Source organism: Spirosoma endbachense (assembly GCF_010233585.1).
Taxonomy (GTDB): domain Bacteria; phylum Bacteroidota; class Bacteroidia; order Cytophagales; family Spirosomataceae; genus Spirosoma; species Spirosoma endbachense.
Genome location: NZ_CP045997.1, coordinates 5615736 through 5731078, shown reverse-complemented (window position 1 = coordinate 5731078; position 115343 = coordinate 5615736). Strand labels below are relative to the sequence as shown.

At 47.9% G+C, this 115343-nt stretch carries 85 protein-coding genes; 60 read left to right on the top strand and 25 right to left on the bottom strand.

The window, feature by feature from the left end:
• Positions 1-88 precede the first annotated feature (88 nt).
• Both pepT and GJR95_RS23085 read right to left on the bottom strand, forming a co-directional pair.
• Positions 89-1351: a peptidase T gene (gene pepT, locus GJR95_RS23090; protein ID WP_162388107.1), complete on the bottom strand. Its 1263-nt coding sequence runs from the start codon at positions 1349-1351 to the stop codon at positions 89-91.
• A 122-nt stretch (positions 1352-1473) separates the two neighbouring features.
• Entirely contained in the window at positions 1474-2136 is a 663-nt protein-coding gene (locus tag GJR95_RS23085) for an SGNH/GDSL hydrolase family protein (RefSeq protein ID WP_162388106.1), read from the bottom strand.
• A 429-nt stretch (positions 2137-2565) separates the two neighbouring features.
• Between GJR95_RS23085 and GJR95_RS23080 the strand changes: the two genes are divergently transcribed.
• The 4 genes from GJR95_RS23080 to GJR95_RS23065 all read left to right on the top strand — a co-directional run bounded on the left by GJR95_RS23080 (position 2566) and on the right by GJR95_RS23065 (position 4626).
• A complete protein-coding gene (locus GJR95_RS23080) occupies positions 2566-3276 on the top strand; it encodes a helix-turn-helix transcriptional regulator (RefSeq protein ID WP_162388105.1) in 711 nt (236 codons plus the stop codon).
• Between the two features lie 54 nt (positions 3277-3330).
• Complete coding sequence (locus tag GJR95_RS23075) at positions 3331-3768, top strand: VOC family protein (RefSeq protein ID WP_232540833.1); 438 nt, start codon at positions 3331-3333, stop codon at positions 3766-3768.
• Positions 3769-3782: 14 nt separating this feature from the next.
• Complete coding sequence (locus GJR95_RS23070) at positions 3783-4163, top strand: YdeI/OmpD-associated family protein (RefSeq protein WP_162388104.1); 381 nt, start codon at positions 3783-3785, stop codon at positions 4161-4163.
• A gap of 100 nt (positions 4164-4263) precedes the next feature.
• Positions 4264-4626: a DUF4180 domain-containing protein gene (locus tag GJR95_RS23065; protein WP_162388103.1), complete on the top strand. Its 363-nt coding sequence runs from the start codon at positions 4264-4266 to the stop codon at positions 4624-4626.
• Between the two features lie 416 nt (positions 4627-5042).
• Here the strand turns inward: GJR95_RS23065 and GJR95_RS42565 are convergent, their stop codons facing one another.
• Positions 5043-5171: a hypothetical protein gene (locus GJR95_RS42565; RefSeq protein WP_262889727.1), complete on the bottom strand. Its 129-nt coding sequence runs from the start codon at positions 5169-5171 to the stop codon at positions 5043-5045.
• 254 nt (positions 5172-5425) lie between these two features.
• On the opposite strand from GJR95_RS42565, the gene GJR95_RS23060 reads away from it, so the two are divergent.
• From GJR95_RS23060 to GJR95_RS23050, 3 genes are all read left to right on the top strand, one after another.
• The gene (locus GJR95_RS23060) at positions 5426-8161 is read left to right on the top strand and encodes an ATP-binding protein (RefSeq protein WP_162388102.1); all 2736 of its coding nucleotides are present in this window, start codon (positions 5426-5428) and stop codon (positions 8159-8161) included.
• 15 nt (positions 8162-8176) lie between these two features.
• Positions 8177-8545: a helix-turn-helix transcriptional regulator gene (locus GJR95_RS23055; RefSeq protein WP_162388101.1), complete on the top strand. Its 369-nt coding sequence runs from the start codon at positions 8177-8179 to the stop codon at positions 8543-8545.
• Positions 8546-8940: 395 nt separating this feature from the next.
• Positions 8941-9528 (top strand): RNA polymerase sigma factor, encoded by a 588-nt coding sequence (locus tag GJR95_RS23050; RefSeq protein ID WP_162388100.1) that lies wholly within the window; start codon positions 8941-8943, stop codon positions 9526-9528.
• A 237-nt stretch (positions 9529-9765) separates the two neighbouring features.
• Here the strand turns inward: GJR95_RS23050 and GJR95_RS23045 are convergent, their stop codons facing one another.
• Together GJR95_RS23045 and fumC are read right to left on the bottom strand one after the other, a co-directional pair.
• The gene (locus tag GJR95_RS23045; protein WP_162388099.1) at positions 9766-10425 is read right to left on the bottom strand and encodes a methyltransferase domain-containing protein; all 660 of its coding nucleotides are present in this window, start codon (positions 10423-10425) and stop codon (positions 9766-9768) included.
• 76 nt (positions 10426-10501) lie between these two features.
• Positions 10502-11902 carry a class II fumarate hydratase gene (gene fumC, locus GJR95_RS23040; protein ID WP_162388098.1) on the bottom strand — a complete coding sequence of 467 codons (1401 nt, stop codon included), beginning with the start codon at positions 11900-11902 and terminating at the stop codon, positions 10502-10504.
• A gap of 205 nt (positions 11903-12107) precedes the next feature.
• Between fumC and GJR95_RS23035 the strand changes: the two genes are divergently transcribed.
• From GJR95_RS23035 to GJR95_RS23015, 5 genes are all read left to right on the top strand, one after another.
• Positions 12108-12524 carry a helix-turn-helix domain-containing protein gene (locus GJR95_RS23035; RefSeq protein WP_162388097.1) on the top strand — a complete coding sequence of 139 codons (417 nt, stop codon included), beginning with the start codon at positions 12108-12110 and terminating at the stop codon, positions 12522-12524.
• A 70-nt stretch (positions 12525-12594) separates the two neighbouring features.
• A complete protein-coding gene (locus tag GJR95_RS23030) occupies positions 12595-13359 on the top strand; it encodes an SDR family NAD(P)-dependent oxidoreductase (protein ID WP_162388096.1) in 765 nt (254 codons plus the stop codon).
• Positions 13360-13687: 328 nt separating this feature from the next.
• Entirely contained in the window at positions 13688-13882 is a 195-nt protein-coding gene (locus GJR95_RS23025; RefSeq protein ID WP_162388095.1) for a hypothetical protein, read from the top strand.
• A gap of 225 nt (positions 13883-14107) precedes the next feature.
• Complete coding sequence (locus tag GJR95_RS23020; RefSeq protein WP_162388094.1) at positions 14108-15448, top strand: histidine kinase; 1341 nt, start codon at positions 14108-14110, stop codon at positions 15446-15448.
• A 234-nt stretch (positions 15449-15682) separates the two neighbouring features.
• Positions 15683-15925: a response regulator transcription factor gene (locus GJR95_RS23015; RefSeq protein ID WP_162388093.1), complete on the top strand. Its 243-nt coding sequence runs from the start codon at positions 15683-15685 to the stop codon at positions 15923-15925.
• Positions 15926-15942: 17 nt separating this feature from the next.
• Here the strand turns inward: GJR95_RS23015 and GJR95_RS23010 are convergent, their stop codons facing one another.
• Positions 15943-16851, bottom strand: coding sequence for a peptidoglycan-binding domain-containing protein (locus tag GJR95_RS23010; protein WP_162388092.1), 909 nt, complete (start codon positions 16849-16851; stop codon positions 15943-15945).
• Between the two features lie 430 nt (positions 16852-17281).
• Between GJR95_RS23010 and deoC the strand changes: the two genes are divergently transcribed.
• The 4 genes from deoC (at position 17282) to GJR95_RS22990 (ending at position 20925) form a co-directional block, all read left to right on the top strand.
• Positions 17282-18049 carry a deoxyribose-phosphate aldolase gene (deoC, locus tag GJR95_RS23005; protein WP_162388091.1) on the top strand — a complete coding sequence of 256 codons (768 nt, stop codon included), beginning with the start codon at positions 17282-17284 and terminating at the stop codon, positions 18047-18049.
• Between the two features lie 40 nt (positions 18050-18089).
• Positions 18090-19004 (top strand): sugar phosphate isomerase/epimerase family protein, encoded by a 915-nt coding sequence (locus GJR95_RS23000; RefSeq protein WP_162388090.1) that lies wholly within the window; start codon positions 18090-18092, stop codon positions 19002-19004.
• 62 nt (positions 19005-19066) lie between these two features.
• On the top strand, positions 19067-19642 hold the full coding sequence (locus GJR95_RS22995) for a phosphatase PAP2 family protein (RefSeq protein ID WP_162388089.1): 576 nt from the start codon (positions 19067-19069) through the stop codon (positions 19640-19642).
• A gap of 128 nt (positions 19643-19770) precedes the next feature.
• The gene (locus tag GJR95_RS22990; protein WP_162388088.1) at positions 19771-20925 is read left to right on the top strand and encodes a glycosyltransferase; all 1155 of its coding nucleotides are present in this window, start codon (positions 19771-19773) and stop codon (positions 20923-20925) included.
• On the opposite strand, the gene GJR95_RS22985 is transcribed toward GJR95_RS22990, so the two are convergent.
• The 3 genes from GJR95_RS22985 to GJR95_RS22975 are packed head-to-tail and all read right to left on the bottom strand — an operon-like array spanning position 20922 to position 23393.
• Positions 20922-21503 carry a class I SAM-dependent DNA methyltransferase gene (locus GJR95_RS22985; RefSeq protein WP_162388087.1) on the bottom strand — a complete coding sequence of 194 codons (582 nt, stop codon included), beginning with the start codon at positions 21501-21503 and terminating at the stop codon, positions 20922-20924. The two genes, GJR95_RS22990 and GJR95_RS22985, sit on opposite strands and share 4 nt — an antisense overlap.
• Positions 21504-21517: 14 nt before the next feature.
• Positions 21518-22267: a PIG-L deacetylase family protein gene (locus GJR95_RS22980; protein WP_232540832.1), complete on the bottom strand. Its 750-nt coding sequence runs from the start codon at positions 22265-22267 to the stop codon at positions 21518-21520.
• Positions 22245-23393, bottom strand: coding sequence for an acyl-CoA dehydrogenase family protein (locus tag GJR95_RS22975; protein ID WP_162388086.1), 1149 nt, complete (start codon positions 23391-23393; stop codon positions 22245-22247). The genes GJR95_RS22980 and GJR95_RS22975 overlap by 23 nt, the downstream gene beginning before the upstream one ends.
• Positions 23394-23577: 184 nt before the next feature.
• Here GJR95_RS22975 and GJR95_RS22970 point away from each other — a divergent pair, with 184 nt between their 5' ends.
• The 7 genes from GJR95_RS22970 to GJR95_RS22940 all read left to right on the top strand — a co-directional run bounded on the left by GJR95_RS22970 (position 23578) and on the right by GJR95_RS22940 (position 28520).
• Positions 23578-24519, top strand: a complete 942-nt coding sequence (locus tag GJR95_RS22970; protein ID WP_162388085.1) for a ribose-phosphate pyrophosphokinase — start codon at positions 23578-23580, stop codon at positions 24517-24519.
• A gap of 91 nt (positions 24520-24610) precedes the next feature.
• Positions 24611-25180, top strand: a complete 570-nt coding sequence (locus GJR95_RS22965; RefSeq protein ID WP_162388084.1) for a 50S ribosomal protein L25/general stress protein Ctc — start codon at positions 24611-24613, stop codon at positions 25178-25180.
• Positions 25181-25642: 462 nt separating this feature from the next.
• Complete coding sequence (locus tag GJR95_RS22960; protein ID WP_232540831.1) at positions 25643-25999, top strand: DoxX family protein; 357 nt, start codon at positions 25643-25645, stop codon at positions 25997-25999.
• Positions 25992-26318, top strand: a complete 327-nt coding sequence (locus tag GJR95_RS22955; RefSeq protein WP_162388083.1) for a nuclear transport factor 2-like protein — start codon at positions 25992-25994, stop codon at positions 26316-26318. Before GJR95_RS22960 ends, GJR95_RS22955 begins: the two co-directional genes overlap by 8 nt.
• Before the next feature lie 5 nt (positions 26319-26323).
• Complete coding sequence (locus GJR95_RS22950; RefSeq protein WP_162388082.1) at positions 26324-26848, top strand: class I SAM-dependent methyltransferase; 525 nt, start codon at positions 26324-26326, stop codon at positions 26846-26848.
• Between the two features lie 24 nt (positions 26849-26872).
• Positions 26873-27508 (top strand): TMEM175 family protein, encoded by a 636-nt coding sequence (locus tag GJR95_RS22945; protein ID WP_162388081.1) that lies wholly within the window; start codon positions 26873-26875, stop codon positions 27506-27508.
• Position 27509: 1 nt separating this feature from the next.
• Positions 27510-28520, top strand: coding sequence for a bestrophin family protein (locus GJR95_RS22940; RefSeq protein WP_162388080.1), 1011 nt, complete (start codon positions 27510-27512; stop codon positions 28518-28520).
• Positions 28521-28714: 194 nt separating this feature from the next.
• On the opposite strand, the gene GJR95_RS22935 is transcribed toward GJR95_RS22940, so the two are convergent.
• The gene (locus GJR95_RS22935; protein WP_162388079.1) at positions 28715-31393 is read right to left on the bottom strand and encodes a sodium-translocating pyrophosphatase; all 2679 of its coding nucleotides are present in this window, start codon (positions 31391-31393) and stop codon (positions 28715-28717) included.
• Positions 31394-31662: 269 nt separating this feature from the next.
• Here GJR95_RS22935 and GJR95_RS22930 point away from each other — a divergent pair, with 269 nt between their 5' ends.
• Positions 31663-34704, top strand: coding sequence for an amidohydrolase family protein (locus GJR95_RS22930; RefSeq protein WP_162388078.1), 3042 nt, complete (start codon positions 31663-31665; stop codon positions 34702-34704).
• 71 nt (positions 34705-34775) lie between these two features.
• On the opposite strand, the gene ggt is transcribed toward GJR95_RS22930, so the two are convergent.
• Positions 34776-36479 carry a gamma-glutamyltransferase gene (gene ggt, locus GJR95_RS22925; RefSeq protein WP_174260219.1) on the bottom strand — a complete coding sequence of 568 codons (1704 nt, stop codon included), beginning with the start codon at positions 36477-36479 and terminating at the stop codon, positions 34776-34778.
• Positions 36480-36923: 444 nt separating this feature from the next.
• Between ggt and GJR95_RS22920 the strand changes: the two genes are divergently transcribed.
• The 5 genes from GJR95_RS22920 to GJR95_RS22900 all read left to right on the top strand — a co-directional run bounded on the left by GJR95_RS22920 (position 36924) and on the right by GJR95_RS22900 (position 45132).
• Positions 36924-37526: a peptidylprolyl isomerase gene (locus tag GJR95_RS22920; protein WP_162388077.1), complete on the top strand. Its 603-nt coding sequence runs from the start codon at positions 36924-36926 to the stop codon at positions 37524-37526.
• A 55-nt stretch (positions 37527-37581) separates the two neighbouring features.
• Positions 37582-40749: a SusC/RagA family TonB-linked outer membrane protein gene (locus GJR95_RS22915; RefSeq protein WP_162388076.1), complete on the top strand. Its 3168-nt coding sequence runs from the start codon at positions 37582-37584 to the stop codon at positions 40747-40749.
• A 41-nt stretch (positions 40750-40790) separates the two neighbouring features.
• Positions 40791-42206 (top strand): SusD/RagB family nutrient-binding outer membrane lipoprotein, encoded by a 1416-nt coding sequence (locus GJR95_RS22910; protein ID WP_162388075.1) that lies wholly within the window; start codon positions 40791-40793, stop codon positions 42204-42206.
• A gap of 197 nt (positions 42207-42403) precedes the next feature.
• Entirely contained in the window at positions 42404-44071 is a 1668-nt protein-coding gene (locus GJR95_RS22905) for an FAD-dependent oxidoreductase (protein WP_162388074.1), read from the top strand.
• Between the two features lie 386 nt (positions 44072-44457).
• Entirely contained in the window at positions 44458-45132 is a 675-nt protein-coding gene (locus tag GJR95_RS22900; RefSeq protein ID WP_162388073.1) for a hypothetical protein, read from the top strand.
• Between the two features lie 293 nt (positions 45133-45425).
• Here GJR95_RS22900 and GJR95_RS22895 read toward each other — a convergent pair whose 3' ends face one another.
• Positions 45426-47471, bottom strand: coding sequence for a M13 family metallopeptidase (locus GJR95_RS22895; protein WP_162388072.1), 2046 nt, complete (start codon positions 47469-47471; stop codon positions 45426-45428).
• 174 nt (positions 47472-47645) lie between these two features.
• On the opposite strand from GJR95_RS22895, the gene GJR95_RS22890 reads away from it, so the two are divergent.
• The 3 genes from GJR95_RS22890 (at position 47646) to GJR95_RS22880 (ending at position 49950) form a co-directional block, all read left to right on the top strand.
• Positions 47646-48101 carry a DUF4920 domain-containing protein gene (locus GJR95_RS22890; RefSeq protein ID WP_162388071.1) on the top strand — a complete coding sequence of 152 codons (456 nt, stop codon included), beginning with the start codon at positions 47646-47648 and terminating at the stop codon, positions 48099-48101.
• Positions 48102-48159: 58 nt separating this feature from the next.
• The gene (locus GJR95_RS22885) at positions 48160-48591 is read left to right on the top strand and encodes a hypothetical protein (protein WP_162388070.1); all 432 of its coding nucleotides are present in this window, start codon (positions 48160-48162) and stop codon (positions 48589-48591) included.
• Between the two features lie 81 nt (positions 48592-48672).
• On the top strand, positions 48673-49950 hold the full coding sequence (locus tag GJR95_RS22880; RefSeq protein ID WP_162388069.1) for an amidohydrolase family protein: 1278 nt from the start codon (positions 48673-48675) through the stop codon (positions 49948-49950).
• Positions 49951-50008: 58 nt separating this feature from the next.
• Here GJR95_RS22880 and GJR95_RS22875 read toward each other — a convergent pair whose 3' ends face one another.
• From GJR95_RS22875 to uxuA, 4 genes are all read right to left on the bottom strand, one after another.
• On the bottom strand, positions 50009-50851 hold the full coding sequence (locus GJR95_RS22875; RefSeq protein ID WP_162388068.1) for an alpha/beta fold hydrolase: 843 nt from the start codon (positions 50849-50851) through the stop codon (positions 50009-50011).
• A 96-nt stretch (positions 50852-50947) separates the two neighbouring features.
• On the bottom strand, positions 50948-52360 hold the full coding sequence (gene uxaC / locus GJR95_RS22870) for a glucuronate isomerase (RefSeq protein WP_162388067.1): 1413 nt from the start codon (positions 52358-52360) through the stop codon (positions 50948-50950).
• A gap of 43 nt (positions 52361-52403) precedes the next feature.
• A complete protein-coding gene (locus GJR95_RS22865; protein WP_162388066.1) occupies positions 52404-53039 on the bottom strand; it encodes a hypothetical protein in 636 nt (211 codons plus the stop codon).
• 69 nt (positions 53040-53108) lie between these two features.
• The gene (gene uxuA, locus GJR95_RS22860) at positions 53109-54290 is read right to left on the bottom strand and encodes a mannonate dehydratase (protein WP_162388065.1); all 1182 of its coding nucleotides are present in this window, start codon (positions 54288-54290) and stop codon (positions 53109-53111) included.
• Between the two features lie 125 nt (positions 54291-54415).
• Between uxuA and GJR95_RS22855 the strand changes: the two genes are divergently transcribed.
• From GJR95_RS22855 to GJR95_RS22840, 4 genes are all read left to right on the top strand, one after another.
• Positions 54416-55777: an MFS transporter gene (locus GJR95_RS22855; protein WP_162388064.1), complete on the top strand. Its 1362-nt coding sequence runs from the start codon at positions 54416-54418 to the stop codon at positions 55775-55777.
• 65 nt (positions 55778-55842) lie between these two features.
• Positions 55843-56835, top strand: coding sequence for a sugar kinase (locus GJR95_RS22850; protein WP_162388063.1), 993 nt, complete (start codon positions 55843-55845; stop codon positions 56833-56835).
• A gap of 51 nt (positions 56836-56886) precedes the next feature.
• On the top strand, positions 56887-57549 hold the full coding sequence (locus GJR95_RS22845; protein WP_167215195.1) for a bifunctional 4-hydroxy-2-oxoglutarate aldolase/2-dehydro-3-deoxy-phosphogluconate aldolase: 663 nt from the start codon (positions 56887-56889) through the stop codon (positions 57547-57549).
• A gap of 83 nt (positions 57550-57632) precedes the next feature.
• Positions 57633-59138 carry a tagaturonate reductase gene (locus tag GJR95_RS22840; protein ID WP_162388062.1) on the top strand — a complete coding sequence of 502 codons (1506 nt, stop codon included), beginning with the start codon at positions 57633-57635 and terminating at the stop codon, positions 59136-59138.
• Positions 59139-59216: 78 nt separating this feature from the next.
• On the opposite strand, the gene GJR95_RS22835 is transcribed toward GJR95_RS22840, so the two are convergent.
• Both GJR95_RS22835 and GJR95_RS22830 read right to left on the bottom strand, forming a co-directional pair.
• A complete protein-coding gene (locus GJR95_RS22835; RefSeq protein ID WP_162388061.1) occupies positions 59217-60254 on the bottom strand; it encodes a glycerophosphodiester phosphodiesterase in 1038 nt (345 codons plus the stop codon).
• A 251-nt stretch (positions 60255-60505) separates the two neighbouring features.
• Positions 60506-62017: a hypothetical protein gene (locus tag GJR95_RS22830; RefSeq protein WP_162388060.1), complete on the bottom strand. Its 1512-nt coding sequence runs from the start codon at positions 62015-62017 to the stop codon at positions 60506-60508.
• 196 nt (positions 62018-62213) lie between these two features.
• Between GJR95_RS22830 and rbsK the strand changes: the two genes are divergently transcribed.
• From rbsK to GJR95_RS22790, 8 genes are all read left to right on the top strand, one after another.
• A complete protein-coding gene (rbsK, locus tag GJR95_RS22825; RefSeq protein ID WP_162388059.1) occupies positions 62214-63155 on the top strand; it encodes a ribokinase in 942 nt (313 codons plus the stop codon).
• Positions 63156-63226: 71 nt separating this feature from the next.
• Entirely contained in the window at positions 63227-64783 is a 1557-nt protein-coding gene (locus GJR95_RS22820; protein ID WP_162388058.1) for an ADP-ribosylglycohydrolase family protein, read from the top strand.
• Between the two features lie 169 nt (positions 64784-64952).
• Positions 64953-66191, top strand: a complete 1239-nt coding sequence (locus GJR95_RS22815; RefSeq protein ID WP_162388057.1) for a hypothetical protein — start codon at positions 64953-64955, stop codon at positions 66189-66191.
• 597 nt (positions 66192-66788) lie between these two features.
• Positions 66789-80282, top strand: coding sequence for a DUF6443 domain-containing protein (locus GJR95_RS22810; protein WP_162388056.1), 13494 nt, complete (start codon positions 66789-66791; stop codon positions 80280-80282).
• 2 nt (positions 80283-80284) lie between these two features.
• Positions 80285-80803, top strand: coding sequence for a hypothetical protein (locus GJR95_RS22805; protein WP_162388055.1), 519 nt, complete (start codon positions 80285-80287; stop codon positions 80801-80803).
• Positions 80804-81372: 569 nt separating this feature from the next.
• Positions 81373-81861 carry a hypothetical protein gene (locus GJR95_RS22800; protein ID WP_162388054.1) on the top strand — a complete coding sequence of 163 codons (489 nt, stop codon included), beginning with the start codon at positions 81373-81375 and terminating at the stop codon, positions 81859-81861.
• Positions 81862-81982: 121 nt separating this feature from the next.
• A complete protein-coding gene (locus tag GJR95_RS22795; RefSeq protein WP_162388053.1) occupies positions 81983-85828 on the top strand; it encodes a putative Ig domain-containing protein in 3846 nt (1281 codons plus the stop codon).
• 31 nt (positions 85829-85859) lie between these two features.
• Positions 85860-87221, top strand: a complete 1362-nt coding sequence (locus tag GJR95_RS22790) for a hypothetical protein (RefSeq protein ID WP_162388052.1) — start codon at positions 85860-85862, stop codon at positions 87219-87221.
• 77 nt (positions 87222-87298) lie between these two features.
• Here GJR95_RS22790 and GJR95_RS22785 read toward each other — a convergent pair whose 3' ends face one another.
• Positions 87299-88756 carry a sulfatase family protein gene (locus GJR95_RS22785; protein ID WP_162388051.1) on the bottom strand — a complete coding sequence of 486 codons (1458 nt, stop codon included), beginning with the start codon at positions 88754-88756 and terminating at the stop codon, positions 87299-87301.
• 368 nt (positions 88757-89124) lie between these two features.
• On the opposite strand from GJR95_RS22785, the gene GJR95_RS22780 reads away from it, so the two are divergent.
• The 9 genes from GJR95_RS22780 to GJR95_RS22740 all read left to right on the top strand — a co-directional run bounded on the left by GJR95_RS22780 (position 89125) and on the right by GJR95_RS22740 (position 97086).
• Complete coding sequence (locus GJR95_RS22780; protein WP_162388050.1) at positions 89125-90369, top strand: cation:proton antiporter; 1245 nt, start codon at positions 89125-89127, stop codon at positions 90367-90369.
• Positions 90370-90626: 257 nt separating this feature from the next.
• Positions 90627-91646, top strand: a complete 1020-nt coding sequence (locus GJR95_RS22775; protein ID WP_162388049.1) for an LLM class flavin-dependent oxidoreductase — start codon at positions 90627-90629, stop codon at positions 91644-91646.
• A gap of 395 nt (positions 91647-92041) precedes the next feature.
• The gene (locus GJR95_RS22770) at positions 92042-92620 is read left to right on the top strand and encodes a Crp/Fnr family transcriptional regulator (protein ID WP_162388048.1); all 579 of its coding nucleotides are present in this window, start codon (positions 92042-92044) and stop codon (positions 92618-92620) included.
• 88 nt (positions 92621-92708) lie between these two features.
• Positions 92709-93263: a YceI family protein gene (locus tag GJR95_RS22765; RefSeq protein WP_162388047.1), complete on the top strand. Its 555-nt coding sequence runs from the start codon at positions 92709-92711 to the stop codon at positions 93261-93263.
• 10 nt (positions 93264-93273) lie between these two features.
• Positions 93274-93492: a tautomerase family protein gene (locus GJR95_RS22760; protein ID WP_162388046.1), complete on the top strand. Its 219-nt coding sequence runs from the start codon at positions 93274-93276 to the stop codon at positions 93490-93492.
• A gap of 114 nt (positions 93493-93606) precedes the next feature.
• The gene (locus GJR95_RS22755) at positions 93607-93984 is read left to right on the top strand and encodes a nuclear transport factor 2 family protein (RefSeq protein ID WP_162388045.1); all 378 of its coding nucleotides are present in this window, start codon (positions 93607-93609) and stop codon (positions 93982-93984) included.
• An 11-nt stretch (positions 93985-93995) separates the two neighbouring features.
• Positions 93996-95081: an NAD(P)H-dependent flavin oxidoreductase gene (locus GJR95_RS22750; RefSeq protein ID WP_162388044.1), complete on the top strand. Its 1086-nt coding sequence runs from the start codon at positions 93996-93998 to the stop codon at positions 95079-95081.
• 93 nt (positions 95082-95174) lie between these two features.
• Positions 95175-95951 (top strand): MBL fold metallo-hydrolase, encoded by a 777-nt coding sequence (locus GJR95_RS22745; RefSeq protein ID WP_162388043.1) that lies wholly within the window; start codon positions 95175-95177, stop codon positions 95949-95951.
• Between the two features lie 256 nt (positions 95952-96207).
• Positions 96208-97086, top strand: a complete 879-nt coding sequence (locus GJR95_RS22740) for an MBL fold metallo-hydrolase (protein WP_162388042.1) — start codon at positions 96208-96210, stop codon at positions 97084-97086.
• Positions 97087-97237: 151 nt separating this feature from the next.
• Here the strand turns inward: GJR95_RS22740 and GJR95_RS22735 are convergent, their stop codons facing one another.
• The 3 genes from GJR95_RS22735 to GJR95_RS22725 all read right to left on the bottom strand — a co-directional run bounded on the left by GJR95_RS22735 (position 97238) and on the right by GJR95_RS22725 (position 99786).
• Positions 97238-98209, bottom strand: a complete 972-nt coding sequence (locus tag GJR95_RS22735; RefSeq protein ID WP_162388041.1) for a quinone oxidoreductase family protein — start codon at positions 98207-98209, stop codon at positions 97238-97240.
• Between the two features lie 95 nt (positions 98210-98304).
• Positions 98305-98550 (bottom strand): cyclic nucleotide-binding domain-containing protein, encoded by a 246-nt coding sequence (locus tag GJR95_RS42200; protein ID WP_232540830.1) that lies wholly within the window; start codon positions 98548-98550, stop codon positions 98305-98307.
• 426 nt (positions 98551-98976) lie between these two features.
• Positions 98977-99786: an ion transporter gene (locus GJR95_RS22725; RefSeq protein WP_162388040.1), complete on the bottom strand. Its 810-nt coding sequence runs from the start codon at positions 99784-99786 to the stop codon at positions 98977-98979.
• A gap of 457 nt (positions 99787-100243) precedes the next feature.
• On the opposite strand from GJR95_RS22725, the gene GJR95_RS22720 reads away from it, so the two are divergent.
• The 4 genes from GJR95_RS22720 (at position 100244) to GJR95_RS22705 (ending at position 104482) form a co-directional block, all read left to right on the top strand.
• A complete protein-coding gene (locus tag GJR95_RS22720) occupies positions 100244-101767 on the top strand; it encodes a hypothetical protein (protein WP_162388039.1) in 1524 nt (507 codons plus the stop codon).
• A 583-nt stretch (positions 101768-102350) separates the two neighbouring features.
• Complete coding sequence (locus tag GJR95_RS22715; RefSeq protein ID WP_162388038.1) at positions 102351-102839, top strand: RNA polymerase sigma factor; 489 nt, start codon at positions 102351-102353, stop codon at positions 102837-102839.
• Between the two features lie 17 nt (positions 102840-102856).
• On the top strand, positions 102857-103477 hold the full coding sequence (locus GJR95_RS22710; protein ID WP_162388037.1) for a hypothetical protein: 621 nt from the start codon (positions 102857-102859) through the stop codon (positions 103475-103477).
• 21 nt (positions 103478-103498) lie between these two features.
• On the top strand, positions 103499-104482 hold the full coding sequence (locus tag GJR95_RS22705) for an alpha/beta fold hydrolase (RefSeq protein WP_162388036.1): 984 nt from the start codon (positions 103499-103501) through the stop codon (positions 104480-104482).
• A gap of 118 nt (positions 104483-104600) precedes the next feature.
• On the opposite strand, the gene GJR95_RS22700 is transcribed toward GJR95_RS22705, so the two are convergent.
• Complete coding sequence (locus GJR95_RS22700) at positions 104601-105953, bottom strand: hypothetical protein (protein ID WP_162388035.1); 1353 nt, start codon at positions 105951-105953, stop codon at positions 104601-104603.
• 173 nt (positions 105954-106126) lie between these two features.
• On the opposite strand from GJR95_RS22700, the gene GJR95_RS22695 reads away from it, so the two are divergent.
• The 3 genes from GJR95_RS22695 to GJR95_RS22685 all read left to right on the top strand — a co-directional run bounded on the left by GJR95_RS22695 (position 106127) and on the right by GJR95_RS22685 (position 113403).
• On the top strand, positions 106127-109291 hold the full coding sequence (locus GJR95_RS22695) for a SusC/RagA family TonB-linked outer membrane protein (protein WP_232540829.1): 3165 nt from the start codon (positions 106127-106129) through the stop codon (positions 109289-109291).
• A gap of 102 nt (positions 109292-109393) precedes the next feature.
• Positions 109394-110878, top strand: a complete 1485-nt coding sequence (locus GJR95_RS22690; RefSeq protein ID WP_162388034.1) for a RagB/SusD family nutrient uptake outer membrane protein — start codon at positions 109394-109396, stop codon at positions 110876-110878.
• A 44-nt stretch (positions 110879-110922) separates the two neighbouring features.
• Positions 110923-113403, top strand: coding sequence for a hypothetical protein (locus GJR95_RS22685; RefSeq protein ID WP_162388033.1), 2481 nt, complete (start codon positions 110923-110925; stop codon positions 113401-113403).
• 243 nt (positions 113404-113646) lie between these two features.
• On the opposite strand, the gene GJR95_RS22680 is transcribed toward GJR95_RS22685, so the two are convergent.
• Positions 113647-114843 carry an alpha/beta fold hydrolase gene (locus tag GJR95_RS22680; protein WP_162388032.1) on the bottom strand — a complete coding sequence of 399 codons (1197 nt, stop codon included), beginning with the start codon at positions 114841-114843 and terminating at the stop codon, positions 113647-113649.
• A gap of 226 nt (positions 114844-115069) precedes the next feature.
• Entirely contained in the window at positions 115070-115258 is a 189-nt protein-coding gene (locus GJR95_RS22675; protein ID WP_162388031.1) for a hypothetical protein, read from the bottom strand.
• Positions 115259-115343: the final 85 nt, after the last annotated feature.

Below are 115343 nucleotides of genomic sequence, written 5' to 3'. Positions count from 1 at the left end.
CTGATTTATTGCCGGAACGGGCTTTTTCTCGCCGATCTAAAGCAGTTATAGGCATAAAATTCACTCAGACTGGTCTGCAACGGGTCCGCTAACTTCGCTCCTCCCACACCTGAGCCAGATTGACGATGACCTCAACGGCTTTGTGCATATCCTGAACCGATACCCACTCCAGACGCGAATGAAAGGCGTGTTCGCCAGCGAATATATTGGGACAGGGCAAGCCCATGAACGACAAACGTGATCCATCGGTCCCCCCACGAATACTACGCCGTTCGGCCGATAGTCCTGCCCGTCGGATAGCCTCCAGTGCATTGTCGACCACGGCGGCATGCTGATCCAGCACTTCTTTCATGTTGCGATATTGCTCCTTCACGACCAGTTTTGCCGATGAGCCAGGATAATTCGCCAAAACATCATTGAGTTTGTTTTGCAGATAGGTTTCTTTCTCCTGCAAACCAACTTCCGTGAAATCCCGGATAATAAATTCCAGCACCGCCTGATCCTGATTTCCTTCAAAACGGGTTGGGTGAACAAAACCCTCTTTCCCCTCGGTCGTTTCGGGAGAAAGTGCATTTTTAGGGAGCGTAGCCAGCAGATCAGCAGCTATTTTTAGCGCATTTTCAAGCTTCCCTTTGGCAAAACCGGGGTGCGTGCTGACACCCTGAATGGTTATCCTGACGGCATCAGCCGAGAAGGTTTCGTCTTCAAGTGTTCCGAGTGCTTCGCCATCAATGGTATACCCAAAATCGGCACCCAGCTTCTGAATATCCACTTTCTCCGTACCGCGGCCTACTTCTTCATCGGGCGTAAAGAGGAGTCGGATACGACCATGTTTCACTTCTGGGTGGGTCAGTAGATACTGAGCAGCATCCATAATTTCGGCAACTCCGGCTTTGTTGTCAGCACCCAGTAAGGTTGTACCACTTGCCGTAATGATATCATTGCCTAGCTGGTGCCTGAGGTCGGGATGATCCGCTACCCGAATTACCTGTGTGGCATCGTCCGGTAGTATGATATCGGCACCATTCCAGTTGTAATGAATGATTGGTTTTACACCAGCGCCTGTTACGTCAGGCGACGTATCTACATGCGAGCAAAAGCAAATCGTTGGGACATTGGTCTTTTCAGTAGTTGCCGGTATGGTAGCGTAAACATAGCCCCACTCGTCGAGTTCGACGTCAGTCAGACCCATCTCGGTCAACTCCTGTATGAGTATTCGGCTGAGATCTTTTTGTTTTTCGGTACTCGGATTGGTTGCTGATTGAGGGTCTGACTGTGTATCAATTTGAACGTACCGCAAAAAGCGGTCAACAGCACTGTGCCGATAACCGGCGAGGGGAATAGTATGCATATAGTGGTCGTGGACAGAATGTTATTCGAACAACGAATCAACTAAATGCCCTTAAGATTGTTATCCAAATTTTCTGGCACTCCCGCCTGAATTCGTGGTAAAGTACGAATTCAGGCGGGTAGTTATTTTACGGTAGCCAGCACTTTCTGCATCTGTTCAGCGACAAACTGGTTACCTGCATCGTTCAGGTGAACGCGATCAGTCGTCAAAATTCCTTTCTCTTTATTTTCGGGATTGTTCTTCAGGTTATAGTCCAGAAAGGCTTTCCGTAAATCAACGAGTGGCAGGTTATGCCGTTTAGCCATATCACGAATAAACTGACTATACTGGTTCAGATCGCCATCTTGCTGGTTTGTCATATCCGTTTTTTCGCCGATAGCAGCCGGTGTACACAAGACGACACGCGCGTTGGCAGCCTGTAGCTTTTTCACAACGGCTTCGTAGAACTTCACAAATTTGTCGGGGTCAGTTCCTGTTCCGGAGGATGCTTTATGCCAAACGTCATTTACACCTACCCAAACGACAACGACATCGGGCTTCTGGGCAAGCACATCGTCGTCCATCCGAAGGAATAGATCGTAGATTTTATTCCCTCCAATACCAGCGCCAATCAGTTCAAACTGATCGGTCGGTAGAAGCGTCTTCAGACGGTCAATGTAACCACCGGTTTTGATACCCGCCTGGGTGATGGAATCCCCAAAAAAAACGACACGGGTTGGTTTGGCTGCAGTCATAGCCATCAAGCCAACGAACAGCAGGAACGAAAGTCGAAATAAAGTTTTCATAATCTGCAAAGAAACACGATTCCAAAACATACCCAACTGAATTGTTAATGTTTAGGAAAAACTGTCCGGTCAATCGAACGTTATACCCCGCAAATCTGAATACATTCATTTCTACAACCACCAACAAGTAATCACAACTCCGATTACTATTTATTAATTAACAATCAGGCACTTGAACATTAGTACACTATTCGCCAAAAATATAATACAAACAAAAATTGAAAGCTATGGTGCATAAATCTGAATTTTCAATTACCAAACCACGGTCACGATAAAATATAAAGTTAGCATTAGGAGGGCTGTATACGCATTAAAATAAGTCAATTTTGGTATAAAGCCAGTGTTACCTATGTTTGCTAAAGCAGGTGTAAGGATTATTTATACCAGAAGCAAAAGACTCATCGAATAATCGCGGCTATCCTAAATTTAATGAACGACAACGATACAAAACGGCTTTCGCGACTGACGGCAATTCTTACACAATTGCAAACTAAACGACTTATTACTGCAACAGCACTGGCGAGCAAATTTAATGTTAGCATTCGCACAATTTACCGTGATATCAGGGCCTTAGAACAATCGGGTATTCCTATCTTAACTGAAGAAGGAAAAGGTTATTACTTAATGGAAGGTTACCGGCTTCCACCAGTAAGTTTTACTGAAAGTGAAGCAAATGCGTTAATTACAGCGGAAAAATTCGTCTCAAAAAACAAAGACGCGTCGTTCGTAAATGAATATACAGCAGCGATCGAAAAAATAAAATCTGTATTACGTTACAAGACAAAGGAAAATACTGAATTGCTTTCCAGTCGAATTATTGTAAGCCAGAACAATACAAATGACAAAACAAGTAATTATTTGGCAAGTTTGCAGTTAGCTTTAACGAATTTCAACTTAACAACAATCGATTATCAAAAGCTAGATACAAATGAAACTAGTTCAAGAATTATTGAGCCTTTTGCCTTATTGAGTACACAAGAAAATTGGCTGCTGGTTGCCTGGTGCCGTTTACGAAATAATTTCAGGATTTTCAGACTTGACCGTATCCAACGGCTAGATGTTCAGCATGAGAAATTTGAACCTCACAAAATAACGTTACAGGAATATTTCGAACTGTCAAAAAATCAAAATAACCCCTGACATAGGGCTGTCACACCGCCGATTTAACTTTGTTGAAACAAAATGCTTAAAAAGATGGAAACGGAACCAAAAGCAATGTTTCGCGGAATGGCCAACGTCAGTTACTGGGTAGATGACATGAAAGAAGCCCGTAAGTGGTATACTGAACTTTTTGGCATTGACCCCTATTTCCAGCGTCCCGACGAGGAAAATCCAGCTTATGTCGAGTTCCGCGTTGGCGACTACCAGCATGAGGTGGGCATTATCGATAAAAAATACATGCCTAAACCGTCCGGGGATGGCCCCGGCGGTGCCATCTTGTACTGGCATGTCGATGATATTCAAAAAGCACTGGATCGGCTTTTAGCCTTGGGAACTACAGCGCATGAGCCAATCACGGAGCGCGGTATAGGCTTTATTACGGCGTCAGTCGTTGACCCGTTTGGCAATATTTTAGGCATAATGTACAATCGCCATTACCTTGATATTTTATCTTCCACCAACAAAAAGTAAACAATCGGTTTATAATGGAAACGAATAAAGGTATTGAAACGGTCTACGTAGAAACAAGAGAACAATGGCGACAGTGGCTGGAAAAGAATGGCCAATCGAAAACCGAAATTTGTTTAATTCTGTATAATAAGGACAGTAAAACAAAAAGCGTTAACTACAGCGAAGCTGTGGAGGAAGCCTTATGTTTTGGCTGGATCGATTCATTGACGAATAAACGGGATACAGAAAGTCGATATCAACGCTTTTCACCCCGTAAACCTAGAAGTAACTGGAGTAAATCGAACAGAGAACGAGTAGACAGAATGATACAGGAAGGATTAATGACAGAATCCGGACAAAAGATGATCGATATTGCCAAGAATAATGGACGGTGGGAGCCAATTCTCGCAGACTAAAAATTTATCTGTCTATCCTGGGCTTTGCTGAATAGGCAAAGCCCTTAATCATTGTGTTCCATACGAAGCAAACTAACAACCAATTGAAGTAATTAACGGCATGCAAATTGAAACACATACAATAAATGACATAAAAATTGCTGAAGTAGTTTCAGATGTTATTGTGATTAAAACTACTGAAGATGGCTTAGACTTATTAGGCAATTTATATTACCAGGATTTTGACAGAATAATCATTCATGAGAAAAATATTACCCCAGATTTTTTTGATTTAAAATCAGGAATAGCCGGCGAAATACTTCAAAAGTTTTCGACTTATCGGGTCCGATTGGCTATAGTTGGTGATTTCGCTAAATATCCGGGTAAAAGTATCAAAGACTTTATTATTGAAAGTAATAGAGCCCGGCAAATTAACTTTGTAAATTCAACAGCAGAAGCGTTAAACAGACTTTCGGCGAACTAATCCAATATTGAAGCCAGGCTGGTGTTATTGTACCATTTGTATCGATCAAAACGATATTGATTTCGTCTAAAAACATACGTATATTTACGAGTTGCGATGCCATTGGGAGGGGAATGCAGTCGGCCAGTTTTTGGCTAACTTCGCCAGCAACAGAGCTTGTTCTGAGGAGTCGACGGAGTTAGCCATAATGAAAAAAGACTTCGTAAATCGGCCATTTACAAAATCTTTTTCATTATGGCTTCATGACTAAATAGGCGTTCATGTTAAACCCTCCCAACTGCGTACCACTCCGGCTTTGTGAAATGCAAAAAACCTTACAGTCATGGTGTACAATATTTTAAACGGCGACTCACTTGCTTATACAGGGCTTTCTTATAAAACTGGCTGGGAGCCAGTAGTCTTACCTTTGTGGTTAACTAGACGACAAATTCATGACCCCTGTTCCCAGCACGGCTAAAACTACGGCTTTCTTTCAACTTCTCAACCGCTTCCAGAGCCACTTTGGCTTTAAAGGCAGGCGAGTGCTGCTTGCGTTTTGCTTTCATTTTGAACCACTATTTACAGCTTGTTTTTCAACTTAGCTAGTGGTCCTAATTTGGGGGAGTACTATATAGGTATATTTCTACGCGCTACTAATGACTTGTTCGTATTGTCAAGCCGCTCGGTGATGATAGTCAATCCTCAAACGAGCCAGGTTAGGTCGATTGCGTTACCTGCTCACACTAATGTTTCTTCAGTTTGGCACCATACTCGCATTGTTTCTGATAGTCAGGGCAATGAATACTTTAATATTTATCATTTGCTCTATCGTTTCAACGACAAAAAGGGAATTGATTTAATTACGAGGTTAGACAATCAGAATGCTTTCCGAGGGTTGCTAATCGATCGCTCTGATGTGCTATGGGGTGGAACAAATAAAGAAGGTGTCCTTAAATACAACCTTAAAACCAACCTGTTCAGGGCAATGCCCTATCAAAATGGCTTTTATCAGGATCTTTTGGTTCAGAATTTGGAGTTGCCAGCTGATCAATTACCGCCCTTACCTAAAGATGTGGTCCCCTATAAGTTTCGGTACACATTCGATAAGACAGGAAAAATGTGGTTCAACATAGATAATAGCCAGTTTTATCAGATTGATTTCCAGACGAAGAAGCTCACAACCGTTCCGTTTCCGTTTCCAGTTCCACCGGCCTTGCGGCATGACTGGACTGTCCCGGTCACGTCTATAGCCACTGACCCTACAGGACGCATATGGATACTGACTGATTCGTTAGCACTATGGTATGAAGGAGGCCAATGGCACCCATTTCGACACCCGATTCGATCTGGAAGTACGCGTATCAATCAACCCAAATCCAGCACGCTAACAAATGGCATTGAAGGAGAGATGCTGCAAATTGTGGTTGATGAAAAGGCAATTTGGGTAGCAACCAATACGCATGGACTTTACAGCATCGATCGCACAAGCGGGCAAATCAAACAATATAAACACCTGCCAACCGATCTGAGATCAATAAGTAGTAACCAACTCTTTTGTTTGTTTGCCGATCCATTCGACAAGGCAATTTTATGGATCGGAACTTTTGGCAATGGCCTATGTCGGTTTGATAAACGAACGGGTACCTGCCGCCGATTTACTACACAGGACGGTTTGCCCAACAATGTAATTTATACCGCTATTACTGATCAACGGGGCTTTCTCTGGATTGCAACCAATCAGGGCTTATGCCGAATGGATCGACGTACGTTCAAGACACGCACTTATACACACGAAGATGGCATTCTGGAAGATGAATTTAATCGGTTTCATTACCTACACCTCCCCGACGATCGAATTATTCTGGGCGGTATAGGTGGGCTTACGTCTTTTTATCCAAACAAATTACGCGATGATGACTATCAGCCACCCATACAACTCACGGATATTCAAGTTAACAATCAGCCACTTACTCCCGAGCAACTACCCGATTCATTACCCGTACAGGCGATCGATCACCTGGATCTACCCTATAATCAGAACTTCTTAGCGGTTCATTTTGCTGCCTTACAATATAATAATCAGCCCAAAATTCGCTACCGCTATCAGCTAATTGGACTGAATGAGAAATGGATTGAAACCAGTCGTCCTGTAGCGGAGTATACTGATTTACGATGGGGAAATTATGTACTCAGGCTTAATGCATCCAATACGTCGGGCATATGGAGTAAACACATTCGTGAATTGACCCTAGTTATTCGCCCGCCCTGGTGGGCAACCTGGTGGGCCATTCTGCTTTATATTGGTGCTCTGGCAGGCGTGATTTATGGGCTGGTTCGTTCTTATATTACTCGGCAGGAGGCTATTCAGTTCAAGGCAATCGACGCCATAAAAGCCCGTTTCTTTACCAATATCACCCATGAGTTCCGAACACCATTAACCTTAATTCTGGCACCAGCTGAAAAATTAAAACAGCGGCTGCGCCATATTGACGATCGGCATCAGCTTGATTTAATTTATCAAAATGCAACTCAGCTATTAGGCCTGATTAACCAGTTAATGGAACTTTCTAAAGCAGAAGCTCATGCATTGCAGGTAAACGAAAGTCAGGGTGATCTGGTAGCTTTTATAACTCAATTAATACAAACGTTTGAATACCAATCCAATACAAAGGACATTCAGCTAGATTTACAGGCTCAAAATTTACATCCGGCCTATTGGTTTGACTCCGACAAACTGGAACGCATTGTATCTAATCTGGTGGCAAATGCGTTAAAATTCACACCAGTAGGCGGTAAGGTAACCGTCGATTTAATGCCTGTTCAGCACCTGGATTCAACTGAAAAGAGAAATCCTAAAACTACCCATAACTCATGGGTTCAAATAACCGTATCTGATACTGGTGTTGGCATTCCAGCAGACCAGCTTCCACGAATCTTCGACCGATTCTATCAGGTTGACAATTCCAGCACTCGCCAACAGGAAGGTACTGGTATTGGGCTGGCACTTGTTAAAGAGTTAGTTGAAGTACAATCAGGAACCATTCAGGTTTTCAGTAAAGTAAATAGTGGCACGACCTTTAGGGTCGATTTGCCTTATCGTCCTACAACTACTTCTGAGATAGCCCATTCTCTACCAACGGCTGTCGAATCAGAAGCTAATGAATCCGACGAAGAACAACGGTCTGACGATGCTCCGATTGTATTGATTGTAGAAGATAATCTGGAACTGAGCAATTTTATTGCCGATAGTCTTCCCTCCCATTATCAAATTCATCGTGCTTCTAACGGGGCTGAGGGTTTGGAACAAGCCACTAAGCTTATTCCAGATTTGGTGATCAGCGATGTGCTGATGCCGATTATGGATGGGTATACGCTTTGTAAAAACGTAAAAGAAGATCTGCGAACCAGCCACATTCCCCTTATTCTGTTAACCGCCAAAGCGTCAGTTGAAAGCCGGATTGAAGGTTTGTCGCTGGGAGCCGATGATTATATTGGAAAGCCGTTTCATGTTCAGGAGCTTCGGTTACGCGTCCGAAACGTACTAGAACAACGCTGACAATTACGTGACTGGGTGCTTGCCAGCGCTACCAATCCGGATCCTCTTCCTAAACCCCCTGCTCCTACTGATCCATTATTGGAGAAGCTTGCTGAATTAGTTGAGAAACATCTCGACAACGCGGGCTTTGGAGCCGATGAACTTGTTTCAGAAAGCGGCCTGAGCCGGATGAATTTACACCGGAAGTTAAAAGCACTGGCTGGCACTTCAACGGGAGAATTTATTCGTAATTATCGCCTGAAACGGGCTGCCCAATTATTGCGCCAGGGACATACTGTTTCTGAGACTGCCTATCTTGTCGGCTTCGAAGACCCTTCCTATTTTACCCGTACTTTCCGCAAAGTTTATCAAATGACCCCGTCCGCTTTTTCTAATAAAAACTAGGCGAATATTATACATATTATAATTATCAATATACTTATAGTCCAATTTTTAGCATAAATTTTATTCTATTGGTACGTGAGTACCAGTATTTGATATAAAAATACCAGTATTTATACCTAGCCCTATAGACCTTTGTCACTCGCGTTTTACTTATAAACCAGCGCGTTTTACTAATGCAATGTCAGAATAACGCCTACGGAAATTACCCGCCTATAGTTTACTTAATACCAGCAAGTATCAGATATTGGTCGCCAATGGGTCTAGTATCACTGGCGTTTTCAGAACCATCTATGTGTGTTATGAGGGATTAGTTTGGAATAAATTAACCAGGCTCCTCCATAACGTATAGGCATTTGTTTCATTTACTTCATTCTTTTTGCTTTACCCTACTCACCATGACAAAGTATCATACATCAGACGAACAAACCGTAACTTCCTTTCAAAACTCAGAGGCTATCGACAGCTTTGACAACATCTACCATCACTATGTCAATCGAGTCTATCATAAGTGCCTGACGATGACCAACGACACCGAAATGGCCAAAGATTTTACCCAGGATATCTTCATTAAAGTCTTTATCAAGCTCAAGACGTTTCAAAATCGGTCTGCCTTTTCTACCTGGCTCTATGCCATTTCCCATAATTACTGCATCGACCACATTCGCGCCAGTAAACGCACCGAGCCTTTGTCGGATGCGGTTATGAAGGATGTCGCCGAGCAAGACTCCTCACCTTTAGAAACTGTGGTTAGCCAATGGCGGGCATTGAGTCTGTTTCTCACTAGCCTGCCCGAGGATGAGGTGGCCATGTTACGGCTCAAGTACGAGCAGGGGGTATCGGTCAAAACGATCAGCGAGTACTATAATCTCTCGGAGAGTTCCATCAAAATGCGCTTGAAACGAAGCCGGGATAAACTCCGTGCTCTGTGCATAACTGCAATTTCAGATCAGGAAAAGCAATTTCAGAAACCCGTAGATTTCTAAAAACGGAGGAATATCAATTATCAGTAAGAGTGCCTAATACGCTTGCCTGATCTAGTATTATTACCCACCGGACAATGAATCCCCAGCTGTAGTCATACGCTGGGGATATTTTTTGTTTTTTGGTTGTCAGGAATCTGCCTGTGAATACAATACCTCTATTTCCAACTATCCAGTCTTTTGAACCAAATCATCCTGTGACAAACTTACCTTATCCGGGAAAGCACTATCTGATTAATATTATTCTTTTATTTCAAACTTGTATACTTTATCGTAATCATCGAATGGATGAACTGTTTCTGTTGCCTTTAGCCGAAAGCCACTCTCATCCAATAACTTGACTAAAGATTGCTCCGTAAATAATGGTTTTCGACAGTCTATATGTTTTTTACCAGGCCGTTTGGCAATCAACTCAGAAATAAACAAATAGCCGTCTCTCTTTAAGTTACCTCGAATACTTTTCAGCATATCGACAGGAGATTCAAATTCGTGTAGACTGTTTTCAACAATAACTTTGTCAAAGACTTTATCAGGAAGTCGCGTCTCCTTCGCTTTTCCTCGAATGGAGATAAATTTCGCGGTGCAACTACGGTTCATGACGGCATATAATCGCCGGATTGTTGCCGATAATATGTCTGGCTCAAGGCAAATTGGATTGATGTCCTGCACATAGAACGTAAGACTATCAGCCATCATTGAATAGATTACTTCCCGATTACCGCTACCTGAGCCAATACTGGCGATATTCTCTTCTTTATGGAAGTCATATACCCTTCGGTAGCTCTTTAGCATTAATTCAATTATTTTCTTCCTCGCATAAAAATCATTTACACAGTCCTTTTCCTGAGCTAGGGCGGTCGTGAATAAAAAGCAAAATAATAGCGTAAAGAAACGGATCATGCATTGAATGACCGTAACCCAGTTAAAATCGGAACGATCCTGACGGGGTTACGGTACTAACCATTTGTCAAAAAACTTACTTTATCTCGCCTACCATATCCTCAGGCTTCACCCATTCGTTAAACTCCTCTTCGGTTAAATAACCGAGCTTCAGGGCCGTTTCTTTCAGGGTTGATCCTTCGCGGTGAGCCGTCTGTGCGATTTCGGCGGCTTTGTAATAGCCAATTTTTGTATTCAGGGCCGTCACCAGCATCAGCGATGAATCAACGTGTTTTTTGATGTTGGCTTCGATCGGTTCGATTCCTTCGGCACACTTGTCATTGAACGATACGCACACATCGCCAATGAGCCGCGCAGAATGCAGAAAGTTATAAATCATGACCGGCTTGAAGACGTTCAGTTCAAAATGCCCCATAGCACCACCAAAGTTGATCGCAACGTCGTTGCCCATGACCTGCGCAGCTACCATGGTCATGGCTTCGCACTGGGTTGGGTTCACTTTACCCGGCATAATCGATGAACCGGGCTCGTTATCGGGAATATGCAACTCCCCAATACCAGCACGCGGTCCGCTCGACAGCATCCGAATGTCATTGCCGATTTTCATCAGGCTAGCCGCAACGGTTTTCAGTGCCCCGTGCGATTCAACAATTGCATCGTGAGCCGCCAGTGCCTCGAACTTGTTTTCGGCAGTAATGAACGGCAGACCCGTTACATTGGCAATGTGCTTCGCGACGCTTTCTGAGTAATTTGGGGGCGTGTTGATACCCGTCCCAACGGCCGTTCCGCCAAGTGCCAGTTCGCTCAGGTGAGCCAGCGAATTATTGATAGCCCGCAAACCGTGATCAAGTTGCGATACATAGCCAGAAAACTCCTGACCAACCGTCAGGGGCGTGGCATCCATGAAGTGCGTTCGCCCAATTTTGACGATATGCATAAACTGCTTCGACTTGGCAGCCAGCGTGTCGCGTAGTTTTGTGATGCCGGGAATCGTAACGTCAAGCAGAATTTTGTAGGCAGCAATGTGCATCGCCGTCGGAAACGTATCGTTCGACGACTGCGACTTGTTCACATCATCGTTTGGATGCAGAAATTTCTTTTCGTCAATGAGCTGGCCGCCGTGCAATACATGCCCCCGATACGCCACAACCTCATTGACATTCATGTTCGACTGAGTGCCTGAGCCCGTTTGCCAAACCACCAGCGGAAACTGATCGTCGAGTTTCCCCGCCAGAATTTCATCACATGCCTGACCAATAAGATCGCTTTTTTCCTGCGACAGTACTCCCGCATCGAGGTTGGTCAATGCAGCCGCTTTTTTGAGGTACGCAAATGCCCGGATAATCTCGCGCGGCATTTTATTGATATCCTGGGCAATTTTAAAGTTCTCGATGGAACGCTGGGTTTGCGCGCCCCAATAGACGTTGGCCGGAACCTGAACCTGGCCCATCGTGTCTTTCTCGATGCGATATTCCATGTATAGACTATAGATATAAGAAGTTAGACAAGAGACTGTCTCAAAATTCGTCGGCAAAGGTAGGATGAGGCTCGTGTTTTACCATGCTGTTTGGCAGGTTTCAATATCTCTCCAGACACAATTACCAACTAACATTTTTCATGTCGATCAAAAAACACCGAAAAATGGTTAGTTTAATCGGTAAGCATTCCCGATTCCAAATGTCATGACCACCTACAAACTGCCCCATAAAATTGCTGCCCGGCAGCATGAAATAACCGCTGACTTCATGGCCATTATAGATCGTCATTTGGCTGACCTCCTGGAAGGGCGCGTTACCGACATGTACGAGATTCGGGATATTGCCGATGAGTTGCACATTCACCCAACTCACCTCAGCAATACCATTAAACTAACAACTGGCAAATCGCCCTGCTACTTCTTCGAGAATAAGATAATGGCCATTGCCAGAACTATGCTCCGCGACAATCGGCGCACTATTGCCGATATTGCCATGACACTGACTTTCGACCCATCTAACTTCACCAAGTTTTTCAAACGCTTTCAGGGTGTTACTCCCAGGCAGTATCGGGAAGCCATTTTGCAGGAAGCATGGGAAAAAACTGAAGCTATCACCATTTAATCTGAAAGAGTCACCATAAAGTGCCAACCCGCGTCCTGCAACTTTGTGCCGTCAATCAACAACAAACAAGATGGCAACTGAAAACAAAATTGCAGTAGTAACCGGTGGTAGCCGTGGTCTGGGTAAAAACATCGCCTTACGCTTAGCTACCGACGGTATAGATATTATTTTAACGTATCGCTCCAAACAGGATGAGGCCGAGGCCGTTGTTCAGGAAATCGAACAGAAAGGCCGGAAAGCCACTGCACTCCGCCTGGATACGGGTCTGGTTAGCACCTTCAATTCATTTCTGGAACAGGTATCCGCTACGCTAAACGAAAAATGGGGCCGATCAACTTTCGACTTTCTGATTAACAATGCCGGTATTGATGCGGCTTCTCCTTTTGCACAGACAACCGAAGAAGACTTCGATAACCTGTTCAACATTCACCTCAAAGGAGTTTATTTTCTAACCCAAAAATCCCTCCCCATTCTGGCCGATAAAGGTGGTATTGTGAACGTATCGACCGGTCTGACCCGCTTCACGACACCGGGCTATGCGGCCTATGCCTCAATGAAAGGAGCCGTTGAAATCTTTACCAAATACCTGGCAAAAGAACTGGGTTCCCGTGGTATAAGGGCAAATCTGGTAGCACCGGGCATCATCGAAACGGACTTCACCAAAGCAGCACGGGAAGCCCACCCCGAACTGGGTGCATTTATCTCTTCACAAACGGCCCTGGGGCGTATGGGTCTCCCCGACGATATAGGCGGTGTTGTGACATTCCTATGTTCGACCGATGCCCGCTGGGTAAACGCCCAACGGATTGAGGCTTCGGGCGGTATGTTTTTATAAGAATTGAGGGAGTACTGCATTGTATGGCCTGTGTCTTTCATAGGCCATTTTCATAACTAGGCTAAAATGGTCTAGAGTCGAATGCTGACCGTTTCGAAGGAGAAGTTAGCCGAAGGAAATCTACACTTTGTCTTAGAACATAGGACTCGCTCAGCGGTGTGCCCGCCGTTGAGCGAAAGTTCTATTACTGCCTGTTTAGCAAAAATAGGTGAAAGAATCAGCATACTTGTCAAAAAGTCCAACAATTCTGCAAAATGATGGGTTACTTTTCTAATCTATTTGAATTAATAACTAGAAACATAGAATTCATCTCAATTCATTGAAAAACATGGCAAAATCTGCTTTTCTCCTGCTCTCTCTGTTGGCTCTGACCACAGCTTGTTCAAGCACCAAAACCGAGTCGACCGAATCATCTACGACAGTAACGGATTCCAGCTCGACCATGTCGTCGGATTCAACATCAACGATGTCCAGTGACACGACGATGGCAAAAGACACAACCAAGAAAGATTCGATCAAATAATCGATTCAATTCTATAAGTTTCAAAAAGGCCCCCAGTAGTGGAGGCCTTTTTGTTTTATAAGCTTGTTCGACACTTTTCGCAAAGCAAGCAATTCAATCTGATGCATTTAAACCGTATTCAAACCGATAAGACAGGGTTTTAACCGTTGATTAAGTAGTCTGCCGTTCGATGGTGCAACTTTTATAGTTTTATGCACTCTTTTTAACCCACGGTTATTAAAGACTATGGTTTACGAAACCTGGCTCTTCCTCTTTCTGGGTATGATGGCGGCAATACTACTGTACAACATTGTGCAGTGGTGTTTTTATCAGGAACGAATCTACGGGCTCTATACGGTTTACCTGTTAATCTGGCTAGGTTATTTCCCACTACGATCGAGCGGTATCTTATCTGATAATCTTGCCGATTTTGTGCGAATTACGGGGCCAATGGTCGCCTATATTGTTTATTACGATTTTACAACCGCTTTTCTGAGTCTTCGCGAACATCGCCCCAATTTATTGCGGCTGTTCCGCATGACGCAAACTGGACTGGCAGCTTATATTTTACTTGAAGCCGGTTTCTGTTTTTTGTCTGATTATTGGACTCTGCCAGTTCATGAACTTATCCATACGCTGGTCCGAACCGGAATGGTCATTTTATCAGGCTACATTATCATAACGGTTTATAAGCGCAAAGACCCTATCGGGCGTTTTTTTATTACGGGGTCAGCTATGCTCGTGTTGGGTGCGTTGATGGCAATGGCTCTCACAATGATACGACCAGCTAATGACCTTGACGGGTTCTGGCTAGCCCCACTTACCTATCTGCAACTAGGAATCGTACTGGAATTAGTGTTTTTCTCACTGGGTTTAGCGTATCGCCATCGGCGTGATGCAGTCAAGAAAGCCCTTTTTGAGCAGGCGCTGAACCGGGAACGCAGGCAACGGCTACGCGACCAGACAGTTGCCAAACAAACCGTTCAGTTGCTCGAGCACGAAGTAGCCGAAATGCAGATGCGGGCATTGCAGGCCCAGTTAAGCCCTCACTTTCTGTTCAACAGTCTTAATTCGCTATCGTCGCTGATTGCCGATGAACCAACTAAGGCCGAGCGGTTTGTTGATGAACTGTCGAATGTTTACCGTTATTTACTTCAGGCTACCGATCAGGAACTTATACCACTGGCAGCAGAGATTAAGTTTATCAATTCGTACTATCACCTCCTGAAAACACGATACGACCAGGGAATCAACCTGGAAATTAACATCGATGATAGCGACAAAACGTGTTTAATTCCACCGCTGACCTTACAACTATTGATTGAAAATGCGGTGAAACACAACATTGTTTCTGCCAGTAACCCATTAGTCATTCAAATTTTTACCGACAACGATGGTTTTCTGATTGTTCGTAATAATCTACAGCGGAAACGGGTTAACCGGCTCATGTCGACAAAAAAAGGTCTTCAGAATATTCAGTTAAAATTCCAATTATTAAATCAACCCGCCATCTACATTTCCGAAGAGGATAAACTATTCAATGTAGCCGTGCCCTTAATTCCTTCAAGGCAACAGATTGCCTATTAATCATTGACGTAATATTAATTACGGTGAACCATATACGACGATTCCTTATATATACTCCTAAGTAAGTCACAATTGTTAGCCTATTCGTGCCTAAAAATTTACATAATGGCACAGTAGTATTACTTATTTTTCTATGTGTTACCGTTTACTCACTTCATTTTGAAAAATAGCCTGTTATTGACTTATTTACAAGAAGTTATCTAGACTCATAGCTAGCTGTATTCACACACCGTAATGAATGTTTCTCTACCTTCTCTACCAAGTACTAATCCTATTTTTCCCAACTTTAAACATCGCGAACTTCAATTTCTCCAATTAGCCTGCTCCGAGTTAACCTATGTCCAAATTGCGGACAAAATGTGCGTCAGCCCACGCACCGTCGATGGTTATCGGGAAGTACTATTTGAGCGATTACAGGTAAAAAGCCGCGTTGGACTGGCCTTATGGGCAGTGAAAACTGGATTAGTGGTTTTGTGAAGCGTCAAACGCTATCCTCAACCAATCTTATTCTTCAGATCGTCGCCAGCAATGACCGTACTCATGTATCGATAGCCATTGCTGGCTTCTTTAAAGCGGGGATCAGTCTTTATAAGCTTCATAAATTGTTTATGTTCGTCAGTAGATCGGCCAACAAGACAGCCTGCACTGGCCTTGCCGATATTATCAGGGCTCGCATTATGTCCTGAATGCTGATTGATTCCAAACGCACTACCAACATCAATCTTATCGCCGGTACGCTTGCCATCCTGATTTAAATCACGGAAAACAGCTACGTTAGCAACCTGCACCAAAGCCTCGTGAGCCGTTGGAGTATCCGCTTTATGAATGCCTACCCGCCACGATTTATACTGGTCAAATGCAATTCGTGCCGCTCCTTCAGGGTTTTCGGGGTGATCAGTGAAAAATTTACCCGGCTCTGTTGTTGCCAATACGTTCAGTAGAATTTTAGGCTTCCCATTTTCTATCGCTAAAACAACCCGGCGGTCATTAAATTTATTAAACACATCAGCGTTGGGTTCACCACTCTCATCGGCACCTTCTACGTAGACTATTGTGAGAAATTTGGGCAGCCTGGCAACCCAGAAATTACGTAACTGCATATACTTCACAATACGGCTGGCGAAATCAGTTCCCAATGTCAGCGGTATAAATGTATCTTCACTGTGCTGGAGTAACGATTTGGCCAAATCGACACTTATCGTTTCCTCAAGAAGAATACCTACCTGTTTGGCGTAGGTTCGCAACACCAGAGCAGACACTGGACCAAAATCGCCGTCGATTGGAGGATCCAAACAGCCCAGTTTGATCAGTCGTGACTGTATATCACCGACCAGTTCATGGTCGAACGCTAAATCACGGAGATTAACTCCCAATCCGTTCGCAACTAGTTCCTGCAAAGTCATATGTCAACAAGTTTAGTAGGATTGAATCCAGTGCTCGACCAATTTAAACCTATAAGGTTTCACAAACCTTATAGGTTTGTAACCAACCACGGCGGACCGTGGCTCAAAGCGAAAGACCTAATCACCATAAATTGTAAAAAGCCAGAACGATAGCTAACAAATTTCCAACAATTTCCGGTATTAATTAACGGGGTAAACACCCTTTTTGCCGTCCGTAAAACCACGCATCTGTATCGACCAGAAACACCTGTTCAGCATCTTTTCAGACCTACTTTCGCCCTAATTTCAGGGTAGTTCTCTCTTCCTGTTTTATCAGCTTTAGCTATCGCCTTTCTCGCGACAGTGACCTTTCGTATCTGCTCATAAGAACTTCCTGCCGAACACTATCCTAACAATTTCCTAATTTAGCCGCTCCATTTCCTGCGTACTTATGAACCCACTCCCGATTCATGACATTGCCAAACTCATCGATCATGCCCTGTTACATCCAACCCAGACTGATGCGGAACTTCGCGCAGGTTGCCAGGTAGCATTAGCCTACAATGTGGCGTCGGTTTGTATTAAACCCTATGCCGTTTCTATGGCTGCCAAATTACTGGCGGGTTCCAGTGTTCGGGTTGGCACCGTAATCGGTTTTCCGCATGGCAGTAACGCCTTAAGCCTTAAACTGGCAGAAACCGTTCAGGCATGCCGGGATGGAGCCGTTGAGATCGATATGGTTGTTAACATTGGTAAGGCCCTGAGCAAAGACTGGTCGTATATTTCCGATGAAATACGGGCTGTTTTTTATACCTGCCAGGAATTTGGAGCCATCCTGAAAGTAATTTTCGAGACCGACTTTCTATCCGACGACGCCCTTAAAATTCGGCTTTGCCAGATCTGTACCGAAGTCGGTGTTGAGTTCGTTAAGACCTCATCGGGCTTTGGTTTCGTAAAAGGAACTGATGGCAAATATGACTACCAAGGGGCTACTGAGCATGATTTACGATTGATGCTTACGCATGTCGGGCCAAACGTTCAGGTCAAGGCTTCGGGCGGAATCCGTACGTTAGATGAGTTACTGAAGCTCAATGCAATGGGCGTTTCCCGAATCGGCACCTCCTCTACTGTGGCTATCATCAACGAAGCCTATCGGCGGTCAGGTCTGGTTGTACCCTCCACATCAGTTCTTCCAATTACCGAACTCAACGGATACTGAGCTCTCGAATCGTTCATTGACTATTATTCCCTTTAATCAAATGCTAAACCTCGGCTTTGTATCGGCTATTCTGGCCGATTATGATTTGAATGGAGTTCTGAAATTTGCGGCTGACAACAACTTCAAATGCGTTGAATTGATGTGTTGGCCCAGCGGGAACGCCGATGCCCGTCGCTACGCGGGCGTAACACACATTGATGTCGACAATCTGAATGTCGAGCAGGTTCACACATTAACGCGGCTCTATGGTGTATCGATCTCCGGCCTGGGCTACTATCCGAATCCGCTCGACCCTAACCCCGAGCAGGCTGAGTTTTATCGGGAACATATCAAGAAAATCATTCGGGCAGCGGCCAAACTAGGCGTACCCGTAGTAAATACATTTATTGGTCGCAACTGGTCGCTGAGCGTAGCCGATAACCTGAAGCTATATGCCGAACACTGGCCTGCGATCATCAGGGGGGCCGAAGAAAACAACATCCGGATTGGGATTGAAAACTGTCCGATGTGGTTTACGGATGACGAGTGGCCGGGCGGAAAAAACCTCGCCACGACCCCAGCCATCTGGGATCGGCTATTTGAGATCATTCCATCGCGGGCTTTGGGGCTGAATTATGACCCCAGCCATTTAATCTGGCAAATGATGGACGAGGTAAAACCTATTTACGATTACCGCGATCGTCTGCATCACATCCATCTCAAAGACGTTAAACTCTATCCCGACAAATTAAACCGCGTTGGCATTATGGCCAATCCACTGGAATACCACTCGCCCAAGCTACCTGGTCTGGGCGATGTGCGCTGGCGCGATTTTTTCGCGGCATTGACCGATGTTCGCTATCGGGGTCCGGTTTGCATCGAAGTTGAAGATAAAGCCTTTGAAGGCAGTGCCGATGACGTGCACACGGCTATTCTGACCGCCCGGAACTACCTGAGTCAATTCTTAGTGTTATGATAGAAATCGGTAGTTGGTTTGTCGTATACCCGGCAAATCAACTACCGTAAACCGACCTTTCCTTGCGCGACGCGATTAACCAACTCGACACCGATCTGTTTTTGTGGCTCAATGGCCTCTACGCATCCTGGCTTGATCCGATCATGATCTTTGCAACGGAGCGAAACACCTGGTTTCCTTTTTACGCACTGCTCATCGGCTGGCTCACCTTCCGCTATCGGAAACAGGCGATCTGGATGGTATTAACCTTAGCCGCAGCCGTAGCGATCAGTGACCAGACGGCATCGGCTCTGCTGAAGCCGCTCACGCTTCGGTTACGTCCCTGCCACGTTCCGGTTCTGCAAAAATTTATCCATCCTGTCCTGGAATGCGGTGGTTTATACGGGTTTGCCTCATCGCATGCGGCCAACACATTTGCCCTGGCAACGGGCCTCTGGCTACTTGTAGGAAAGCAATATCCGTGGACTAAATGGATTTTCCTATGGGCCGTTTTCGTTTCGTATAGTCGTATCTATGTTGCGGCTCACTATCCGCTCGATGTGCTGGCAGGAGCCGGAATTGGCGTATTGGCGGCCACCTTATGTGTGTTTATCCTGCGTACCGTACAGACTCGGTTTACTCATCGAAATGTAGTCTAAAGCCATCGGCAATGGTACCGTTGCCAAACTTTTTGATGCACTTTATCCAATAATACAACAATCATTTTCCGATTCGGTTTCGCTGATACCCGGCTCATTCAATAAGGCCACAGGGTATAAATTGCCATATGCAAACCGAAGTAAATCATCTTCTGGAATACCCGATTTTATTTCCTGCCCCCCCCTCCGCCTTGTTGCAACTAAGTGTAATTGTTCCGGTTCGTAATGAAGCTCATCACCTGATTCAAACGCTGGATGCTCTTCGTAATCAGCAGGATGGCACGGGCGCACCACTGAATACGGCCATTTATGAAGTATTGCTCCTGGCCAATAACTGTTCGGACCAATCCTATATTGTTGCCAAACATTATCAGCAGAACTATCCGAATTTTCCGCTACATATTGCCCAGATTGAACTGCCCGCAGCCAGGGCAACGATTGGTACAGTGCGACGGCTTCTTATGGATGAAGCACACCGTCGGCTGACAAACTCCGGTCATTCGTGCGGTATCATTGCGTCAACCGATGGCGATACGGTGGTCGATAGCCGCTGGATTTACTACATCATGCTCGAAATAGCCAACGGAAATGATGCTGTTGGCGGCCGGATACTGACTCACCCTGATCCGGGTAAAGTACGTCTCTATCACCTGCGCGATGTGATGTATCGGACACTGGTAGCCAAAACCGAAGCGCTGCTTGATCCTTCTCCCCACGATCCGTGGCCCCGGCATTTTCAGCATTTTGGAGCCAGTATTGCGGTTACCTGCCGGATGTATGAGCAGGCCGGTCGCTTACCGGAAAAGCCATTTCTGGAAGATGAAGCTTTCTACAAAGCACTGCTGCGAATGGATGCCCGCGTCCGCCAAAGCCCAGCGGTAAAAGTATTTACATCAACTCGTATGGACGGACGTGTTGCCGTTGGCTTTTCTGAGCAGTTGCGCTATTGGGCTGATCTCAATCAGGCTGGAAAGCAGCAAATTGTTGAACCAGGCGACGCAATCATTACGAAGTTTCAAAACCGGCAAAAACTTCGGGTGTGGTGGCAGATCAGGGAGCAATCGCCAGACTTAAATGACCTGGTGCCAATTGCACACGCTTTACGGCTAGAGCCAAACTGGCTAAACGATGAGCTAAGGAGAAGTTGTTTTTTCGGGCAATTGTGGGAGCGAATAGAAGAAAAAATGGCTCAGAGCGATTGGGCCAACCACTGGCCGTTGGTGCCAATTACAAGCGCCATTCAGCATCTGCGCCACTTTTGCAAATTGTATAGCGCTTTCTAAGTTCTCCTGAAAAGATCCAGTCTGTATTTATCCGTTCGTTGTCCTGACAGATGAGTTAAGGAGTTTCCCTCACCAGTCGCTTCCATAAATTGTTCATGAACCTGATCGCCAGTCAACGGATAATCAGGCACGAAGGGTGTCCAGTGAACAAGTAGCAAGTGCCCTCCAATTTCCAGATGATCAATCATCAATTGCCTTGTCCGTTTTAAATCATCCAGTGCCAGATAATACCCAACCTCCGATAGCAAAATAAGATCGAATTGTTGATCTGGAAATTCGTTTGGAATACTCATCTGCCTGGTTGTCACCTGCGAATAAGGAGCCAGCCGCTTTCGGGCAGTTTCAAGTGGCAGCTCACTGGCATCTACAGCCAGAAGTTTGTCACATCGTTGTGCCAGCATTTGGCTCAACACCCCAATGGAACAGCCAATCTCAAATGCATTTCTGTAATGATTTTTCGATAAAGCAGCCAGTGTAGCTTCGTACTTGGCCTTTTCATAAGGACTCGTCTCAAACGACCAGGGATCAATGCTGGCTCGATAAACATCGTCGAAATAGGTGGTTGGCAGACTTGACATGGTTCAGCAATTTGTTAGATTTCTTCCAGAAACAATTCACGGGGTGCATCAAAATGAGTCAGTAATTCCGGCGAAAGGTAAAAAGCCGTGGGGTCATCATGGATCAACCGGCTAACCTGTGAACGATGACTCGCTATGGCCTGTCTGCGCTGATCCATTACCTTTTCAATCGGTACGCACCATACCTTCATCTCATCGGCCCTGGGCATGTCATTTTCATCGCCCAGCTCCCACAACCAGATCAGATATTCCAGTATTCGGGGGGGACTGGAAAACCGGCCTAAAGCTGCCATCAGAATTTGCCAGGATGCCCGATGATCCCGGTGTGGATCACGGCGCCACGGAACCAATACCGTTTTGGGGTTAACCTGTCTAATCAATTCATAAACAAAATCAACCGAGTCGCTAAAACCAGCGCTATCCGGCATGGGAACCTGTGTATCTTTCTGGCGCATGAATGTGATGGTATCCGGCAATACATGCAGAATACGAAGGGCATCCACCGCTTCTGACTCACGCAGCTGGCGTAGCCGTTCGGCAGGATAAGCCCACGAATTTGGATGCGACATTGTCCCATCGCTCACAAACAGAACATGAACGCTATAGCCTTGCTGACGCAGTAGGGCAATGGTACCGCCACAGCCGAGCGATTCATCATCGGGATGGGGCGCAATCACCAGCAGCTCACCAAGTTCGGCCGGGTCGATGGGAACAGCCAGTTTTTCCAGAAATTGGGCTTTATCAACGCCAGAGATCATGTGCATTTGCGTGGTTATTGAGTACATAATGGCCAATCGCAGCGATCGTCGCATCGGGAGCAGGTTGACGGAGGTAGAATGTCAGATCCCGATGAAGTCGCTCAAATGGAAGTGGCCGCATGAGCCCCCGTGCTCCTACTGATCGTTCAGCCAGTTGCATCACACGCAGACAGATTTCTTCGATGGCCGTTCGGGTCATATTAGCGTAAGCAACAATCCGATCGGTTTCTTTTTCACGCCCGAGCCACTCATCCGTCTTTGCCCCCGCCACCGTAATCCACTGGTTGCCAGACTCTACAAGACAAGCCATTTCGGCGAGCCGCGTTTTCTGAAACACGTCATCGGTACGATTCATCGATGCCAGAAGTGCTCTCGTTTCATTCAATAAAGCTTCGGCCCCGCCCAGTTGCACAGCCGCAAATCGGATGGCTCCGCCACTAAAATGAGGCTGTCGAAAATAATCACCAGGTTGGCCAAGCAAATCAGCCTCGTCAATTTCGACACCCGTAAAATCAAGTTTATAACTGACCGACGCCCGCATTCCCAGCGGTTGCCAGAAGGTCTTGTCCTGCATAATCGGTTTGACACGTTCCGTCGGAATAACACACATCTGCCATCCGTGTGCATCAGCCCCGACCAGCTCACCCGTTACGAGTGGGCGATGAATCCAACCGGCTCCGGAACAAAACGTTTTTGCCCCTTCCAGTCGATATCGACCTTCACCGATGGCATGAATTCGAATGCCATCATCTGCCTGCGTATTCCAGACACTAAAGAGTCGGTTGTACTCCTGAGCGTCGTCGTTCCAGACCCGCTTCTGATTGGGGCTGGCATATAAAGCAATTAAGTTTAGTGCATTAATATGGCCTTCATAAATCCGCCCAACCGCTAGGTTTCCGGTTCCAATACGTTTCAGCAAATGCAGCAACTGGCCTGTATCTAACTCACGATCAGGCAAAGTAACTGCCAGCAAGCCTGCTTCTGCCAACCAATCGAACACAGCCTCGGGAAAGATTTCGTCATCATCCGTTTGAGCGGCAGTACCGGCAATTCTGTTGATTAATTCGTTCATTTTATCGGCATCAGCCAACCATGACGTTCCTGATGATGTGGTTGTTGCAGTCTTTATCATATCTATCAGAATCAGTTGAACGGCGAATTGTTTTGCACACGATACCCATCCAATCAGTAAGTTATCGACAGGTACACTGGCGGGTCATCGATTGGTTTCAGCTTATAATTCGAATAAACTATAGGGAGCTAAGGCCGAACTTCTCATTTTTTTTGTACCTTTGCGGGAAATTTGTCAGGTACTAATGGCTTCGTTCAATCCGGTTAAGATTTTTTCAGGGAGTCAATCCACTTACTTAGCCGAAAAAATCGCGCACTATTACGGTAAAGACTTAGGCGGCTACACTTGTCGGCGATTCAGCGACGGCGAGATGTCGCCCAGTTTTGAAGAGTCGGTTCGGGGTTGTGATGTATTTTTAATTCAGTCGACTCCTCCTCCCGGCGACAACCTGCTGGAATTACTGCTGATGGTTGATGCCGCCCGGCGCGCTTCAGCCCACTATGTCACCGTTGTAATTCCGTATTTTGGGTATGCCCGTCAGGACCGGAAAGACAAACCCCGTGTATCAATTGCGGCCAAATTAGTAGCGAATATGCTGGCCGCATCGGGTGCAGATCGACTGATGACGATTGACCTGCACGCAGGACAGATTCAGGGCTTTTTTGACTTCCCGGTCGATCACCTGGAAGGAACATCAGTTTTTGTACCCTACATAAAAAGCCTTAATCTGGAGAATCTGGTCGTTGCCTCTCCCGATGTGGGTGGTGCAAACCGGGCCCGTACCTTCGCCAAGCATTTCAATGCCGACATTGTGCTTTGCGATAAGCACCGTAAGCGGGCAAATGAAATTGCTTCCATGCAGGTAATCGGGGACGTTGAAGGGGCTAATGTGGTACTCGTAGACGACTTGATCGATACGGGTGGTACGATGGCTAAAGCGGCTCAGATCATCATGGAAAAAGGGGCTGCGTCTGTTCGGGCGGTGTGTACACACCCGATTATGTCGGGCAAAGCACACGAGAACATTTCGAATTCGGTGCTGGAGGAGCTGGTTGTGGCGGATACACTGCCGATGAAGCAGCCAAACGAAAAAATCAGAGTGCTGTCTGTTGCGGAGCTTTTTGCCAAAGCCATCGGCCGCATTCGGGATCATGAATCTATTAGTTCACTGTTTATAAAGTATTGAATGATTGCGTTTTGACTAATTGAATGACCAAGTTCGTCAATAAATTAGTCACTAATTCATTCATTCGTTCATTCGAAAATTAAATTTAGTCATGAAAAAAATCGAGATTGTAGGGTATCAACGAGCGAATCTCGGCCGCACGGAATCACAAGCGATTCGGGCCGAGGGCAATGTTCCGTGCGTATTGTACGGTGGTCAGGAACAAGTGCATTTTTATGCACCCGCTATTCTGTTCCGTGATTTGCTGTATTCGCCCAATATTTACGAAGTAGCGCTCAATATTGAGGGTGCTGAGTATCGGGCAGTGCTTCAGGAAGCACAATTCCACCCTGTGAGCGACACTCTGTTGCACGCTGATTTCCTGCTGGTAACTGATGGCAAGCCCGTTAAGGTTGCGGTTCCGGTTCGGTTGATTGGCACGGCTCCAGGTGTACAAAAAGGGGGTAAACTGGTGACCCGCGTTCGGAAACTGCGCGTAAAAGGCACCGTTGAAAACATTCCTGATTTTATTGACGTTGACGTTTCAGGTCTAGATCTGGGAAAATCTGTTCGCGTTGGTCAGATCACGGTAAAAAATATCGAGCTGCTCGAGCAAGCGTCAAACCCAGTGGCCAGCATTGAAATCCCACGTGCACTGCGTGGTCAGGTTTCGGCCAAATAATATCGCTGTCACAAGTAACTAATAGATACACAGAGCCCTTCCTGAATGAACAGGAAGGGCTTTTCTGTTTTATATATCCAGGACTTTCACTGAGAAGCACGGTCCGCCGATGCGGTGGCACGCTTCTCAGCGAAAGTCCTAATATCATTCTACCAGTAATTAAAAAAACTGAAAACCTCACCATAATAAAAAGAGAATCAGTAGGCAACTTTGTTCGCATTCCGGGTTAACGGTACAGATTATCAGCCATTTTAGCCGAATTTACGTTTGGCCTGATGAGTTCCGTCAGATGGCTAAGCCCAATACGCCAATCGATGAAAAGAATTGACTTGTAAATCGTATATTGGCCATCAGCAGAAAATGGCGCTACGGCAAGCCTGGCGCCTTTTAGCTCGTAAAAGCCTGAAGCGCTAAAACGATGAATTCTTCAGCTTTTAGTGTATACGCTCACCATCATCTACCATGACCATAGCACTTAAAATTATCAATACGGCCCTGATCCTTTTTGCCCTGTACATGGGCATTAAGCAAGGTTGGGCCATGTTTACGGGCAAACCCGAAATGACCGAGATGTTCAGTAAATGGGCCATCGGAAAAACCGGCCTGATGGCGCTCGGCTTTTTTACCATGCTCGGGGCGGTGCTCGTATTATTCCCCAAAACGTTTGTCTGGGGGAATTTTATCACGGCGGCCGGTATACTTGTCATTATTGCTTTTCACCTGAAAGACAAGGATCTGAAAGGAGTAGCTATTGAACTACCCTTCTTTTTATTGTCGCTGCTAATCATTTACCTGCAACACCCATTGGCAAATGAATAACCTCTCCGCGAAACTGACCAACCCAATTGTAAAAGCAGTTGTTAATGCCTTAGCCAATGGCGATCCTAAAGCATGGTTTTCGCTCTTTACAGCCGATGCTGAATTATATGATGATGGCAATAAACTGGACTTTGTGAAATGGTCGAATGGTGTATTGAAAAACCATGAGCATTTTACCAGTATCGGGGTAGACGATAATGGGCTCACCCTGTATGGCAGATACCATTCAGACCAGTGGGGTGATTTCAGCACCTATTTTAAAATCCACCTCAATAAAGAAAACAAGGTTATCCGCCTTGAAGTAGGTCAGGCAAACTAAAAACTATGCAACTGAGCGAGGCAATAGCCCTGATCGAGGGCGGTCACTATCAATCAGCATCAACGTCCAGATGGGTCGATTTGGGCTGTGGTAAAGGGCTGTTTACCCGCGCTTTGGCCAGTTATCAACAACCCGGCAGTACGATTTATGCTGTTGATACCGATTATCTGGCGCTCGAAACACTCACCGATTATCAGGAGGTAACGATCGAAACACTTTGCTGTGATTTTATACGGGACGAATGGTATTTCTATGACCTCGATGGAATCCTGATGGCGAATTCGCTGCATTATGTTCAGGATAAACCGACTTTTATTCAGCGAGCCATTCGCCACCTAAACGAATCGGGCGTTTTTTTGCTTGTCGAATATGATACCGAAACGGCAAATCCCTGGGTACCTTATCCAATCAGTTTTAAATCATTAACTCGCTTATTCGGTGAAGCGGGCTTTCATTCTGTCGAAAAACTACGGGAGCGGCCCTCTCTATACGGGCGGGCAAATCTCTACTCGGCATTCATCAGTAAATGATCTACACGAATTTAGAAACCACCCATGTCATCCTATAATACGATTTCGGGTCAACGAATACAGCGAATCGAAGCCCTGAGCGATGGGCTTTTCTCCATCGCAATGACCATACTCGTTTTCGACCTCAAAGACCCCGTCAGCAGTCGAATCCAGTCGAATGCCGAACTGCTGGTATCTCTAAAAATCCTGCTCCCTCAATTACTGACCTATTTTTTGAGTTTTATGACGCTGGGAATCTTTTGGACCGGCTATTCTACGCAGTTCAATTATATCGAAAAGTATGATCGGAACCTCAACTGGTATTCGCTGTTTTTTTTGCTCTTTGTCTCGCTCATTCCCTTTTCAACAAACGTACTGAGTAACCACATTAACAACCAGGTTTCCATTGGTATTTACTGGCTGAATATTTTCGCAATGGGTAATATGCTTTACATACACTGGCGATATGCACGTCGAAATAATTTCCTGTCCATATCGGGCAAAGGAAAGGAAGCAGTCGACAAAGCAATACGCAGTCGGATTTTTACGGCTCAGAGTCTGTATGCATTCGGGGCTTCACTTTGCTTTATTAATACATACCTGAGTATTGCGTTTATCATTACCATTCAATTAAACTATGCCTTCGGCCTAATTACGCCAAAAGTCCAAAAGCCCTTATAACATGCACACAGGCCGTAACTATACGCTCAAAGAATTAGTCATCTGGACAAGACGGGAAATTTATGTGCTTACCTCCATCGCCGTGCTGGCAACCACATTATATGCCTTAGCCGGTTGGACCTGGTTATCTATTCCCTGGGTTCCTGTTGCTTTGATGGGAACGGCAGCCGCGTTTCTCGTTGGTTTCAAAAATAGTGCTACCTATGCCCGTGCCTGGGAAGCCCGTCAAATTTGGGGCGGCATCGTCAACAGCAGCCGAAGCTGGGGCATCATGGTACGTGATTTTATCCACGACGTATCGGCAACGGAAGCCGAAGGGAAGCTAGTCCATCAACAGTTGATTTATCGCCACATTGCCTGGATGACGGCCCTTCGTTATCAACTGCGTGAACCCCGCAGCTGGGAAACCATCTTCACCAAGAGCTACAACACGGAGTATATAGCTGCTTATGGGATACCTGAACGGACCGGCAATCTGACCGAAGAACTCCAGAAATTAATTTCCGCCGACGAACTGGCGTATGTGTTAACGAAGAAGAACCGAGCTACGCAACTAATCAGTCTGCAATCGAAGCAGTTGCTGGAGCTATCCACTATGGGTTGGATTGAAGACCTTCGTTACATCCAACTGGAAACGATGCTGAAGGAGTTCTACGATCATCAGGGCAAAAGCGAACGAATCAAGAACTTCCCCTATCCACGGCAGTTTGCAACCATCAATCGTTTCTTTATCCGCTTGTTTGTGACGATGGTTCCGTTTGGCTTACTGAAAGAATTCGACAAACTGGGCGACGATCTGATTTGGCTAACGATTCCGTTCAGTGTTGTTGTCTCGTGGGTATTTACGACGCTGGAACAAATCGGCGAAAGTACAGAAAACCCTTTTGAAGGCGGCCCAAACGATACACCGATCACCTCGATGAGCCGAACCATCGAAATCGATCTGCGTGATATGCTGGACGAAACCGACCTGCCACCAGCTCTTCAGGCAGTCAATAATATTCTGATGTAAGCGATTGCCGGATTTATACTGGGAAAAGCCGACTAACTGATTCGATGCGCAAACGAAAAAAGTCAGCCTTTATCAACGGCTGACTTTTTTTGGAAAACTTACTTCATAATAGGTCTTACGCTGCTAACCGTTGCGACCGTCCGCGGCTGCGGTGGCACGGTTAGCAGCGTAAGACCTGATTCAGCAGAATCGCTCTATTTCTTCGTTACCCGAATGGAAATCCGGCGATTTTGGGCGCGGCCTTCTTCGGTATCATTCGATGCAACCGGGTGTTCCTGGCCATAGCCTTCAGCCTCCAGGCGATCTTTAGCAACATCCATTTTCTCCAGCTCGACCCGAACCGAATTGGCACGATCCTGCGAAAGTTTCAGATTGCTGGCCGCATTGCCCGTATTATCGGTATAACCACCGAGCTTTACGTTAACGGCCGGATAGGCTTTCAGAATTTCAGCAATATTCTTCAATTGTTCCTGCGATTCGGGTTTCAGCGTAGCCGAACCCGTTTCAAACGTCAATCGGTCGAAATCGAACCAGGTCGTTTTATCAACGGGTTTGTCGCTTTTAATGAACGACAAAAGCTTGTTTTCAATACCGAACTCGGGTATGTTCAACTCAATGCCACTCGTTAGTTTCTGGACACTAAACTCGCCCAGCTTGGCATTTGGCGTATTGACATCGCTATTGTCGGCGGCTGTTGACTCTTCGAGCGGCACTTCAGTTCCTGCCGCTTCTTTACCTTCTTTGGCATAACCCGCCGTTTCAGATGACTGTACGGCGATATACGGCGCGATAACGAGCGATACAATCGACATCAATTTGATCAGAATGTTCATGGATGGCCCTGATGTATCTTTAAACGGATCGCCTACGGTGTCGCCCGTAACCGAGGCTTTGTGCGGCTCCGATTTTTTGTAAAACATCTGACCGTTAATGAGTACCCCTTTCTCAAATGATTTCTTCGCGTTGTCCCACGCACCACCGGCGTTGTTCATAAAAATACCCATCAACACGCCTGATACGGTAACGCCCGCCAACAAACCACCGAGCACTTCAGGGCCGAAAATAAAGCCCACAACAACCGGAACGGTCAGCGCAATGGCTCCCGGCAACACCATCTCACGAATAGAGGCCTGGGTCGAAATAGCTACGCACTTTTCGTATTCGGGCTTTCCGGTTCCCTCCATAATACCCGGAATATCACGAAACTGACGGCGCACTTCCTCTACCATCGCCATAGCAGCACGACCTACGGCCGCAATGGCCAGTGATGAGAAAATGTACGGAATCATCCCTCCCACAAACAGTCCGGCCAGTACGTCGGCCTTATAAATATCAATGGCAGAAATACCGGAAATACCAACAAAGGCGGCAAACAGAGCCAGCGCCGTCAACGCTGCCGACGCGATGGCGAACCCTTTTCCGGTAGCCGCCGTCGTGTTTCCAACCGCGTCGAGGATGTCGGTACGACCACGAACTTCCTCGGGGAGGTAACTCATTTCGGCAATACCCCCCGCATTATCAGCAATGGGGCCAAAGGCATCAATGGCCAGCTGCATGGCCGTAGTAGCCATCATACCAGCCGCCGAGATCGCGACTCCGTATAAGCCAGCGAAGTGGTAAGATGTATAGATACCAGCCGCCAGCACCAGAATTGGCAATACGGTCGATTCCATTCCGACCGAAAGGCCGCCAATGATGTTCGTTGCTGCTCCCGTTGCCGACTGCCGAATGATCGACAGCACAGGACGGCGACCCATAGCGGTGTAATATTCCGTGATAATGCTCATCAACGCACCCACAACAAGGCCGGTCACAATAGCGTAGAAGACATCCATCCTCGTGAATTCGACACCCCGGATCTTCATCAGTCCGGTCGGCAACATCGCATTAACCAGAAAGTACGACGCAACCAGTGTAATCCCGATTGATGCCCAGTTACCAAGATTCAAAGCACCCTGTACATTACCGTTGTCGTCTTTAACGCGAACAAAATAGGTGGCAATGATCGAAAAAATCAATCCCAGACCAGCAATCACCATGGGCAGTACGATAGGAGCGTGGCCAATAATTGGATCATTTGGAATAACGATTTCGCGGCCAAGTACCATAGTGGCCAGGATTGTAGCTACGTATGAGCCAAACAAATCGGCACCCATACCGGCTACGTCACCCACGTTGTCGCCCACGTTATCGGCAATGGTAGCCGGATTGCGCGGATCGTCTTCAGGAATACCAGCCTCTACTTTACCCACAAGGTCAGCACCCACGTCAGCAGCTTTTGTATAGATACCCCCACCCACACGGGCAAACAGGGCAATGGATTCGGCCCCAAGCGAGAAACCTGCCAGCACTTCGAGGGCTTTCTCCATCGGCAGACCGTTGACATCGCCGGATGGCTCAACATATAATTTATAAAGAACAATGAACAGACTCCCCAGGCCCAGCACGGCAATGCCGGCAACGCCAATCCCCATGACCGAACCACCGGTAAATGACACCTCCAGTGCTTTGGTCAGGCTTGTACGGGCGGCATGTGCGGTACGGACGTTCGCTTTAGTGGCGATGTTCATGCCAATATAGCCTGCCAGCGCCGACAGAAACGCGCCAAGTATAAATGAAATACCAATAACTGGGCTGGAATTCGGCACCAAGCTGCCCATATAAGCCAACAAAATGGCTACGATTATGCCGAAGTATGTAAGAACTCGCCATTCAGCTTTAAGGAAGGCAATGGCCCCATCGGCAATGTATCCGGCAATTTCCTGCATCCGGGCATCACCGGCATCTTGCCGTGAAACCCAAAGAAATTTCGTAAACATCACAATCAGGCCAACAATACCCAACACGGGAACCAGATAGACACTATAATTCATGCGATTAGTTAATAGGTTATAAAATGGATTTAGAAATAGGAATGCCCACAAATATAGAATTTGCCCTCACATAACCCAACGTAAAAAATTGGCTCTGTTGACTTTTTTCGAGGATAAGTACGTTTTTTTTAGGAGATTTTCTGCCATTGGGGTGCAAATCTGCTTAATGCTTGGAAGTATAGCAATGGCTGTGTAGGTTCAGAAGTTGAATGGCATCAATTGACCATACTACTCGTAATCAGTACGTTGTCCTTCCTTCTATGAAATCTATGCGTACACTCATCTCCTTGAAAGCAATCCTGTTTGGCTTAATTCTATTTTTTCTCTATATAACCCAAATACGAGCTAGTGGTATTGATTCCATTCGGGTAACGGTTACGGAAGGCACCAATATGGCCGCCGATCTATCGCCCGACAAAGCCAGCATTGCGATTGACTTACAGGGTACAATCTGGATCGTACCCATCGCTGGTGGTGTCGCCAGACCCATAACCGACAATCTGGGCGACTGTCGTCAGCCAAGCTGGTCGCCCGATGGGAGCCTGATTGCCTTTCATGCCTTCTGGGATGGCCGTTATCATATCTGGACCGTTTCGGCCACTGGCGGCAAACCCAAACAACTGACGTCGGGGCTTCAGGATGATCGCGAACCACACTGGTCGCCGGATGGTAAGCGTATCGTATTTGCCTCCGATCGGAGCGGCAATTATGACATCTGGCAATTAACGCTGGCCGATGGGAAACTCACCCAGCTTACGCAGGACTCGGGCAATGATTTCAACCCGGCTTTTTCGCCCGACGGAACAAAGGTTGCCTTCGTTTCAGATCGCACCGACGCGCCGGGTGTTTATGTGATTAACTCTGACGCCGATGCGACTGTCAAATCCACGACGGGTAATACGGAAAAGATCATTGTGCCCGCCAACGGAAAATTTGCTGGGCCAAGCTGGCAACCCGATGGTTCGCATCTGTTTTACAATGTTCTGACCAGTTCGCTAAGTGGACTGGCCAGTGCAGCAGTGGCCGACAGCAAGGTTCAGCTCCTGACCGAAGCCGCTGAAGATGTCTTCCCATTTCGGGCAAGCTGGCTCTCGGCCACCGAATTTCTGTATACGTCCAATGGCTTGCTCAAACGCCGAAAACTTGGTAGTACAACAGCCCAGGCAATTCCATTTCAGGCCATTATTGCGTTGCCAAGAAATACCTATAAACGAAAAACATACGATTTCGACAGCCAGAAACCTCAGACGGTTAAAGGCATCAAAGGAACTACGATTTCACCCGATGGTAAACAAATCGCATTCGCAGCCCTCGGTGATATCTGGATACTGACGAAAGGTAAAAAGACACCCGACCGTTTAACCCAGGGCCCAACGATGGAAGTCGAGCCGAGCTGGTCGCCGGACGGAACAAAGCTGGCCTACGTTTCGGACCGAAACGGCAATATGGACGTCTGGATTCGGGATTTGAAAACAGGGCAGGATCGCCTGCTGGTCGACATGAGCGACGATCTGCATTATCCGAACTGGTCGCCCGATGGCAGCAAGATCGCCTTTTACCAGAGCGATGCCCGAAATGCCTGGGGCCGCAGTACGCTCTACACGGCCGATGTTACCTACACGGCTGATGTTACAACGCCCAAAACCCAGAAACTGCACGAGTCGATCTTTGTACCAAGTCAGGCAAGTTGGGCCCCCGATGGAAAAACGCTGGCCGTTTCGGCGCTTCACCCCTATTCGTCCCGTTACCGCGAGGGTGTCAGCGAAGTTTTATTATTATCGTTCGATGGAAAGAATGACCGCTATGTAACGCCTGCACCCGGACACAGCCTGGCAACACGTGGGCAAAACGGCCCCGTCTGGTCGCCCGATGGGACAAAAATGGCGTACATCCTCGACGGATTAGTTTGGGTAACGGACGTAAAAACAGACGGTTCTATTGTTGGTTCACCCCGCAAACTGACCAATGAACAGTCGGACACACCCACCTGGACCGGCGATTCTAAAAGTTTGCTCTTTCTGGCGACGGACGCGCTCAAACAGGTTTACCTGGGCGATGGCCATATTGAAACGATTCCGATGGACCTGACCTGGCAACTCAGCCAGCCTACCGGCGCGATTGTGGTTCATGCGGGTCGTCTGTTCGATGGGTTAGCCAATACGTACCGCAACAATGTCGACATTCTTATTGATGGTCACCGAATTAAGGCCATAGAACCCCACCGGGCCGGGCGTCCTGGCAAACTGATCGATGCATCGACCAAAACCGTCATACCGGGTTTATTCGAAATGCACACGCACCAGCATTCGATGGTTGGCGAAAAAATCGGGCGGCTGTGGCTATCGTTCGGAATCACATCCGTGCGCGAACCCGGTGCCGATCCCTACGATGCGCTGGAACGGAAAGAATCGTGGGCGAGTAATACCCGGCCCGGTCCACGTCAGTTTTTTACCGGAGGGCTAACCGATGGAACGCGGATCTATTACGGAGCAGCGACCAGCATCAACTCCGATGAACAGCTCGACCGCGAATTAAACCGCTCCGTTCGATTGGGATACGACCTGATCAAGACCTATGTCCGTATGCCCGACGCCATGCAGCAACGGATTACCACGTTTGCTCACGCCCACGGAATGCCGGTTTCGTCTCACGAGATTTTCCCGGCCATGCGCTATGACGTCGATGCTGTCGAACATATTGGCGGAACGAGTCGGCGTGGGTATTCGCCCAAGATTACGGCCATGAACCGGAGTTATCAGGACGTGATTCAGCTATTGGCCAAATCGGGAATGAACATTACCCCGACAGCATCACTACAGGGCGGCTTTTCGGTATTGGGCACAAAAAATCCGGGGCTCTACGAAAATCGGCAGTATCGGGCGTTCTACAGCGAAGAATATAACAACGCGCTTCAGGCAGGAGCCGCTCAATATGCGAAAATCAGTCCCGGTTACCTAAGCAACTTCGGGAACTTACAGAAAGGGGTCAAAGTGTTGATCGACGCTGGTGCGCACGTCACCACAGGAACCGACAGCCCCTTTGTGCCCTATGGCTTGAGCCTGCACACAGAGCTACAATCATTTGTAGGTGCGGGCCTGACCCCTTATCAGGCTTTGCGTTCAGCGACGCTCTGGGCGGCTGAAACCGTAGGCGTCAGCAAGGATTTAGGCTCCATCGAACCAGGAAAACTGGCGGACCTGGTTATCGTCAACGGTGATCCGCTAACCACGATCACCGATGCGCTGAATGTTGAGCAAGTCATCAAGAACGGCGAAGTTCTACCCATTGACCGGTTGCTGACCCGGCCCTGATTTTGCAAAGAGGGCAGACGGCTACGGTATAATCAACGATTTTTACCGTAGTCATCTGCCCTTGTTAGTTGCTAAAACCCAGCGGCCTGGCCGTCTTTTCGGGATTCGGTAGCGCCGTGGTAGACTTTATTTTTCGCGTCGTACATAATGGCCTGATAACCACCATAAGCGCCAAGGCCATAGCCTATTTTGTGGCCCCTACGCATTAGCTCCCGTATGGTTTCGTAAGGATAGCCCGACTCAAGCGTTATTAATCCTGAATCGATCATTTTTTCGCCGGTTGGCTCCGACGAACCCAGGTGATCAATACGGGGCGCATCGCCCGCTTCCTGCGGATTCATACCGAAGTCAATCATGTTCATAACGATCTGAACATGGCCCAACGGTTGAAAACTACCTCCCATGACGCCAAAGCTCATAAAGGGCTCACCATCTTTTGTGACAAAAGCCGGAATGATGGTTTGAAAAGGACGTTTGTGGGGAGCAAAGGTATTATTCTGTCCATCGGTCAGGCTATATAGTTCGCCCCGATCCTGTAGCATGAACCCAAGCCCATCGGGAACCATACCGGACCCAAAACCACGATAATTGCTCTGAATCAGGGAAACCATATTGCCTTCTTCATCAGCAACGGTCAGGTAAATGGTATCACCCTGTTTAAGCGCCGGATTGCCCGCATCGACCCGGCTCGCTGCCCGACTCAGATCGATCAGTTTCCGGCGTTCGGTTGCATAGTTTTTAGAGATCAACTCCTGAACCGGAATCTTGGCAAATGCCGGATCAGCATAGTATTTCGCCCGATCTTCAAACGCCAGCTTTTTGGCCTCTACAAACCGGTGAATATGCTCAGGGCTTCCCCAGGGCGTTTGCGAAAAATCGTACCCTTCCAGAATATTCAGCATTTGTAATGTAGCAATGCCCTGGCTGTTGGGTGGCAATTCCCAGACATCATAACCCCGATAATTTGTGGATACAGGCTCTACCCATTCCGAGGTGTGATCAGCCAGGTCTTTTGCGCTCAGGTAACCACCCATTTTTTTCATGAAGGCATCAATCGTGCGGGCAATGTCTCCTTTATAGAATGCATCGCGGCCACCCGTTGCAATTTTCTCCAGCGTACTGGCCAAAGCCGGATTTTTAAACAACTCACCCCGCTTAGGTGCGGCTCCGTTCGGTGCATAGGTTTCCTTTACGTTTGGGTATTTGCTAAACCGGTTCAGCATGGTTGGCCAGTAAAAAGCGGCTTCGTCATGAACCGGATAGCCTTCGCGGGCATACCGGATGGCATGCGACAGAATCTTAGGCATAGGTGTACGACCGAATCGCTTATGCAGTTCAAACCAGCCATCAACGCAACCAGGCACTGATACGGGCAACGGCCCATCCGACGGAATATGGGTTAGTCCCCGTTTCTGAAACTCTGCCAGCGTAAGGCTATAGGGCGACCGTCCGGATGCATTCAGGCCATACAGTTTTTTGGTTTTAGCATCCCAGACGATAGCAAACAGATCTCCCCCAATTCCGTTCACGTGCGGCTCCACCAGGCCTTCCATGGCATTGGCGGCAATAGCGGCATCAATGGCGTTACCACCCGACCGCAATACGTCAATAGCGGCCTGGGTCGAAAGTGGGTGCGATGTGCAGGCCATTCCGTGGCGGGCCATCACCACCGCACGAGTGGCAAATGTTTTACCGCTCAGTCGATCCTGGGCGTGTACCCATGAAAACAAACTACCTGCCAGAAGCAGGCCAATGGCATGTACTACATGTTTCATAAACTAGAGGCTTGTTGATTTGAGTCACCGCTGAACAGCGATTTGTTGATTTGGCGTCTGTTACCAGGCTTGGCGTTGGGCAGACGCATTAAAGTAACAAAAAATAGCGATTTTTCCGTTTAAAACCATTTTCTGTGGTCTCAATACCTTTCAATTTATGCCAGAATCCGCTCATCATTTTAAGTAATTACTCGCAGATCTGTTCATGCATAAGAGATTGTTAAGTAAATTCAACAATCAACATTTTTCTTAAATTCAAAATATAATTTGTAACTTATTAATAAATAACATAATATATTTTAATAAATACAATAAATGTAATTTAAAATTTTTCTAAACTAGTATTAAATACTCATATTGCGTTTAGTAAGACTAAAAGGCAATCAGGTTTGCCTCAACAGACTATCCGTTATCGCCCCAATAAGCCATCCTCAACATTTTATCATGAACTATTGTGTAGTATATGTCCTCTTGTTAGTCAATTTATGGGCAACCGCAACTGCTCAACAGGTCCGGATTGACACAGAAGCGGGGGCTATCACCATTCTATTGTATCCTGAAAAAGCCCCCGGTACGGTAGCCAACTTTCTACGGTATGTAGATGATAAACGATATGACGGCGCCAAATTCTATCGTGTCGTGCGTTTAGACAATCAGGCGACCAGCCCAGTCAAAATTGAAGTTATTCAGGGTGGCTTACAGACCGATTCAACCCGCATGTTTCCGCCAATTCCGCAGGAAACAACCGCTAAAACTGGCCTAAAACACCTGGATGGAACCCTGTCGATGGCGCGCGGGACACCCGAAAGTGGAGCATCCGAATTTTTTATCTGTATTAACGCCCAGCCTGAGCTTGATTTCGGCGGCAAACGCAATCCTGATGGTCAGGGTTTTGCAGCCTTTGGCCAGGTGATATCCGGTATGGATGTGGTTCGCAAAATCCAGGCGGGCGAAACCGGTCAGCCAGGGCCAACCAACGCGTACTCCAATCCCCTGCAACTACTCCGCAAACCAGTGCTTATCCGCACTATCAAGCGGACACGCTAGTGCACTTCAATGCCTTTTATTCTCTTTTCATACTACCTCAAAAGCAAACTGATCTATGAAAAAACTGTTACCGATTTTTCTGCTACTGCTGGGCATAGGGCTTCGTATACAAGCCCAGACCCGTACGATAACAGGCCGGGTATCATCTCCCGAAAATGAAGATATGCCCGGCGTAAGCATCCTGATAAAAGGCTCAAATACTGGCACCGTTACGACCGCCAACGGAACCTATCAGCTGGCTGTTCCTGCAAAAAGCACGCTCGTTTTTTCATTTATCGGCTACAAAACAATGGATGTCGCTGTGGGTGATCAAACGACGCTTGATGTGAGGCTGGTTGCCGATCTGACCAATCTCGACGAAGTAGTCGTTACGGCTAACGCCATCGTACGGGAGAAAAAAGAATTAGGCTACGCTGTTTCAACCGTGGGCGGTAGTGAACTTGTGAAAGCACGCGATCCAAACCTACTTAATTCACTGGCCGGACGCGTTGCCGGGGTTCGTATTACGCAACAGTCGGGCTCAGTAGGCGGCTCCAGCCGTGTAGTTATTCGTGGAGCGAATTCACTTTCAAGCGCTAGTGAGCCGCTTTTTGTAGTAGATGGCATTCCAATCTCGAACTCCTCATTTAATAACTCCGAAACGGATATTGTTACGGGCGGTGTCGATGTCGGTAACCGGGCCAGCGACCTTAATCCCGATGATATTGAGGCCATGACCGTATTGAAGGGCGCTGCAGCTTCTGCGCTGTATGGCTCCCGTGCACGTAATGGTGTCATTGTTGTAACGACGAAACGCGGCAAAGTCGGGTCAAAAAAAATGAATATTACCCTCAACACATCCTATCGTACTGATAATGTGTTAAAAGTGCCCGACCTTCAGACCGACTATGCGCAGGGTAATCTTGGGGTTTATAATCCTCGACTAGGGAACGGCTGGGGGCCAAAAATTTCATCAATAACGGGACCAGTACTGGATTACAAAGGAGAGCAGGTCCAAAGCCTTACAGCTCACCCACAGAACTGGAAAAATTTCTTCGTGACCGGCAATACCATGATCAACAGCATTGCTATCGATGGAGCCAGTGATCAGGGAGACTACCGGGTGGGCTATACGAACCTGCGCCAGACAGGTACCGTTCCTGGTTCTGAGCTAACCCGGAATACGTTTGCCATTAATGCCGGTCGGAAAATTACGAGCCGACTGTTGTCGCGTGCCTGGCTCAACTACGTGCGCACAACCAGCGATGGGCGCCCCCAGCAAGGGTCAAATACGACCAATATTATTGGCACCATTCTGGCCGGAACACCCGTAACCGTTGACATTAATGAGCTACGGAATAATCTGTTCGCCCCCGCTACCCAGTCTGTACCAGCGGGCTGGACGGGTGATCTGGCACGGGCTATCGACCTGGACGGTATTCAGAACAACCCTTATTTTGTAACAACATTCAATAAATTCTCCAATACCGTCGACCGGGTATATGGTGGCACCAGTCTGAGTTATGATGTTGCTCCCTGGCTTAATCTTACCGGGCGCGTTGGAACTGATTTCTTCACTGAAAATCGCCGTTCGACCACACGCCGTGGTACACGAGGCCGATTAAATGGCCAATTTGATACCAATGACATTTTTGAACGTGAATTACAGACAGACTTACTTGGTACGGTCACACGTCAATTGTCTACTGACTGGACGTTTAAGGGCATTGTTGGCCATCAGTTCAACCAACGAACAATCCGGCGGTCGCGCGTATTGTCGGATGGGTTGAACATTGATCAGCTGTATACATTTGCCAACGCCCAGTCGAACGTAGCCTCAAATTTTTATAGTCGGCGCGAAATTTATGGCCTATATGGCGACTTTAGTTTCGATTATAAGAACTACCTGTTTCTGAACGTAACGGGCCGTAATGACTGGTCATCAACACTGCCCGTCGACAACAATTCGTATTTCTACCCGTCGGCCAGTGCCTCGTTTGTGCTAACCGAAGCATTTCCCAATCTGGGCATTGTTCACAAAGACATTTTGAGTTATGCAAAGCTTCGGGCAAACTATGCAAATGTTGGTTCAGATGAAGACCCTTACCAGTTGGCGTTCACGTATAATCCGCTCACTCAGGCCAGCGATATTTACACCTTCAACATCCTTTATCCGATAGGTGGTGCATCAGCATTTGGAGCTACAAACGTATTACCGCCCACCAACCTGCGACCTCAACAGCAAACCTCCTACGAATTTGGTGCCGAATTGAAGTTTTTTGGTGGTCGGCTGGGGCTGGACATGACTTATTACAAAACCTTCAATTACGACCAGATTATATCGATTGCGGTCCCTCAGTCAACGGGTTACTCAGCCCGGCGATTGAATGTGGGCGAACTATCGAATAAGGGAATTGAAGCGATGCTCACGGTCACTCCCCTCAAAACCCGCTCCGGTTTCCGCTGGGATGCCGCCTTGAATTTTAATCGCAATGTCAATCGGGTCGAATCATTAGCGCCCGGCTTAACAGAGTTTGTCACTACCTCGGGCGATGGCTTCGGCATTTTCGTGGTTGCGAAACCTGGTGAAACATTTAACATTCAGGGAGTTGGCTGGCTTCGTGATCCCAATGGGAACATTGTCATCAATCCCTCAACGGGGCTACGAACACCGGGGCCACGCCGGTTACTTGGATCCATATATCCTGACTGGACCATGGGCATCAGCAATTCGGTATCCTACAAAGGTTTCGATTTTAGTTTCCTGATCGACATTCGCAAAGGTGGGGTCATCAACTCCCAAACGGTGGGTATCGTGCGTAGCGGTGGGCTAGCCGCCGAAACGGCAATTAACAACCGCACACCGTTCATTGATCCGGGAGTGATCAGGAACGCCGATGGATCATACCGACCCAACGACGTTCCGGTAGCCAGCGTACAACAATACTGGAGCCAGTTAGATAACTCCGTAAGTCCGGAAACCAACACCTTCGACGGTTCTTTTACGAAACTCCGTGAGGTACGACTAGCCTACAATTTTCCCAGGGCGCTGGTTGGCAAAACACCTTTCAGCAACATTTCACTAGGGGTCGAAGGGCGTAATTTATGGATCATCCACTCCAATGTGCCTCACATTGACCCCGAAGCTAATGTATTAGGAACCGGGCTTATTGGCGAAGGACTGGAGCGGGGCAGTATTCCCAGCAGCCGGAGTATTGGCGCTAACCTGCGCCTGGCATTCTAAAAAAGACACTTATCAACTATACCATCCTAAATTATTGAGACATGAGAACGTTGATTTACGCCCTACTCCTCACGATAAGCACAACCGCCTGTTTTCGGAATAGTGACATTAACATAGACCCTAATCGCTCAACTTCGGTTGACCCCGCCCTGCTCTTTTCGGGAGCATCAACGCAGTTTTCGCTCCTGCGCGTTGGCGAACTAACCTGGCCCATTGCCCTGATGAACCAGATGTGGGCTTCGGGTGGTCGATGGGGACTGGAGCAGGCCAAATATGATCAGACACGGGTTCGCAGTGCGTGGGGACGTACCTACACCGATGTCCTGAAGAATCTCAATGTGGCCATAGAAGTGGCCCAGAAAGCACAGCCTGTCAATAAAAATGCAGTAGCGCAGTGCAAAATTATGATGGCCTTTGCTTTCGCACAAACATCGTTGCTCTGGGGTGATATTCCGTTTTCGGAGGCAGCTACCGGAACGGTCGATCTTCCTAAATTTGATAAGCAGGTCGATGTTTTGACCGGTAGTATTGCCATGCTTGACGAAGCCATCGGCCTGATTGACCCGAACGCAAAAGGTATTATTGCGCCTAATGACCTCTATTATGGGGGCGATATGACCAAGTGGAGAAAATTCGCCAACTCCCTTAAATTGCGGATTATGTTTTCCATGGTCGATGCCGATCCAACAAAATCAACCGCCATTGGGCAACTGATTACAAGCGGGAATATGATTGCCTCCTCGGCCGACGCCATGCAGTTTAAGTATTATAACCAGCCTGGCCGTCAGAATCCCCGGTTCTCGTTTACAGCCATATTTCGGGGGGGCGTTCAGTCAGACTGGTACTGCTCCAAGGTCGTCTATAATCTACTGGCTTCCCTGAATGATCCCCGCATTCCGTATTTCTATCAGCCAGGACCTGCTGCCGGAGCCAATGAATTTGTTGCGCTCAATTCGGTAGAGACTTATACGGACAAATCGGCTTTGGTAAACATAAATCTATTAAAGCCCGACCTGCCCGAAGTATCGTTTTCGTACTCAGAACAACTCTTGCTCGAAGCGGAGGCCATAGCACGTGGCTTTGTGACTGGCAGTAGCTTCGACATGGCCACTCAGCGTTTTCGGGCGGGGGTGAAAGAATCACTTCTATCCCTGGGGCTACCGACTGCACAGACAGATACCTATGTGGCTGGCTTACCGGCGCTAACGGCCGCCAATTACAAAACGGTACTGGCGCAGCAGCAATATTTAGATTTGTTTATGCGTCCCATCGAAGGCTGGGTTCAGAACCGTCGTTCGGGTACGATCGGCCAGGAGATTCCCGCCATGACAACTCCGGCTGGCGCACCAGTGAGTGGTCTGGTTCGTCGGTTACTCTACCGTAGCGAAGAGATCAACTCGAACCCCAATACACCAACGGGGCTGGCCGTTGACACGCCCCTATGGTTTGATAAGTAGTACCGTTTACTTGTCAGGGAAATACAGAATCCATCTCAGTTGGTAATCCTGACTGGGGTGGATTCTGTATGTAAAGTAAGTTGTATTATTCGCCGGATAGCCGGTTTTTGGGCAAAAAAATGGGTAAAACCGCTAACCTACTGCCTTATCAAAAGACCATCCAGGTTTGATAAATGCTTTCGTAAACGTACAAATTGATGTCTAAACCCACTCTCCTACTCTTCTTCCCGATCTTTTGTTTGCTCACTTTTCTGCCGGGCTTTACCGTTATCAAAACGAATCCTGCTCTGATTCGAAGAGCCGATGTTATTGTCTATGGCGGAACGTCAGCGGCCGTGATCGCGGCCGTTCAGGTCCAGAAAATGGGCAAATCGGTCATTATCGTATCGCCCGATACCCATTTGGGTGGGTTATCGTCGGGCGGCCTGGGCTTTACCGATACGGGCAATAAAGAAGTAATTGGTGGATTATCGCGCGAATTTTACCAACGGCTCTACCAACACTACCAGAAGGCAGACTCCTGGAAATGGCAGAAAAAAGAAGAATACGGGAATAAAGGGCAAGGTACACCTGCCATCGACGGCAACTCCAGAACCATGTGGATTTTTGAACCGCATGCTGCCGAGCAGGTTTTTGAAGACTTTGTTAAAGAATATCACATTCCTATTTACCGCGACGAATGGCTGGACCGATCAAAGACCGGGATTACAAAAAGTGCGGGCGTTGTTCGTTCCTTTCGCACCATGAAGGGGACGGTTTATGAAGGGAAAATGTTTATCGACGCCACCTATGAAGGTGATCTCATGGCAGCTTCGGGCATTAAATACCACGTAGGCCGCGAAGCCAACAGTGTTTATGGTGAAAAATGGAACGGTGTAGAAACCGAAGTTTTCCAACACGGTCATTATTTCAAGGCTAACGTTAGCCCCTATGTGGTGGCAGGCGATCCGAAAAGCGGTCTTTTACCCGAAGTATCGCCCAATCCTCCGGGAGAAAAAGGCGATGGTGACAATAAGATACAGGCGTATTGCTTTCGTATGTGCCTGAGCAATCACCCCGGCAACCGGGTGCCGTTTCCCAAACCAGCGGGTTACAATGCAAATCGCTACGAGCTTTTAGCCCGCGTTTTCGCAACCGGATGGCGCGAAACTTTCGATAAGTTCGACCCGATTCCGAATCGAAAAACCGACACCAATAACCACGGTCCCTTCAGTACCGACTATCTCGGCAAAAACTACGACTACCCCGAAGCCACGTATCAGCGTCGGAAACAAATCATTAAAGATCATGAGCTATACCAGAAAGGGTTAATGTATTTTCTGTCGAACGATCCGCGCGTACCCGATGATGTACAGGCCAAAATGAAGCAATGGGGGCTGGCCAAAGATGAATTTACGGAGAATGGCAACTGGCCACGTCAGCTCTATATTCGGGAAGCCCGACGTATGCTGGGTGAATTTGTGATGACTGAAGAAGATGTGCTGGCGAAAACCAGCGTTCCCGACCCGATCGGAATGGGGTCGTACTCGCTGGATGCGCACAATGCCCAGCGATACGTCAAAAAAGACGGCTATGTGCAGAACGAAGGGGACATTGGCGTTCATCCCGACAAACCGTATTCGATAGCCTATGGCTCTATTTTACCGAAAGAAAATGAGTGCAGAAATGTGCTCGTTCCCGTTTGCGTATCCAGCTCACACATTGCTTTCGGTTCGATTCGGATGGAGCCGGTGTTTATGATTCTGGGACAATCTGCCGCTACAGCCGCGGTACTGGCCATTGACAATAAGGTGTCCCCACAAAAGCTACCCTACGAGAAACTTCAGGCAGCATTGTTAAAAGATAAGCAACGATTGACGTTATAGGTCCCGCTTCCAGGATTTACCTTGTCACGACTATAGCCTTAAACAGCAGTTTGTTTCCATTTGGTCTGCAATAAAAAGCCGTTTGTGGCTGGCCAATCAGGCTTGAAATAATCATCGTGGCTTTTCCTTTCCCGCGCCGGATGAGTGTGGTCAATAGCTTCGTGCGTTACAACTATAAAATTACTCTATTTTCAATTCGCCTGTAGTGACTAAATTTAATATAAAGATTATATATACAGAACCAGAATAGCTTCGATTCTAGATAAACTTGCTGCCTCGCAACCATTTCTAATTATTCAGGGCTATTGTAGTCGATGCAGGAATCTATGTTTATGGTAAGATCGCGATTAACGCTTTTCCAGGCCAGTTTTAACCAACTTACCTAAATGAACTCTCTACGGCTGCAATTTGATCAATTGATGATTGATGTTTATAGAACAAACTTTGACGATGCCGAATCTAAATTAGACGCATTTTCAGAAAAACACTCGACTGCTCTTACAGAAAATGAGCTGGATCAGAAGGTAACTCTTTTAAGAGCAGAAATTTGTGAACATGGCGGTAAACGTCAAGAGGCTTTGAATTTAAACCTGGAGCTATGGAACCGATATTCCATAGTCCACTATAACTATTTGCCTTTAGGGTTAACTATCGTTAAACTCTACTTTTCTTTGGGGCAGGACGAAACAGCAAGTAGGTTTGTCGAAGACAGTCTACTAACTGTTTCTGATAAGGATCTGGAAAATTATGATCCTATCACGCTGGTGAAGCTCTTGGCTGTGTATCTCCCCAAAAGTGGTAACCATCTTGACAAAATTCAGGCCCCAATGGCTTATATTGAAGATAAACTAGAGATCCAATTCGATGAAAATGATCTAGTTCGAGCCCTGGAAGAAGTAGACAATCGAATATATCAGGAAGGCCAGGAGTTGACAAAAATACTAGCATTAGCTGGTGGCGAAACCCCTCAAGCTACTATCAAACATCTGAAAAAATTTATTGAATTGGCTACCTTAAAGCCTTTTCGGCAAGAGGCAATTAATTTTTTAAATTCTTTATAAGTAGGACTTTGCTCAGAGCTGTAGAGCCGTGCCACGGTTTGTTTATTCATAATTAGTAACCGTGGCACGGCTCTACAGCTCTGAGCAAAGTCCTAACAAAAATAGTTACCAGGAACAACACGACATGTAAAGCTCGATTAGCGTCTTTTTATCGAAAGAACCCCGTTAAGCAATCTGGCCAATACCGGGAATGCGATCATTGGCGGCATTGGTCAGATTATTTACTGAAGATTAGTATCCGTCTTAACGGCTCTAAACCAGTAAGCGGGTCAGATCGTCTGAGAAATCGGAGATTACCAGACCTTCGCCTGCTCAACTTCTGGTTTATATAATTTCTGCCCCGGCTTTACGTCAAATGCCCGGTAAAACGGCTCAAAGTTGGTCAGTGGCCCATTGACCCGAAATTTGGCGGGCGAATGAGGGTCCGTCGAAATACCAGCCCGCTCGGTTTCGTCCCGAACCTTAATGCGCCAGACCTGGGCAAAACCCAGAAAGAATCGTTGATCGGGCGTAAAACCGTCGATCTTGTCCGTGCTTTTACCCTGGTCTGTCAGCTTAAATGCCTGGTAAGCCAGTGTAATACCCCCCAGATCAGCCAGATTTTCGCCCAATGTTAGCTGACCGTTCAGGTGTAAATTATCAAGTACGGTGTAGGTGCTATACTGATTGACAACCGTCTGAACTTTTGTTTTAAATCGCTCAGCATCCTGTTTGGTCCACCAGTCACGCAGGTTACCACTGGCATCGTACTGACGACCCTGATCGTCGAAAAGGTGCGTCATTTCGTGGCCGATCACCATTGCGATACCGCCATAATTGATAGCATCGTCGGCATCTTTATCGAAGAAAGGGAATTGCAAAATCCCGGCCGGAAAAACGACTTCGTTGTTGGTTGGATTCGCATACGCGTTTACAGTTGGCGGTGTCATTCCCCATTCGGTTCGATCGACAGGTTGGTTGATTTTAGCAAAATCCTCCTTGTAGGCATGTTTCCGCGCCTGCTGAACATTGCCATAATAATCATCACGTTTTACCTCTACATCTGAATAGTCTTTCCACTTGTCAGGGTAGCCAATTTTCTTCACGAATTTATCCAGCTTCGTGAGGGCCACCTTTTTGGTTTCGGGGGCCATCCAGTCGAGTTTTTCAATGCGCTCCCGATAGACCTTTTGCAGATTGTCGACCAACGTCAACATTCGCTCTTTGGCTTCGGCCGGGAAATACTTTTTGACCCATAATTGCCCTAATGCTTCCCCCAGCGCCCCATCGGTACGGTCGGCAATACGTTTCCAGCGTTCGGGTAATTGAGGCTGACCATAGAGTGTTTTGCTGTTAAAGTCGAAGCTTGCCTGCTCAAACGCCTTGCTGAGCAGGCTGGCATTATGGTCTAACACATCAAAGACAAGGCGATCTTTCAGGAGACTGATAGGGGCAGTCGGCAGGGTTTTGTCCAGCGCCTGATAGTAGCCGGGTTGAGCGACCAAAACCGTGTCAATCCGCTCGAGACTCATTTTGTTAAGCAATGTGCGCCAGTTTAGGTTAGGCATTTGTTTCGTCAGATCCGACACGGCGAATTTGTGATAGTTGGCCACCGGATCGCGCAGTTCAACGGGGGCTTTGTGCGATTTGGCGAGGGCCGTTTCGAATTCAAGAATAGCATCCGCCTTGGTTTTGGCCGATGCCGGATCGACGCCAACCATCGTAAAAAGCTTGCCGATATAAGCCACGAAAGCAGCCCGGACTTTTTTGGTTGCCTCGTCGGTTCGGGTATAATATTCTTTCTCCGGCAACGATAAACCGGCCTGACTAAAATTGATGCGATTGATCGAACTCTGGCGATCATCGGCAGCAACGTATAGCCCGATGAACTGCCCTCCCCGATTGGTTTCGTCGGCGGCAATATAATCCAGAACTTGTTTATAATCGGTTAGGGCCGCAATTTTAGCGAGTTCGGCTTTTACCGGCTCGTAACCAAGTTTATTAATGGTAGCTGTATCCATGCCACTGGCATAGAAATCGCCCACTTTCTGTTCGACGCTGCCCGATTTAGCATCGGCCTTTGCGGCCTCTTCAAGAATTGATCGGGTTTTCTTCTGATTTTCTTCGTAGATCAGGTAGAATGATCCCCAGCCTGTCTGGTCGTCGGGTATTTTCGTTTTCTTTACCCAGGCTCCGTTGGCATAGGTAAAAAAGTCGTTCCCCGGCAAAACCGTTGTATCCATCCCCGATTTATCAAAAAAAGATGTGCGTACCGGCGTTTCATCTTTTTCCTTTTTCTGGCATGCCGTCACTACCAGCATGCACAAGCCAACAGCCAAAACCCGATTCGTTCCTGTCATAACCCGTTTGTCGATTGTTAAATCTGTGATCCAATATGAACGATAAAGGCCAGGATTAAAAAACATACTGAAAACCGGCTGCACTTTGGTAATTATCCGTAAACGAAGTAGTTAAGGCAAACCCATAATCTTTCTGTATCTTCGTCTATTGTTGTGTTCAATTCCTTTACGATCATGAAAAAACTGTTCATTGTCAGTTTGCTCGTGGGAGCCTCTTTCGGCGCCTTTGCTCAGAGCGAACTTAGCTATCACGGCAAAAAAATTACCGAAAAAGGCGCCATTCCGGCTACGGAACTAACGACCAAAATGAACGGCAAAGACAAGATGCCTGCCAAAGTAGAAGGTACGGTCGAGTCGGTCTGCAAAGTGAAAGGCTGTTGGATGAAAGTTAAAACCGGCGATGGACAGTTCATGCGGGTGACGTTCAAAGACTACGGTTTCTTCGTTCCCAAAGACATCGTTGGTAAAACAGTTGTCGTTGCAGGCACCGCCGAAAGCACAACAACGCCCGTTGACGAACTGCGCCATTACGCTGAAGATGCCGGAAAATCGAAGGAGGAAATTGCCAAAATCACCGAACCCGAAAAAGCCCTGACCTTTGTGGCCGATGGCGTTATTGTGAAAAAATAAAGGCGCAATCCAACCTTTTTTCCAGCTCAGGAATCCTTGTATAAAAATACCAGGGATTATGTTCGATTTCACAAAGCAGCTTGCTGGTTTACTCATCGTTGGAGCCGTATTCTTTTCAGCCTGCAATTCATCCGAAACAACGCCGACCGACCGTGTCGCACTTAGTTTGCATCAATCAGCCCGAGTGGGAGCCGACGTTACCGTTCGTGCCGATTCCATTCAGGACAGCCGCTGCCCGAAAGATGTTACCTGCATCTGGGCCGGGCAGGCTAAGGTAAAATTACTGCTTTCGAAAGATAGCGACTCAACGACAGTCCGTTTAACATTAGGCCCCGACCTTAAGGAAGGCTATTCTAAGCGACTGGATTCAACCAATGTTTCGCTTAGCAATGCGACCTACAAGGTCATTCTGCGGGAAGTAAATCCATTCCCAACCTCGTCGAATGCTGACCAACCCCGAACGGCAGTCGTTCAGGTCACCAAATTATAAAAGTTGTTCGGTGTCTTTTTTGTACTTTAAGGGCTGCAACCAATCGTTGCAGCCTTTTTTGTACCCAACCAACAATCTTTTATGAAAAAAGTATACCTGTTGGCAGGTTTGTCCCTGCTGGCCGCTCCTCTGTTTGCCCAACGTACACTTATTCACTGCGGAAATCTCTTCGATGGCGTCGGAAATGCATTACAACCTCAGATGACGGTTGTGGTTGAAGGGAACAAGATTACTGCTGTTCAGAAAGGTTATACGGCTCCAGCCGGAAAAGATGTTGTTCTCGATTTAAAGTCTAAAACCGTACTGCCGGGGCTGATCGATATGCACGTTCACCTCGAAACCCAGACCCGACGGGGTGGCGCTATCGATGGTTTCACCAAAAATGTTCCTGATGTTGCCTACCAGGCATCCAGATATGCCAAAACAACCCTTTTGGCTGGCTTTACAACTGTGCGGGATCTGGGCGGGTCGGGCGTGAATATATCGCTGCGTAACGCCATCAATGCAGGACTGGTAGAAGGCCCCCGCATTTTAACGGTTGGCAAATCCATTGCCACAACCGGTGGCCACGCTGACCCAACAAACGGCTATCGTAAGGATTTAATGGGCGACCCAGGACCGGCAGAGGGCGTTATTAACAGCCCCGAAGATGCCCGAAAAGCGGTTCGTCAACGCTACAAAGATGGATCTGACTTAATAAAAATCACGGCAACGGGTGGTGTGTTGAGTAACGCAAAAGATGGCTCCGGCCCTCAGTTTACGGAAGAAGAAGTGAAAGCCGTTGTCGATGCAGCGAAAGATTATGGCTTTGCCGTAGCCGCCCACGCACACGGTGCTGAAGGGATGAAACGCGCCATCCGAGCGGGTGTACAAACCATTGAGCACGGTACCTATATGGATGACGAAGCGATTGAGCTGTTCAAAAAATATGGCACCTACTATGTTCCAACCATCATTGCAGGTAAGACAGTAGCTGACTCAGCCCGGATGTTCGGTTATTACCCGGCCCTGGTAACTCCCAAAGCGTTGGCCATTGGCCCAAAAATTCAGGCTACGTTTGCCAAGGCGTATAAGGCGGGCGTAAAAATTGCTTTCGGTACTGATGCCGGGGTTTATATCCACGGCTATAACGCCAAAGAATTTGAATACATGGTTGAAGCAGGTATGCCCGCGGTAGAAGCGATCAAATCGGCTCTGATGACCAACGCCAAATTGCTGGGTATGGACGCGCAAATTGGCTCCATCGAAACCGGAAAAATGGCCGATATCATTGCGGTAGGTGAAAATCCGATTCAGAACATCAAAGCCCTGCAAACCGTCCAGTTTGTGATGAAAGACGGGAAGGTATATAAGCAATAAAGGCTTAGTCAGAAGTAAGTTGGGTGAGCATCAGACGCATTTATTGCTCTCCTGATGCTCACCCAGTTTTTATCAACTCATTCACCCGGTTCGCTTCTTCATGCTGAACCCAGTGCGTAGCATTTTCGAGAAACTCGACACGACCATTCGTGCAGAGATCGATGCTCAACTGGGCCATTTCCCGTTTTAGAAATCGATCCTGACAACCCCAGATGAGTAACGTTGGAACAGTAACGTGAATGGTAGGCCGACGTGACATTGGCCTTTGCAATGACGCTCTGTACCAGTTAATCATCGCTTTGGCTGCACCAGGTTGCGACCAGGCTGCTTTATACTGCTGAATTTCCTCCCCGGTGAATGTTCCGGTCCGGCTACTACTTCGCAGGGTTCGTTCCAGGAAATGCCAGTTATCAAACCGAAGTATCTGTTCCGGTAACCAGGGCAATTGAAAGAAGCCGATATACCAGCTTCGTAGCATCTGCCCTAAATCACGACGGGCAAATTTCTTCATCACAACTGGATGTGGAACATTCATGACAACCAGTCGTTCAATCCGTTCCGGATACACGACGGCTGTCCACCAGGCAACGGCGGCTCCCCAATCATGACCGACGAGAATTGCTTTTTGCCGACCTGCTGCCTCAATCAGCCCAATCACATCGGCGGCTAAGGTATCAATAGCATACGAGCCTATATCCGTTGGCTTATCGCTAAGGTTATAGCCCCGTTGGTCAGGTACCCAAACCCGGAAGCCAGCGTCTGCCAGGTCATCTATCTGGTGACGCCATCCATACCAAAACTCCGGAAAGCCATGCAACAGAATCACAAGCGGCCCATCAACTGGTCCCGCCTGAACGACATGCAGTCGTAAACCACCTGTTTCAATAAATGTATGCTCCATTGCACTACATGGGTCAATAGTGTAAAACGGGTAATTAAAGCAACTGAGTTAGCCAATTGCCCTAATTACCCGTATACATAACGACCAAAATCCTACTTAAAACCCAAAATACCGCTCGGCATTTCGGTAACAGATGTCCTGCACGATCTGCCCTATCCAGTCGACGTCATTTGGCAGTTCGCCGTTTTCAACATCGTTGCCAAATATATTGCAGAGAATCCGCCGGAAATATTCGTGACGACTGTAGGATACGAAACTCCGCGAATCGGTCAGCATGCCGACAAAGGCACTCAACAAGCCCATGTTCGACAGGGTATTGATCTGTTTTTCCATACCGTCTTTCTGATCCAGAAACCACCAGCCCGAACCAAACTGCACTTTTCCGCGAACCGAGCCATCATTGAAATTGCCGATCATCGTCGCAATTACTTCGTTATCAGCCGGGTTCAGATTGTAAAGTATTGTTTTAGCCAGTTGATCACGATCATCAAGGCCACCCAGAAAGCGCGACAAAGCAACTGCCTGCGGGAAATCGCCAATGCTATCCCAGCCCGTATCAGGGCCAAGTTCACGCAATCGGCGGATGTTGTTGTTGCGGAGTGCACCCAGGTGAAACTGTTGTGTCCAGCCTTTCTCGTGATCCCACTCGGCAAACTGCACAAGCATAAACGACTTGAATTTGAGGATATTTATCGGGTCAACGGCCGCTCCCCGCAACAGGTGATCGAATATAAGCTGCACCTCCCCTTCTGTATACGGTTCGGCATAGACCGTTTCGAGGCCGTGGTCCGATAACCGGCAGCCCATCTCGTTAAAGTAATCATGCCGCAATTTGAGGGCATCCAGATAATCAGATAGTGTCCGTATTTCCTTGTTCGTTGCGGCAGCGACCTTCTGAACATAAGCCCGGAACACCACCGAATCATCGATGGCCATTGCTTTATCGGGCCGGAACGTTGGTAGAACTTTTACGCCAAAACCATCGCTGGTAATAGCCCGGTGGTGTTCGAGCGAGTCGGTCGGATCGTCCGTTGAACAGACCACACGAACGTCGAAATGCTGGAGCAGGGTGCGCGCCGAGAGGCCCGGCAACTGTTCGTTACAGGTATCATAGACCGAACGGGCCGTAGTCGGGTTAAGCACATCCGTCACACCGAATGGATTTTTAAGTTCCAGATGGGACCAGTGATAAAGCGGATTACGAACGGTATACGGAATCGTTTCAGCCCATTTCTCGAATTTCTCCCAGTCAGTTGCATCGCCCGTACAATAGCGTTCGTTGATCCCGTGCGTGCGCATAGCCCGCCACTTGTAATGATCGCCATAGAGCCAGAGCTGGGTCATGTTCTCAAACTGTTTATCAGCGGCAATCTGATCGGGCGGCAGATGGCAATGGTAATCGATGATCGGCATTGGCCGGGCATAATCGTGATAGAGTCGCCGGGCGGTTTCGGTCTGGAGCAGAAAATCGTCGGACAGAAACGCTGGGGAGAGCAAGAGTGAGTTCATGCGGGTAAAAGCAAAAACCGGGCGGTTTCTCCCGGCTTTCCTGTTATTTTTTTGATGGTACAACGATTTGATCAGGAACGAACTGGCAATTGGGCAATACCTCAACCGGTTGGCTCCAGTCACGAATAATCCAGTCTTTATCCGATTCAGCTATCCATACCTTGCGGGATTTTGTGAATAGCCAGATTACTTTTTCGACACCGAATTTTAGAAGCTGCGTTGTTTTCTGCTCATAATAATCGAACTCCGAATCAACGTGGCTCATATTGGCTTTGGTATCAATTTCAATAGCAACTTTAGGAGGCACCCAGGCGTATTTCGTTTCATCCTGATCAGCCAAAACAGCTAACTCAAAAATAGCCAAGTCACAAGCCCGCCAATCGCCCTTTTTGAATTGAATCCCTAATTCGTTACCTAATATGGCATAGACATCCATGTCGAGGTGGGAAGCGATATGAATAATCAATCGACTGGCCAGTAAACTCTGCAAAATACTCGAACTCATTAGTTGTTCAACAGTTTTCGTTCCGTCCAACACATCCTCATAACCAGCATAATAGACCGGCTTACCGTCCCACATTTCATAGATCAGGGATTTACGCAATTGGGCACGATCGGCACGACGCTGCTTCTGTTCAGGGGTAAGAGGAAATCGGTTCGGTTTGCTGACAGTTTCCATAGTCTACACTAGTTCGTCAATGCAAGATAAACAAATAATTTCGACCAGCGACCAGGGCATATATATCGATTATTGAGTCGACAAACCCACCATCAGCCCGCGTAACTCGGCAAGGCCCCGCAGCCGACCAATAGCCGTGTAACCCGGATTGGTACGTTTTCCTGAGGTCAGGTCGTCGAGCATTCGGTGGCCGTGGTCAGGCCGAAGCGGCATTCGTAAGTCGGTACGCCCTTCGGCCACCCTTCTCTTGTGTTCCGCCAATAATGCCCGCATCACACCCGCCATCGGTACGTCACCCTCAAGGTGGTTGGCTTCCTGAAAGCTCCCATCAGCGCTGCGCTCTGTACTACGAAGATGTATGAAATGAATTTTGGGGCCCAGCCGTTCGACCATTCCTACCAGATCGTTGTCGGACCGGACACCATAGGAACCGGTGCAAAAACAGATGCCATTGGCAGGCGAATTGGCCGCTGCCAGTAGTGCCCGAGCATCGGCTTCGGTGCTGACCACCCTCGGAAGTCCCAGAATCGGATACGGCGGATCGTCGGGATGAATGGCGAGTCGTACGCCAGCCGATTCAGCGACCGGCACAATCTCACGCAGGAACGTATACAGGTTCTGGCGAAGATCGTGGTCACTAATGTCTTTGTAAGCGTCCAGCGCATCGCGAAACCGCTCAACGGTATAGCTTTCTTCGGAGCCAGGCAATCCGGCGATAATGGTTCGGGTCAGGCGTTTGACCTGTGCATCGGTCATTGAATCCAGCTTGGTACGCGCCCGTTGTTTTTGTTCGTCGTTATAGAGGTATTCAGCGCCCGGACGCTGCAGAATGTACAATTCAAAGGCAGCAAACTCGGTCGCATCGAAACGAAGACCCGTCGAGCCATCGGGCATGGGGTAATCGAGGTCGGTTCGGGTCCAGTCGAGCACGGGCATGAAATTATAACAGACCGTGTCGATACCAGCCTCCGCCAGATTACCAATGGATTCCTTGTAGTTTTGGATATACCGAAGGAAATCACCCGATCGAGTCTTAATTCCCTCATGAACGGGTATACTTTCGACCACCGACCAGGTCAGTCCTGTACTTTCGATCAGTGCTTTTCGGCTCCGAATTTCGTCGATCGGCCAGACCTCGCCGTTGGGAATATGATGCAGGGCAGTCACTATCCCGGTAGCACCAGCCTGTCGTACGTCGTTAAGCGATACTGGGTCATTCGGACCGAACCATCGCCAGGTTTGTTCAAGCATTATAGAGTCAGTAAATTGGCAGGTTAATTAGTCAGCAAGTATAACGTGTATAAGTTATTTAGTGACTAATTTTAGGTAAAAAAGCCTGAACCCCTACTTTTCTCACCAAATAGCCACCATTTGTTTTGCAGACGCTCACAAAATCAGGTCGTTTTCGCTGGCGAATAGTTGCCCTTTTATTCCTGGCAACGACCATAAATTACATCGACCGACAGGTACTTTCCTTTACAATGACCGATGAAGTATTCAGGAAGGAAATGCTTGATTTACCCATTGATAAAGAGCTTACGAAGGAGGCTATTGACCGATTTAAAATTCTGTATAGTGACGTTGATGCCGCCTTCAAATTTGCCTATGCGATCGGTTTTCTACTGGTCGGCTGGCTGATTGACCGGATCGGCACCAAACGCGGATTCGCATTAGGTATTATTGTCTGGAGCATTGCGGCTACCTTAACGACATTCGTCCAGAATATGGCCGGGCTTCGCTGGACGCGAGCCATTTTAGGCCTGGGCGAATCAGCCAATTTTCCCTCGGCGGTCAAAACCATATCGGAATGGTTTCCCCGACGCGAACGCTCATTTGCCAACGGTCTGTTCAATGCAGGCACGAATGTCGGAATCATTCTGACAGCCCTCTTCATCCCTTATCTGATTTTACAACTTGGCTGGCGAAGTTCATTTTTTGTGACGGGTTTGCTGGGCTTTGCGTTATCGGTATTGTGGTGGTTTACCTACAGTAAACCCGAACGAAACCCAAAGCTTTCGCCCGTTGAACTGGCTTACATTCGCAGCGACGAGGAAAAACGAGTTCCCGTAAAACCTTCCTGGGGTCAATTACTGGGCTATAAACAAACGTGGGCCTTTGCCGTCGGCAAGTTTATGGCCGACCCGATCTGGTGGTTTTATATGACCTGGCTACCCGATTTTTTCAACTCCAACGACGCTCTCGATCAGAAGCTTGACCTTAAAAGCTTTGGTGTTCCGTTCCTGATTATCTACGTTGTCTCCGATGCAGGGAGCATTTTTTTCGGCTGGCTCAGTACACAATTTATGAGCCTTGGCTGGTCGGCAAACCGCGCCCGAAAAACCACCATGCTGATCTGCGCGTTGTGCGTCGTTCCGATATTTTTTGCTGCCCAAACCAATAGTCTGACCGTAGCTATCGCCCTGATTTCGCTGGCAACAGCCGCACACCAGGGCTGGGCAGCCAATATGTACACGTTTGCATCAGACCTGTTCCCAAGAAATGTCGTTGCGTCGGTAACGGGTATTGGTGGTATGTTCGGAGCGGTGGGAGGCATTCTGCTGGCCTTGCTTTCGGGACGTATTATTACAGCATTTGGATATTTGCCCATGTTTATCGTTGCCAGTTGCGCCTACCTGATTGCGCTGGTACTCATCCATTTAATTTTACCCAAACTTGAACCAGTAAAAGCTGAAGAACTTGAAAAAATTGGCAAGTGGAGCATATTGAGTACAAAATAAATACTACGCTATTTTTCACAGGATGCCAGTAACTTGCATTTTCTTTTAACTCCCTGTTACCATACATGAAAGTCATCACTTTCGGCGAAGTTATGCTCCGGCTCAGTCCACCGGGTGTTGAGCGTTTTGTACAAACAGATTCGTTGACCATGCACTTTGGTGGCACCGAAGCCAACGTAGCCGTCTCATTAGCCCAATTAGGCCTCGAAACGGCCCATGTTACCCGCTTCCCTGACCACGCTCTTGGGCGATCGGCAACCGGCTATCTGCGACGCTATGGCGTTGGTACGCAGCACGTTCGTTATGGCGATGGCCGCCTGGGTTTGTATTTTCTCGAAACCGGTGCCGGGAGCCGGGCCAGTCAGATTGTCTATGACCGGGTCGACTCCGCCTTCTCGCGCATTACCTCAACTGAGATTGATTGGGAGTCCATACTGACCGGTGCCGACTGGTTCCACTGGACGGGTATTACGCCTGCACTCTCACAGGGAGCTGCTGATAGCCTGTTAGCGGGCATACAGACCGCCAATCGGCTGGGGGTTCCGGTTTCAGGCGATATCGTCTACCGCAGTAACCTTTGGCAGTATGGTCGAAGCCCTCAGGAGATCATGCCCGCATTAACGGAAGGCTGTACGCTGATTTTAGGCAACAAATCGCTCTTTTCGGAACTTTACGGGGTTGTCGGCAGTACTTTTATTGAAGCAGGACGGGCTATGATGCGCCGGTTTCCAACGATTAAATATGTAACGGACACCAAACGCAATTCGTTGAGCGCATCACACAACCAGCTATCGGCTAAGTTGTATGATGGCAGCACCGTTCATAAGTCAAGAGTGTATGATATACAGCCTATTGTGGATCGAATCGGCACTGGCGATGCCTATATGGCCGGACTAATTTATGGCCTGCTAACCTTCAATGACCCGCAACGAGCGGTTGAATTTGGGTCAGCAGCGTCAGCTTTGAAACATACGATTCCTGGCGATGTCAACCTGGCTACCGTAACCGAAATCGAAACACTGGAGGCCGGTGATAGTTCTGGAAAATTGAGACGATAAAATAGGTGTGCAGCTTACAGTAGTCTACTGCACACTATAAACTAAAAAATAATGGCCCGTATTTCCCGATTGGCACTTTATCAGACCATACGCCAGGTGCCCCTTGTCCCCGTTTTTTATCACCCCGACGATGAAATTTGTCTTGGTGTCGTGTCGGCCTGCTACAAAGCGGGCGTTCGGGCATTTGAGTTTACGAACCGGGGTGATTTTGCGCATGAGCGATTTGCCAACCTCAGCCGAGTGTGTTCACGAGAGTTTCCGGGTCTGGCACTTGGTGCCGGTACTGTTCTGGATGCACCAACCGCTGGCCTTTACCTTCAGCTCGGAGCCGATTTTATTGTCGGTCCGACATTCAGTGAGGAAATTGCCCGCCTGTGTAATCGCCGAAAGGTAGCTTATATGCCCGGCTGTGCCACACTGACTGAAATCACAACCGCTCACGAGTGGGGTGTCGAGATTGTGAAGGTGTTTCCGGGCGAAGTGCTGGGGCCAAACTTTATCCGGAGCCTGAGCGGACCACTTCCCTTTGCCACGGCTATGGTAACCGGGGGCGTTGAACCAAACCAGGAAAGTTTGTCCAAATGGTTTGGTGCAGGCGCGGTAGCTGTGGGCATGGGCTCTCAGCTATTTCCTAAAGATGTACTCGCAAATCGTGCATTTGATAAAATAGAAGCTACAGTTAGCGATGTAGTGCGTATTATTGCCGGATTATGAAGAATCAACTATCCATTTTCATTTTTACGCAATAGTAAACGAATACTTAGATGACTGCAGAGCAGACTGCCACCCACCCAACTATGTCTAAACTTACCCGCTCTACACATCCCGCACCTGTTTTCCCCGAAAAGGTATTGCAGTTCGGTACAGGCGTCCTGCTGCGTGGCCTGCCCGATTATCTGGTGCAGAAAGCCAACGCCGAAGGCCGATTCAACGGATCGATTGTAGTCGTTAAATCAACTGACAGTCAGACCAATGAATTTTCAGATCAGGATAATTTATATACTGTAGCTGTTCGGGGAATTCAGCAGGGCGAAAACGTATCGGAAACAAAGGTTGTTTCAGCGATTAGCCGTGTCCTGGCTGCCCAGACTCAATGGAATGAGATTCTGAAACTGGCCAGAAATCCAAAACTGCAGATCATCATTTCCAACACAACCGAAGTTGGCTTGAATTATACGGAAGAAAGTATTTTTCAGCATCCACCCCAGTCATTTCCGGCAAAACTGACGGCGTTTCTGTATGAGCGTTTCCGGAGCGTTGGCGGCTCGAAGGCCAAAGGTATGGTGGTAATTCCAACCGAACTTGTCACCGACAATGGGCTTAAACTTCGCGACGCCGTCGAGAAACTGGCAAAATTCAATGAACTGGGCAAGCTGTTCACGAAATGGCTTAAATTCCACGTTCGCTTCTGCAATTCGCTGGTTGACCGGATTGTCACGCGTCCAACTGATGAAGCCAAACAGGCACTCCAACAGGAGCTTGGCTATGAAGATGAGCTGCTGACATTTACGGAACCGTATCACCTCTGGGCTATTGAGGGCGATGACCGTGTTCGGGAAACACTCAGCTTTGCCGACAGCAGCACACCACAAGTCATCATTGACGAGGACATCAATTTTTATAAGGAGCGCAAGCTTCGGGTGCTGAACGGAACGCACACGCTCACCATGCCGCTGGGTTATCTGCTCGGCCTGGAAACCGTAGCCGATGAGATGAAGCACCCGGCCATGAGCAAATTTATTGAGTCGCTGATGCTCAACGAAATTGTGCCGACGGTACCTGACTACGGCGTTCCGGGCATGGACAAGGCCGAAGTTAAACAGTTTGCCCTTGATGTGCTGGACCGATTCCGGAATCCTTATCTGGATCACCTCCTGCTCAATATTTCGCTTCAGGAAACGGCCAAAATGCAGGCTCGCAACGTAGCAACTATTCAGCGCTATTACGAGCAGTTCAAGACCGTTCCGAAACTTACCGCCCTGGGTTTTGCCGCCTATCTGCTCTTTATGAAAGCAATTCGTCAGGAAGAAGGCCAGTTCTTTGGCGAAATTTCCGTAGGTGGCGGTATACTCACCTATCCCATCCGCGATGAACGGGCTGGCTATTTTTACGGTGACTGGAAGACAGTTAAGGAAAAAGACGCTGCCACCGTTTTTGCATTCGTAAAAAGCGTCCTGTCCGATAAAACGCTCTGGCAAACAGATCTCACAGAGCTACCAGGCTTCACCGAAGCAGTAGCTGATTACCTCAATGCACTCCTGAAATCTGGAGCCGAGGCCGTGCTTACAAAAGCTGTATCATAAGACAAGATCGGTCTGTCGGTGTGTCAATACTATCTCATAAGGAGAAAAAAGTATTGTCATACCGACAGACCGATCTCCTTATTTGTTGGCAATCATCGTCAATAGTAATTCGGGCTCGTTGGTGGTAATGAATTCAACCTGCCGTTCCAGAAACCACGCTAACGACTCCTTATCGTTTACGGTCCAGACATTAACCGTTAGCTTACGCTGCTTCGCGTCGTTAATCCATGCTTCATTCTTTCTGAGTACATTAAAGTGGTAATCCAGGCCATACAGCTGATCGGCAGCCAGTTGTTCCGGTGATTTATCCCCATTCAGATAAGCAACTTTAGCATCAGGATTTAACGCTTTTACTTTTTTGCAGACGTCATAGTCAAACGCGATATAATCGACCCAAGCCTGGGCTTTCATCCGGTGGACTAATTTCACGACGCGTTCTGTCAGCGCCATTGACCGCTCTTTGCCCATCGTCGACGTTTTAATCTCCAGAATTAACCGGGTATGGGTTTGCTTCATGCCCTCAGTCAGGTAGGCTTCTAAAGTCGGAAACGATTCGCCATTACTAAGTTTGAGTTTAGCCAATTCAGCTGCCGTCGTTTTTTCGATGGCCAATCCCTGAATAGCGGCATCATGGTTAACAACCAATACCGAGTCGGCCGACATATGCACGTCGAATTCGCTACCCATGCACCCCAGTTTGACCGCATTCTGTAAGGAAGTGATTGAGTTTTCACTCGTTCCTGACTGTTTCCACGCGCCCCGGTGCGCTATTACCTGATTCCGAATAAACTCGTCTTTCACGATCCGAAACGTATCACGTACGCTGCCGCTGGCCATCTGCCCTTCTACGATCAGATCGTACCAGGGTTGTGATGCTTTTGCTGCGGTGGGCTGGATCGATAATTGGTTCGCTTTGTCCAACGAAAACAACGAAGCATTCGGCCCGCGAAGTTTAAATCGGCTTCCTGTTCCTGTTACACGAAGCGTACCAATGGCCGTCTTTCCGGGCGAATAGGTATAATTGGAGAGCGATAAAATGGGTTGAGCAGTAGTAGATAAATACCCCAGACAGGTCGTAAAAAGACAGGTGAGTGTAAGAATGCGGAATTTGACCATAACGTGGTTCTGATTAATGAACATTCAGGAAAAGAGCGGAAATATAGTCTCCTTACTCAAGGCGCCAATGAGCGGTCATAAGTGGTTACCGAAAATTTACCGAATTCACGAACTTTAGAAGCTATAAATCAAGGGCATAGTAGTGATAAAACCTGTGTTTATCATTTTGTTAAGAATAGAACCGTAGGTTTTTCCACCGATTTACAGAACGATCAGGCTGAAAGTCCGGTAAGTATCCATGACAAAATAGGCTACGAAGCGGCCTGACTGAGCGTTTCGACGCCTGCCCTCCGGCAGTTTTCGGCAGCCCATCGCGTTAATCCCAAGGCCAGTACTAGCTGTCGTTCGGTAGGTTCATCGACCAGTTGCTGTACGGTTGGAATAAATGAATAATCTGGCTTTCCGTTCAGATACCCTTTCAGGTAAGCAAGCATAGCCCGCTCAACCCGATATAGTTTTTTGTCGGCCTTTAGCTTCCGCTCTACAGAACGAAGCTCATACCGCAGATAGTCCAGATTGCCCAGATCCGTATGAACCATCAGGTTCAGCAACCGGGCCTGATTGTACCATAACTGGCTCTGCACGGTAGTTCGCCCGGCTGTCAGCTTATCGTTCAACACCGCATTAACCTGCTTAAGCGCCATTGTCGGCTTCCCGGCATCACGGTACGTTCTGGCAATGCTTAACCGAACCAGCGACTGCACATTTGCGGGCAAACCGGGCAGTTCGCGCTCAAGAACGGGAGTGACCGATTGAATCAGAACCAGCGCATTCTCCGTTTGTCCGGTATCATTGAGACGAGCCAGCCGATGGAGTAACGTCAGGTATCGCGCCTGTAACGAAACACCCTCCGGCAAAATAGTCAGAGCCGACAGTTGATCCAGAAAATAGTCCATATCGGTATATCGTTGCAGACCACGCAGATCGGTTAAGATACCATCCAGCAGATGGATGTAATAAATCGGCGTGTCGGTCCAAAGGTCCTGGTGGCGTTGAAATAAATTATGTAGATCATAAAACGCCTTCAGGCTCCCCTCCGAATCATTGGTCATCAGAAAATAGACGGATTGAAAATGCAGGTGGAGTCGCTGTGCGTCGAACGAGTTTTTTTGCTGGCTTCGGCTCACGATCTGGTGTTCTTCCAGTAAGAGGTCATTCAACCGGGTTTGTTCACCAAGGTTACGAACCAGACCGTTTTTCCAGTACCGACACAGCAGAATTTCGTAGAGTGCCGAATGCTGGTGGCTGGTCTGTTCACGCTGCATGATCGTTTGCCACTGCTGTTGTTTACGGAGCAACAGCGTCTCGTCGACCGCCGAGAATTGAATCCTGACGAGCTGTTGTAATTCCAGCCGGGCAGCCATCAGGTAGTAGAGATGTTTTTCGTTGCGCATGGCCAGCCGCTTCGTTTTTTCGATCTGGTCGAAACCTAGCTCCGAAAGCCCTTTAGCGAATAATATCCGGGCATCCTGCATCAGCGATGCGAGTTTGTTCTCCGTTGTTTTCTCGCATTCATAGAGCCGCAGCGCTTTCATCAATACCCGGTAAAGGTGTTTCCGAACGGGTTCGATCGATGAACCAGGAAATTTCTTTTCCAATACTTCATACAAAGCTCCTCCTCCCTCCAGCTGATTCTCCAGAAGATCAAATAAAAGCAGATAGGCCTTATCGCCATCCTGCAGGCTACATACGAGCTTGAAATATCGTTTTTCCGATTTCGTCAGCGTCTGAACGAGTGTATGAAGTTGATCAATTGAAAACATAGGTTTAGGGTAGGCTTATCCGTTATACAAAGTATTTCGACCAGAAAAATGGCCACCAGCCTAAACGTCGCTAGAAAGAACCCTGTTTTTGTTAAACCGGATCAGGAATAGCCTTGTCTGAAAAGGGTTCAGGCTTGGACTTGCAATATACCTTTTACCGGATAAATTTGTACCTGTCCCTTAACTCTTCTTTCGAATGCCAAGTCAGATTCTGGTGGTTGGTAGTTCCAATACCGACATGGTCGTCAAGGCCGAAAAATTACCCGCACCGGGTGAAACCGTCATTGGTGGCACGTTTTTGATGAATCCGGGCGGAAAAGGGGCCAACCAGGCCGTTGCAGCCGCCCGTCTTGTCGATTCCTCGGCTGGAAAATCCGTAACGTTTGTGGCTAAAGTCGGCAATGATATTTTTGGGCGGCAGGCGCTCAGCGGTTTCGAGCGTGAAGGTATTAATACATCCTACGTATTAACGGATGCTGATTACCCATCGGGCGTTGCACTCATCAATGTTGACGCTTCCGGCGAAAATTGCATTACTGTCGCACCCGGCTCCAATGCAAACCTGCAACCGGGCGAAACTGAAGCGGCATTACAGGCTACGGAGTCCGATGCATTGGTACTGCTCCAGTTAGAAATTCCGTTGCCGACTGTCGAGTACGTTATTCGGGAAGCTGCCCGGCGCGGTTGCCGGGTCATTCTGAATCCGGCTCCTGCTCAGCCACTTCCGGCTGATCTGTTTCCGCATCTTTTTCTGATTACGCCCAACGAAACCGAAGCCGAATTACTGACCGGTATTCGTGTAACAGACCCCGCCACCGCCGAACAGGCTGCCCGAAAATTACGTGACATGGGCGTCAAAAACGTTGTGATTACGCTCGGTTCTAAAGGAGCCTATCTGTATACCGCTGAACAAAAAGGTCAGGTAATTGAAGCGCCCCCCGTAAAAGCCGTCGATACTACGGCCGCCGGTGATTGTTTTAATGGGGCTCTTTCGGTTGCGCTCTCGGAAAGCAAGCCATTACCCGATGCTGTAGCTTTTGCCTGTAAAGCAGCTTCTGTTTCGGTTACCCGAATGGGCGCTCAGGCGTCGGTGCCCTATCGAAATGAGCTGGAGTCTTCGGTCTTCAGTTCTCAGTAGGCAGTTTTTGGCGGTGCGATCCGGCTTATTTCCTACTGCCTACTCTAACCATCTATTCCTTTTTGTTAACCATGAAAAAAATACTTTTATCAGGCATTGCTATGGCTTTATTGTTGGCGGCTATTCCACCGACTAAGCCACCCAAAACAGCGCCCAAATCGGTAACGATGGCAAAAAGTGCCATTCAGGACAAGATTAAAGGCGGCTGGGCGGGTCAACTGATTGGCTGCACCTTTGGCGGTCCAACCGAGTTTCAGTTTAATGGCACGATGCTCAATGACTATCAGCCTATTCCGTGGTATGACGGTTATATGAAGCATACGATGCTTAACAATCCAGGTCTCTATGACGACATTTATATGGACCTGACGTTCGTCGATGTGTTCGAAAAGAAGGGGCTCGATGCATCCGTCGATGAGCATGCCAAAGCCTATGCTACGGCGAGCTATATGCTCTGGCACGCCAACCAGGCTGGTCGATATAACATCCTGAACGGCATGAAAGCGCCCGAGTCGGGCCATTGGCTTAACAACCCTCATGCCGATGACATCGACTTCCAGATCGAGGCCGACTTTTCGGGGTTGATGGCCCCCGGAATGCCAAACACGGCCGTTCAGATCGGTGACCCCATTGGTCATATCATGAATTACGGGGATGGCTGGTATGGTGGCGCTTACGTAGGTGCCATGTATTCACTCGCATTTGTCTCCAGTGATGTCAATTACATTGTCAGGGAAGCCCTAAAGACAATTCCGCCCCAGAGTACCTTTTATCAGTGCATCGCCGATGTTATCAAGTGGCATGATCAGTATCCCGCAGACTGGAAACGAAACTGGTTCGAGATTCAGAAGAAATGGTCGGATGAGATCGGTTGTCCGGAAGGCGTATTTCGCGCATTCAACATCGATGCGAAGATCAATTCGGCCTATATCGTGCTTGGTCTGCTTTATGGCGGAGGTGATTTTACCAAAACGATGGAGATCAGCACCCGCGCCGGCCAGGATTCGGATTGCAACCCGGCTTCGGCGGGCGGTATTCTGGGCACAATGCTTGGTTACGATAAAATACCAGCTTACTGGAAACAGGGCTTAAAAGAAGCCGAAGATATTGATTTCAAATACACGACCATGTCGCTCAACGATGTGTATGCCATGGGGATGAAACACGCCCTTCAGGTGGTTGAACGAAACGGCGGCAAAATTACTGGCGATCAGGTAACCATTGCCGTTCAGACACCCAAAGCGGTCAGGCTCGAACAAGCTTTTACGGGTCATTATCCGGTGCAGGTCACCCACGTTCGTAAAAACCTGGAGAATGACTATACGGCGGAATTCGAGGGTATTGGGTTTGTAGTAAAGGGAGAAGCCAAACCTAAAAACCGATCCAGCTGGGGTTATGAAAGCGCTTTCGCCTTTAATGCCGAACTCTATGTCGACGATAAGAAAATCGAAACAGCGAAACTTCCCGTCGATTTTACGCATCGTCGCCATGAACTGTTCTGGAAATATCAGCTACCCAAAGGCAAGCATACGGTACGAGTTAAGCTCCTGAACCCAGACCCGGAACACGTTGTTTATATTTCGGACTTGCTGGTCTATAACGATCAGCCCGTAAAGTCCAAACTATAGTTGAGTAAGTCGCTTATTGGGAAACTGGGTATTACCCTTATTTACTGAATCATCAAATTACTCGACTAACAGGATACTGCTTAAGCAATGTGTAAGTAAATTTACCGGGCAACCGGTCTAATGGCGCAGCTCCGGTAGCTGCGCCATTTTTTGTCCTCTACCTGAAAAAATGAAACAACTTTTCCTCTTTCTGCTTCTTACACCGACCCTCTGGGCACAATCAATACCACCTCCTACCCTCTATCCCAATCCGGAAGCAGCTTTACAATTGTACAGAAGCACGCTACTGAGGCTTCGACAGGAATACACGAATCATCGCGACCTTCCAGATCTGAAATTCTTTCTGTTTGGCATGGGCGACCGAACCAAATACATTTATCGAAACGGACGACTCATTAACGCATTGACGGGTAATATTGAAGAACAATGGGTAGTTAAAAATGAGATCATTGTACCGTCAGAATACTTAGTGCACCTGACGCTGGATGAAGGTGTTACGATACAGATTCGGGAAGATGAAACCGGCGTCTGGATACTACAAACGCCCCCGGCCAAAGCCAGAAATGTAGCTAAAATGCCTAAGCCAAGACGCGTAGGGGCAACCAGAAGCGTCCTGAATTTACCCCGTTTTGCCGATCATACATTTGGGCTGGTTCTTCGGGTACTTCACCACGAAATCCTCATCAATGTCGTAACCGGTACCGATGGAATCGGACGCCCCGTTCCGAATCTCTTAGTTTATCAAAAACCCTGGTATCGCGATGCTGCATTAATGGCCATGGTCATGCGTGAAACGGGGAACCTTCGGCTCATTCGTGACTGGATCATGACTATCCGCGACCCATTCGACCGCAACAACGCTGGCATTGCCGAAGCGGACAATCCTGGCCAGGTTCTGTTTCTGGTATCGCTTGTTGCCGATCAAAACCATCCGGTAGTTCAATCGGCCCTGGATTCGCTCAAGCAATTTAAGCGGGAGAATTATATCATCGGCAAAACCGATGGGGCTGAACATCCTGTTTTTCAGACCAAATGGCTCAAATACGGGTTAAAATCACTCGGGCTCCCCGATACGTATGTCATACCCAATCAGTATGACAGTTATTCTTCACTGTTCTGGTGGGATTATACGGCCGAACACGTTGCGGGCAAGAAGTTCGGCGAGGAATCCAGCATGAATTATCCGTATCTGACCTGGGCCGAAGATCATTTTTACAGCCGGACAGAAAAACCGGAGAAGCGCGGTATGCTGGGCACAATTGATTATCCACTCAGCTGGGAGCAGAAAGCCAGCCAGGCCCACTACCCCGGCTTGACCGTACTGGACAAAGGGTTTGTTAAACAAAAATTAGCCTTCCCACACAGCTGGCACGCAGCCGAGATGTTTTTGCAATTATTCGATAAGTAGCGACCACAATCCTGACATGGATTCTTTCTTGTGGAAAGAATAGATTTTCTTTTAATTCACATATCAACAATTATTCCATTTTAGAATATTAATAAGTACACAAATCACAATCGTCAAGTCAAATATATTTTAGTATTATTATTAACTAAAAGGCGGCCATGTTTTTATGGCCGCCTTTTAGTTAAGTGTCTATATATGAAATACTTATGTATTTTTCACTTGAATACCAACAGGATTATATATAAAATTTTATTATATTAATATATATAAAAAATTACTTTGGTATAATAATTGGCTACTTAAGGATTTATTAAAGCTGTTTTATCTATTGCCCGATCCCATTGGACGGGCCTACCAGATAACTAACGGCTTACGATACTCTGTCCCTATTCAGTCAGGCAATCCTGCATAAGCAGCTTTTCTTACCGCCGTATGAAACAATTTTTACTTCTGTTTACACTTTTAGGATGCAGCGTTTCATTATTTTCTACAATACACTTTATAGATGAAGCGAAGCGCCGTCCTCCGCTCACGGCTAAATTACCTGTTCGTCCTCCAACCTTGCGCACTAACGTTAAGCGTGTTTTTCGAAAACCAATGGAGAATAAGGGGGCGCTGAAATCAATAGAAGGACCAGCTAAGCTTATTACGAATACACCTCATAGCCTGTCTATAATTGGGCATTTACCAATGTCAGGGTCTCTTCCTATTCAGAAACTAGCCGGGCCTGACCCAATCCGCTTTTCGATGCGGGCCAATAAAACGAGTGTGAGCATCGGAGAAGAGCTTGAGATAACAATCATTGCCGAATTACTGCCGATTCTGCCTGGTCAACTGTTCTTTTTTGAGTCGCAGCGATCATTCAGCTTAAAGGTTCTTATGCCCGAAGGTTTTGAGCAGACGGGTGGTAATTACTATGATTACATTGGCAAGGAGCTTACTATAAATACTACCCCTTCAGTTAGTTATACCCTCAAGGGCCGATTTACCAAGCCATTTGAGGATGCCTCTTTCACCTTGCTAAGAGGCCCAAGGGAAGGAACCTCAAACAGCTTTTTTGAGAAAAAGCAGGGATTAAACATACGAGCTTTTAGTAATTCCATTACCCGCCCTACTAAAAATAGCCCATATACATTATCAGACATAAATCGCCAACTGTTTGAAAAGCCACTCAAAATCAAAATTGGTCATCCAAGTAAGGGAATTATCGCTCTAAAAATCCATGTTCAGAATGCATTACCAACGTATCAGTACAGCATTGATAGTCTTTCTTTTAGCCCCGATTCAGTTACTGAAACCAACAGCCAGAGTGGATTTGTCTTCATTCGGGATGAACGATCGACAGCTTACTACCGCAAAATAGCGTACAGGGCAAGTAATCCAATTACAACTGCAATTACAGCAGACGCCAATGCACCCCATTGCGAAATAGCCAATTTCATTACAGTTACCGCAAGTTCTAATGAGGTTTGCCCGACTGTAGGATCTACCGTTACGCTTTCTGTGACGGGCTGTAGTGGCGACATAACCTGGTATAAAAATAGCTATATCTATAATGAAGATGATGTATCAAAAATTTCAGTATCGTCAAGCGGAATATATTATGCTCAGTGCTTGTCCCAAGATTGTCCCAACACACATGATTCGAGTAACGGAGTAGAAATAAAAGAAGACTGTCCCGTTGTTAACGCCTGCAACTTTACTCCGACCGCATCGGCTCCCGCCACAGCAAATTGCAGTACCCCAATTACTCTTACCAGTAGCTGCTCCGGCAGCGACTGTACGGGTATCACTCCCAGTTGGTCGGGCAATGGCATCAGTGCCGATGGGACTGGAAACACCCCCTCCACGCAGGGTACTTACTCCTACACCCTGACGATGGCTAAAGCAGGCTGTGAGAACCAACGTACTACCACAGCAGTCGAGGTTAACTGTGAGGATTGTACCCCTCTCTGGGAAAACTACCGCCAGGATTGTGACGAATTAAATAACTACCGCTGGTATGAACAGGACAATAAACCATGCTCGCCAACCTTTGGGGATGAGCGACCAGGAAGCATATTGAGTGGACCGACAACCCCGGTAAGTGTGGTTGCCGACAAAACAGATTTGTGTGGAACGGAGACCGCCACCCTACAGGCAGCTAATTGCAACGGTTATTTTTATTGGGTTGAGGATGGGTCTACCACCAATCCCAGACAGGTCAGTGCAGGCATTTACACGGCTGGCTGCATCGGCTCCTGCAATACCACCACACAATCTATTACCATAACCAATGGATCTAACTGTACCCCCACAAATGATCCCTGCGACTTCGCCCCTACTGCTTCAGCATCCCCGCAGTCTGTCAGTTGTGGCCAATCAATCACCCTGTCGGGCGGCTGTCAGGGGACTGGTTGTGCAGATGTCAGCTACCAATGGACAACCACAGACTGGAGAGACCCCAACGGCCAAAGCACCATCCAGGTCACAGCCCCCCAACTCAACCAGACCGTTTATTACGAACTCACTCTCTCGAAGCCCGATTGCCCCAACCAATCCAATCACACCGCACCCGCACCAGTGAATGTTACCTGTGGTGATTGTACCCCTCTTTGGGAAACGACCAACACTTACCAGTGCATCGATAATCAGCTTCAGCAGAAACAAACCGCCACCAACTGTGGTCAGTACCAGGAGCAATGGCTATCCATCAGCTCCACGGCCAACCCCATCACCATCACTCCCTCCAGCTACTCGCTCTGTAATGGCAGCGTCACGCTAACCCTGACGGGCTGCACGGGCGCCATCGCCTGGGCCGATAGCCCCTACAATACCCCCAACTTCAACGGGTATGACAGTCGACAAGTCAATCAAGCTGGCGCCTATACCGCTTTCTGTTACGGCTCCTCTGGTCTGAGTTGTGATTACACCCAGACCTCGGTCACCATCGATAGCTGTACCCCCACAAACGACCCCTGTGCCTTCTCAGCATCAGTATCCCCGGCCCGATCTTCCGTCCTGTGCTCCAATACAACTACTTTTCAGGGAATCTGTACCGGAGAATGTGCGGGGGTCTACTACAACTGGAATGGACCCAATCTTAATGGAGAAACCAATGCTGACCTCACCCTGACACCCAACACGGCCGGGACGTTCGTCTATACCTTCTCGATTAGTAAACTCGGCTGCACCCATGTAGCCACCACGACCGCTCAACTCGATGTCAGTTGTACGCCACCCGCCAACCCCTGCGACTTCGCGCCAACCGCATCAGCAACACCCCAAACCGTTACTTGTGGTCAGACCATCACCCTCACAGGAGGCTGTCAGGGTACCGGTTGTGACGGAGTTGTCTACCGGTGGTCGACCACCGGATGGACCGATCTTACTGGCCAGGCCAGTCTCACCTTAACTGCCCCCAATGTCAACCAACCCCTCTACTATGAGCTTGGACTGACTAAAGACGGTTGCCCCAATGAGGCCGAAGATGTTACTTCAGTCGCCATTACCATTAGCAGTACTCCTCCTGCCAACCTCTGCGATTTTACCCCAGTCGCATCAAATCCAGCCACGGCCCTCTGTAACTCCTCCATCACCCTAACCGGAAGTTGTTCAGGTGCTGGTTGTGACGGAGTCACCTATAGCTGGTCGGGAAATGGTATCTCGGGATCAAATGTTAACAACACGATCACCACACCTGGTGCATCAGGCACTTACAGCTACACCCTGACTATATCTAAAGCTGGCTGCGAGAACCAACGTACTACCACAGCAGTCGAGGTTAACTGTGAGGATTGTACCCCTCTCTGGGAAAACTACCGCCAGGATTGTGACGAATTAAATAACTACCGCTGGTATGAACAGGACAATAAACCATGCTCGCCAACCTTTGGGGATGAGCGGCCAGGAAGCATATTGAGTGGACCGACAACCCCGGTAAGTGTGGTTGCCGACAAAACAGATTTGTGTGGAACGGAGACCGCCACCCTACAGGCAACTAATTGCAACGGTTATTTTTATTGGGTTGAGGATGGGTCTACCACCAATCCCAGACAGGTCAGTGCAGGCATTTACACGGCTGGCTGCATCGGCTCCTGCAATACCACCACACAATCTATTACCATAACCAATGGATCTAACTGTACCCCAACTTCTGACCCCTGTGCCTTCTCAGCATCAGTAAACCCGGCCAACTCCTCCATTCTCTGTAACAGTACCATCACGTTGCAGGGAGTCTGCACCGGGGAGTGCGGGGGGGTGTCCTACCAGTGGGAGAGCCCCAACCTCAATGGAGAAACCAATGCCGACCTCACCCTGACGCCCAACACGGCCGGGACGTTCGTCTATACCTTCTCGATTCGTAAACTCGGCTGCACCCATGTAGCCACCACGACCGCTCAACTAAATGTCTCCTGTGGCTGTAATCCCACCTGGGAGATAACTGCTGACTACCGCTGTGAAGAGGGACAACTCCAACGAAAATGGACGAATACTAACCTCGATTGCCCCACCTATACTGATGAGTGGCGGAACAGCGACCCTACGGCCAACCCCATCTCCATCACTCCCTCCAGCTACTCGCTCTGTAATGGCAGCGTCACGCTAACCCTGACGGGCTGCACAGGCGCCATCGCCTGGGCCGATAGCCCTTACAATACCCCCAACTTCAACGGGTATGACAGTCGACAAGTCAATCAAGCTGGCGCCTATACCGCTTTCTGTTACGGCTCCTCTGGTCTGAGTTGTGATTACACCCAGACCTCGGTCACCATCGATAGCTGTACCCCCACAAATGACCCCTGTGACTTCTCCATCACCAACATGACTAACCAAAGTCTCGGCTGTGGCACTGCCTTCAGCCTGGGGGGATGTCAGGGAACGGGCTGTGAGGACATAACTATATTCTGGACTGGACCCGGAGCCGACGGACTGACCACCGTGCCCATAACGCTAACAGCCCCCTCTTCAGCAGGCTCCCAGACCTACTCCCTGACGCTCGCCAAAGACGGCTGCCCAAACACCCCGCAAGCCTCAGCCCTAATCACTACCCACTGCACCCAACCCGCCAGATGTAACTTCACCGCCACCATCTCAGCCAGCACGACAGCCACAAGGTGCGGAAATCAGATTATGCTCACCGGAGGCTGTCTGGGGCCTGATTGTCCAGGAACCACCTACGCCTGGACTACTACTGGGTGGACCGATCAGACTGATCCACCCATCCTCTATGTGACGGCACCCGAGGTCAACCAGCTCTACAACTATTCCTTCACCTTATCCAAAGACGGCTGTTCAAGCCCAGCCTACATCGCCACCATGGAGATCAACATCACCTGTGGGGATGATTGTAGCCCCCTCTGGGAAACGACCAACACTTACCAGTGCACCGATAATCAGCTTCAGCAGAAACAAACTGCCACCAACTGTGGTCAGTATCAGGAGCAGTGGCTATCCATCAGTTCCACAGCCAGCCCCATCACCATCACCCCTTCCAGCTACTCGCTCTGTAATGGCAGCGTCACGCTAACCCTGACGGGCTGCACGGGCGCCATCGCCTGGGCCGATAGCCCTTACAATACCCCCAACTTCAACGGGTATGACAGCCGGCAAGTCGATCAAGCAGGGACTTATACCGCTTTCTGTTACGGCTCCTCCGGTCTGAGTTGTGATTATACCCAGACCTCGGTCACCCTTGATAGCTGTACCCCCACAAACGACCCCTGTGCCTTCTCAGCATCAGCCTCGGCATCACCACAGTCTGTTAGCTGTGGCCAATCAGTAAACTTGTCTGGGAGTTGTCAGGGAATTGGCTGCGGAAACGTCATTTACACATGGTCGGGGCACGGAGTAACCGAACAAACTGGGTCCAGTTTAACACTAACTGCTCCAGCTACGACCGGGACGTATGAATACACGCTTACATTAGGCAAATCTGGCTGTTTTAACACGGTACAGGCAACAACTCAAATCACGGTAAGTTGTCAGGAACCAATTGTCTTGACAGGTACTGTCGATGAAGCAACCTGTACACGAATCCGGGGCTGGCTGGTGGATGTGAATAATGACGAACAGTCGCAAAAAGTCAGAATTTATATTGATGGCGTTCTTCAGGCAACAGTTTGGGCTGATGGCCCCCGCCCAGATGTTAGGGCATATATAAATCAGGTACACGGCGCAACGGGTACATACGACAAGTTTGAATTTAACTGGCCTGTTCCGACAGTTTTCGCACAGGGACGGCATGAGGTTCGTGTAACCGATACAACAGGTAACTGGGAGTTCTCCTCTCATCCGTTGTTCTTCGGAGCAGATGCACCTACTTTAACGCCTACTTCCACTACTATTTGTGCTGGACAATCCACCACCCTAACAGCTGGCTGTACCACTGGCGATGTTGTCTGGTCGAACGGTGGCACAGGTAATGTACTTATTACTGGCAATTTAACGGCAACGACTAGCTACATAGCCAATTGTAATGCAGAGGGGTGCTTATCACCATCGGCGACGGCCACTGTTGTAGTTATTCAAAGACCTGTTTTTGGATTCTCGGCCGCTGGGTCAAACCTCATTCCTGTAGCCGCATCCACGACTAATGGGCCAACTAATCTGACAGCTATTATCTGTTCAGGAGACTATCTGACATTAAGTGACCTCAGTTGGCCTTCGTCACACGTCCGGCTCATAGAACGTTTAACGTCGAATGGCGTGGCGGATTTACCCACAACCAGGCCAATGAATGATCTTAATGCTGCCACGGCGGCATCGATCTTCAATCAACGTCACGGCCCCTATACAGTAGCCACTACAGGAATAGAGGGAACAATCATACAGTCTTTCACTCCCTATGTTGATGCCAATGGGAATAACCAGTATGATTCGGGTATCGATTGTACCGGCGACTCCATAACGCTATTCTATCAGATCATACCCACACCGGCTAAACCAGTAGTGGTCACAGCATCCTGTGGTGCCGTATCAACGGCCCGCAGTGTTACGCTGACAGCCAGTGGCTGCTCAGATATGGTAAAATGGGAGTTGCCATCTGGTACATTGACAGGGCCAACCGTAGTCGTACATGTAAGTCAGACAACAACCTTTGGGGTTCGTTGCACCAATGCAGCAAATTGCCAAAGCGATACGGCCGCAGTGACCGTTCATTTTCTAAATCTACAGGCCCCAACTGTTGCTACCTCAGCACTAGCAATTTGCAGTGGTGAATCCGTCACCCTTTCGGCTAGCGGCTGCGAAAGCGGAACTACGATCAACTGGTCGAATGGTATGACCGGATCATCAATCACCTTCAATCCAGCAACTACAGCCACCTATTATGCAATCTGTCAACTAGACTGTGCTGAAAGTAGTAACTCCAATCAGGTTCAGATCATGGTTCGTCCTGGCCCAACGGTGAGCGGCATACGGAGTTATACGACCGGCCAGACAATATCCTTAACCGCAACAGCGGCTGATGCTACAAGCTACATCTGGTATGGCCCGGCCGGCTTCACGTCGACTGGTGCTCAATTGAGCATTCTTGGTGCCAATACCAACATGAGCGGTTCTTATACGGTCGTAGCCAGTTATGCTGAAGGGGGTTGCTCGCCGTCAACAGAGGTAATTATAACGGTAAATGGCCCTGTTATTCAGACTCTGACTATTACTCCCAGCATTGTGTGCCCTGGATCTGTTCTGAGCATACCGTTCTCTACAACCGGTGATTTTGGTTCAGGAAATAAATTCACTGCCCAGTTATCTGATAGTAGTGGCAGCTTTAGTTCACCTCTATCCATCGGCGAAACCACACCAGGCAGCGACACTAGTAGCCCTATTAGCGCAACGCTCCCAGCCAGTGTACCACCAGGCAATGGCTATCGGATTCGGGTTATCAGTAGTAATCCACTAACTGAAGGCGAAGTTAGTCCAACTGTGTTAACTATAAATGCACTCCCAACGGCGCCTACGCTAACGACTTCAGGTACACAGGTTTGCTCTGGAACAAGCGTTACCTTGACGGCCACTTGTTCGGCGGGTACTGTCCGCTGGTCTACCAATGATACAGGACCGGTATTGATCACCCCGGCGCTTACCAGCAATCAAAGCTATAGTGCAACGTGCGAACAATCTTCTTACTGCGTCAGCTTACCGGCGTCAGTTAGTCTAACGACTATTGGTTCACTAACCATTGGAGAACCACTGGTCATTTGCACGTCAAGCAGTACGGCAGCTACCGGAAGCATCGTAGTCAGCACTACGCTTAGCCAACCGAATCAGCTCGTTGTTCAGTATCAGCTCGAAAGTCAACAGGCTCCTGGCTCGTATTCGGTCGTTAGCCCGTGGAGTAGTAGCACTGCAACACTGACTAATCTACCGGTTGGTCAGTACCGTTTATCAGTGCGGGGAGTCAATCAGGACGTTCCAGAGCCAACGACTAGTTGTGGGCTTGTTACAAAATCGATCCGTATCGACGCCTTGTCTGCCAGGGCCAGTTCGTATAGCACTACTTCGGGCAGCCCTGTCTCATTGTGGGTAGAAGGAACTCCTTTCAACAGCGGCAATGCCATCTGGACCAATGAAGGGACTACCTTCAGCCCTTCCAGTCAACCACAGGGGCTTACCAATACATTTACCTGGGAAGCCTGGGTTAAACCCGACAACAACCTCTCGGGCGATAACACCAACGAAAACTACGTACTCTATCCCTGGTTTGATGGAGCAAATTACTCATCAGTTTATGCCGGGTTGGGCGTGGCAGCTGGTAAAGATGGGATTCGGCTGGTTGGGCACACCGCCAACTACCTTCAGCAGATTCTCGATTACCGTATACCCATCACGGACTGGACCCACATTGCCGTTGTGTTTCAGAATAATGTAGCAATTCTGTTGATCAATGGACAGGTTAAAGCCAGTAATGTGACTCCTCCTCAGGGTAAAATCATGTACCCTTCCAACTACATCACCGGTTTGCCCTGGTCCAGAGATTTTGGTCGCTACAAAGGTGCGGTCGATGAAGTTCGGTTGTGGAATACGGCTCGTTCAACGACCGAGATTACCCGCGACTACAAACAGGTCCTGAGCGGGCAGGAAACAGGATTACTTGCCTACTGGCGTTTTGAATCCGTTAATGGGGCTGGTGTCACCCCGGCCACAGGCAACTCTGGCTTATCGGCGACAGTAGGAGGCAATCCAGATACGCATGCGTTGGTTACGGGCATCAGCACAGATCCTACCGCTCAGACGAGTGTCGTTACCTGGACAGCCATGCCCGGTAGTCAGATCTATACGGGCAATAGCATCTCTGTTTCGCCGACCCAAAGTACAACGTATACCGTTACCCGGTCAGACATGGCCTGCTCTATTCCCATAGCGATAAGCGTCGTTCAGGCACCGTGTACTCTGACAGCCGTGGCCAGTTCATATAGTATTGTGGCCGGTAGCCCCGTTTCATTGTGGATCGAAGGTACACCCTTCAATAGCAGTAATGCTCTCTATACGAATCAAGGGCTTACTTTTACGCCGTCCAGCCAACCGCAAAGCCTGACAGGAACGTTTACCTGGGAGGCCTGGGTCAAACCCGAGGTTAATCTCTCGGGCGATAATACCAACGAACGCTATGTGCTGTATCCCCGCTACGACGGGGCCAGGTATAACTCGAACTATGCCGGGTTGGGCGTGGCAGCCGGTAAAGATGGGATTCGGCTAGTGGGGCACACCGCCAATTATCTTCAACAGATTCTCGACTACCGTATACCCATCACGGACTGGACCCATGTGGCTGTTGTCTTCCAGAATAATGTGGCAACACTGCTCATCGATGGCGTAGCTAAGGTGAGCAACGTGAGTCCCCCTCAGAACAAGATTATTTACCCCTATAACTACATCACAGGGGTCCCCGATGGCGAATATGGTCGCTACTGGGGGGCTGTCGATGAAGTACGACTCTGGAACACGGCTCGCTCAACGACCGACATTGCCCGCGATTACAAACGACTGCTGACGGGTCAGGAAGCAGGATTACTCTCCTACTGGCAATTCGAGTCGATTGCCGATAACAAAACCCAGACAACCGGCACAGCTGCGCTTTCGGCGGCATTGGGTGGATCGTCCGATAGTTATAAGCTGGTAACAGGCGTCAATACCGCGACTGCTATCCAAACGGATGTGGTGAGCTGGACAGCATTGCCGGGTGGGCAAACCTTCACTGGAAACACCATTGCTGTTACACCCGCTAAAAGCACGACCTATGTAGTAAGTCGGAGCAGTAATCCGACCTGTACAACCAGTGTGGGAATCTCGGTAGGTATTCTCCCCTGTTCGTTCTCACTGGTGGCCAGTGCTACACCAACGTCGCTTTCGTGCGGAAGCCCGGTTAGCTTGTCGGTGGCACCAACTGGGCCAGTAAGCGCTACAGCGGGTACGATTACATATGCATGGAGTGGTCCGGGCCCTGACAGTCTGATGTCCTTCACACAAAGTGGTCAGAGTTTCACAACAGTTCCGGCATCTGCCACAACAAGCGCCGGTGTTTCGACCACTTATACCTCAACAACGGGCATATCGACGGTAGCAACATCGGGATCGAGTGTAGCCACTTATTCCGTCACGGCTACGCAGGGCTTCTGCACGACCAGTGGTTCGGTAAGTGTGGTACTGACGGGTGCCCCTAGCCTGACAGTCAGCTCTCCACAAGCTATTTACCGGGAGGGTGAAAGTCTGACACTGACAGCGGCTATGTCATCGACGGTGGCTGGGCCAATTGTTTACGACTGGACGGGCCCGAACAGCTATACGGGTACGGGCTCAAAGGTAACAGTTCCCAAAGCTACCACAGCTATGGCTGGCTCCTATACAGTAGTGGCTACCATACCCAGTGGTTGTACAATCAGTGCCAGTCTATCATTGTCAGTAGTACCTAGTTCCTTTACCTGTACGTGCCAGGATTGCGACTTGCCAGCAGTAAAAGATACCGAAAACCCGCCCGTTGCTGCCAGTAACCGGGGTAGTTCCGGGCAGAATTTTGTGCAGGAGAGTGTTTATCTGGATGCGGGCGGCAGCAGTGTTTCACAAACCATTTCCTACTTCGATGGCCTGGGCCGACCGATTCAGAAGGTTAATGTGGCAACAGGGGGTAAAACCACTGGAACACCCGTGGCCGACATTGTTGTGCCGATAGCCTATGATGCCTTTGGTCGCGAACCGATAAAATACATGCCTTATGCCGACCCGACTAACAATGGAGCTTTCCGCCCTTCGGCTGTAGGTAGCGTCAGTGGCTATTATACTGGTTTACCCGATAAGGCTGGTAATGCCTTCTCCACCAGTACGTTTGAAGCTTCCCCGCTGAATCGTGTGCTTACCAAAACTGCACCGGGTGGTAATACGGCGATGCAGATGGCTTACCGAACCAATTCGGCGGGCGAACTACCGTTGCTAACCTATGATTTTAGCTCGAAAACCATCAGCGTATCGAACTATGCGGCCGGTCAGTTGTACGTGACCGAAAGTACCGATGAAAACGGCGACAAAATCATTGAGTATAAAGATAAGGAAGGGCGCGTAGTGGGCAAAGTGGCATCAGGTCGCACGACACTCTATGCTTTTGACGACTTTGGCTGGCTGCGTTGCGTTGTACCGCCTAAATCTAGTGCAGCCCTTAATGGTAGTTTCGATCCGTTTGCGGGCGACCTGCTGTTTGGTTACGACTACGACACAAGGGGCCGCATGACCCAAAAGAAAGTGCCGGGAGCTGGGGTTATGATTATGACTTACGATGCCCGAGATCGTCTAATTACCTCTACCGATGCAAACGGCACAACAATTACGACTGACTACGACGATTTGGACCGGGTTATCGCCACGAAAAAGGGGGGAGTTATCCAGACCCAGACGTATTACGATACCTATGGGGGCGAAGCAAAAGGCTTCGATTCAGCTCATGCCTATAGTATAGCCAACAAAACTGACCATTTGAAAGGTATGGCAACTAGTACGAAAACACTGATTCTCGGCGAATCCACGTCGGGAACAGGTACCTACCTAATCAGTAGCACGTACTACGATAACCTGGGGCGGGTGATTCAGACCGTTTCAGAGAACCACAAAGAAGGTCTCGACCGGTCGTCCTCTAAGCTCGACTACATTGGCCGCAGCATTGAGAATAAACTCTCCACCCTCAACGACCTGCTGATTGAGAACCGAACGGCGTATGATGCCGGGAGTCGTATCAAAACTATCTGCCAGCGCGTAACCGATGGCGTTACAGCTACGGATGGCAGTGTAGGCCAATATTGGGAACCCATAGCTCGTCATCGCTACAATGGCATTGGTGAGCTGACCCGCAAAACGCTGGGCTGTAGTATTCAGAATATCGACTACACCTACCAGATGCGGGGCTGGCTCACCAAAATCAACGATCCCGCTGACCTCAACATCGGATTCCTGCCAGCCGACAAGCATTATTTTGGCATGAAGCTGACTTATGACCCTGTCGGCAACATCAATCAGTGGGACTACCGCACAGCCCAACGCAAAGGCGATGACACCATCCCCTACGAAATTGAGTCGAAACAGCCCTATTCCTATGGGTTTACCTACGACAATCTCAACCGAATCCAATCGGGTAAATTAACCCAACAAGGCCAGGCTGTATTTGCCCTCGATGGGCTCACCTACGATGAAAACGGCAACATCACCAGCCTCAAACGAACCTTCCAGGGGGCGTTGGTCGATAATCTGTCCTACACCTACAAAAATGGCGGGAACTCCAATCAGTTAGGTGGCGTGACCGATGCCGGTAGCAACCCCGGTACACCGAACGCCTTCTTCAAAGATGGAACGGCCAACTACACCTATGATGCTAATGGCAACTTAATTACCGACTCGGGCAAAGGCATTACTGGTATCGACTACAACTACCTCAACCTGCCCAGCACCATCCATAAAACGGGTGGCGATATAACCTACACCTACTCGGCTAGTGGCCAGAAACTCAACGCCGACTTTGGCAGTGGTAAGGTCTATAACTACGTAGCGGGGCTGGTGTATGACAAGGACGGTCTGGAGTTTATTCCTACGGCGGAAGGGCGCCTTTTACCGCCAGGTCGGGCCAGCACCACCCTAACGGCGGGCATTGCCGATACGGCTAAAAATGCATTTTACCGCTATGAGTATCACCTCAAGGATCATTTAGGGAACTTGCGCATCGCCTGTCGGTGTGGGGAGAAGAAAGTGGAGACCGATCCGTCTGACACTCAAACGCCCTTGGTGGTGCAAGAAAACCAGTATGATCCGTTTGGGCTGGATTTGACGGGTTTGAATAGCCAACCGGGGTTAACGATGAGTCGGTTTAAGTTTAATGGCAAGGAGGAGCAGCAAGGGTTAGGCTGGATAGATTACGGTGCCCGGATGTATGATCCCGCCATTGGACGCTGGAATGGAGTAGATCCATTGGCGGAAAAGTATTTGTCTTCAAGTACTTATTTATTTTCGGCTGCGAATCCTATCATTTATAAAGATATTGATGGTAGGGAAATAATAATAAGTATTACTACGGGAGAAGATAAGAGGAAAGTTGAATATCTAAGGTACAAGAACGGCAGCTTGTATGGAAAAAGTGGAAAACTATATACTGGTAAGGATGCATTCGCTTTGGCTGTTCAAAAAACATTATCAAAGATTGAGAACTCGAAAGACAAATTTGTCCGAAAAGTATTTGACGTATTAGAGAATAGTAAAAATATTCACATGATACAAAATAAATACAAGAACGATTCCGGATCCGAAATGCCATTTATGTCTGAAAATAGTAAACCAATAGGGTCTTTTATTGGATTTACAGGTATACAAAAGAATTTGGAAAATGGAAAATTAAAAGCAACCCTTGAAACAGCGTTAGGACATGAGTTACGCCACTCATATGATTATGACCAAGGCAAAATGGCAGGCGAGTTTGGTAAACGTTCATCAGCAAGTGATCCGGCTGAAATTAGAGCTGTTAATTTTGAAAATAGAATAAGAAAATATGATGCTGGAATTCCTTTAAGAATAACTTACGACGGTATTCCTATTGAAAAGAGTAAACTTGAAGATCCAACCAATGACCCTAAAGATTTATAGTCATGAATATATTTTCCACGTACCTACTAGCTATCTTATTTAGCTCATTTGTAAAACCTTTGAGCGACAAAGAATATTGTGATTTTTTATCTAAAAATTACTCTAATAATGACTATTGGGTAGTTTTATCCGTAGAAAAAGATGGAAAAATAGAGAATCTTTTTACTAGCAATTATGCACTGTACTTATTTACTTATAAAAAATCGCCTTTAAAATTATCTTATTCTCAATTTCTATATCGGTATATTGTCCATGAAAAAAAACTGGCATTTAAGTTTTGTAATTGTAAAAACTTCAATAAGTTAAATATAAATAAGAAATTGTACCAGCTTTATATTCTGAAAGGTATTCAATTTATAATAAAAAACTATACTAAACGTGTAGATGGTTTAGCTAAACTCAATAACATTATGCCACAATACAAAGACACAATTTTATTGATAATGGCAGAGAACAATTATCTTATTACACAAGATGACTATTCTGGCGAATATATATTTTTCGATTCAATACCGAAATAGAAGAGAACTCTCCATTGGGCGTAGTATTCACAACACTGGGCGTTATTTGGTCTTATATGGTGTTCTAATTCTTAGCAAGCAGTAATTTATCAATAGAGAAGCGACCCATCAAACTCTAGATCCAGCTGCTCCTACTTACTGACAATAAACGGGATGGATTGCTGAGCCGCGATCCTTCATTGCAGTATTTAATCGGGATGTCATTCAGGAAAGTCTAACGGGCTAATCCGTATTCGCCGGCAAAGTGGTAGGTTATTCTTTTATCAATATTTATATACAAATAATCATTTTTGGTATAAATATTGCTATACTATTATTGACAAACTCAAGCATTACTCAACTGACTCACAACCTAAGAAGCTAGTTTATTTAGGAATAGAGCTGCCCATAAATCGTTCGCTGGGCTAACTACCATATGGTTTTATTTTAACTCCGTGTGGTGTTACAGGCAGCAGGTTTAATTACAAAGAGAGTAAGCTTCTAGCCATCCAACCTAAGACCCTGTTGCAATAGCATTTGCTTTTTTAAGTACTAAGAATTGATTTCAAAATCAATAAACCCACCAAACAATGATTGACCTTAAACGTAAACCAATTCTTACCTTATTGTTGTTCGCCGTTTGGTTGTGTATGTTATCCTGCCGGGGAACGGGGTCCGGCGGTCTACAACCACTCTCAACTGATGCTTGCTATATGGGGAGATGGGGAAATGATTATGCTACCTGCCCAATCAGTAGCACCCTCACACAAGGCACAGGAGCGATCGCTGATCGAAACGCACAGGAAATGAAGCTGGTTTTTCAAACGGATAGCACCGGCTATTTCAATCTTTATGATTGCCAGAATAAGAAATATTACGACGGTCTAATCCGCTTCAAGTATCGTGTTGCTAATAATGAGATCTCCTTCGATTGGCTGGGAGATCTGCCGACTATCAACGTTTTTGATTATCGCAGAACATACCAAATGCAGTGCCGTGGTGATAGCCTAATCTTTCCTGAGCTCATATTTTGGAACTTCTATCTGTATCATAATACACGTTACTTTTTACGTCGTTAGCGACTTTCTGTTTTTGCTAAAAAGCTGACCCCGCAAACCTGTCGATTGGTTTGTCTAACTTATTAGTGCCTAACTCACTAATGAATTGCTCAATATTGACCGTATCTTACCAATTGCGCTCATGAAGCAACTACTATTTGTAACGCTTTTTGTCATACTCACGAATGGGTATACCACAACCCTGGCACAAATAAAACCGGCGGTTTTGCCAGATGTATTCCCGCCCTCGCCCAATGCCGCAGCTCTAGCAAAATATGGCGATGTACCGGTTAGTTTGTTCACCGGTGTTCCCAATATCAGCATACCAATGTTTGAGATCAAGACCAAGCGCTTGAGTCTATCGGTTGGTCTGTCTTATCATGCCGGAGGGCATAAACTAGAAGACCAGGCTAGTACTGTTGGGTTAGGTTGGAGTTTGATAGCAGGCGGGGTTATTACGCGTAGTATGCGTGGTTTACCCGACGAGCAAGCTAATGGCTACTTTAATGGGGCTCCTCATATCGCTCAGGTGCATAACGATGTCCAAAAATTAAGGCAGGCAGCCGACGGCCTAATTGACACCCAACCCGACCTGTTCAGTTTTAATTTTGGAGGCTATTCGGGTAAGTTTTACTTTGACCAGGCTGGCGTAGTCCATTCAAGTTTTCTAAACAAATTCCTCATTAAACCGCCTTTTGGACAGAATATGCGCTCTGGTGGCTGGTCAGTCATTACCGAAGATGGAACCGAATACATATTCGAAGCAACTGAAAATCAGACCTCAACAAATATTTGTAGCAATGGTACTGGTTTTTCCATGAACCTACGCACACCGCCTAGCTACATTTCAACCTGGCATTTAACCAAAATCATATCGCCCGACCTGTCAGATCAAATTACTTTTACTTATGGGCCTTCATCGCGAGTCATCTATAAAGTGATGGGTTCAGAGACAAAGTACATTCGGGATAAAGACGAACAAGGAAATTCTTCAGCAGCACCCTCCTCCAGCCAAACGTATTGCGATAATCAGCTCGTAACAGACACGAGGGTCTTAGGTCGAATCACCTTTAGTAACGGTTACATAGATTTCGATTACGTTCTAGGGTCACGAAGTGATTTGCCAGGTGCCCAAACGTTGAAACGAGTTGGCTTATATGATAGTCAGAACAACCAGATTAAAGAGTTTATTCTAGAGCAAAACTATTTCATTTATGAAACGGGGCTCACCAAACTCAAGTTAACCAAAGTGCAGGAGCAGCGTAGTAATTTCAATCCACAGGCAACTTTCCCTCGTCCTGCGGTCGCAGTTTTGGCTTCTTTGCCAGCCTACACGTTCGAGTATTTTGACAAAGGGACCTCATTAAATACACACAACCGATACGCTCAGGATCATTGGGGCTTTTACAATGGTATTGATAATCCACTAACTACGTTTGTGCCAGAGCGCCAGCTGACCAATACCAAAGGTACACCAATCACTTTTCCCGGCGCGAATCGTAATCCTACATTAGCTGGTTCACAGACATTTACTTTAAAGCGACTCAATTATCCTACCGGGGGTTATACTGATTTTACATATGAACTACACGATGTTGTTGAACCGGGACTACCATTTACAAATAAAGCAACACCTACAACACTTTCAATATCAGACAATAACCCTACCCCTCGAGAATTTGAGATTAACTCCGGAGACACCAATACACAGACGTTTATTAGTCTTAACATGACGACTCCGCCCTGTAATAATAGCACAGTGAGCGATTGTGGAGGAGCATCTGGTTTCCCGGCTGGATGTACTCAGGTTATTATTGAAAAATGCCTCAGTACGTCTAATCCGAGCACAGGTTTCCCCGGTTTTCCAACTAATTCATGTACACTCTGGGGTCAGCCAATTATATTAACTGGCTACTTTAAAAACCTAACCTGTAACTCTATTGCCCTGGCGAACGGCCGGTATCGATTAAAAGTAAACGGAGGCAATGGTGGTCATTATACTGTTAACTTGTCGTATTATGATAAAGAAATTGAGTTTGCTATTGACGGCACGGCATTGCCTAATAAGAAAGTTGGAGGATTACGAATCAAAAAAATATCGACAGTTGCATCAGCTTCAGATCTTAATCCCATTATTAAAACCTATAGTTATCGCAACAGCAGTGGCATATCAACGGGTAAGGTATTATCCGTTCCTCTTTACAGTTATCCCACTAAAGTCTATGCCTGCGATAAAAACGGCACTTGTGGTACATTCGACTATATTGTTAATTCGTCGTCATCAAATGTCACACTAGGAACAGCAGCCGGGAGTACTGTTTCCTACACAAGTGTTATTGTAGCTAATGGTGAAAACGCGGAAAATGGCCAGGAAAGCCACTTTTTCTCGTTCTATCCTGATTTGATCACAGGGGGGTTTCCTTTCGGCCCATCAACTACATTCGATCACTTACGTGGGCTTGAACAGCAAAAAACGGTTTATAAAAAAAACAACAGCATATTCAGCCCAGTAGACGATATACAAAACAACTATAAAACAGATGCATTTGCCCCGACAAAAATCTCAGGTTTGAAAGTTGGGTATCGATTAGAGGGGTGGAACACAGGCTATAATCAAGATCTGTCCGAAAATTACGCTCTTGGCGAATTTGAAGAACAAACAAATTGGTTATACTTAGAAACATCCCAGCACCGTATTTATGATTCTGAGTCTGCTAATTACACTCAGAGTCAGCAGGCAAATGTGTATGGACTCAATCATCTCCAGCTAATCAAGCAAACCGGGATCAATAGCGATGGGACAGTATACATAACAGAACTTAAATATCCGGCGGATTACCCAACCGCAACTGGCGCATTAGCGGAAATGAGAGGCAGCCGGAACATGCAGAACAGTGTTGTGGAGAAGTTGGATAAAGTACAGCGGTCGGGCGATAGCGAAAAATTACTGCAAGGCACGCTGAATACCTATGCTACGATTACCAACACTGGAGCCGTTTCAAGAGTGGTATTGCAGAGTGTCAGCCAAACAGAATTAAACAGTCCCAGCTCAAGTGCCCCTGTTTACGAAGAACAACAAACATTTCGTTATGATAGCTCTGCCAATATTGTAGAAGCCAAGCGGAAAGGCAATCGATACACATCCTACGTTTGGGGTTATAACGCAGCCTTACCCATTGCCGAAATTCAAAATGCAACGGCTTCTGAAGTGCAGGCTCAACTAAGTACTGATGGTACTCTGAGCGATGCAGCCACAATTCGCAATGTCCTTAATAGATTAAGAAGCCAATTGTCTCAAGCTTTAGTAACAGGCTACACTTATTTCCCACATATTGGTATAGAATCAACGACGACTCCAGCGAGTTTAACAACTTATTATGAATATGACAAATTAGCGCGTCTGGAACGAATCCGTAACAACAATCATGACATCATCAAAGAATATGCCTATGCCTACAGAGAGCCCAACACGCTTCCTAACAATGATGAAACCGGCAATCAACCACCTTCCCAATCAGGAAGTATCCCAGATCAAACGATCAGTTTGAATCAGGCTTTTACTTATACGATTCCAACCAATTTGTTCACTGATCCCGAAGGAGAAGCCCTAACCTATTCCATCAATGGTTTACCAAATGGCTTATCATTTACTAATGGTGCCATTACTGGTACAACTACCATGCCGGGTGATTTCCTGATTACATTGACCGCTACCGACTCAGACGGTTTGTCCAGCAGTACAAGCTTTTTTCTGACCGTCAGCAACTGTTCAGGCATCGATCCCTACATCGTAACGGGTACGTTTTCGTCGTCTACACCGGTATCACTCAATGCCATAAATCAGATGGAGACTGATGCGAGTCAGCCTGTTACGATCAACCCAGAAGCAACCGTACAGTTAAAAGCCGGACAACTTATTCAACTTAAACCGGGCTTCACCATTAAGCCGGGGGCTACCTTCCGGGCTTATAACGGGCCTTGTAATTAATTAAACTACTACCATTTTACCAACCACTGTAATGAAACTATCGCTCAATTTTTATACAACTATTCTGATAAGCTGCCTCATAAGCAGTTCGGTAGCCTGGGGTCAGGGCACTATTATTGATAGCGGATCGCCAACAAACAAGTGGATACTTCACAACCCAGAAGACAGTCGTAAAACCTTATTTATCGCACCCTGGTACACAGGCACACAGTTCTGGGATTTTGGGGCCCAAACCCAGTTTCGCTCCAATGGTGATGTCATCTTTTCGGGTAATATGGCAGTCGGTACATCTACGAATACGCCAGCTACCTCGAAACTCGAAGTATATGGTGACTTCCGAACAACAACTGGCCGATTCAGTAGCATTTATTCTCAGAATACGGATGGTATCTATCCCAATAACTCGGCCAATTCACCTGGGGATGCCCAATTGTCAATTGGCGCCAACTGGACGGGTGGCCTGTCAGACTTATCACTAATTAACAGCAATATTGCCAATCCATCGGGAGGAGGCTTTACGTTCTGGCAAATGACAGGAGCTAATTCAAAGCGTTTTTTAGCGTATGTGAGAGGAGATGGTAATGTTGGGATAGGGACCACAAATCCAGTATCTAAACTCCATATCAATGGAGGAGGTCTTGTTTTAGGTACGAATGCTGTTCAGCAAAACACAGACGGTAATTTAAGTTTAGGCGACATTCAGACAAATTCTTCACCCACTCAACAAACGTGGGGAATTGGAACAACTTTACTGCTTAATGCTCAAGACTATACTTCCATAGGCTTTCATGATTCAGGCAATCGGGTTGATTTTATTCGTTCTGGCAATGGTACAATTCAATTAGGTTACGATGGTGGTTGGGGACCAGCAAGCATTGGTCTACCCAGCGGTGTTTGGAATTCAAACGGTAATGTGGGCATTGGAGAAACAAATCCTGTAGCTCGCCTTCACTTAAATGGCTCCTTTCGTCAAGGCGGTATAGGTGATTTTAACATTGATGCGCCGGGGGTAATTGGAGGTAGGCTGAAAGTTTTAGAAAATGGGAACATTGGCATTGGTACAACTGACCCAGGCACCTATAAATTAGCGGTTGAAGGCAAGATTGGAGCCCGTGAGGTGGAAGTAAAAACAGGAAGCTGGGCTGATTTCGTCTTCGCCAAAGCGTATAAACTGCCTTCATTAGAAACCGTTGAATTGTACATTAAAGCCGAGAAACATTTACCAAACATTCCATCAGCCGACGAAGTCAAAGCAAACGGTATAAATCTGGGAGACATGAATGCAAAGCTGCTCCAGAAAATAGAAAAATTGACCTTATATGCCATTGAACAGCAGAAACGAATCGATCACTTGGAAATGAAAATTAATCTCCGAAATAAGGATATCAAATAAGCCTTCATGAATTAACGATTCCAGCTCGTTTGGCGTAGTGCAAACTAAACCAAACGAGGTGAAGTTATTCTTCCTTTTCACTCATCCAGAAAAATAATACCGGTGCGGGTTATCCAGGCGTGGGTTGTCGACTCGTACTTGTCGATCTGGTCGCCACCACCATTTCGGCGGGGGTCATTTTCCTCGTTCATCCACTGGTCTAATCGTTTCTGTAAATCCTTTTTGATGTCTGCATATGCCGAATTAGTGGCCTGGTTACGAATCGTATAGGGATCATCTTTCAGGATGTATAATTCATCGGCCGGGCGCTTGCCGAAGCCGAGTGAAAACAACGGTTTCACGGCTGCGTCGTTGCGGTGATCCATCATATACACTTTGGTTGGACCACCATCGACGTCGCCAAATACGGAAGGGGTGCCCGGAATCGTCTCATCGCCCGCAGGCATGCGATCAGGCCGGAAGTTGCGGATGTACAGATAGCCCTTCGTTCGGATGGCCCGCATCGGATAACCCGCTCCGTACTCAAATTCGGCCCGACACAGGCAATGCCGCTCGCGTTCCAGAAAAACCGCTGGCCGATGAACTGTTTTCTCCCCATTCAGCACCGGCAACAGGCTAATGCCGTCCATCTCAGGCCGTTGTTTAACCCCAGCCCAATCTAAAAACGTCGGCGTCAAATCGATTAGGTTCACAAATGAATCGTTGCGTTTGGGCAAACTTCCGCTTTTAGAAAAGCGGCTGATCAGCAGCGGAACATGCGTTCCATAATCATACAGATTGGCTTTCGCATGAGGAAACGGCATCCCGTTGTCAGATGCCACAACAATGATCGTATTTTCGAGCTGGCCGGAGCTTTCCAGTTTCCTGAGCAAATCACCGATCTCGCGGTCAAATCGCTCCACCTCCGACAGATAATCGGCAACGTCTCCCCGGATTTCCGGCACATCCGGCAAAAAGGCTGGCAGATTGATTTTTTGAGGATCAATCCCCGCTTTTTTACCATTATTCAGGTCAAAAGGGCGGTGTGGATCATTCGTCCCAAACCAGAAGAAAAACGGTTGACCTTTCGGTATACTGTCAATAAAAGGGGCAAATACAGCCGGTTTTCCCGCCGGATTTTCGGTATAGCCCATTTTATGGAAATCGCCCGGAGCCCAGCCTTTCCGATCGAAAGCAACGGCGTAACCTTCTTTTTCTAAAAGCTGCACGTATGTTGGAATCCGGTGTTCGAGTCTGCCGCACAGGTTTACTCCTTCGCCCAGATTATGCGGATAACGCCCTGTTAACATGGCCGCCCGCGATGGCGTGCAGGATGGAGATGCACAATAAGCGTTGGTAAAAACAGTACCGTTCGCGGCCAGACGATCGAGATTAGGTGTTCTGATCGATTTGTCTCCGTAAATACTGGCATATGGATAACTCCAGTCATCTGCCAGAATGAAGAGAATATTCGGGCGCACTGCGTCTTTTTCGCAGGAAAACAGGCCAATAACAGCCAGAAAAATCAATCCCAACAGGCAATACAGGTATCTCATACGTAGTTCTCAGGTCCAAAAAGTAGCCAGAACACCTATTTGTCAGAGTCGAGAGCCGTGTCACGGTTGCAACTGTGACACGGCTCCCGACTCTGACAAACAGCTGACGAAGCATTAGGCTACGAAAGAACAAAAATTTCAGGTTCGATAATACAACACCTACCTTAACACTAGGATTTTGGCTTCGAGCCGTGCCACGGTTACAAGAGCACGATTAGAAACCGTGGCACGGCTCGAAGCCAAAATCCTAAACGCAAACACCCGGCAGAAATGGGCGGTTCCTCTAGCAGATACGCCGGTATACTTAGAATTAATAGCTGGTCGTTGAGTTTATACCCCCAGCCCGATCGTTTTACTTACTACACTACATGGATATTTTCACCGCTGCCAGTGCGCTGGTTGGAATCAGTGCGTTACTCTCCTACGTCAATGCCCGCTTTGTGCGACTACCCGGAACGATCGGGGTTGTTGTGCTGACACTAGTCTTAATCGTTTTAGTGCTGATCGTTGGCAATGTCTCTTCGGGTTTTGCCAGAATGCTGATCGGCATTACAGAACAGATTGACTTTTCGAAAACGCTGCTCGACGTAATGCTGGGTTTTCTGCTCTTTGCAGCTGCCCTTCATTTCGACCTCGACGATCTGAAGCAGCAGTTTCGTCCGGTATTGATTTTGAGTACAGTGGGCGTACTGTTTTCCACGGCCCTATTCGGCATTGGATTCTATTTTCTGACGAATGCTTTTGGCTTTCCCGTTCCACTTGTTTATTGCTTTCTGTTTGGTGCGCTGATTTCACCTACCGACCCGGTAGCCGTTGGCGCCGTACTCAAGGACTCGCCCATTCCCCGGCGGCTGGAAACGATCATTACCGGCGAATCGCTGTTCAACGATGGCGTTGGCCTTGTACTGTTCATTTCGTTACAGGAAGTAGCCGACCCCAGCGTTAATTTTTTTCTGTCTGACGCGATCCTGTTGTTCTGCCGTGAAGTATTTGGTGGCATATCAATAGGGCTGCTGATGGGATTTGTCGCCTATCGGCTTATCAAGGTCTCCGATGATTTCCACACCGTTGTTCTGCTGTCGCTGGCTCTGGTCATGATCCTTTCGGTAGTCGCCAATGCGCTGCACGTGTCGGTTCCGCTGGCCGAAGTTTCGGCTGGGCTGTTGTTAGGAAGTCGACTACCAGGCGCCGACAAAATCAATTCGCCCAAATTTTACCTGGATCGGTTCTGGCACTTGATAGACGAGATTCTGAACACGATTTTGTTTGTAATGATCGGCTTACAAATCGTTGTGTTACCTTTTCTGAACAACTACCTGTTAATCGGTTTGGCTACGGTAGTGCTGGCTATCGTAGCGCGAAGCCTGAGCATTCTCCTGCCCTATCTGCTTCAGTTTCAATTATCAAGGCTCAAACCGGGCAGTCTTCGTATTCTCACCTGGGCAGGGCTACGGGGAGGCATTTCCGTAGCCCTTGCCCTATCGCTCCCCGATTCGCCTTACCGGGAATTGATTCTGGCGAGTTGTTATTGCATCGTTATTTTCTCCATCATTGGCCAGGGACTTACCCTGAAAAAAGTCGTAAATTCGGTCGCGAAGAAACAAGCTTCCTGAACGCTTATTTCCCCCACCAGCATATTCCCCGGAAATCCCAGGCATATCGATCTCGACTTTACAATTGGAACTGGTTTAACAAGTTTAGAGTTGAAGCCGTATTTGTTATGGCATTCGCAGCCCGTTAAATCTATGGGGAAACAAATGTGGGTAATTCAAAAAAGGACCAAATTCGTCACCTCCTGTACTGAGTAGTCGGCCAGTCGGTCATTCTACTCCGCAGGCCTTGTCATAGTTTACTCAATCAGGAAATACTAATGGAAATAGGAATTGACAGCTTTGCTTCGGCTCTGTACGGAAGCCATTCATTGAGTAGCGTGGATGCGATGGAGCAACTACTCGACCGAATTAGTTTGGCTGATGAAGTGGGGTTACACGTCTTCGGCATTGGTGAACATCATAAAAAAGAATTTCTGGATTCGGCAACGGCGGTTATTCTGGCCGCAGCGGCCAGTCGGACAAAACGCATTCGTCTGACCAGCGCCGTAAGCGTACTGAGCACCGCCGATCCTGTGCGGGTTTATCAGAATTTTGCCACCGTAGACCTGATTTCCAAAGGGCGGGCGGAGCTCGTCGTTGGGCGCGGCTCGTCGGTAGAAGCCTATCCGCTGTTCGGATTTAGTCTGAACGACTACGATGCCCTGTTTCAGGAGAAACTGGACCTGCTGCTAAAAATACGGGATAACGAGTTCGTTAACTGGTCGGGTCGGTTCCGTTCTGCCATTCCGAATCTGCCGGTATATCCGCGAGCCGTGCAACCTAAACTGCCGATATGGCTCGGCGTAGGTGGCACACCCGAATCGTTTATTCGGGCGGGGCAGTTGGGCCTGCCGCTGATGGTAGCCATTATTGGCGGCCATACGGCCCGGTTCCGTCCACTGGTCGATCTGTACCGGGAGGCTGGCCGGAAAGCCGGGTTTACGCCTGATCAGTTGACAGTAGGCTTACACTCTCCCGGCTACGTCTCCAACTCTACTGAACAGGCAATTACCGAATATTACCCCGGCTACGCGGAGTTGTGGACGAAACTGGGTCGCGAGCGCGGCTGGCCACCCGTTACGAAGGCTCAGTTCGATTCGCTCATGTCACCGACGGGTGTACTGGTGCTTGGCGGCCCCGAGCAGGTCGCCGAAAAATTGCTCCGGCACAGTCAGGCATTGGGTGGCGTCGATCGGTTTACCTTTCAAATGGACAATGCAGGATTAACGCATGATCAGCTAATGGCCTCGATTGACCTGATCGGTAAGGAAGTTATCCCCCGCATCAACGCTCGCTAGCACTCTTGGCGGCAAAAACGAAGTTACCACTGAAACGCCGATTGTACATTTCGGCGAAGTGAATTCTGAAAGGACTCTGTGTCAGGATTATGCAGGTCGATTTTTACCAGAAACTGATGATCTTCTGGCCATGAAGCCACCGGGGTTAATTAACTCCGTAAAGTTGACGAAATGGCTTTTCACTTTGATAGCGGTTAGCGGGTATTGACGTGAGGTCAGGTTCTTCAACCTGACCTCTGCGGCTGGAGAAACGGCATCGGCATGAACGACAAGGTTTTGAAAAACCTCGCCGTGTCGGTTTGAAGAAACCGACACCACTTCTTTAAGTAATCGCCACCGCATCGACTTCTTTTCAGGCTAATTCAAGGATCTATAATCGAAAAATGTGCTTTAGGATGGAAGCCCAGACGATCATTAAACAACATATTGCCAAAACGGCTACCCTGACCGATGACCAGTTCGACTACTTTTTTTCGCACTTTAAACGCCATTCCTTCCGGAAAGGGCAGGTGGTTGTTAGTGAAGGGGAACGTGTCGAAAATGAATTCTTTGTGCTGTCGGGGTGTCTGAAAGCCTTTTTTATCAATGATGAAGTGAAAATGTACATTCTACAGTTCGCCATGCCAACCTGGTGGACGTCGGACTATGATGCATTGTACAATCAATCCAGAGCTACGATAAATATTGACTGTATTACCGATGCCGAGGTACTTTCCATCTCGAATCAGGATCGGGAAAAAGTCTGCCAGGAACTGCATCAGGTGGAACACTTCTTTCGCTGGCGAACCAACAAAGGCTACATCGCCGTGCAAAAACGGCTTGTATCGCTCATGACCAAGAATACCCAAAAAAGGTATGAAGAGTTGCTGGCGCAGTATCCTCAGTTATACGACATCGTCCCTAAACACCTGATAGCTGCTTATCTGGGTGTATCCAGAGAAACTTTGAGTCGACTTTATCTGGCTCATAAATAGCCCCTGTAATAGTGATGTAGATCACGTAACCGGCTGAAATTTCACTCCGTCCTTTGTGCTGTACTTAAAAAGCTAAGTAGCACAAAACATGGAAACGAAACAGTTTAATATAGTCGGAGCACAAAGCCAGATTGAGTGGATCGGTCGCAAGGTTACCGGATCACACAATGGTACAATTTCGCTTAAAGAAGGGGCGCTTTTTCTTAACGAAAGCGGCCAGCTTATTGGTGGAACGTTCAGTATTGACACAACGTCGATTCGGATATTGGACATTGCCGATCCGGCTACCAATGCTCAATTTGCTGGCCACCTTGCTTCGGAAGATTTTTTCTCTTCCGAAAAATTCCCTACCGCTACGTTTGAGATTACGTCAACCGATCGCACTGCCGACACAACGTATCATATTCAGGGCAATCTGACCATCAAAGGAATTACGCACCCAATTGATTTCGATGCGGATGTGACGACTAACGGCGATACCATCGACGCATCCGGCAAGATCGTGATCGATCGTACCAAATACGGGATGAAGTTTCGCTCTGGCAATTTCTTCAAGGATTTGGGCGATACGCTTATCTACAACCAGATTGATCTGACCGTCGATCTGGTTGCGACGTTTGCTCACGAAACTCTCCTTGCTTAATAATACAGCCATGCCTTACGTAAAGATCGAAGTAACCCGCGAAGGCGTTTCGCGGGAGAAAAAACAGGCGCTAATCAAAGGCGTAACCGAACTCATCACGAATGTACTGAACAAAGATCCGCACCTCACGCACGTGGTCATTCAGGAAATAGACCTCGACGACTGGGGTTATGCGGGCGAACAGGTATCCGTTCTACGGGAAAATGGAATAACGGCGGATAAAAAATAGAACCGATAAAAACACTTCTGGCAACTATTTTTTCAGGTCATTCTGGTGACGTCAAACCTGTTTTACCATCAATAGGCTGGTCTGAAAAAATAGTCACGGCTTAACGGAACAACCATGGAAACCAATCAGGAAGCAATAGCAGCGATTACAACTATGCTGAACAGTTATTTTAACGGCATTTATGAAGGCGATGTTGTGCTTTTAGGTGGTACGTTTAACCCCGGAACACTACTTTTTGGGGATGTGAACGGACAGCCTTATGCCAGAATCCTGGATCAATATCTGGACGGAGTAAAAAATCGACAAAGCCCAAAAGAATCCGGGAAGCCATTTAAAGGTGAAATTATCTCTATTGATGTGATCCATTCCATCGCGATGGCCAAAGTCAGGGTGAAGATGTATGACTTCAACTACCACGAGTTTCTGTCATTTCATAAGCTGGACGGCCATTGGCTCATTGTCAATAAAATGATTACGCACGTTAACGAATAACCTCTATCGGTATGTGGTACAACACAAAAGCAACTGAGCGGCTCGGTATTCAATATCCAATACTACAGGGACCATTCGGCGGTAATCTTTCATCGGTTGATCTGGTCGCCACGGTCTCGAATGCGGGCGGACTCGGTGGTTATGGTGCCTATACGTTAAGTCCGGATGAAATCATCAGCGTGGGCCAACAGATACAAGCCGCTACCAATCAGCCTTATAATATCAATTTATGGGTTTCAGATACGGACGCGCCTAACGGGACGACCGCGGATGAGCCCTTTGAGCAGGCTAAACAACTGTTCAAACCGTACTTCGATCAACTGGGTATTCCCCTGCCCGACAAGCCTGCTCCGTTTGCTTCCCGATTCGAGAATCAGGTAGATGCGCTGCTGCATCTGCGTCCGCCGGTCTTTAGCTTTATGTTCGGCGTTCCTTCCCCAGAGATCTTGAATCAATGCCGAAAGCTGGGCATCGTGACAATCGGGGCAGCAACTACGCTGGATGAGGCTCTGGTTTTAGAAGCCGCCGGGGTTGATCTGATCATTGCTTCTGGTTTTGAAGCGGGTGGCCACCGACCTTCGTTTTTAGCGTCGGCAGAATCGTCGATTACGGGTACGTTTGTACTACTCCAGTTAATCCGGGAAAAGGTGAAGACGCCCATTATAGCGGCTGGGGGCATTGCTGATGGAAAAGGAGTGGCTGCTGCGATGGCATTGGGCGCCAGTGCCGCGCAGATTGGAACCGCCTTTCTGGCTTGCGAAGAATCGAATGCTACGCCGATTCACCGGCAGATGCTGTTCTCGGATGCAGCCAGGTATACCTCTCTGACGCGGGCATTTACGGGCAGGCTCGGCCGTGGCATAACCAGCCGGATTGCCAGCGATTTACTCGGCAAAGAGAAGCAATTTTTGCCGTTTCCGCTGCAAACCCAGTTCATGTCTTCCCTGCGAAAAGCGGCTATTGATCAGGAGAAATGGGACATGATCCTGTTTTGGGGTGGGCAGATTGCACCTGTGCTGAAGCACCGGAAAGCAGGCGAACTGATGCAGGCTATTCTGGCAGAAACAACGGCTTATTTCGACCAATTAAGTAGGTGAGTAAATGTATTGGCCGGGGCATTTTTAGTATCAATTATTTGATAACTACCTGGATTACCTAATGACAAACAAGTACCATTAAACCCTGAAACGATGAAAAATACAATCACTGCTACGTATCTGGGCGGTCCAACGGTCATTTTAGAAGTGGGTGGACTACGGCTTATGACCGATCCAACACTGGATCCGGCAGGCGCAGCATTCCCGACCCCAGAAAAACCGATGTACTGGAAACTGGAAGGACCGGCGATTCAGGACATTGGTCGCATTGATGTGGTCTTGTTAAGTCATGACCAACATGGCGATAATTTAGATCGGGCGGGTCGTGAATTACTGAAACGAGTTCCTAAAACGCTAACCACCAATATAGCAGCCGAACGATTAGGAGGGACTGCCATTGGTTTATCTCCCTGGGAAAACATTGTGCTACCCACACCTGAAGGCGATGTACTGACCATTACCAGCACGCCCGCCCGGCACGGACCAGCCGGAATTGAGCCCATTACCGGGGACGTAACTGGTTTTTTGCTGTCTCTCTCGGGCAATACACCGATTGAGATTTACCTGACGGGCGATACGGTCTTTTATGATGGCGTCCAGGAAGTTGCCCAAAAATTCAGGCCGCACTACGTATTCATCTTTGCCGGAGCTGCCAAACCCAGAGGGCCCTTTAATCTCACGATGGGTACGAATGACGCCCTCGATACAGCTTCCGCCTTTCCTGAATCGAAAATCATTCCCGTTCATTACGAAGGCTGGTCGCATTATACCGAAAACAAAGAGGTTCTCCAGCAATCATTTGCCACACTGGGCATTGCTGACCAGCTTCTTTTTTTGCCACCAGGTGTGCCCACTGCCCTGCCTGGTTGATGAATTGCCGCAAAAAACGATCAGGCAAAATCAGGTCTGGCAACGAAATACACCGAACTCGTCAATATGTTCAAAACTACTACTGCCCTACCATGAATGCCTTTGAAGCCGCCAGCACGTCTATATCTGCTACTTTCCTGAGAGCGACCATAAACGGTTGAACTGTAGCCCTATTTTTGTTTATGGTCATGGCACAAACCTCCACTTTCAGTAGTTAAGGAACTAACCCTGACTAAAGGAGCATTTCAGCTAACCTATGAATCTAACCATCACAGGCTATTCGACGGCTCTGTTCTCTACCTGGTATTTCATCGAAGAACTCCGACTGCTGTTCGATGCCGGAGACGGTGTGGCCCCTACACTGCTGCAAAAATCCCGTAAAATTGACCACATATTTCTCTCGCACGCCGATCGGGATCACCTGACCGGTTTGTTGCGGCTCAATGAACTCATCGCCCGAGAAGGGCTCCCACACCTTTATTTCCCGACTGACGCACGGTCAATTTCGGCGCTGGAGGTATTTTCCAAGCAATTTGATGCTCGTGTCAGTCAAACCAGCTGGCAGGGTCTGGCCCATCAGCAAAGCGTAGCGATTCAAAAAGACATGTATGTGCAGGCTCTCCGCAACAACCATGTGGCTAATGCCCAACCGCAGCAGATAAAAAGCGTGAGCTATCAACTCTATCAACTCAAACACAAACTCAAAGCCGAGTTGGCAGGTCTACCCCAGGAGCAGTTGACTCAGATGGCTCTGGCGGGCGGCCGGGAAATAATGTTAGAGGAGATCCGATCGAATCTATTAGGTTATTCGGGCGATACTCCGGCAGACCAGTTGGCACAATGGAACCACACGGGTATCCTAATCCATGAAGCCACTTTTTTGAACCGTCAGGACATCAAAGAGGTTGACCCGACCCGTAATCGTCACAGTACCCTGGAAGAGGTGTTAAGGGATTTGGCTCAATTGAAGATCGACACCCTAATTCTGGGTCACTTTTCTTCCCGTTACTCAGCCGAAGAGATCGATTCGGCCATCAAACGGTATTGCCAGCAGTATAAGATTCAAATCCCCGTTTATCGTTTATTACCGGGACAAGTGCAGTGGAATATTTTGCAAAGCCAGCCAGTCAATTAACTGTTTTTATTCGCTTAGTCCGTACACATGCCGATTGCCCAGTTAGCTAAATACGCCGATCATGTAACTTCCAGCCAGCTATACTGAGTATGAACGGCCCTGACACCTTCTGACAGAAAGCGACGACAGGAGGGAAATTTGAATCCTGATATCACGGTACAAGTACGAATCGTTTACCAGCGGTTTCGCCCTGTTCCCAAGCTTGTTCAACATCTTTCAGCGAGATAATTTCAGTTTCTATTGTCAATAGACCTCTCGCGGCTAAGTCAAATAATTTTGGCAGCAATTCGGTTGGTACTTTTTTCATAACCTCCTTCGGAATACTACCTCCTCCAACGCCATATAACTCAATGGCTGCACTTCGTAAGGTATCCGAGGCCAGTTGAATAGTAGGTCCAGCCATTTCTCCAACCGTCACGTAACGTGTCCGATGCGCTTCGGCCATAAAGTCATTGCCCGTAAGTGTGCGTAGTAAAATTTCGGCGGGATGCCCCCATGTGTAGTCGATAATGACATCGACTGGTTTTTTTTTCAGTTCAGTTTTTAAGGCTGCCTGCAAATCGGCATCGGATTGGGCGAGTGAAATGACGACATCAGCCCCTAAATTGGGAAGCGTGGCCAACGTTTGTGGGTTTCTACCTGTAGCAATCACTTTTCCAGCACCGAAATAGTTAGCCAGTTGAATAGCCATTTTTCCAGTAACGCCGGTTGACCCGTTTATAAGAACAGTTTCTCCTGGTCGTAAACCAGCGCGATAATAAAGCGAAAACCAGGCCGATAAACCCGGATTGGGCAAAGCGGCAGCAGTTATACTGTCAATGGCATCGGGTAAAACTACATAAGCACCCGATCGTACCAACGCCTTTTCGGCCATGGTAGCGCCTGCATAGAAGGCAAACACGCGGGTACCATCCGGCAATATGCCAACGCCGTCAGTACCCACTACGGCAGGCAAATTCTTATACCGGTCATAATGCGATCCTTTGGCCTGGTACTTGTCAATGTTCTTGATGGATGCGGCCTTTACCGTTAATATCAGATCATCTTCTGTTTGAGGAATTGGATCGGCGAAGTCTTCGTAACGGGGTATTTCGCCAAATTGGTGAATTACTGCAGCTTTCATGGCTATCATGTATTTGTTTTAAACAAAGGTCCGATAGCCACTCCCGTTACACGATAACAATTGTTAAGAAATGCTGCACAGATCGTCAGCTACGTTTATTTTTTGTCGATCAGTACTTTATTCCGGATTCGGCTCAGCGACACGGGTGTGATCCCCAGATAAGAGGCAATATAATGTTGGGGTACCCGCTGAATAATGTGTGGACTGTCGGCCAATAGTTCGAGGTATCGCTCCAGCGGATTATTTTTAATACGGGATAGAAACAGCTTTGAATAGTGATGCATCCGCTTTAGAAGATGCTCCTGCATAAACATCTGATAATCTGAGAGGTCTTCTATCATTAGATCCAGGTTTGCTTTTGACACCACTAACAGCGTTGACGGTTCGATACTCTCAATGCTGAACAAACTAGGTTGTCCTGACTGAAAACTTTCGATCGACGAAACGCCCTGATTTTCAAAAAAAAACTGAAATGTTATGTCTTTCCCGTTGTTGTTAAACCAAAGACGAAGGCACCCTTTTTTTATTAATTAAGTATTTTTAGATACCTCGCCCTCATGTAACAATGTTGTTTTGGCCGGGATTTTCACCTCTTCAACCAAATGATTCCATTTCTCCCAATTAATATCAAAGTTAAATGAGCTGTTGTTGAGCATACGATCTACTTATGATAGTCAATGTTACAAGGGTTGCCACGAAAGCTGTTTATAAGCTGAATCTCTTATTTCATTCTGGCTATTTCAGATTACTCCTGTATCTGTCATGCCTCATAGCTTTTCAGCACAGTACTTGCAATACGTAGCATCTGAATCATGCCCCTGACGGCCACAATTGGGACAGGCTTGCGGGTTAATTTCCCGGCGGTTTGCTATTCCCGTTAAGCTGACGGCAACGATGCCTGTCGGAACGGCAATAATCACGTAACCCAACAGCATGATCAGGCTGGCAATCAGTTTCCCCATCCAGGTAATGGGTACGATATCGCCGTAACCTACTGTGGTGATCGTTATGATAGCCCAATAAATACTAGACGGAATACTTTTAAAGCCATTACTGTGACCCTCAACAACATACATCATGGCTCCCAGCGTAATGACCAGGGTAAAGATGGCTACGAAGAACACGGTGATTTTAGCCCGACTTTCCCGCAGTGAGGCCGCTAGTAAGTCGGCCGCCGAGGTGTATTCCTGCAATTTCAATATGCGAAAAATGCGCAATAGCCGAAGAATTCGGATCACCACCAGCTCATGGGAGCCGAATAAAAACAGACTTAGATAGGCGGGTAGAATAGCCAGAAAATCAACCACCCCAAAGAAGCTGAACAGGTATTGAAGGGGGTTACGTACGGAAATCAGTCTAAGAATAAACTCCAGGGTGAACACAGCGGTGAAGCCCCACTCCAGTATCTGGAAGATTTCTCTGTTGGCTAGAGCAGGAACACTTTCGGCAATAACGGCGGCTACGCTTAGCAGAATGAGTAACAGTAGAGCTATATCGAAGAGACGTCCTGCCCATGTATCATTTTCAAAGACAATAGTATGCAGCCGATTGCGGATGCGTTGCCAACGAGTCTGCATAGTATTTCTGGATAGATGGTAAGGTGAGCCCCGTTAAGGAGAGTTGTTGGCTGCAACCCAGCCGTTATTAACACAAAAGTAAAAAAAGATTAAAGTCACTTACAGTACGATGAATAGATGAGGCAATGGCTCTGAAACGACACCGTACGTTGCTTTAAACTCGACGTGTGGTACGAATCTTGAACCCGCTCGTCGACGCTTGTAGAGAGTATCCAGGAAAGTGTTTACCTTACTATAAAGGATTCCATTCACATACAGACAAGTCTTTATGCACTGACTATCAGCCAGTAATGACCCAAATTTGATAGTTTTTGACCAATTCCTGATTAAAATTCCCTCTACTTTTATATAGCCTTAAGGCGACCCCTGCTAACAGGCAGCATGCGTAACAGCGAATTGTCCAACTGACTTTCAAGCCCTCACTTACGTCAACTCGAAGCTCGAAATCCGTTTGGTCATGGCTAGTATTCAGTTTATCACCTGCTTTATTTTACTACTCCCTGCGCTCATCTTCATCGCGGGCTTTACCAAACCTGTTATCTCCATTCCGGTTCTGATTGTTTATGCTTACTGGCTAGGCATTCAGTTTCATCAACTGCTCAAACAGTACAGGCCATTCAGGCAAAAGATAAATGCCATTAAACGGTATTTTCCTGAATTAACGATAGCTGTACTGGCCACTACTCTCTGGCTTTGGCCATCAGGCATTGGTGGAATTGGCTATATTCATCATGATGCCAACATGACCAACACGACGTTTTATCACTTGATTCATGATGATTGGCCAATCTGGTTTACCCCCGAGTACTTAGGCGATAAATTTTCTTACCAGGAATCCAGGCCCTTTGTCTATTATATTGGCTATTATTTGCCCGCAGCCCTATTGGGTAAATTATTGGGCTGGACCTTGGGCGAACTCAGCCTTTTTTTGTGGACCTGGCTGTGCACCTTTCTAGTGGTTTTGCACTCACTGCTTTACATTAAACAGCAACAGATTTATCCAAAGAGCTACCTGTATGGCCTGTTTCTGTTCTTGTTCTGTTTATATGGTGGATTAGATTGGTGGGCCAACTCCTGGCTCCACGCAACCACAGAACGGGCAGAATTATGGGACGTTCCTTTTCTATTTCTCTCTAATACCCGTTTACTCTACTGGTCATCTCACAATAGCCTACCGGTTTGGTTACTGATGGCCCTGTTGCTGGAGAATGTACCCGAAACGGGGCAAACCAAACTCCTGGGCCCGGCTTTAGTATCGGTTTTAATCTGGACGCCCATTGGCTTAATTGGGGTAGTACCGTTCTGTGTGCTTTATCTATTACTAAGCACGAGCCAGCAGAAATCGAATCTATTCGATCGTTGGTCTGTAGGCCTGTCTATAGTTACGGGTCTTCTTTTAGCCACGTTTATCACCTCAAATTCATTCACCTTTCCGGTAGAGTGGTTACCAACGGCCAGTTGGTTGCCTCGTTTTACCGTAAAGTACCTGCTATTTCTAGGCACAGAATTAATCACCACGGTTGGTGTTTTCCTGTTGACTCAGTCGAGAAATACGAGCCGGGAGACGCGCTTCATCCTGTTGGCCTACTCCCTGCTTCTGCTTATTCCGTTTGTCCGTCTTGGTATCTGGAATGACTGGTGTAGTAAAACATCGATGGCAGCGTTGTTTGTTGTTAGCTTTCTGGCCACAAAAAATGCCGTAAGCAATGGTCTACCTCCCTGGAAACAGCTCGTATCGATTGTACTCCTATTCATATCGACCTTTACCGGAGGAGAAGAACTGCTGGCTGCCCTTCAAAGCTTTTCGATCAATGTGCACGTGGTCCCTCATGAGTTCCGGGATTACGGCCAATATTACGTCACTGAGCAGCGAATCGGCAAACCCGATTCATTTTTCTTTCGTCTTTTTGCAAAAGAATCAGGCTCTACCCAGGCCGTTAAGCAACAGCCCGGATCATCTTTTCCCGCTATTTATAAATGAGGGGTGGGCCTCAATAACATATCTTGCAGGGTCGATACCCCATATTTCGCGCTTCACTAACACTCACCCTGCTTACCTCTGACCGGCAACGTGCGAGACCATGACATTCGGAGCTGTGATAAGCATACGCACTCCGGCTTCCACAGATTAGTACAGTCGCAACGACTGGCCGTTTGTTAGTATGTCTATCGTGATAGGGGCGAGCTGAAGGTGTTTGCCTGAAGGCAACTGTTGTAAACAGCATGCCAATGGCCAGAAAGAAGGCCAATATACCTGTGGTAGATTTACTTTTCATACTGGGTGCGTAGTAAAGAGCTTTCACTAGTCAATAGCTACTCAGCCTAAAATGTGAAGCGGTTTCTCAAAACCGCAGAGGTCAGGTTGAAGAACCTGACCTCACACCAGTACCAAGGTACAGGCGGTTCGTCTTCTTTCAGTAGGACTCTTCAAAAACAGATCAGAGAGCGGCTGGTAGGTGGGCTCAATCGCGCATGGCCGCAACTTTTATAACAATTTTCGCGATTGCCTGTAGTTTTTTGCTCCTTTCTGCTACTTATTGAAAAAGAGCATCCAGACAACCGAAATGAGTACCTCCACGGAAGAGACGTTTCTTCAGCAACTAAATCAGCATGTGGCGATTGCTCACAAAATCAGCCGTGTTTATCAACCAGATGCCGATGAGCGGGCTGATCTGGTCCAGGAAATGATCTATCAATTATGGAAAGCGTATCCTTCTTTCAGCGGACAGTCGAAATTTTCCACCTGGATGTACAGCGTTTGTCTCAACACGGCCCTTACCTACCATCGCAATGCTAAACGATGGCGACACGAAGTGCTGATGCCTGCCCACGAACAGTTACCAGACTCGGCTCCCAGTGACAAGGAGGATGCTTCTTTGCAGCTTTTAGCAGCAATTGCCGACCTGGCGCCCCTCAACAAAGCCGTTATCATCCTCTATCTGGATGGGCTAAGTTATGAAGAGATCGCCACAGTCATGGGCATAACCATCTCGAACGTGAGCGTACGATTAGTACGGATCAGGAAGGAATTGGAAGTTCGCTTAAAGAAATAAATTAAAACCGTGTAACCATGTCAGTTATCGACGATTTGAAGAACCAATGGAACGAAGGCAATCACACGCCTTCCGTCTTACCAACGTACGACCGATCGGCTCTTGCGGGCATTGCCCGGACGAGAGCTCGTCATCAGGTCAGCCGGGCGATGCACTATTTTTGGGGCGCTTTGACGCTTCAAATCATCGTGTATGCCCTGTTTAGCCATGTTTTATTACGATCCTGGGGAGAGCCTCGTAACCAGTGGCTCTGCCTGGCAGGTATACTTCTCTACCTGCCGTTTACGGTGATGCTGTTGAAGAAATTTAAGCAGATCGCCCTGGCCAGCCCTGGCCGGAAAGTGCCGGACGATTCAGTTCAGAAACGAATCGAGTATCAATATCTGAATCTGGTATCGTTCTATCAGTTCAAGAAACGGTATGAATTCATGCTGATTCCGGCGAGCACCGCCCTGTGCATCGTTCTCCTTTTCCAGTTGTATGTACCTGGCGGCCTTGAGCAACATATAACCCCGGCGATCTGGCTCTTTGTGCTTACCCTTTTGTCGTGCGGGTGGGCAATCCGGCGGGAGAACCGTAACCAGTTCGAACGGCCCATTGAAGGACTGCGGGAACTGCTTAGTGAGTTTGACCAATAACCAATCAACAACGTTATGTCTATGAAAACTGTAATTTGCTTCTGTCTGATAGTGGGATTATGGGCCTGTAGCGCGCAACGGATAAGTCGCCAGGCCATATCCAGACAAAGTGGGCTGGCCAGTTCCAATCGTATAACCATAGCTTATGAACGGTTTGGCCTACCCAAAAACAAAGCGATCCTGTTAATCGCGGGCACCAATAACCAGCTAACCGCCTGGCCGGTCTCTTTTTGCGAACAGTTGGCGCGTAAAGGGTATCAGGTGATTCGTTTCGATAACCGCGACGCCGGCCTGTCAACCAAATTTACGCAGGCTACGCGTCCGGACTGGGCAGCAATTGGTCAGGCGATACAGGCCAAAAAGCCTATTCCATTACTGTATACCCTGGATGACATGGCCGACGACGCGGCTGGTCTACTCGATTACCTGGGCATTGACAAAGCGCATATTGTCGGGGTATCCATGGGGGGCATGATTGCGCAACGGGTAGCTTACCGACATCCAAACCGGGTGCTGTCGTTGGTTAGCATCATGGCCGGGGGTGGTAAGGCAGATTTCCCACTCCTTGCCAAGCCCGCTGTGCTGGCCAGCATTCCCCCGCCAGCGCTACCTGCTGATACGGCCGCTTACACTCAGCGGGAAATCAAGGTGTTCCGGGCTCTGGGAGGTCAGGCATACAAAGCCGATTCTACGCAAATCCGGAGGCAGGTCGAAGCGGACATTCAGCGGTCGTTTTATCCGGATGGTTACGAACGACAGGGAGCCGCATCAATGGCCGGTTTCTATGCAGGTCGTGAGCAACAACTACAAACAATTCGGGTTCCTACCCTCGTCATTCATGGTAGCGACGACCCGCTGGTGGTCCCTGATGCGGGACGTAATGTGGCGGCCAACATTCCGAATGCCCGGTTTGAACTCATCGAGGGGATGGGCCATCTGATTGCAGAGCCCTGGCTTGATCAACTAGCGGCTCTAATCCTCAACAACACTGACCGCGCTCGTTGATATCAGACCCATCTCAGGCGTTGGGTATTCCCGGCAAAATACGCATCGCCTGCATTGGGACATCCGCATTTAAACCGAGTGGATTTCGGAACTCTACGGCGCTTTGCTAGTCAGTACGTTAAAAGCTTCCATCGAACATAGAGCCTGTTTTAAGATCTTTCAACGAGAATGAATCAACGGTTCCAACTCCGGCAAAACGGATTTTGACACCATAAATTTTGTGGAGTGGTTGTGTGTAACTCGTTTTGTAGACTTGTCGATTGTTAATCAAAATAACAGCCTGTTTGTCGATAATTCGCAGCGTTAACGTTCCACCCAACCGCAAATCTGCGCCCATAAAACTCAAATCATCCCGCAGCCCACTTTTCTGGATATCTGAATTCTGTATCAAAATCCAGTGAGCACAACCCGGCCTCATCACTTCAAACATGTGTTGTGACGATTCACCCCACACCGTAATTCCGACCTGCGAACAGCGAACACCTGCTCGGTCAGGAGAGGTTTTTATACGAGTCGTCAGTTCAAAGTTATCCCCATCAATCCTGGTAGGATGGCTATTGATAAACTCCATAAAGAACGTTCGATTCGTGTCAATACCGGCGCGGGCAGCTTCAGGGGCGCTAACACTACGGCGTCTTTTGGTAAACAGATCCGCGACCTCAATGGGGTAAACCCGGCTGGTATCGTGCATCATGTTGCCGGTAACGGTCCAGCTTTTTGTCCGTAAATAAACCGTCGACGTATCGATATTTACACCATCCCGTTGCAGGATGGCGAAATAGCGACCCGGCCGTTCATAATAGTGCGTGGCAAGGCTGTCATTTGCGTTGAGTCGCTCCCGTTTGCCATCACCAAACAGAATGGTATAAGCGCCCGCTTCTCCCTTTGAATCTGGGTGCTTGAGTTGAAACACGGCTGAGTGCGGGTTTTCACCCAGGGGGTTTCGACAAATAAGCTGAGCAGATTCCCGACTCGCGCTTCGCTGCTGTACAACCAAAAGGAGAACAGCAAGTAAAAGGACACCTCCGACCAGCAAAGGCAATCGCCGGCTACGCTTCGTATTTTTCCGGGAAGAAAGAGTTGGCGGATCAGCAGGCGTTGATGGATGTGGCAGATTCTCGTCCCGGATAAACCCATCGGGTATCCGCTCGGTATGCCGGGCCGTCCATTCCTGCAATTTCACAAAATGGTCCCAGTCGGGATGGCCAATGTATACAGCCAGCGCATCCCGGGTGGCTTTCTGAGGGTAATACCGGGAATCGGTTTTAATCTTACCAAAAATACGTTTCAGCGTATTCGGGCTAATCCGTACGCGGGTCTGCCTGAAAAGTATATGACTTAGACTAACGTAGTCACTGTTAGTCCACGTGTCCCAGTCAGGCTTGCCGTACGTTTCGCTAACCCTTCGACAGCTGATGTCTAAAAAAGCGAAAACTTCGGCCTTGCCGGGTTGTCCATTCTCCGTGATCATTCAGCGTAATAGTCTGTAAATCTGTTGATTAAGTTATCCAGAATTTTGTCAAACAAAATGGTCAGGCGTAGCATGCCTTCGCCGTATAATGCAAAATTACCTTTGTATACTCGCATTTGATGTGAGCACTGCACTGGACCAATATTCCTATAATCTATAAATATCTAAATAATATGCGACAAAAGCTTTTACTGTATTACCTCGTTTTGTCAGGGTCTCTGTCACCTCTGTTGACACAGGGCCGGCAGAGGAGTGGTTATAGTCCAGGCAAAACGTCAGAAGGTCTTTTCAGCACCATCGTTGAAGGTACGAAACAGGGTACTGGAGAAGAGCTTTCCCAACTAACGAAGATCAATCAACATCAGGTTGATGAGCGACTTATTACGGGAACCGTCACCGATGAAAAAGGAGCCCCGCTTCCGGGTGTGAGTGTGCTGCTGAAAGGGACCGGTCCGACGGTTCGGCAACGCGGAGTCGTTACGGACGCAAAAGGGGTGTTTCAATTAACGGTGCCAGATGGAGCCACGCTGGTTGTAAGCTTTGTCGGGTATTTGACCCAGGAAATTGTTGTTGGCAGCCGGTCAACGGTTGACATACAACTGGCACTCGACACGAAAGCACTGGAAGAAGTTGTTGTTGTGGGTTATGGAACACAGCGAAAAATTGAAACAACGGGCGCCATTGCTTCGGTCAAGGCCGCCGATCTGTTGCAAACACCCGTTGCTAACGTAGCGCAGGGGTTACAGGCGCGGGTGGCTGGTGTACAGATCACGCAGAATTCGGGTGCTCCGGGCGGTAATGTCAGCGTCCGTATTCGTGGAACAAACTCGATTAATGGCAGCTCTGAACCGCTGTATGTCATTGACGGCATTCAGATTGCCAACTCGGGGGGCATCACCGATGTGAGTCCGCTTTCGCAGATCAATCCGAATGATATTGAGTCGATTGAAGTGTTGAAAGATGCCTCATCGACGGCCATTTATGGGGCAAGAGCAGCAAACGGCGTCGTTCTGATCACCACCAAACGTGGTAAAGATGGAGCAACCCGCATTAGCTACGATGGCTACGGTGGGGTGCAGCAGGTCAACAAAACGTTGGACGTACTGAATGCCCGGCAGTTTGCCCAGCTGGAAAATGAAGTCTATAAACGATCGATCTATGCTGATCCTTCGAGCCTGGGCGAAGGCACCAACTGGCAGAACCTGATTTTCCGAAAAGCGCCCATCCAGAGCCACCAGCTTTCTGTTACGGGTGGTAATCAGAAAACCCAACTGGCGCTTTCACTGAATTACTTCAATCAGGATGGGATCATTAAAAACTCTAGCTTTGATCGCTACTCGTTTCGCTCAAACATCGATCATCGACTGACTGACCGGGTCAAGATTGGTACCAGTTTGTACTATGGCTATTCGGTTAATAATGGTGTAAGTGTGGGCGGCACAGGCTCCGACGTAACCAGCAGCCGGGCGGGTGTGCTGGGAGCGGCCGTTGCGGCTCCGCCAACGCTGATACCTTATCGGGCCGATGGCAGTGTATATCCGTTTCAGGACCAGATGAATGGGCAATATCAGGAAGTAACGAACCCGCTGAACTTCATCACGCCCATCAATCGGCAGACGAGCCAGCGGATTTTGGCCAATATCTACGTCGACTTTACCCTGTTCAAAGGCTTCACCTACCGCCCTAGTTTCAATGTCGATCTGGGTAACACATTGTCAGAATTTTACTCGCCGTTGTCGCTCCTGAGTCAGTCACAGTTAGCGTCGGGGGGTGGTAGTGCATCCAATATTACATCATACGGCCGAACGCTCCTGCACGAAAGTATTTTTACGTACCGAACCCGCCTGGCGGAGCATCACACGCTGGCGGCCACAGCGGTTTTAGCCACCCAGGCCAATGTAAATCAGAGTTATACACAGACAGCGTCTAACTTTCCGAACGATATAACCGAAAATAATTCCGTTGGCCTGGCTGTGAATCAGCGCCTTGGCAGCGACAAAAGCAAATCCAGACTGGACTCGTACCTGGGGCGGATCAACTACGGCTATAAAGACAAATATTTCCTCGATTTGACGGCACGGGCCGATGGGTCCAGCAAATTTGGGGAGAACAACAAATACGGCTTTTTTCCCGCTATTGCTGGTGCCTGGCGACTAGTGGAAGAGCCGTTTATGAAGTCGATTTCGGTTGTTTCTGATTTGAAACTACGCGGTAGCTGGGGCATTACCGGGAACGCGGGTGCTATTGACCCCTACCAATCGCTGGCCACAGTCGGCGCATCGGGCCTGAATTACAATTACAACCACAATCCGGTTACCGGTATCAATCCGAACGCCATTCCAAACCCGGATCTGAAATGGGAGCGATCTACGCAGGTCGATGTGGGTATCGATGTCAGTTTATTCAATAACCGCCTGTCTGTTGTGGCCGATTATTACAACAAACGGACCGATAACCTTTTGTTTCAGAAAGTATTACCCATGTCGTCGGGCTACACCTACATCACCGGCAACTTTGGTTCGATACAAAACCGGGGCGTTGAACTGGCCGTCAATGGCCGGATTTTACCCGGTGGCAGAAGAGGGCTTCAATGGGATGCATCGGCAAATATTACCTTCAATAAAAACGAGGTGCTGGCGCTCGACGGTATTCTGGATGAGCTACCCCGGTCGGCTTTCGCGCTGCTCAAAATCGGCTATCCAATGGGTCTTTACCGAACCTATATCTTCGATGGGATTAGTCAAACTGGTGAGACAATTCTACCCGGCTATGACGGCCGTCTTGGTGGCCAGAAGGTGAAAGACATTAACGGCGATGGCACGATAACAGCGGCTGACCAGCTCATTGTGGGTAACTCACAACCCAAATACATCTTTGGCTTCTCTTCTTCGTTCCGCTACCGGGGCTTCGACCTGAATCTGTTTGTTCAGGGCGTACAGGGGAATAAACTCATGAACCTGTTCCGGTATACATTCGAAACGGCGCTGGGTCAGCAGAATGTGCTGGCAGGCCTTGCGAATCGCTGGTCGGCGACGAACCCGAACAATGAGTATGCCAGTGGATTTCAGGGCGGACGGTTACCCATTTCAGATCGATACGTGGAGGATGCGTCGTTTGTTCGGCTGAAAAATGTTTCACTGGGCTACACGCTCCCTAAAATGAAAGGCATTAACCAGATTCGGATCTATGTCAGCGCCAACAACGCGTTTACGATCACGAAGTACTCGGGTTTCGATCCGGAAGTCAACAACTTCGGCAATGCCACCACGCAGTTTGTCGACAATGGTACGTATCCAATTGCCCGTTCGTTTCTGGGTGGCCTTCAAATTACTTTATAATGAGTGAATGAGCAAAAAACTCTCGCCAACCCATTCATCGCTCACTCATTAATTCTTTCACTCATTCGCTCATTCACACTTTCACTCATTCATTTTCCTCCCATGAAGAAACAAATTCTGCTGTTGATGGCTTTGTCGGGCCTGACGATTTCGTGCAGCGAACTGGATGAATCGGTGTATTCATCCATTTTTACGACCAACTTTTACAAAACGGCCTCTGATGCCGAAGCGGGAATCGCGTCGGTGTCGGGTTCACTGATCAATCTGTATGGTTTTCCGTTAGTTGCCGCGTCGGATTTCGCGGCCGATCAGGCTTATCCTCGTGCCGTTGTGGGCCGGAATACCATTACGCTGTTTTCGTATGACCCCTATTACACAGCCCAGCGTAACTCAGGACGTCATGAAACCGAGGGGCCGCAGGGTGTCTGGCGATTTAGCTACAAGGGTATCGAAAATGCCAACTGGGTCATTGAGAAAGTCCCTGCCATTCAGATGGATGCCCAGCGCCGGACGGAAATCGTTGCCGAAGCTTATGCGCTACGGGCACTATACCACTGGACGCTCACCAAAACGTTTAACGAGATCCCGGTAAAGACCAGAGCAAGCAGCAGCGAAACCGAAGCGCTCGTCACCAAAAGTTCACGGGCCGATATCTATAAGCAGATTTACAGTGATTTAGAGCAGGCTATTGCCGGATTACCCTCCTACTCAGCCGGTTTAGTAAAAGGTCGGCCTTCCAAGGAAGCTATTCAAGGCCTCTATGCTAAGGTGGCGTTGTATAATGAAGACTGGGCAAAGGCGGTACAGATGGCGCAGGCGACTATCAATTCGGGCAAATACGCGCTGATGCCAAACGTGCTTGACGTATTCGATGTGGACAAAGAAGATGCGGCCCGTATCGAGAATATGTGGGCCGTTGAAGCGGATCGGGTAACGCCCAGCCGCTGGTTAACCGTTATGGGTATTGCCGGTCCCCGCAACAGTTCTGGCCCGGATTATGCCAAAGTGTCCTTCGGGTCCTGGTTTGCGTATCAGGGTTTCTTTGACTCATTTTCGCCCAGCGATAAACGACGGCAGTTGCTGGACACGACCTATCGTGATGTGTCGGGTAAGATCGTTCCACAGCGGGATATCACGCCAGTAACGCCAAAAGGTGTTTTGATTCGTAAATACCGCGATCCGAACTCCATCGCTGAAGCCAACAACTGCAATTTTCCCATTATCCGACTGGCCGACGTATACCTGGTTGCGGCTGAAGCTGAAGCGCGTCAGAATGGAGCGACAGCCGCAGCGTACGGGTACATCAATACGGTTCGGAAACGGGCGGGGCTGGGCGACCTGACTCCGGGCCTGGGCAAAGATGCTTTTATTGCCGCAGTTCTCCAGGAGCGTTCGTGGGAGCTGTTTGCCGAGGCTGACCGCTGGTTCGATCTGACCCGGACGAACACCTTCCTGACCGTAATTCCTAAAGCAGTAAACGATGTTTATCCCACTCGTACTCCGCTGGCAAAACACCGGTATTACCCCATTCCGCTGGAAGAAATTCAGGCCAATCCGAAATTGACACAGAATCCTGGTTGGGAGTAGATCAATGCAGGATACTGTTCTATTATCAACTTATTTTTAATTCAATGAAAACGTATTTTCTTTCTGCCTGCCTTATTGGATGGCTCTTTGCACAAGGTGATTTATCCATCGCCCAGTCTAAAAAGTTGCCGTCTTACAGCGGAATTTATCCACAATTAGCCATGTATAATAACGAAGGTGAATGTGGTACGGGAGCCGTTGTGCCTTGGGCGGGTAATCTCTGGGTTGTCACCTACGGCCCGCATTTGCCGTTTGGGTCGTCCGATAAATTATACGAAATAACCCCCGATTTAAAGCAGATCGTCCGGTCAGAAAGCATTGGCGGCACCCCTGCCAACCGGATGATCCATCCGGAGAGTAATCAACTATTTATTGGTCCCTACGCCATCGACAGCAAGGCAAACGTTCGGGTAATTCCCTACAAAACGATGCCTGGGCGTCATACCGGAAATGCCCGCCATCTGACCGATCCGAAAGGAAAGATCTATTACGGAACGATGGAAGAAGGCTTTTATGAAGTAGATGTCAATACCCTGGCTCCGACTATGCTCTATGAGGATGGTAATGTCAATCGGAAAAAAGAATCGGACGAATCGAATAACCTGCAAAACACGTTGTTGCCCGGTGCGCACGGCAAAGGTTTTTATTCTGGTCAGGGCGTTATGGTCTATTCCAATAATGGCGAACCAGGTGCCAAAGCATTGGTCCAGTTCGACATTGATGCGGGCTCACTTTCAGAATGGAACGGTAAAGACTGGAAAGTAGTCCGACGAAATCAGTTTGTTGAGGTGACTGGTCCGGGGGGTATTTACGGGAATAAAAACCCGGAAACTGATCCAATCTGGGCTACCGGCTGGGATCATAAATCCGTGCTGCTGGGTGTGCGTGAAAAAGCGACAGGATGGCATTTTTTTCGACTTCCTAAAGCCAGCCATTCGTACGATGGCGCTCATGGCTGGAATACCGAGTGGCCCCGCATCCGGGATGTCGGAACAACCCAGCAACCTGACTACCTGATGACTATGCATGGTATGTTCTGGCGGTTTCCCGGCGATTTCACCGCAGCGAATACAGCTGGTATCAGACCCCGCTCAGCGTATCTGAAAGTGATCGGTGATTATACTCGCTGGAACAATCAGTTAGTTTTCGGGTGCGATGATTCCGCCCAAAAAGAGTTCTTGAATAAACGAAAAGTAAAGGGTAGCCTTGAAGGGCCCGGCCAATCGAACTCAAATCTGTGGTTCACCTCCCTGAATCTACCCGACCAGCTTGGCCCAAACACAGCCGAAGGGGCGGTCTGGTTAAACGAACCGGTTAAAGCCAATGAAACCTCCGAGCCGTTTCTGTTTGCCGGTTGGGCCAATCGCTCGGCCTGGATTCAAAATAACAGCGACAATGATGTCCGGATTACATTCGAGGTGGATAAAACCGGAAAGGGTAGCTGGGCTTCACAGCAAACGGTGACCGTTGGTGGGCACAAGTCTACACACGTACCCTTTAGCGCAGATACACCTGGCGAATGGATTCGGGTTAAGTCGGACAAAGCCGCCAATTTATCGGCGCACTTCTCGTATTCAGCGAACGATACGCGTACTACGACCGCCGGTTCACTGTTTGCCGGGCTCAGCACGGTTGCAACGGCAAACACATCCGGTGGTTTGATGTATGGATTAGGTGCTAATCGGCGGGCATTGGGCATGGCTGCATCGACTTACAAAGGCGGGCAATTGACTGATGTTGGTTATTATGAACTGAATGCCAACATGCAACTCGTTCGGAAAGAGGATGCCGGAACGGTAAACGTTCTCAAAACCAAGTTTGCTATTCCTCAAAACGTTGTGACGATTGACGAATCGAGCGTTTTGATTGTTGACGACAAAGGACGGCGCTGGCGGCTGCCACTCGGCAATAATGCCTATACAGAGTTGACAAATCAGGCCGCTCTTCGAATCTGCCGCGAAGTGGCTACAGAACGTGACCTGCTCAATTGCCACGGAACGTTCTACGAATTGCCCGCCGAAAATGCCGATGGTTATGCTAAAATGCGCCCTGTTTCATCTCATAATCTTCGCATCAATGATTATGCGTCATACCGTGGTCTGCTGGTCATGACGGGTGTCGATATGAGCGCAGCCGGAAAGAACGAACACATCATTGTCTCGGACGATAAAAAGGCGGCCATTTGGGCAGGCACCATCGATGACCTCTGGAAACTGGGCAAACCAACGGGTCATGGTGGTCCCTGGAAAAACGCATCGGTGACAGCCAGTGAAGCCTCCGATCCCTACCTGATCGGGTTCTACGACCAACGTAGTCTGCAACTTTCGCACAAAGCCAATCAGCCAGTAACCTTTACCATCGAAGCCGACCCGGTCGGCACAGGCGTCTGGATGACGTACAAGTCCTTTACTGTCGCTCCTGGAAAAACGATCGACTATGAATTTCCGAAGGATTTTCAAGCCCGATGGATTCGCTTTAAAACGGACAAAGCGTGCGAAGCGACGACATTTCTAAATTATAGGTAAGACTAGCCTGTTACTGGTGGCTGAGATGGCGTGAGGTCTGGTTCTTAAACCAGACCTCTGCGGTTTCTCCAAACCGCATCTGGCCTGAACGACGAGGTTTGGAGAATCACCACGGCGAACCGTCGCATCGAGGAACCGTCCTCGCTGTGTCGGTTTGAAGAAACCGACACCACACCCAAGAAACCGACATCACATCAACAATTACGTCTTCTCTTTTTAGAGAACTTACAACTAACCAACAGCTTACTTTTTTAAATGAGCGTTTGCAAATTTTATAAAATTGCTCCAGTCGAAGGTCGTCAGGTTATGTTCTCCTTCTCGTATATGGTAGCCTAATTGTGAGTTGATAATGGGTTGATTTATAGCAGGAGGATCTGAATTGAGATTTGATTTAAGGCCGAATAACGCATACACTTTCTCGGCATTTTTTAAGGATAAAAATGTCCCTTTTGGGTCGGCCCAAAGATCTTTCGAAGCGTTCGTCGCATAAAGCGGTCTTGGTGCGATAGCGGCAATCAGCATGTGCTGGTCTACGGGCAATGAATCTTCGTTATTATTGAATTTCTTATAATTTTTTGTAAACCAGTGTGGGAAAACGGTATTGATTCGACCAACCGTTTCACCAAATCGCCTGCGGGATAGTGCTGCACCCGTATTACCCGAACAATTAGTAACACACATTGCAAAACGTTGATCCCCGGCAGCCGCCCATAACGATGCTTTGCCCCCCCGTGAATGTCCCACAACGACGACCTTTTTAGCATCTATAGCGGCATCTTTTTCAAAATAATCCAGTACGCGACTAGCACCCCAGGCCCAGGCACCAATGGCCCGCATACCATTGTTTGCAGTCAATTGCTCAGGATATAACTGGAGCACTCCGTCTACGTATTTAGCCGTATCATCAGGAGCCAGATCGCTAACATGAAATGCCGCGATTGCATACCCACTGTCAATTACCATTTCTGCCGGCCAGAAATCACTTTTTTCCGCTCGGGTCGGATCAGTATTATTTTTACCCCGATTATTGATCAGCACGAAAACCGGAACTGGTTTTTTCTGCTTATTAGGAACAAAAAGTACAAGATTTATTTTTACCGGCTTATTGTTATTTACGACCTCAATAAGTACTTCTTTCAAGGTTGCTTTACCAGCCATTGCGCCAGCATTTTCATTTTTTATCGAGTAAGTAAGTCGTTCATAGGATTTAGGCATTTGGCCGTACACATTCTCTTCAAAAAGTTTAATTATTTCAGGGCGTCTTATTTTTTCCCACATCACCTTACTTTTAACTGCCACGTTTCCAGTCGTTTTTAAAACGTCGGGTAACGTATAAGGTGGAACTTTCGATTCGTCGTAATTTGCCTGAAAAGCATTCTGGGCGTGCCCCTTGATTAGTATAACGAAAAAAAAGAAGGCAAAACTTTTTAAATACTGCATGACGATGGATTAATGGTAAAAATTATTGATCCCTGAATACGTTTGTAAAGCCTGTCAGCCTACTTAATTATCATCCTTCACCAATCAGGCTGACAGAGCGGTTTAGCGCTTTGTCAAAGGCAAACCCACGAATTTATCTGGAGACTTCGGAGGTATGGCCAGTAGATTTCGTAGCAAACTGACCACGCGTCCCCTACATACTCTAAGATGATAATAAGCAGAAAATTTACTCCATGAGATGGCCAGTTTTTGCAAAATGGCTGTCAGGATCGAAAACCTGAACCATGCCGTTTGGCAGAGTCGAGATGATGGCGTAGTAGTAAATTACCTGCCCAATCCACTTTCTGAAAGCAAGTAACAGCAAGGCTTGCGGGTGGCCAACAGCGATGGGTTTCCCAAAGAAGGTTGGGGCCATTGCCGTAATCGGCAACCGTAAAGCTGGCTCTCTTTATGGCTTCATTACGGCCGAAAATCTGTCGGCTGGACAGCAGAGATGCTGT

Bases quoted from the DNA above. Each gene is read 5' to 3' on its own strand.
- GJR95_RS22980 (WP_232540832.1), bottom strand. From the start codon at position 22,267: ATGCACATGATCTCTGGCGTTGATAAAGCCCAATTTCTGGAAAAACTG.
- GJR95_RS22850 (WP_162388063.1), top strand. From the start codon at position 55,843: ATGAAAGTCATCACTTTCGGCGAAGTTATGCTCCGGCTCAGTCCACCG.
- GJR95_RS22950 (WP_162388082.1), top strand. From the start codon at position 26,324: ATGCAACTGAGCGAGGCAATAGCCCTGATCGAGGGCGGTCACTATCAA.
- GJR95_RS22930 (WP_162388078.1), top strand. From the start codon at position 31,663: ATGCGTACACTCATCTCCTTGAAAGCAATCCTGTTTGGCTTAATTCTA.
- GJR95_RS22970 (WP_162388085.1), top strand. From the start codon at position 23,578: ATGGCTTCGTTCAATCCGGTTAAGATTTTTTCAGGGAGTCAATCCACT.
- GJR95_RS22810 (WP_162388056.1), top strand. From the start codon at position 66,789: ATGGAGAATAAGGGGGCGCTGAAATCAATAGAAGGACCAGCTAAGCTT.
- GJR95_RS22805 (WP_162388055.1), top strand. From the start codon at position 80,285: ATGAATATATTTTCCACGTACCTACTAGCTATCTTATTTAGCTCATTT.
- GJR95_RS23000 (WP_162388090.1), top strand. From the start codon at position 18,090: ATGCTAAACCTCGGCTTTGTATCGGCTATTCTGGCCGATTATGATTTG.
- GJR95_RS42200 (WP_232540830.1), bottom strand. From the start codon at position 98,550: ATGATAGAAGACCTCTCAGATTATCAGATGTTTATGCAGGAGCATCTT.
- GJR95_RS23080 (WP_162388105.1), top strand. From the start codon at position 2,566: ATGAACGACAACGATACAAAACGGCTTTCGCGACTGACGGCAATTCTT.
- GJR95_RS22835 (WP_162388061.1), bottom strand. From the start codon at position 60,254: ATGGTCAAATTCCGCATTCTTACACTCACCTGTCTTTTTACGACCTGT.
- GJR95_RS22800 (WP_162388054.1), top strand. From the start codon at position 81,373: ATGATTGACCTTAAACGTAAACCAATTCTTACCTTATTGTTGTTCGCC.
- fumC (WP_162388098.1), bottom strand. From the start codon at position 11,902: ATGGAATATCGCATCGAGAAAGACACGATGGGCCAGGTTCAGGTTCCG.
- GJR95_RS22680 (WP_162388032.1), bottom strand. From the start codon at position 114,843: ATGCAGTATTTAAAAAGTTTTGCCTTCTTTTTTTTCGTTATACTAATC.
- GJR95_RS23075 (WP_232540833.1), top strand. From the start codon at position 3,331: ATGGAAACGGAACCAAAAGCAATGTTTCGCGGAATGGCCAACGTCAGT.
- GJR95_RS22815 (WP_162388057.1), top strand. From the start codon at position 64,953: ATGAAACAACTTTTCCTCTTTCTGCTTCTTACACCGACCCTCTGGGCA.
- GJR95_RS22765 (WP_162388047.1), top strand. From the start codon at position 92,709: ATGGAAACGAAACAGTTTAATATAGTCGGAGCACAAAGCCAGATTGAG.
- GJR95_RS22960 (WP_232540831.1), top strand. From the start codon at position 25,643: ATGACCATAGCACTTAAAATTATCAATACGGCCCTGATCCTTTTTGCC.
- GJR95_RS22935 (WP_162388079.1), bottom strand. From the start codon at position 31,393: ATGAATTATAGTGTCTATCTGGTTCCCGTGTTGGGTATTGTTGGCCTG.
- GJR95_RS22885 (WP_162388070.1), top strand. From the start codon at position 48,160: ATGTTCGATTTCACAAAGCAGCTTGCTGGTTTACTCATCGTTGGAGCC.
- GJR95_RS42565 (WP_262889727.1), bottom strand. From the start codon at position 5,171: ATGAAAGCAAAACGCAAGCAGCACTCGCCTGCCTTTAAAGCCAAAGTG.
- GJR95_RS23030 (WP_162388096.1), top strand. From the start codon at position 12,595: ATGGCAACTGAAAACAAAATTGCAGTAGTAACCGGTGGTAGCCGTGGT.
- GJR95_RS22890 (WP_162388071.1), top strand. From the start codon at position 47,646: ATGAAAAAACTGTTCATTGTCAGTTTGCTCGTGGGAGCCTCTTTCGGC.
- ggt (WP_174260219.1), bottom strand. From the start codon at position 36,479: ATGAAACATGTAGTACATGCCATTGGCCTGCTTCTGGCAGGTAGTTTG.
- GJR95_RS22775 (WP_162388049.1), top strand. From the start codon at position 90,627: ATGGAAATAGGAATTGACAGCTTTGCTTCGGCTCTGTACGGAAGCCAT.
- GJR95_RS22770 (WP_162388048.1), top strand. From the start codon at position 92,042: ATGGAAGCCCAGACGATCATTAAACAACATATTGCCAAAACGGCTACC.
- pepT (WP_162388107.1), bottom strand. From the start codon at position 1,351: ATGCATACTATTCCCCTCGCCGGTTATCGGCACAGTGCTGTTGACCGC.
- GJR95_RS22690 (WP_162388034.1), top strand. From the start codon at position 109,394: ATGAAGAAACAAATTCTGCTGTTGATGGCTTTGTCGGGCCTGACGATT.
- GJR95_RS22880 (WP_162388069.1), top strand. From the start codon at position 48,673: ATGAAAAAAGTATACCTGTTGGCAGGTTTGTCCCTGCTGGCCGCTCCT.
- GJR95_RS22865 (WP_162388066.1), bottom strand. From the start codon at position 53,039: ATGGAAACTGTCAGCAAACCGAACCGATTTCCTCTTACCCCTGAACAG.
- GJR95_RS22975 (WP_162388086.1), bottom strand. From the start codon at position 23,393: ATGATAAAGACTGCAACAACCACATCATCAGGAACGTCATGGTTGGCT.
- GJR95_RS22785 (WP_162388051.1), bottom strand. From the start codon at position 88,756: ATGAGATACCTGTATTGCCTGTTGGGATTGATTTTTCTGGCTGTTATT.
- GJR95_RS23035 (WP_162388097.1), top strand. From the start codon at position 12,108: ATGACCACCTACAAACTGCCCCATAAAATTGCTGCCCGGCAGCATGAA.
- GJR95_RS22720 (WP_162388039.1), top strand. From the start codon at position 100,244: ATGGCTAGTATTCAGTTTATCACCTGCTTTATTTTACTACTCCCTGCG.
- GJR95_RS23025 (WP_162388095.1), top strand. From the start codon at position 13,688: ATGGCAAAATCTGCTTTTCTCCTGCTCTCTCTGTTGGCTCTGACCACA.
- GJR95_RS22760 (WP_162388046.1), top strand. From the start codon at position 93,274: ATGCCTTACGTAAAGATCGAAGTAACCCGCGAAGGCGTTTCGCGGGAG.
- GJR95_RS23070 (WP_162388104.1), top strand. From the start codon at position 3,783: ATGGAAACGAATAAAGGTATTGAAACGGTCTACGTAGAAACAAGAGAA.
- GJR95_RS22755 (WP_162388045.1), top strand. From the start codon at position 93,607: ATGGAAACCAATCAGGAAGCAATAGCAGCGATTACAACTATGCTGAAC.
- GJR95_RS22820 (WP_162388058.1), top strand. From the start codon at position 63,227: ATGAAAAAAATACTTTTATCAGGCATTGCTATGGCTTTATTGTTGGCG.
- uxaC (WP_162388067.1), bottom strand. From the start codon at position 52,360: ATGAACTCACTCTTGCTCTCCCCAGCGTTTCTGTCCGACGATTTTCTG.
- GJR95_RS22900 (WP_162388073.1), top strand. From the start codon at position 44,458: ATGAACTCTCTACGGCTGCAATTTGATCAATTGATGATTGATGTTTAT.
- uxuA (WP_162388065.1), bottom strand. From the start codon at position 54,290: ATGCTTGAACAAACCTGGCGATGGTTCGGTCCGAATGACCCAGTATCG.
- GJR95_RS22705 (WP_162388036.1), top strand. From the start codon at position 103,499: ATGAAAACTGTAATTTGCTTCTGTCTGATAGTGGGATTATGGGCCTGT.
- GJR95_RS22735 (WP_162388041.1), bottom strand. From the start codon at position 98,209: ATGAAAGCTGCAGTAATTCACCAATTTGGCGAAATACCCCGTTACGAA.
- GJR95_RS22945 (WP_162388081.1), top strand. From the start codon at position 26,873: ATGTCATCCTATAATACGATTTCGGGTCAACGAATACAGCGAATCGAA.
- GJR95_RS23050 (WP_162388100.1), top strand. From the start codon at position 8,941: ATGACAAAGTATCATACATCAGACGAACAAACCGTAACTTCCTTTCAA.
- GJR95_RS23065 (WP_162388103.1), top strand. From the start codon at position 4,264: ATGCAAATTGAAACACATACAATAAATGACATAAAAATTGCTGAAGTA.
- GJR95_RS23045 (WP_162388099.1), bottom strand. From the start codon at position 10,425: ATGATCCGTTTCTTTACGCTATTATTTTGCTTTTTATTCACGACCGCC.
- GJR95_RS22955 (WP_162388083.1), top strand. From the start codon at position 25,992: ATGAATAACCTCTCCGCGAAACTGACCAACCCAATTGTAAAAGCAGTT.
- GJR95_RS22790 (WP_162388052.1), top strand. From the start codon at position 85,860: ATGAAACTATCGCTCAATTTTTATACAACTATTCTGATAAGCTGCCTC.
- GJR95_RS22910 (WP_162388075.1), top strand. From the start codon at position 40,791: ATGAGAACGTTGATTTACGCCCTACTCCTCACGATAAGCACAACCGCC.
- GJR95_RS22905 (WP_162388074.1), top strand. From the start codon at position 42,404: ATGTCTAAACCCACTCTCCTACTCTTCTTCCCGATCTTTTGTTTGCTC.
- GJR95_RS22845 (WP_167215195.1), top strand. From the start codon at position 56,887: ATGGCCCGTATTTCCCGATTGGCACTTTATCAGACCATACGCCAGGTG.
- GJR95_RS22745 (WP_162388043.1), top strand. From the start codon at position 95,175: ATGAAAAATACAATCACTGCTACGTATCTGGGCGGTCCAACGGTCATT.
- GJR95_RS22700 (WP_162388035.1), bottom strand. From the start codon at position 105,953: ATGATCACGGAGAATGGACAACCCGGCAAGGCCGAAGTTTTCGCTTTT.
- GJR95_RS22725 (WP_162388040.1), bottom strand. From the start codon at position 99,786: ATGCAGACTCGTTGGCAACGCATCCGCAATCGGCTGCATACTATTGTC.
- deoC (WP_162388091.1), top strand. From the start codon at position 17,282: ATGAACCCACTCCCGATTCATGACATTGCCAAACTCATCGATCATGCC.
- GJR95_RS22685 (WP_162388033.1), top strand. From the start codon at position 110,923: ATGAAAACGTATTTTCTTTCTGCCTGCCTTATTGGATGGCTCTTTGCA.
- rbsK (WP_162388059.1), top strand. From the start codon at position 62,214: ATGCCAAGTCAGATTCTGGTGGTTGGTAGTTCCAATACCGACATGGTC.
- GJR95_RS23020 (WP_162388094.1), top strand. From the start codon at position 14,108: ATGGTTTACGAAACCTGGCTCTTCCTCTTTCTGGGTATGATGGCGGCA.
- GJR95_RS22920 (WP_162388077.1), top strand. From the start codon at position 36,924: ATGAACTATTGTGTAGTATATGTCCTCTTGTTAGTCAATTTATGGGCA.
- GJR95_RS22915 (WP_162388076.1), top strand. From the start codon at position 37,582: ATGAAAAAACTGTTACCGATTTTTCTGCTACTGCTGGGCATAGGGCTT.
- GJR95_RS22830 (WP_162388060.1), bottom strand. From the start codon at position 62,017: ATGTTTTCAATTGATCAACTTCATACACTCGTTCAGACGCTGACGAAA.
- GJR95_RS22740 (WP_162388042.1), top strand. From the start codon at position 96,208: ATGAATCTAACCATCACAGGCTATTCGACGGCTCTGTTCTCTACCTGG.
- GJR95_RS22840 (WP_162388062.1), top strand. From the start codon at position 57,633: ATGTCTAAACTTACCCGCTCTACACATCCCGCACCTGTTTTCCCCGAA.
- GJR95_RS22780 (WP_162388050.1), top strand. From the start codon at position 89,125: ATGGATATTTTCACCGCTGCCAGTGCGCTGGTTGGAATCAGTGCGTTA.
- GJR95_RS23010 (WP_162388092.1), bottom strand. From the start codon at position 16,851: ATGACTTTGCAGGAACTAGTTGCGAACGGATTGGGAGTTAATCTCCGT.
- GJR95_RS22710 (WP_162388037.1), top strand. From the start codon at position 102,857: ATGTCAGTTATCGACGATTTGAAGAACCAATGGAACGAAGGCAATCAC.
- GJR95_RS22695 (WP_232540829.1), top strand. From the start codon at position 106,127: ATGCGACAAAAGCTTTTACTGTATTACCTCGTTTTGTCAGGGTCTCTG.
- GJR95_RS22795 (WP_162388053.1), top strand. From the start codon at position 81,983: ATGAAGCAACTACTATTTGTAACGCTTTTTGTCATACTCACGAATGGG.
- GJR95_RS23085 (WP_162388106.1), bottom strand. From the start codon at position 2,136: ATGAAAACTTTATTTCGACTTTCGTTCCTGCTGTTCGTTGGCTTGATG.
- GJR95_RS22875 (WP_162388068.1), bottom strand. From the start codon at position 50,851: ATGGAGCATACATTTATTGAAACAGGTGGTTTACGACTGCATGTCGTT.
- GJR95_RS22750 (WP_162388044.1), top strand. From the start codon at position 93,996: ATGTGGTACAACACAAAAGCAACTGAGCGGCTCGGTATTCAATATCCA.
- GJR95_RS22985 (WP_162388087.1), bottom strand. From the start codon at position 21,503: ATGTCAAGTCTGCCAACCACCTATTTCGACGATGTTTATCGAGCCAGC.
- GJR95_RS22940 (WP_162388080.1), top strand. From the start codon at position 27,510: ATGCACACAGGCCGTAACTATACGCTCAAAGAATTAGTCATCTGGACA.
- GJR95_RS22715 (WP_162388038.1), top strand. From the start codon at position 102,351: ATGAGTACCTCCACGGAAGAGACGTTTCTTCAGCAACTAAATCAGCAT.
- GJR95_RS22965 (WP_162388084.1), top strand. From the start codon at position 24,611: ATGAAAAAAATCGAGATTGTAGGGTATCAACGAGCGAATCTCGGCCGC.
- GJR95_RS22990 (WP_162388088.1), top strand. From the start codon at position 19,771: ATGCAAACCGAAGTAAATCATCTTCTGGAATACCCGATTTTATTTCCT.
- GJR95_RS22675 (WP_162388031.1), bottom strand. From the start codon at position 115,258: ATGGCCCCAACCTTCTTTGGGAAACCCATCGCTGTTGGCCACCCGCAA.
- GJR95_RS23015 (WP_162388093.1), top strand. From the start codon at position 15,683: ATGAATGTTTCTCTACCTTCTCTACCAAGTACTAATCCTATTTTTCCC.
- GJR95_RS22895 (WP_162388072.1), bottom strand. From the start codon at position 47,471: ATGACAGGAACGAATCGGGTTTTGGCTGTTGGCTTGTGCATGCTGGTA.